The organism is Paenibacillus lentus, assembly GCF_003931855.1.
Lineage (GTDB): Bacteria > Bacillota > Bacilli > Paenibacillales > Paenibacillaceae > Fontibacillus > Fontibacillus lentus.
Window position 1 is genome coordinate 4,556,050 of record NZ_CP034248.1, and the last position, 115,343, is coordinate 4,671,392.

A 115,343-nucleotide genomic window follows, 5' to 3' on the forward strand; every position below is an offset into this window, starting at 1 on the left:
GTATCTTCCTGCAATTTACGATTGGCTTTGCCTTGGCCCTATTCTTCAATATGAAATTTCGATTGGCCGGAATGCTTCGCGGCTTTACACTTGTGTCGTATCTTGTTCCTATCGTCATTACATCTCTCTTGTTCAAATTCATGTTTAATCAAAGCGTCGGAATCATCAACTACGCTCTGATCTCGATCGGTATCGTGGATCAGCCGATTGAATGGCTGACTCACCCTGAGCTCGCCATGTGGAGCGTCATTATCGCCAACGTTTGGGTCGGTGCACCGTTTAACATGATGCTTCTCTCTACCGGACTCTCATCGCTTCCCAGTATATTTATGAGGCGGCATCCATCGATGGCGCGAACAAATTCAAACAATTCGTTCACATGACCCTACCGATGCTTCGCCCTGTCATTATGGTCGTCATCATGATGGGATTCATCTTTACATTTAAAGTGTTCGACCTGATCTTCGTCATGACCGCCGGCGGACCAGTAAATGCGACGGAAGTGCTTTCGACCTTGGCCTATAAGCTATCTTTTGATCAGTTCAATTTCTCACAAGGTGCAGCAGCTTCCAACATTCTATTCATTATACTGTTTATAGTCAGTCTGATTTATTTGCGCATGGTTCGCAGCGATGAGGTGATGTAGAAATGCGAAGATCAAAAGAGATTACCTTAAGTATAGTTGGAATCCTTATTGTAAGCGCGCTCTTGTTCCCTATTTACTGGATGATCATCAGCTCTTTCAAAATTCAAGGGGAAATTTTCCAAATGCCGCCGACACTTATTCCAAATGAATGGTATGTGGAAGGTTATACCTCACAGCTAATCGGCACACTCGGAAGAAGCTTCATCAACAGTTTCATAGTAGCCATTAGTTCGATGGCTATCGTTGTTGTTCTCGCCATCCCCGCTTCATACGGACTTGCAAGATATCCAGTACCCGGAAAGAAGTGGATGATTCTCTTCTTCCTAGTTACACAAATGCTGCCGGTAACTGTAGTTCTTACGCCACTGTTTATCTTATTCAAGAAGATGGCATTGCTAAACAGTCTGGTAGCACCAATTCTAGCTACGGCAACGTTGGGGATTCCTTTCTCCGTACTGATCCTCCGAACGTATTTCCTGAATGCGCCTAAAGAGCTAGAAGACGCGGCGATGATCGACGGTTGTAACAGGTTTACTGCATTTTTAAGAATCATGATTCCTATTTCATATCCGGGAATTATCATATCAGCTACGTTTTCTTTCTTATTTGCCTGGGGCGATTTGATTTACAGCATGACCTTCATTAGTGATTCCAATATGTGGCCTTTAACTGCAGGCGTATACAACTCCATGGGAAAATACGGCATTCAATGGAACAATCTATTGTCCTTTGCCACGATAACCATTCTTCCAGTACTGGCCATGTTCATCGTATTACAGCGTTATATTATCAGCGGACTTACTAACGGAGCGGTTAAATAATATAAATATAGGTGGGGAAATCCATGAAGCATTATCAAACTAGCAGACTCAATGAAGCAATCGATGTTAGCATTCCCTTTCATCAATCCGATACACTGAATTTTATGGGCGATCAGGTCACCGACTTTGATCCGCAAACGCGAAGCGGCCAGATCAAATGGCTTCGCTCTACCCGCAAGCCGAGACTGGCATTCAACCAATATGACTTCTTTATTGAACCTGCCCAATCCTGGGAGTTCCCGGTAGAATATCCGGAGTCTCCTGTAATGCCATTTGATATATCCTTTGTTACACCAAGAACAGCACGCATTCGCATCCAAACACGAAGAAAAGTAGCCAAAGAACAGCCTTCTCTCATGATTTCGGGAGAAATTAGCGAAGATACATCGTGGACATCTGCTACACAAAATGAACATGGCTATGTTTGGGAGAGCCCATTCGGAAAGGTTGAGCTCGGCCTTCATCCTTTCCACCTAACCTTTAAAGACGCGAATGGAAAAATACTGACGCAAACCTGGCATCATAAAGATACCTTCAGCTTGCAGAATATGTACCCTGTCCCATTTTCATTTGCCCGTTCAATTCAAGATATGTCTCATAAAATCGCAGCCACCTTCAGCCTGTCGCCAGGAGAGAAAATTTATGGTACCGGCGAATCCTTCACAGGATTGAATAAGCGCGGCCAGCGCATCGATCTGTGGACCCGCGACTCCCTCAGCGTACAGACCGGCGATATGTACAAACCAATTCCTTTCTTCCTGAGCAGCAGGCAGTACGGTATGTTCATCCACTCGACAGCGCCGATGACACTCGATATCGGCAAAGAGTACGATGCGGCCAATACAATTTACATGGATGATGACAGTATGGATCTCTTCTTCTTCGGTGATCCGAAAGAAGTACTAGGCGAATATACGGCATTGACTGGCAAAAGCCCGGTACCGCCACTATGGTCCTTTGGCCTATGGATGAGCCGAATTACGTACGATTCGGAGGCACAGACCCGTGAAGTTGCTCAGAAGCTGCAGGAGCACCAAATTCCATGCGACGTCATCCATCTAGATACAGGATGGTTTGAAGAGGACTGGCGCTGTGATTATGAATTTTCCCACACCCGGTTCGACGATCCGCGGAAAATGATCGAGGACTTGCGCAAACAGGGGCTTCGCGTCAGCCTGTGGCAAATCCCTTATTTCACACCGACAAACCGCTACTTCCAGGAGCTGATCGATAAAGGGCTTGTCGTAACCGATCCTGATGGGAACCTGCCAACAGAGGATGCGATTCTGGACTTTAGTAATCCAGAGACCGTAGCCTGGTATCAGGAAAAAATCGCCGAGCTGCTCGAAATGGGCGTAAGTGCCATTAAGGCAGACTTTGGTGAAGGAGCACCGATCTTCGGGCGATTCCACTCCGGTCAAAGCGGCCGATTAGAGCATAACTTATACCCGCTCCGCTACAACAAAGCGGTTGCCGATGTAACCGAGCGCGTCAACGGAGAGCATATTATTTGGGCGCGCAGCGCTTGGGCTGGAAGCCAGCGCTATCCGATCCATTGGGGCGGCGATACGGAGAATACCGATTCGGCTATGCTGGCATGTTTAAGAGCCGCCCTCTCGATCGGTCTAAGTGGTTTCACTTATTGGAGCCATGATATTGGTGGATTTGTCAAAGAGAGCCCTGAGGCACTGTACCGCCGTTGGATGCCTTTTGGCATGCTGACATCCCATAGCCGCTGCCACGGCGCCCCTCCGAAGGAGCCTTGGGCATACAGTGACTCGTTTATAGACGATTTCCGCGCTGCTGCCGAAATGAAATACAAGCTAATGCCTTATATATATACCCAAGCCTATTTAAGCTCGCAAGCTGGACATCCGCTGCTGAGAGCGATGTTCCTGGAATTTCCGGATGATCCAACCTGCTGGATGATTGAGGATCAATATTTCTTCGGCTCCGACATTCTCGTCGCGCCACTGTTCGAAGAAACTGATCATCGCATTGTCTACTTGCCGCAAGGACAATGGGTGGATTATCAGACCGGAGCCGTTTACGAAGGTCAGCAATGGTTAACGATTCAGGCCGGTCAAATTCCTATCATTATGCTCGTTCGCGCAGGTGCTTCGATCCCGCATGTAGAGGCTGCGCTGACGACGGATCACATCGACTGGGAGAAAGTAAGCATAACCAACTACACTAACGAAGGAATTACACAAGGCCAGGGGAAATTTTACCATCCGCTGCGTCAGGATTGGGTAGAAGTAAACTAATCTCTATGATAGCTTAAACAAGAAAAAGAAGTAGGATAATTTAATATCCTACTTCTTTATTTCGTCATTGGTGGATCTGAGTCATTTTTTATTTTACAAGTTAATCAACGTCAACCCTGAAATAATGCAAAGCTTACTAAGGTGAATTAACAAATGGGAAGTTTATTACGTTATTAAAGTAATGTAATAAAGAATTACAGCTATGACATTGTAAATGAGTAAAGTGCGAACTGAAAACAAAAACGTCCTATGACGTCAACCGGTAGTTGCTCGGACTGAGCATCTTGACATGAGCAATGGCCGCAGGCATAACTTCTTCATATGTCAAACGATCTTGAATGTAGAATGAGATAAACCCATGTACGCCTAAAAACATACTTAGCGGAAACGCCGAGTTATCTTCCATAGGATGTCTTTCCTGTCTCAGAAATTTCCTAACGATCGATTCAAATATTTCGAAGCATTTTGCCTGCTCACTACGACAATAGGCCAGTATTTCCTCGTCCCGGAGCATGAACATGATTTCATATTGATGCGGATGCTCAAGGCCGAATTTAATAAATTCCAGCATCAATTGTTCAATTTTGGTCAGCCCGTCCATCGGTGGAGATTTGGCGACTTGGGTGCACAGTTGGTTCAGATGATTGAAGTCCTGCACTACGATGGCATAAAATAGCTCCGCCTTCTCCTTAAAATGATAATAAAGAGAGCCGTGACTATATCCCAGATGCTGCCCAATGCTTCGCATCGATATCCCTCGGTAACCCTTGGTGATAAACAAATGTCTGGCAGCATCCATTATTCTTTCCCTCGACAACTCCTGCTCTACTGCTCTTCTTGCCATAGGCATTATTCCCCTTCAATAAAGTAAACCTGATTACCTTCCTTCAATACGACTTGTCCTTGAGTTAAATCGATTAACCAATCCTTAAAGGCTTCGGCTTCACTGTCCAGCGGCAAGCACAACAATGTAACAGTATCCGCAAAAGCAGTCTCTCCCGTGCGGATTTCCCGATTTCTAAGCTCGTTCTCCACCTTGCCCAGCCAGGTATAATCAAGCTCGGCATAGATTTCACGATGAAGTACGCGGGTAATGACTTCCCCTGCCTCGGTTGCTGCCACTGCGCCATCCGTATAAGCCCGGATTAGCCCGCCTGCTCCAAGCATAATCCCGCCGAAATATCGGGTTACAACAATCGCTACATTTTTGAGTCCCTGCTGCTTAATCACTTCCAGAATCGGTTTTCCGGCCGTGCCGCTTGGCTCGCCATCGTCCGATTGCTTCTGGATTTCGTCCCGTTCTCCAATCATGTAGGCTGAACAGTTGTGAGTCGCATTCCAGTGCTTCTTCTTGATCTCCTCAATAAAAGCAATGGCTTCTGACTCGCTTTCTACCGGCTTAATGTAGCCGATAAATCGTGATTTCTTAATAACAATTTCTTTCTCTCCGGCTTTGCGAACCGTCTTGTAACGCTCTAGCATAGTATATCATCCTTATAGAATGTGCCAAGAAGCAGCCCAACCGGAGTAATCCGGTGAACTGCTTCCATGGCACTGATATCTTCTGGCTTGAAACAATATTGTCTCTTGTCCTTTTATAACTTACTGCAAGTCTTATTCGGACAATCTTGCTTCCAGTTCTGCTTTTTCTTTCTCAAAGCCCGGCTTGCCAAGCAATGCAAACATATTCTTCTTGTAGGCTTCAACACCTGGCTGATCAAACGGGTTCACTCCAAGCAGATAGCCGCTGATGCCACAAGCTTTTTCAAAGAAATATACAAGATAGCCGAAAGAATACGGCGTCAGATCCGGTACATTAACGATCAGATTCGGCACTTGTCCATCCGTATGAGCAAGCAGCGTGCCTTGAAACGCCTTCTTGTTCACAAAATCCAATGTCTTGCCTGCAAGGAAGTTCAAGCCGTCCAGGTCGGCAGGATCAGACTCGATCGTAATATGACTAGGCACTTCCGTCACTTGGATGACCGTTTCGAAAATGTTCCGGTTCCCTTCCTGGATGAATTGTCCCATCGAGTGAAGATCTGTACTGAAGTCGACCGAAGCCGGGTAAATCCCTTTATAGTCTTTACCTTCGCTCTCGCCAAACAGCTGTTTCCACCATTCGGATACATAGTGCAGGGATGGCTCGTAATTGACGAGAATTTCAGTTACTTTGCCTTTGCGGTACAAAACATTACGTACTGCAGCGTACTGATAGCTGGCATTCTCCGCCAGGTTAGGATTGCTAAATTCCTTAGCAGCCTCAGCCGCCCCTTGCATCATTTCCTCGATGTTAATACCAGCTGTAGCGATTGGCAGAAGACCAACAGCTGTTAGCACGGAATAGCGTCCGCCTACATCGTCTGGAATAACAAAGGTCTCATAGCCTTCTTCCGTCGCCAGTTTCTTAAGGGCGCCCTTCTCGCGGTCCGTAGTAGCGTAAATACGTTTTCGCGCCTCTTCCTTACCGTATTTCTTCTCAAGTGCCGCGCGGAAGATGCGGAATGCGATCGCAGGCTCAGTCGTTGTTCCGGATTTGGAAATCACATTGACCGAGAAGTCCTTACCTTCAATCAAATCAAGCAAATGGTTGACATAAGTGGAGCTAATATTGTTACCGGCAAAATAGATTTCCGGAGTTTTGCGTTTGTCTTTCGGAAGCAAATTGTAAAAAGAATGTGACAATGATTCAATCGCTGCACGAGCACCAAGGTATGATCCGCCAATTCCAATGACAATCAATACGTCGGAATCGCTTTGAATTTGGGCCGCAGCCTTCTGAATTCGGCTGAATTCTTCTTTATCATACTCTGTCGGCAGATTGATCCAGCCCAGATAATCTGAACCTGCACCCGTACCGTTATGTAACTGATCATGAGCTAACCGTACCGATTCCGTCAAATAATCAATCTCGTGCTGCCCTACAAATTCAAGAGCTTTGCTGTAATCAAAAGTGACTTTCTTTGACATGGTAAATCATTCCTCCGTCTACACAATATTGTTCTATCTCACTGCCCTATCCACAATTAACTTACACCTAGGATACTGTAAATTTCGGGTGAAGACAAGGCACAATATGCAGTATTCCTATAGTCGTGATAAAATAATTAAATGCTGTTCAATTCCTTATAGAAGGTGATTGTTGTGAAAAAAATCGGATTTATCGGCCTCGGCACAATGGGTGCGCCCATGGCCGCGAACTTACTTAAACAAGGTTATCAGGTAACCGTATTCAACCGTTCGGCACAAAAAGCTGAACCGCTTGTCCAGCAAGGAGCGGTGCTGGCGCACACCCCCAAGGATGCCGCGCTTACGGCCGATACCGTCATTACGATGGTCAGCGACGATGCTTCGATTGCTGCGGTTTATGAAGGCGATAACGGCATTCTGCAGGGCCTTCGTCCCGGCAGTACAGTCATCGATTGCAGCACAATTTCTCCGGCGCTTGTCCACAAATTGGCGGATGACATCACTCGACTCGGCGGCCAGTTCCTCGATGCGCCTGTTACCGGCAGTTCCCCGGCCGCTCACGCAGGAACGCTTGTATTCATGATCGGCGGGTCGGCCGAAGCGCTGGCCGAGCAGCGTGATATCTTCGAAACGATGGGCCAGAAAATACTCCACATGGGCCCCAATGGCAGCGGAGCCGTTGCCAAGCTGGCGCATAACACCATCGTCGGCATTAACAACCTGGCTCTCGCCGAGGGCTTCGCCATCGCCGCCAAATCCGGGCTGCCTGCCGATCTCTTCCTTGAGCTCGTCCAGAACGGCTCCGCAGGCAGTAAGCAAGCCGAGCTTAAAGGACGAAAAATTATTGAACATGATTTTACCAACCAGTTCTCCCTCTCGCTGATGCTCAAGGATTTGAAGCTGGCCTCTTCGCTGACGGACGGCGCCAGCATTCCGGCCCCCATGCTGAATATGGCCAAAAGCCTGTTCCAGGCCGGTCAGACCGAAGGCTACGGCGACGAGGACCTCTCCTCCGTGGTCAAGCTTTACGAGGCGTGGATCGGCCAAACCATTGGCGGCAGCAAGCTGGAGCCGAAGTAAGACGGCCCCTGTGAACGTGCGAGCTTCGATCAGCTAGCCTATTCTGACACACCAGTTATAAATGACCACCATCATGTAACGCGCCAGTTACCGCGCTCGGGAGCTTCGTGTGGTGCGAAAGCCTCAAGGAGAAATAGCCGGCTGGCAAAACTATCCCCTGATTCCTTATGAGCTGGCTGCAGCCGTTGAGCTGCGCAGCTAGCCGACCAGATCAAGAAAGGCAGGCCCATGCATTATGCGCGGTGCCTGCCTTTTTCATGCCATCCTACTACAAAAACCTATTTCAACTGCTCTTTAACATGCTTCACCACGTTCTCGACCGTAAAGCCGTACTCTGCGATAACTTTGTCGCCAGGTGCGGATGCGCCAAACGTGCTGATGCCGATAATGGAGCCCTTCTCGCCAACGTAACGCTCCCATCCGAATGGATGTGCCATTTCAATGGCTACACGTGCTTTCACGTCTGGGAGAATGACAGAATCTTTGTAAGCTTGATCCTGTTTGTCGAACAGATCCCAACTGGACAAGCTGACAACGCGAACATGAATGCCTTCCTCAGCAAGCGCCGCTTGCGCTCTTACTGCCAATTGCACTTCGGAACCAGATGCAATAAGCTGAGCAACCGGCTTGCCGTCCTTCGCATCAGATACAACGTAGCCGCCGCGCTTCACACCTTCGCGGGCTTTCTCAGCCGTGCCTTCGAGCACAGGCAGGTTTTGGCGTGTCAGCACCAATGCTACCGGGTTGCCTTTGTTTTCAACAGCGTAAGCCCATGCCGCAGACGTCTCATTGCCATCAGCCGGACGAATCACCGTCAGGTTAGGAATAATACGCAGGGAAGCCAGCTGCTCGATCGGCTCATGCGTAGGTCCATCCTCACCGACAGCGATACTGTCGTGGGTCAGCACGTAAATAACCGGAAGACCCATCAATGCAGATAGACGCACTGCTGGACGCAAATAGTCAGTAAATACGAAGAATGTACCGCCAAACACTTTCAGACCACTGTGCAGTGCAATGCCGTTCATAGCGGCTGCCATAGCAAACTCACGAACCCCGAAATACAGGTTGCGGCCATCGCGGGACTCCGGCGTGTAAACCGTCAGTCCTTTCAAGTGAGTCATTGTCGAGCTCTCTAGATCGGCAGATCCGCCAAGCAATTGAGGGACACCGCTAGTTAAGCCATTAAGCGCATTTCCGGAAGCAACGCGGGTAGATAACGGCTTGTCTTCCGCGCTGTATTTAGGAAGATTAGCATCCCAGCCCTCTGGAAGATCGCCAGCAATGGCAAGCTCGAATTGAGCTGCCAGCTCAGGGAATTCGGCTTTATATTTTGCAAATTGCTCATCCCAAGCTTTGTTTGCCGCAATACCGCGCTCTTTCACTTTGGCAAAGTGCTCGCGTACTTCTTCAGGCACGTAGAAATCTTCTTCATATACCCATTTATAGTATTCTTTCGTCAGTTTCGCTTCATCGGCACCAAGCGGGGAGCCATGAGTTCCTCCGGAACCGCCTTTACCTTGTTTGTTCGGGCTTCCGTATCCGATTACCGTTTTCACTTCAATCAGGGTAGGACGCTCGGTATCCGCCTTGGCTTCAGCAATTGCTTTCTCAATCGCAGCCAAATCATTTCCATCTTCAACAAGCAGCGTCTGCCAGCCATAGGCGTCAAAACGCTGTCTAACGTTCTCGGAGAAGCTGAGATTCAATTCCCCATCCAGTGTAATATCATTGGAGTCATACAAGAAGATCAGCTTGCCAAGCTTCAGATGACCTGCAAGGGAAGCTGCTTCACTAGCAACGCCTTCCATCAGGTCTCCGTCACCGCAAATACCGTACGTATAGTGGTCGACGATTTTGTAATCGCCTTTGTTGTAAGTCGCAGCCAGTTGGGTTTCGGCCATAGCCATACCTACTGCCATAGCAATACCCTGACCCAGCGGCCCCGTAGTTGCGTCTACCCCTGCCGTATGTCCGAACTCAGGGTGACCCGGCGTCTTACTGCCCCATTGACGGAATTGTTTGAGGTCGTCAAGCGAAAGATCATAACCGCTCAGGTGCAGCAAGCTGTAGAGCAGCATGGAACCGTGTCCGGCAGACAAGACGAAGCGGTCGCGGTTGATCCAATTTGGTGCGTCAGGGTTATGTGTCATCGTCTTGGCGAACAACTGGTACCCCATTGGCGCCGCACCCATCGGCATACCTGGATGCCCCGACTTCGCTTTCTCGATCGCATCTATGGCTAGAGTACGGATCGTAGTAATCGACAGATTTTCGATGACCTTGTTGTCTGAAAGTGGCATTCTAGCTTCCTCCTTAGTTATGAAGAAATACATTTTAGTTTCAAAACAATCACTTTGAAAAAATCATTTTGACTTTATATATTGTAACACGGTTTCAAGCACCTTTCCATATCCCTTTTTGTCATACCGTGCCCTGAATGATGACTTTTTTATGCATTCTGTGAAAAACCCAAAAATTCGACGATTGAAATACCTTACTGCACTTGCCTGTTGTACATGAAAGAACTTCAAGCCAAATACATCGGATTGCCCCGTCATCCCCAGGTCGCAGGACGCGCGCCTAGCAGGAGCACAGCGGCATATGGATATCAGAAGTATTTTGGCCCAATGCTGAGACGGGCATGAGAAGCTCACAGCTGGCAGCGATGCGTCGTCGCCAGCTGCCGCAAGCTGCACCGCACGGACAACGCTCTTGTCCGTGCTAGCGCTTGCCCCGCCGCTTGGCCTCCAGCAGGCGGCCAAGCGTGCCCTCGCCCGGCGCATCGCCAGCGCCGGGTCCGGCGCCTCCGGCTTCCTCCTGCGGAGGAGAAGCCGGAGGCGCCGCCTTGGCCCGCGGCGGCTCTGGCCGCGCGGGCTCGCCGCCCGTCCCGCCCACAGGCGGACGGGCCAAATCCGGCGCAGGCGTCCCCGGAGCGGGGCTATCCCCGCTCCCTGCATCTGCGCCGTAGAAGCTGGCCGTGCGCGCTTTGCGTGCGGCCAGCCGGGCCAGCCGGGCGTCCGCTTCCGCAGGAGCGGCGCCAGCTGAAGTCGCCGCACGCGCAGCGCGGCGCCAAGGCATGGCGGCGGCAGCCAGCTGCTCCGCCATGCGACCCCAGGGCAGCGCCAGACGACGCACAGCGATGTCGGCGAGCCAGAGCAGCAGCGCGGCAATGAGCAGCGCACGCTCCCAGCTGCGCAGCGACTTATGCGGCTGCACCGGGAAATCGAAAAGCGCTCCCGGCTCCTCCCAGTTCAGCTCGCGCCCGCCCGTCAAAGCGGCAAGCTTCGCCAGCTTCTCTCCGGGGTCCTCCGTCACGATCCGATACTCCGGAGAATAAGGGATTACAAAACCAGTGCCGGTCCCCCCGCCATCCCTCATTTCATCCCCGTGCTTGCCCTGCAAATGAAGGAGAAAGGAGCCTGGATCACGTACAGAAGTCACACCGGTATATACTCCGGGAGATGTCTGAACTAGCGATACAGTAACCTCGCTTAAATCTTCGCCTGTAACAATGGCCTCAAGCTCCTCCGGAGGAGCTGTCCCTTCCGCAGCGGCAACTTCAAAATAAACCTCATTTCCCTGTACCGTCGTGTTCACTTCAAATGGCGAAGCTGCAAACTGCGGGAAAGTCCATTTCACCATATCCGCGAACAGGTTCGGATACCCCGGCCAGTTCACCCAATCCCGCGACCATTTCCCCGTCAAATCGCTCGTCCAGGCTACGGTTCGCCCCGACCCATACTGCCAACGGGCCAGCAAGGGATCAGGCTCGGGACTAGCCAGCACCGTCTGGGCGGTCGATTTGGCCGTTGTCGCTACATAGCCGTATATCGTCGGCAAACCGCCCGACAACGATTCACGCCAGTCTCCCGGCTGGACAAGCGCAGGAACAAAGGGCTTATCTACAATATATGTTCTCGCGATCATCGCCGCTTCCCGGCTGAATATCGTCGGCAAAGTCGTCGCATCTTTGACAAAATAATAACGCCCCTTAGCGCCCTTCGCTAGCGATTCCAGCAGCTGCGTGTCCGCGCCGTCGCCGACCGCCACGGTGGACATTGTCATATGATTGTCCTTCATCGTATTCAATAATTCATCGTACCCAGAATTCACAGCCGACTGCCCATCCGTTAATAGGATGATATGTTTACGCTGAGCCTCAATCTCCAGCAATTTGTCCGTCGCATCCGCCACGGCCGGATATATATTTGTCCCGCCCGCGCTTGGAATGCTATTGATCTTGGCGATGACATCCTCCTTTTGGTCCCCGAGCTTCGTCGGCTCCACGACCCACCATGGCCTATCGTCAAAGGCCACGACTCCAACCGTATCCTTGGAACGCAGCATTTCGACCGTTCGTGCTGCTGATTCCTTGGCCAATCTGATATTATCCCCTTCCATACTACCGGATCGGTCAATAACAAGAATAAGTCCAAGAGACGGAATCTCCCGCTTGCCCTGCAACTCCATCGATACCGGAAGCAGCTTCTCGATCGGCGTTTTGAAATAACCGCCCATGCCAAAGCTATCTTCTCCGCCGACCATCATAAATCCGACACCATAGGAACGAACCGCCTGCTCGATGAGCTCCATCTGCTTGCCTCCGACTTGCTCCCCGGACACATTGTTGAAGATGATGCTGTCAAAGCCAGCGTACTTTGCCATTTCCGTTGGAAGCATACCAGGTTCGATGACCGAATACTGAATCAAGCCTGATTTCAGCGCATTTTCCAAGTTCGAGGAAGTGCCCTGCTTTCCCTCTACGATCAACACCTTTGGACTGCCAGTAACGCGAGTAAAAGCATAGTTGGCATTGTTCGCTGCCTGCTCGTCCCCATCCATGAAAATTTCCGCCCGGTAGCGATGAAGTCCCGGTTCTCTGGCCAGCCCTTGCAAAGCGAAGCGATTCTCTCCTCGATCCAGCGTCACTGTCTTGCGGCCAATCTCCTGATTATCCTCATACAGCCGCAGCTCGCCACTGCCGGAAAAGGTACTGCGAATCGACACCTCGAACGTAAAAGACTCCGCCCTATACAGCTTTTCCGGAATGCGCAAAGATTCAACGGCAGCATCCCTCCGCTCTTTTACCGGGGCCTGGAGCACATCAACAGCGATCCCTCGGTTCTTTAAAGCTCTCGCTGCGGAGAGGACATCGCCTACATTTTCCTCTCCGTCCGAAATAACGATGATCCGCTGGTTACCTTTACCACCAAACAGGCTGCCCGCAAGCTGAAGCCCTTGCTCTAAATGAGTAAAAGCCGCATTTACTTCAGCTCGGGCGCCACTGGCCTCAAGCTGTAAAGGGTCGAGGTTTTTCTCAATGACAGCATCAAGGCCTGCCGAGACCATGCCCATGCTGTCCTGCTCCGCTTTGCCGCTGGACGCTTTCGCAGCCCATGCTAAGGCAGAATCGGTATCCTCCATGCTGGCCGAACGGTCGAGCAGAAACACGACTTCCTTATTTTTAACCAGTGTAAAGGTCTGAAAACCGGCAAGCGCCAAAATTAACAAAGTGACAATCGTGACCCGGAGGGCTACAGCCCATTTCTTTCGGCCTCCGCTGAGGCGGAAGTCCGAACGATAGGCGTAAAATGCACCAGCGAATACAAAGATGAGCAGCAGCAAAACCCATGGATGATTAAATTGAACGCCCACGCTGGTACACCCCCCATTCTGTGATAATCACGATCAGAGCCAGCAGCACCGCCAAAGAAGTAAGGGAACGCTTGGACTTCGACTCCTCACTTATACTAATTTCGCTCGAACCCCCGTTTGCTGGGGTGCCGTCGCTCCCCATGCTATTGCCGTTTCCATCACCGCCAAAAACAAGCGGCTTCGCTTGCCCCAGGGCGGATTCAGATGGATGAGCAATCACCTCCAAATTGTAACCAGGGAGTGGACTTCCGTCTGCTCCCTTCGGTTCAAATCGCCAAAGACCGGGAATCTCCGGTACAGTTTGCTCAGCGGGCAAGCTCTGATCTTTAGTGATCGCCGGAATCGGTGCTGCTCCCGCCTTCATCGCATAGCCATCCACCGCGATCCAAGCTCCCTCCACCGCCTCTGCGGTTACGGGAATTTCCAGTGGAGAACCCGCAATCACACGGCCCAATCCTGTCGTCCGACCCGCCTGCAGCCATTGCACCGCGTTGTTAACCATAACCGGGAACTCCGGACGGAGCGGCAAATCGCCATCGCTTAAGGAAAAGAGAAAAACGAGCCGATTGACCCCGCCCTCGGTCCCGGCAAAAGCCGCTGTTTTCGCGCCAATTGCTATGAGCGGTTTACCCCATACCGGTATTTCTCGCGCCAGAAGGGTTCCCGTTGGCGGATCATTCAGCGATATATAGCGCGTCACCGGGTGCTGGAATATTGTCGTTCTGCCGTTTGGAGGTTGAATGGTCTCGCCATCGCCGCCTAATGTCCAGGACGGTGTCTCCTTCACAAGCCGGGGCCATTCCCCCTTTTCTATATAAGCCGGGGGCTTGCCATCGATTATGATCAGATCGGGCTTGTCTTTGGGGATTGCCGGAGCTTGAGCCGCTTCTTCATTCGATGCGCTTGCCGTACTTGTTGAGGGCTCCATCCGGGTAACTCTCGCTCCCGACAGCTGGAGTGCCTTCTCCAGAAACAGGTTACCTTGGGATATAAGCAGCACACTAGGGGCGCCACCCCTCTTCCGGAAAGCAAAAGCCTCGTTGTCAGGCATGTAGTCATCGCTCAGCCCCAGCTTTAATTTATAAAAATCCGCGGCAGGCAGCTCCTCGAAGGTGACGGTTACAGCCTCGCCATTCTTCACCTTCACGGACTCCACTGCCAACCGTTTTCCGTCCCCGAACAGTTCCAAATCCGTTTCGACCGGGCTTACGCCGTGATTCCGAATTACAGCTACCCCCGTGCCGATCTCTCCGTCGCTTTTTACACCGAATTGATCCACGGCAGCATTATTAGCCGCGCCTGTTCGCAAAGAGACAACCTCCACTGGGACCTCAAGCGGAATATCGTTCGTCATCTCACTCCACTGCTCATCCGTAAAAATGATCAGTCTCGCGTCAGGATCACCCTTCGTTAATGCCACGGCAAGAGACATCGTCTCCCGATATGCTGCCTTGCCGTATTCTACCGTCAGCTGATCCACCTGAGCACGGATCGCCAGCTGATTCTTTTCACGAGTCAACAGTATTTCCGGCTCCATCCCTAGCTTTAGCAGGGTCACCTCGCTGTTTGCTCCCATCGATTCGATGTATTTGCCAACCTGCTGCTTCAACTCGTCGATCACCGCTCGGGTTGAATGAGTATCCTTCTCGGTTTCGCCGTTCCATGCCGCCCCCATGCTCGCCGACACATCAACAATGATTACGGTGTGCCCCTCTAAACCGCCTTTGACCCAAACAAATGGCATCATCAATGCAAATACAAGGAGTGCAGCTACGAGCAACTGCAGCCACAACAGCAGTCGATTCTGCAGCTTCTGCCAGGGACGGTTCGCCTCGATATTTCGCAGCACACGATTCCACAGCAAATGGCTGGGGATCAGCGTATCCACGTATTTCCGCTTAAACAGATACATCAGCACGATCAGGGGGATCGCCAAGGCGAACCACAGTCCGGTCCAAGAGGAAAATCCCATCATGTCACCCCTTTCTCTGTTGCTCTAACACGGTCTTTTATTTGCAACCAAACCAAAAGCCGCTTAAGAGCCAAGAACTCCTGCTCCACGCAGCGTCTCAAATATTCCCGTTTCCAATGAAGTATCGGTATTGATCTGTATATAGTAAATAGCCCGTTCACTGCAAAAGCGGGCAATTTCCGCTTGATATGCCTGCAGGGCTTGTCTATACACATCTAACATTTTTCCGGTCATTGCGATTTCTTTGCCCGTACCCAGCTCGCTATCCACCAGACGTAAGTCTCCACTCAGACTCGGGGATGTTTCCTCAGGCGACAATACTTGCACCAATACAATTTCCTGTCCGGCAGCCAGCAAAAAAGACAATGTCTCCGTCAATTCTGCCACTCCCCCATCCAGCCAAAAATCAGAAAATATCCATGTCATTCCCGGCTGCTTCGGAAGTGCCTTGGGCTGCCGCAACGCCCGGGCCAAATTGCCAAGACCGCCCGGCTGCGCCGCCTGCAAGAACGAGAACAGTCTGGCCGCAGAAGCCTTCCCCCGAACAGGCGGAAGTTGACTCTCCACCTCTGAGCTGAACACCGTCCCCTGCACACGGTCATATGACGCCAGAGCCATATATCCTATGGATGCAGCAAGGCACTTCGCATATTCCAGCTTGTTCATGCCTGACTGCTCATCATTTTTACCGGAGGCTTTGTTATCTCCAAAGTCCATCGAGGCGGAATTATCCACATATAGACTCACCTGCAGCTCCTGCTCATCCCAATACTGACGAACAAAGGGCCTACCCGTCCGGGAATACACCCCCCAGTCGAAGCGGCGGATGTCATCACCCGGCGAGTACTCCCGGTAATCAGCAAATTCCAGCGATGAGCCGAAGCGGCTAGAGCGTCTCTTCCCCTGCATCGTTCCACGCACCCGCCGCTTGGAAGCGATCGACAGCCGCTCCAGACGGGGAAGTAGCGACGGCGGAAGGAGTGGCTCAGTCATCGTCTTTCCCCCTCAAGCACAGACAGAATATCTTCAATCAGCATATCCGGAGATACTCCCAGCGCTTGACCTTCAAAATTCAGAAATAGGCGATGGCGCAGCGCAGGAACGGCTACCGCCGCAATATCCCCAGTGGACACATGCAGCCTTCCCTTCGATATCGCCCTTACCTTAGCTACCGATACGATCGATTGAATTCCCCGCGGTCCCGATCCAAACCGCAAATATTTGCGTACGGACTCTGGAGCTGAAGCTTCTTCGGGATGAGTCATCATTAACAGCCGCACCCCATAATCAAGTACATCATCAGCAAGCAGAACCTCTTTTGCAGCCTGCCTGATTTCCAGCAGTTCACCGGCTGAAGCCTGCTTTTCCGGAGTCGGCTGATTACCAGAGGTCGTCCGGCGGACGATCTCCTTGAGTTCGTCAGGAGACGGATAGCTAACATGAATTTTCAAAAGAAAACGATCCAGCTGCGCCTCCGGCAAAGGATATGTCCCCTCATTCTCCAGCGGATTTTGCGTGGCTAGAACAAAAAACGGCTGTGGGAGTCTATGCGTTTCACCGCCAACAGTCACGGTCTGCTCCTGCATCGCCTCAAGCATGGCGCTCTGCGTCTTCGGCGTAGCGCGGTTAATTTCGTCCGCCAGCACAATGCTGCTGAATACCGGACCGGGCTGAAAGACCGTATCCGTACCACCCTGCGGCCCGAAACGAATGACGTTGGTTCCAGTTATATCGCTTGGCATCAGGTCCGGTGTAAACTGAATTCGCGAGAATGACAGGTCTAGAGTGTCGGCAATCGTACGGACGAGCATCGTCTTCCCTAGCCCCGGAATACCTTCAAGCAAGGCATGCCCTCCAGCAAATACGCACCAGAGCAGCTGCTCTACAATCTCCTCCTGACCCACGATAACTCTTCCAATCTGCTCTCGCACGCTTGATATCGTATTTCTCCACGACTCTACCTGCGCAGTTGCTTCCAACTTCATATGTCCCCCTTCTCCTTCGTCCTCAATATCCCGGATCTATTTCAGTAAAATAGCTCTCTACCAGGCTTTGCATGCTTTGCGGGAGCTCACTTCGCTCCAGGGAGCGCTTGGCTTCGGCAGCATAATCGCTATACACCTCGTCATAGGGTCGGCTTACTCCATCAAATACAGGCGACCTGCCGCCCTTTTGCACATCTCCGCCGCCGCCATGAATTTCGCCGCCATCCCGCTCTATATTTTCACTGCCCTGCAGGTCGCGCGGCGTGGTCACAAGCTCCCGTCCACCGCTCCCAAGTCCTGCACCTTGGCCGATGCCGTTTCCTTGTCCGACGCCAGTGCCTTGACCGCCGCTTCCTATGCCAATGCCGTTCCCGCTGCCCGATCCGGAGCCTGTGCCTTGGCCGGTCCCTTGCCCAGAACCTTTACCTTGACCCTGGCCGCCTCCCTCATCACCAGAATCACCACTCCCCGGTTCTCCCCCGGGGGGGAAATAGCCGGCGGCTAATTGATCAGCGACTCCGCCCATGCTCCAAGCATCGGATACCGCAAGGCCAGAGGCAGCCATTTGCTCCGCAAGTTCCATTCCCTGCTTAGCTAGTGCGGCAGCTAACGCCGCAGCAGCCTCGGCCTGATCCATATCGGAATTCAAACCGGCAGCACTCTCTTGAATCGCTTGTCTCAGCAGCTCCAAAGCCTGCTCCAATTCTTCCGAACTTCCTTGTTCAAGCGCCTCAGCAACTTTTTTCAAAGCTTCCGCCAGACGCTGCGCTTTCTCATCGTTCACAGGCGCGCCCTCAGCGGTTCGCTGTAAATCCTGTGCAAGCCGCTGGCGTTCTTCCTTAGACATCGAGGAAGCCTGCTGGCGGAATTCGTCCATTTTTTCATGCAGTGTCTCTTGATTCTGTTGTTTTAACGCCTCGGCTAAGCCTTGTGATAACGGATTAACCTTCCATTGATCCAGCCATTTCTCCATTTCCTGCTGCTTGAGTTCCATTTTATCGGCCATTTCCTTCAAGCTTTTCATGGTATTCTCTACGCTCTCCAACGCTTCCTCTGGCGCTTTGCTCAACTCCAGCGAGCGCCTCAGCTCAGCTATTTCCCGGTTCAGGGCATCTCGCGCAATCGGTTCCAGTTGGCGCGTCTCAAGCTCTTTGACTCTTTCGTTTGTCTCCTGCTTCTGGGCGTCTACCCATTCCCTTCGCTCCTTGCGCTTCGCTAGTTCCTCATGCATCGGATTCGGCAGTACAATCAGTAGGACTATCGCCATCAGCAAGCCTGCACAGGCAAACCAAAATTTACGGCTAATCGCAAAGGGGAGCCGCTGCTTGATCTCCCGCAAATAGGCTGAACCATACTCGGCCGCCTGGGCGCGCTGCCATTTCACCGCAACCGTATCCGCTTCTCCAAACGACAGCGCCGTTGCCATATCATCTCGCCGTTCCCCTCCGGACACCTGGCGGTCCATCCTGCGGGCTGCGTCCATCAGAGATACTCGCCTTGCGAACAATCCCCATAAACAGCCAGATAGCACACACAATAGGATTACACCGGCCCCTTGCCACAGCAACCCCTCGATCGGCCGCAGGCGGCCGACAGTCAGCCACAGCACAGCTGCTCCTAAACCGATAATCAAGCCATGCCGGAATCCATCCCACGCTCTTAGCCATTGCATACGCCGGCGTACCGAGCTGACCTGCTGATATATTTCCTTCACGTCTGCCGGCCTCCCCTCATAAAACCAGATACTAAGCTATTTTTATCAATAATTATTGCTTCGTCTGCTCATTTTCCTGCGCTTCCCAGTCTGTCTTAAGACCCTTCCTGCCCCGTCCTCGTTTAACTGGACGAATATAGCGGATCGCAAGCCAAAGCACCAGTACAATGACTACACTATATACAAGCAAAAATTGCTGCCACAGCTGAATCGGCGCACTCCCCTGCTGGCCCCGCGATTGCGCAAGAAAGACGCTATCCGAGAACGAAGGTTCAAAAATACTGATTAGCGCTCCCGCAGGATTAAATCCAAGGATAAACCCGATCCAGGAGTAATCCGATGGCACGGTGGTTCCCGAAACGTAATAATTAGCTTGAACAACGCCCAGTGCAATGATATATACAATTCCCGTTACGAGAAAAATCACAAGCCCTACACCATAGGTCATTATAACGGCAACCATCGTTCTCTTGAACAATGTGGAGAATAATACACCTAGAGAACCGAGCAGCAGCATAATGTACAAATAAAACAGAAAGACAAACACAAGCTGCTTCGGTGCTACACCTCCATAAAGAAAAGCAATGCTGTACACTGGCAGTGTGGCGAAAATAACCAACGTCATAAAGCTTAGCGAAGATACCAGTTTGCTCAAAATAATCGTCGAAGAGCTTTGCTGGGTCGTTAAAAGCATGTTTAAGGTCTGCTTCTCCCGCTCCCCGCTAATGACTCCTGCCGTCAGCGCAGGCGTCATGAACGCAATGAGAACAAGCTGGGCAATGCTGAGCGCGTAAAACATGACTCGGCTAGTACTCGGATCAATGCGGCCCGATAATCCTGCCCCGCTGCTCATCATGACATAAATAATCCCCATCGCCAGCAGGCCCATCACCAACACATAAACAAACACGGTGATGGCAGAACGGGATGATCTCATCCGGAGACGAAACTCTTTGTCCATTACGGGATTGATTAATTTTCTACGCCAGTTCATCTGCTGCGCCTCCCTTCGTAATCTCCAGGAATACATCCTCAAGATTGGTCTGTGCTTCATGGAAGGACACGACCCCGTATCCCGTGCCGATAATTTTGTTCAGCAGTTGGACTTGCTCGACATCCCCGCCGCTAAAATGCACATGCACCCCTGTAGAATCGCTCAGCACCTGAGTGACGTGGAGCTCATCCCGCATCATCTCGGCCAGTTCATCCCCGCGTTCCATAACGCGAATATGCAGTACCCGCTTGACGCGCAGTCGATTTTGGATATCGGCCACTTTCCCTTGAGCTACCATCTCTCCATGTTCAATCACACCGATCTCATCCACCATTTCTGCAAGCTCCGGCAAAATATGCGACGAGATGATAATCGTTTTGCCCATGAGCTTTAACTCTTTCAAAATCTCCCTCATTTCGATCCGAGCGCGGGGATCGAGACCCGAAGCCGGCTCATCAAGAATGAGCACATCGGGATCATGTACTAGGCATCGGGCCAGGCACAGCCTCTGCTTCATGCCGCGGGACAGGCTGTCTACGTACGTATCCTGCTTGTCGCTTAAATTAACCAATTCAAGCAGCTGCGGGATCAGCTTCTCCCGTTCAGGGCGAGGTATGCCATAGCTGGCTCCATAGAAATGCAGGTACTCCGTCGTTTTAAATTGATCATAAACTCCGAAGAAGTCCGGCATGTATCCAATTCTCTTTCGCACCTCATGCGGCTGCTCGGTAACTTCAAAACCTCCTACCGTCGCCGTTCCCGAAGTGGGCAGCAGCAGAGTTGCCAAAATCGACATCGTCGTTGACTTTCCAGCTCCATTCGGCCCAACAAATCCGAATACGGTTCCCTTTGATATGGAAATATTCACCGACTTCAGTGCTTCAAAGCTTCCATAGTTTTTTGTCAAGTTGCGTATTTCAATCATCGGCTGCTACTCCCCTTTACAGCGATTTCCGGCAGGTCGAAGCCGCTCCAATCCTGCGTAGTGATCACGACGCGCAGCGTCGTCCCTCCGACTAAATATTGATGAATCGGCTGAGCAAGCTCGGCAAGCCCCTGATTCCATTGCAAAGGTTCCAGTTCTCCTTTTGATGCATTCCATACCGCTAGTGTCAAATTGTACCCGCGATTGTTCTGACGCATCTTAAGCTCAGAATATTCCACCTCGCTAGGTAAAATATATTCAAGCTCCATTTCACCTGCAGACATATGCACACTGCCGCTGGACTCATATCCCCAATCGGAAGATGTTGTTTTAGCAATCGTAGGTTGAATATATCCGTAAGGTATGCTCCATTGACCATCCTTCTGAAGCTCTGGATCAATCCGTTGGACTAACATATTCAGCGAATCATCAGCCACGTTTTTGCCGTTAACCCCATACTCGAGCAATTGGTCTTTGCTCCAACCGATAAAAGCATAATGGCTTGTCTTTTTATTTTGGTTGAAATAACTGTTAACTAGGCCTCTAGCTCGTTCCAGCTTCATATTCTCTCCGCGATTGCTATTGTACGGAAATATTCGGTCACCATAATCATTATGCCTCACGGGGATCGGATTCGACTGGATCGTAGCCGTTTCCCCTTTTGCGAGATCTCCAAGCAAATACAATTTATCGTTCAATACTATCGAAGTGTTCGTTAAATCCATAGATGTTGCATTCGTAACCTTTCCTTGAGGCATCCCTTGATCATCGAAGGATATATCCAGCTCTACTTGACCGAACTGACGATCCTCCAACTGCTCCACGGAAAACTTGGCTAGGGAACGGTACGTCATGCCATTTAAACCCACTTCCGTACCGCTATCTCCTTTCCGAATCAATTGTCGATTTGAAGCAATCGACTGTCCGCCGGAAATAAGTCCGTCTTCACGCTGAACGGTAACATGCGTTCCAGCCGGGAAGCTTACTTGATAATTCCCACTACGTGGGATAAATAGCGCTGTTGAGGTGGAGCGATCGGCATAGCCCTTCCCATCCAATTCAACAATACTGAGCGTGTTGGTGCGCAGCGTACTTTTACCTGTCGTACCGGCTAAGTAAATCCCGCCGCTGGCAATTACGGCAATGACCGGAATCAGCAGCCAGGCCCATTCACGTCTATCCAGCTTTTTCAGTACGAAATACAGTCCCGGAGCAACGACCACGGCGTAGCCCAGCAGCAGCCAGAGCAGCAAAGAATACGGCGGCAATGACAGGCTCGGAAAATAATCGAGCAAATGGTCGATCCGCTGAGCCATATTTCCCGTCCAACCCATATTAGCTTGTGAAGCAGGCGCTATGGACGCATGCTGCTGAAGCACCTTATTCCATAGCTCCGCATGACCCGACCAGGATTGCAATGGCTCCATGGATACATCATAAGCCGCATAGATTACCGCGCCTTTGCTGACGTCCCAGGAGGCAAAGAAAGGCTGTTCTCCGTGTATTATCGTTCGTGCGCCATCCTTCAAGGTAACGGCAGAAATAGGGAATGCGGCACTCAATGGAAGTGACTTGCCAGTCGCCTTCTCCAACTCCTTCAGCGAGACGACATCGGCGAGGCCGTTATAGTCGACCGGCGACAAATCCTCCAGCCCCTGAATCGTTTTCGCATAGCCAGCGCCCCCAGCAAGTACGAGTGTCCCGCCTTGGTTCACCCATGCTTTGATCGCTTCTATCCGTGTAGTCCCGAGGTTTCCGGTCGTATAATTATTTATAACGAGTGTATCCAGTCCCTCCAGCAGGACGGCGTCTTCCGGTAATTGTTCCGGTTTTAGGGGAATAATCTTCACATCTTTTCCCTTACTGTTCAGCATGCTGAGAAAATTCATGCTATCCGGATCAGATGCCAGAACACCGATTAAGGTTCCACTGCTTGCATTGGAACTCAAATAGGGAGTTTTGGTTGTAAAGGGAATGAATTTCCCGGTTTCTACCGAATCTTCATAGAACCGGATCGAGTTGTTGTCCTTATGAAAAGAATGTCCCAAGATGCCAAAGGTAATTTCCTTCGGCGTACCCGCAGGCAAATCCACCCTTTGCACATAGGAAGCCTGGCTTGAGTTATATGGATACTCCATTTGGACAGAGATATCTCCCGATATGTCGGTATCGCTGGTCAGCGTAATTTTTAGCGGTGTCCATTCTCCCATTTTGTAATGGCCATCGAAGCCAATTTCCGTCTTGATGGAAATCGATGGTTCTTCCGCATAGACGGGCTTGGGGCTTGCGAGCCCTGGGAGCAGCGCGAATATGGCAATAACCAGCCACAGCACGATTAGGGATGCCCTTTTATTGTCATGTAGTAACAAATGATTCTCTCCTCTCATCCTCGAATGATTCTATGAATATAGGACGTTTCAAGTGTTCAAAATGTTTACGTTCCGCGAAAAAACGTAAAACTAAAGCCGTCCAGTATGACATGCATGCCAACTGTAACGGCTTCTAGTTGTTCAAGGTGAATTAATAATTCCGCTTCATTAATTAGCTGAACACAACGGTCTTGTTCTGATGGACGAGGATACGATCCTCGATATGCCATTTTACGGCGCGGGCCAATACGACTCTCTCGATCGTGCGACCGATCCGCTTCAGTTCCCCAACATCATCACGGTGGCTAACGCGCTGAACGTCCTGCTCTATAATCGGCCCGCCGTCCAGCTCCTCAGTTACGTAATGGGCGGTAGCGCCGATGATTTTCACTCCGCGATCATAAGCCTGCGCATATGGCTTGCCTCCAACGAAGGCCGGCAGGAAGGAGTGATGAATATTGATAATACGGTTCCGGTAAGGATCGATTAAAGCCGGGGACAGAATTTGCATGTATCGGGCAAGCACGATCAAATCTACTTTTCCATTAACCAGTTCCAGTTGCTTCTGCTCGGCTTCTCTTTTCGTGTCCGGGGTAACCGGAATATGATAGAAAGGGATGCCGAACGACTCGACGTATTCTTTATTGTCGGGGTGGTTACTGATGACCATCGAAATTTCCGCATCAAGATCGCCTGCTTGCCATTGCCAGAGCAATTCTACCAAGCAATGGTCTTCCTTCGATACGAAAATAGCCAGCTTCTTCTTCTGGTTCAGCGGATAAATGTCCCACTTCATATCGAATTTGGCAGCAATAACCGCAAAATCCTGTTTTAGCTCTGTTAAGTTATCATGCAGCTGTTTCAGGTCAAATTCGACCCGCATAAAAAACATGCCGCCCTCAGGATCCATTGTATACTGATCCGATTGGACGATATTTGCACCATGCTGATGCAGGAAATCAGATACGGCGGCAACAATGCCAGGCCCGTCCGGACAGGAAATCAACATCCGCGCCCGGTGATTTTCGTATGGTTTGACAGGTCTTGCTCCTGTTTTAACATGGATATCCATCTTTCTCTCAAGTCCTCCCAGTAACTTTGATAAACAACTATATATAGTAGCGGGTTATTCCTTTGCCGCCAGCCAGCCGATCAATCTAAAATTGATTTGCTCCTCCGTGTAATCCGGGAACAGATTGGCTTCCAAGACGAGGTCATATAATCGCTCCAGCGGCTCACGCGGATCGGCCTTCCTAGCTTTGGCGTCGTTCTTGAGCAATGTCCACGTGTCCAACACGAACGCCCGCTGCTCTATATCACGTTTAGCAAAAAAGCTGTTCAGCATTTCCACTTCCGTCAGGAAGGATTCCCCGAATCTTTCCGTAACGTCGCCGCGAAGCAAAGCGATTTCGACTTCGTACATCGGCCGCTGGGTTTTCGCTTCTTTGCCAATCCAAGGCGTCTCCAGTATAAACGGGCGCCCTTGCAGCAATTCATGGTGGACGACGCGATTCAGTGCTTCAAATCCGATCCAACCGCTGCCGATTGGCGTATGGCGGTCTTTCTTCGCCCCGATTGGATTCTTACTGTCATTCACGTGCACGACAGCGATCCGCTCCAGACCGATCAACTGGTCGAATTGATGCAATACACCATCCAGATTATTAACGATATCGTAACCAGCATCATGGATATGGCAGGTGTCCAAGCAGATCGTCAAACGTTCATTATGCTGTACTTTATCAATGATGGCAGCAATTTCCTCAAAGCTGCGCCCCATTTCCGTACCTTTGCCAGCCATCGTTTCCAGCGCGATGTTAACTTCCGTTTCATCCGTACCGTTCAATACCTCGTTCAAGCCCTCGGCGATCCGGTTAATGCCATATTCGGCATCCTTGTCCGTAAATGCACCAGGATGAAGCACGATATTCCGTACGCCCAGCGCATGGGTGCGGCGAATTTCCTCCTGCAGGAAGTCTACCGCAAGTTGATACGTATTTGACTTATAAGAACCTAAATTAATGATGTATGGCGCATGGACGACAATTTCGTCTATCCCGGCAACAGCCATCGCCGCCTTGCCATCTTCAATATTCATCGATTCAATCGGTTTGCGACGCGTGTTTTGCGGTGCGCCAGTATATATCATAAACGAGCTGGAGCCGTAAGATGCGGCCTCCTCCGTTGCGGTTAGTAGCCCCTTGTCCGAGAACGAGACATGCGAACCTATTTTTAACATTTCCTTTATCCCCCTTATGGACAACGTCTTTGAACAAAACCTATTTTATCTTGAATATCGATATAAATCTAGTTAAGTTGACAGACGAAGAACTTTTTTGATAAATATTAGCACTCGCGTTGCATGCTACTGGTCTTATTTCATTAGGTCACCTGCCATATGGAGTACTGAGATTCATATGACACGACATTTTCATTATTTTATTGCAAATGCAACATAAGTAGGTTAAATTGTTAATACGCTATTTTTATTGCATTTGCAACAATAACATGGATCAAGGAGTTCATTATGAAGGATATTCTTCGTGAAATTGGAATGATAGCTAGGGCATTAGATTCTATAAGCAATATAGAATTTAAAGAATATGACCTTACAAAAGGGCAGTATTTGTACCTGATTCGAATATGTGAGACCCCAGGAATCATTCAAGAAAAGTTAGCTGAGATGATCAAAGTAGACCGAACAACAGCAGCTCGTGCTGTAAAAAAACTCGAAATGAATGGATTTATTGAGAAGAAAGCAGATAAACATAACAAAAAAATAAGAAAACTCTTTCCAACAGAGAAAGGAAAAAAGGTGTATCCCTTTATCAAAAGAGAAAATGAATACTCCAATATCGTTGCATTAGAGGGTTTGTCCGAAGGAGAAATAGAAACCATTTCTAACCTTCTTCAACGAGTAAGAAAAAATGTAGAAAAAGACTGGGAATTTGTGAAAAAGGGAAACAAAAGAAATTATTGAATATATCAAGGAGCGCATATTTAAATGACTGCAAATATAAAAAAATGTACTTTAGAGGATTTACGCAAACTTCAAGAGATAAGCTATGAAACATTTAAGGAAACATTTAAGCATCAGAATTCACCCGAAAATTTGAATGTCTATTTAGAAAAGGCATTTAATTTGAAACAATTAGAAAAAGAATTATCTAATATTTCTTCGCAGTTCTTTTTTATTTACTATAACGATGAAATTGCTGGGTATTTAAAGATCAATACCAATGATGCGCAGTCTGAAGCTATGGGGGATGAAGCTCTTGAAATCGAAAGGATTTATATAAGAAACAAATTTCAAAAGCATGGACTAGGTAAATATCTGCTAAATAAAGCGCTGGAAGTTGCCAAAGTTCATAAAAAAACGATAATCTGGCTAGGCGTATGGGAAAAAAATGAGAATGCCATTGCTTTTTATAAGAAAATGGGCTTTGTGCAAAGTGGCGCCCACTCTTTTTATATGGGGGATGAAGAACAATTGGACTATATAATGACAAAAACACTAATGTAACATTTTCAATGCTGGATTAATGGATGACTATGTATAAAACAACAAATAAGGTATAATTCATAAAGATTGAAGGAATCAATGACTAACTATTCGAGGTGAATGAATCGATGCCACACTGGAGCATAACTTGGTTTGTACTGGCCAACCCAGGGCCGAACCGCTGGTTTATGAACTCAATTGCTTTTTGGGGTTTCGTCATGCTTGGCGTCATGTGCATCGGTGGTTTTTTTATGTTTCGCAAATTTTTGAAAGTGCTTCCGAAAGCGGATGGCATGTCCAAGCTTGATTGGCAGAATCACTGGGTCGAGAAGAGCAGGCATTTGTGGACGGACGAAGCAAAGACCTTCCTGGATCAGCTTGTACAGCCAGTACCCGCTCCTTTCCGGGATATCGCCAAGCATTCGATCGCGGCGGAAATCGGCAAGATCGCCCTAGAAGAGGATGCTAGCGAGGTTACGAAGGATCACTGCATCAAAGGTTATATTGTAGCTACACCAAGAAGAGATTATAAATTCCTCATGAACTTTTTAGAAAAAAGTAATATCGACTATCATCCCTACCAGCATCTCATTAACAAATAGCACATTCATTCATCCGGTTGCAACGTTCTAAACAACGCCAGCCGGATGTTTTTCTTATCAAACCTGATAAAGAGCCTTTCGGATTAAGCTTATTTAGAGGTTACGTTACTCAACTTTCGCAGAGCGAAAATCGGCTTACTTGCTTGATGTGATTAGATAAACCCTGATTAGAATATGGATGTTGCAATAATAGAAAAACACCGCTTCATTTGGTAAAGTGAGAGTGTCGAATCAATCACTACCATACAGAAGAGGTGTCCTCTACATGATAGAGCAAAGCATATTACAAAATCAACTTCCAAATGAAATTAAACCCGCTTTTAAAGAGCTGAAAGTATTGCAACATTTAAGAACAGCTGGATTTAAAAAGAGATTTGGTTATACCTGTTCGTTTTTATTCCAGCTTGTCTTTGTCCTTTTGTTTCACCACAAAAACTGGTTCCGCCTGTTGGAAAGCGAGAAAGGTGATACGTTTCCTGGGAAGGATGCGATCTATCGATTCCTGAATCACAGCGGCTATGCATGGCGCAAATTTCTGTCATTGCTTAGTTCCTCCACTATCGATAAAATTCGCCCACTGACAGGTGAAGATCGCATGTCTGCATTTGTTGTTGACGACTCCATGTTTGAGCGCAATCGTAGCAAGAAGGTTGAACTGCTTTCTCGATTTAAAGATCATGCAACGGGTTCCTTTTATAAAGGATTTCGGATGCTTACGCTAGGCTGGTCGGATGGTCATACGTTTATTCCCGTTGACTTCTCCTTGCTAGCTTCGATGAAATCGCAAATAAATGGGATCATGCAAGGGATCGACAAGAGAACGTCTGGCTACAAGCGTCGGGTCGAAGCTTTGCTTCCTGCTCCTGAAATTATTCCATCGATGATTGATCGTGCGCTTTCCGCTGGTGTGCAGGCTTCATACGTGCTAATGGATAGTTGGTTCACACATGCTCCATTAATCCAAGCCATCGTTGATCGAGGCCTAGATGTGATCGGCATGGTCAAAGCGGATAAGAAGCGTTATCTTGTTGACGAACGCCGATTATCTTTGCAAGAACTTTATTATGAAGCCATCCCTGTTCAAGGAAAAAACAAGGGAATCTTACGCTCTATCCGTACCGAGTTGTCTCCAGGGATTCCAGTCATGATGGTTTTCGTGCGTCACCGCTCAAAAAAGAAAGAATGGCTTGCCATTCTATGCACCGACCTAACGATTTCGGAAGAAAAAATGATTCAGATATACGGCATTCGCTGGGATATCGAAGTCTTCTTTAAGTGTGCCAAATCCTTACTGCGCCTACAAAAAGAGTTTCAAGGACGCTCATATGATCTCCTTATCAGCCATACCACGATTGTTTTTTCACGGTATATTTTGCTAGCGTGGCAACACCGACAAAGTACCGACAACCGTACGCTTGGTGGCTTGTTTTATTTGCTATGTGATGAAGTAGGTCAGCTAGATTGGGCTGTAGCCTTAAAACAACTGATTGAATTAATCGAAGATATCTCCAAGAAAGCCAGTAAGAAGATCACAACACTCATTCAAACACAACTACAGCAATGGATCGCTGGCTTGCCCAGTTACATCAAGGCTTATTTGCCGATTTCAAGCTGCGAAAGTTGAGTTACGTTATTAATGGGGAAACAATAAATAAACAGGTTGCTGATATTTATCAGATTATGTATATAAAAATATCTTACGGTGACGAAGATGATAGGACTAAAGATTTTTTGTTTATGAAAGCAACTCCTTCTACGGAAATAATCGAATACTTTAATTCAATATAAAAAATTTTAATTTGCCTTCTTGCTAAGAACGCTCCTTGGTGAAATGTCTGCCTTGCTGCTAGAGGGACAAAGGGTGATGCCGAAAGCCGCTTTGGAACACGGCTTCCGTTTTCAGCTTCCTGAAGTAGAGTCTGCAGCAGCAGATTTAAACAAGAAGTCTTAATGATTTCTACCTAGATGAAAAGTGATCTCCGCAATGCTGAACGAATCCCCGGGCTCCATCGAGTAATCTTTATAAGGTGCGATCAGCTCGCCGTTTAACTTCGTGCCGTTTCGGGAGCCTAGATCCTTGATGCTGAAGCTAGCCTCCCGAATCATGAGTTCGACATGAGCACGAGACACCCCAGCCCCCTTCTCCACGTATTGAGCCAAATCCTCAGAACGACCGATAATAAAGCTTCCCTTCGGAAGTGGTATGCGTTCCGCCCCGATGCCTAAAGGTAATTGTTTTTCTAAATAATATGCCGCATTTCGAGCTTGCAATTGCTCCGACTCCGAAAAATCTTTCAGCAATACTGTAGCCGAAGCTGATGCCACCGGCTCTTTGCGCACTGCAGATTCTGCCGATGATGCTGGATAAGGCTCTTTAATCGTCACTGGTAATTCCTCAAACATAAGATCGCGGTCGCTCTCCGCTTGCTTCTCTAACAAGGATTGAGATTGTGAATCCGCTTTAATAAGAGACTCATTCCACCGCCACTTCTCCTCATAACGGTGCAGATTGCTACCAAAGCGGGAGCCGGGATTATTCCTATTGTCCTTATGATCATTATGATCTCTGTCGCTCCTGCCTTTCTTAGGCTCAAGATAAGCTTCAGACTCCTCCTGATGGCTATCCCCATTCCATTTCTGGCCGTTCTTATTCCTGAAAAGTCCAGCCAGGTCAATGATTCTCCTATTGATAAGCAGGACAAATATTATTATGGCTACCGATACCCCTGCGCTAATATATAGTCCGGCATCCGTTGGCTTATCCATATATCCAAACTTCCAAACTACCATCCCCAACAACACAGCACTTAGCCACAAATAAGTAGGCTTAATTTCCACTCGGCTAACCTCAGGCTGCTCGTTTTCGCCATCGGCTTCTTCCTCCCCGATAGCCCCCCTAAAATGAGTATCACTTCTATCTATAGCATCGGACGAGAAGTTCATTTTGCTCCGACTCGGGAGATTTTCTGCTAGTAAGAGATAAGGATCATTTAGCGAACTTCTCGACTGCTCATGAGAAAAAGGCGCTCTCCCTCCCCCGCCTTCACTCGGACCAAGAATTGTTCCGTGCCCCACTGGAGGAGCAGGAGGAGCTTCATCAAGCAGCAGGGAAATCAGCAAACTTTTTAGCCCAGTAACCGAGAATAACTCTCCTCCGCATAAACTGATAATTTGCTGTATTCCGCTTCCTTCCATATCCGTTACCCTTGTCATTAAACGATTGACTAGAGTTAGCAGAGCCTGAGCGATAGACTGCTTCCTCGAAATATCAAGTAAAGGTAGGTAAACTAAATAAACCATACCACTGGATAATGATTCTTCGATAAAAATATGATTTTCATCCAACAAATAATTCCCGATAGTTAACATGTACTCCTTGCTATGATCAAGCACCTTCATAATTTGCAACAGGAGGCTGTAAAACTCTGTCATTGTCATTTGGTCGCTCTTTAAGCATTGAGCCAACATTCTTTTCCCTGTAATTTCATAATACAGCGTAACTTCAAAATCAATTTCCCTAACCTCTAGCGGCAGCAAATTAGGGATCGTCACGGAGGTCAGCATATTCCTCTGCACCCGGTTCAAATGCTCGGTATGCAATCCTTCCTCCGTATTTATCACCATATATGTTCCGTCGTTCCTGACAAAATCGGTCACAAGGGCGGCCATTGTTGCCCACCTCCTCGCTTTTAGGAATAGTAAACTGCCATGATGGCACCGGGCAGCACAGCTAGCATAAATGGAAAGGTTAGCGGTTTATCCTTCGCCGTAAGAGCTTGTATCGGACTTATACTGCGCAGCACAATTAATCCAAGAACACTACGTAGTACGCCGCCAAGGCGTACCATCATTTCTCTTCTGCAAATAAGAATGAGAATGCCGATGCATCCGGCAGCTAATATCGAATACAACAGTATTGACAAGGTCAGCGGCACTCCTACCCAAGCCCCGATTGCAGCGAATAATTTCACGTCTCCGCCTCCCACAGCTCGTGCTACATACATAATTGCCATTATTCCAAAACCAACGACGGCACCCTTTACTGCAAATAGAAAGCCTGTTCCACCATTTGTAATTACATGATATGCAGTGCCTAACAATGTCCCGGTTATCGTAATTATATTTGGAATTTTCATCGTAAGGATATCGGTTACAAACGCGACGGCAAGCAATATAAAACAGCCCCAAATTTCTAAATGCATGACCAAATCTCCTTAGTTCTTCTTATTCGGACTCGCGACAACAAACTCTGCCGTCGTTCGCAGGCCATCCCCCGTCTCAACAACAAACGTCCAAGTACCTGGCGTCGTATTCCCCCCTACAAGCCATTGCCACTCTACAACCCCATGCTCATCGGCGGAGGCTTCACCCAAATATTTAGCTTGGCTTACCCCGCTTTTATAGTAAACCGTCAGTTTGGCAACCGTTCCTGGTTCGACTTTCGCGCTAACCCGTGCTTTATGCCCGGCAAATGCTGGCTCTGGCTTCGACAGAATGATCGGTGCCTGTCCCTCATCCTGCTCCTCTTTTCCGTACCCCCTCAACTCCCCGGTGTCTCCAATCCAAAGGCGTTCCTGGGCCCTCGCCTGCAGTACAACTTTCCGGTTGGAAAACGGTATTTTTATCGGCAATTCGTAACTTAGCTCGATGCCGAAATAAGGAATTCTCCCCGTTTTTAAGTCAGGTACGGTAATTCGGCTAACATGAACTCGTTCTTCACGAAGCAGCGTATTCTGCACAAACGGCTGCAAAAGCGGCTTCACCACAGGATCAAGAATCGTTTCCAGTACACTATTTTTAATATCATTCAACGGCTCATCTCCCTTGGCGGCAGCATCCAATATCCATCTGGATAAAGGCTCGGGAAGTGAATCAGCATACTGACCAGCCCATTCCGATAAAGATAGCTTGGGCATGCTCCAATCAAATACACTCTCCTGTTTGCTAGCATCACTTCCGCTGGCCGCATCCTGCTCCGAGTATTTATCGACAGCCAGGGCAACAGGATAGATGTGCGCAGACACTTGCTTAACCACGTTTGAGGCAACGATTTGCATCTGTAGGGAATAGACGGTCATCTGAACCATGTAGATAAAAAAGAACATGACTATAATAAAAACAGGCATGACAAGCGATGCTTCCAGCACCATACTGCCTTGAGAGGCTTTATCAGAAGTTTCAGTACGAATAATGCGCTTGCTTGACAACATAATATTTGCTTCCTTCCACCCGTCCCTTTAGAGCCCCAGCACTTCCGATTGCTTTGGACACACCAGGCAAAAACCATAATGGCAAAGCTGCGGTAACTTCTCCTTTAATATAAGTAGCTCGTTCATCCGGGTTGATTCCCGTCTTAAAACGGATGACCGCTATCATCCGCGATAGCCGCTGTTCGCTGCCTCCGTGCAGCAATAGAAATAATCGAAGATGATCCCTGTACGTTAGGTTGATTTTTAAAAAACTGCTCAGCGGTATGCTACCCTTCTGACATAAAAGCACCATATCCTTGATCGCCTCTACTACTCCGTGCAGTAGAGCGGAAGCCAAGATCGCTAATGGATTGATCTTGTTAGCATGCTTGATCAGTCCTTCCATCGTGCGAATTGCCAAGCGCATCGTAAATATCTCTCCATAAACCGCAGCGACATTTCCTGCAGGATTATGAAATCCGTACAATATGTACTCTACCTCCTGCCGTTCCGGAGCAAATTGCTCGACTATCGCCTCCAGCTTGTCCGGCCTACCTTCCATAAGTCCTTTCAAGGTACTGACATCAAAAAATTCAAAATAACTGGTAACGTACTCGGTCTGGTAAGCATTGTCCGTTAGGCTTGACAGTATCTCTGACAAAGAAGCATATAAAGCATCCATGCCCCCCATCGCCTGTTCGCCTGTCTCATAAGGATCAGTGCCGCGCTTCCTCGAATTTTCTTCCGATTCAGCCGTCTGATCCTGATTCAATTTACGATTGCCGTCAAAATAACCTTTCAGCAGGTCAAACTGCTTCTGATGCTCGCCCATCTTATTCTTCAAATCCTCGATTTGCTTGAGCAAATTAGATACTTCCTTCAGCTCAGCGGCGGCTTGCTTTTCCGTCTGCTTGCGTTCAGCATCGCTAGTACGGTGGGCCTCCAAAGTAGCCTTGAATCGCTCCAGAATGTTGCCGCTACCGGAATCAACATAGGTTCGCAAATAACGATCGATATTACGACTGGCCTGAATCGTCTCCGATTTAAAGGCACTTATATTTCCAAATGAAACCGCACCAATAGCAGAAGACTTCGAAAGTAATGAAATTACCGTTTGGCGAGCGTTATTAAAACTCGACTCCTGTGCCTCAATGCCTGCCTCCAAGTCTGCAATAAAAGATTCCTGCAATAATAAGGATTGACTCTTATTCCGAATTCCAGCGAGCTCCATTTCCCCCGTAACAGTATCCTCTCCTCCCGTGCTAGGCGCCGCGGATACTGAGTTATATCCGTGCTGTGCCGATCGTTTCTCGGACTCACGGATTACTTGGCGCATTTGCTCGTTAATTTCTCGAACTTCACTTAATAGGAGTCTGGCTGCCGTCAGCTGCTGAGCATGCTGCCTTTCAGCATTCCGATTCGCATCTGAAAGAGCGTCGAAGGCAGCCCGCGTATCGTATCGGAAATCAGCCAACAAGTCGGTATAAATTTGGTCGGATGCTTCTCTTTGCTGATCCTCCTCCCATTTTTCTAAATAATCCTGGTATTGGGACGCTGCATCGGAAATCAAGTAAATACGATCACCGAGCGGTTTGTTTGGAATAGAGGCATAGTTCAAGCGGGCTAATCGGTCAGAATAACCCTTTGCCGAGAATGCAGCTTGTTTCTGCGCTGCAAGCAATTGATCCAGCTTCTCTTCCCGCCTGTCATACAGTTTCTGAAGCTTGGCTAGCAAATCAACCGTATTAGAGGCTTCCTTCATGACCTGCGATAGCGGTTTGAACTTATTGATCACCTCAATTGCGAGGTCGATCGGAGCTTTGTATTTCATCTCCTCCCGGATTTGCTGCGCAAACACAGAGTAATCCCCCAATGGCCGCAGCATTTCTATGGAAGAGGCATCCAGTCTGGCTCCCATAATCGGTAAATCATCGCTCCGGATAACAAGATCGAAATTGTCCTGAAGTACCTTGGACATAATATAATTCCCGTCTGTCTCGCCAAATGCAAACAAGCCATAATCCTCTAACAATTGTTTATCGTAAGCGGATAGCACTGAACGGACTGCCGCATGAGCAAGCGCCTCTGCCCTCGCCTGCAGTGCAGACATCCTGGCAAAATCAATGAAAATAGCTACAAAGGCGAAGACAGCCGCAAAAATAACGATCAAAAATACCGTCACTGCCCCATGTTCGGAACGGCGCTTGTCAAACATAAGAACCTCCTTCTGAAAGATAAATCCTTATTTCGCATATAATCTCAACGCTTGGCTTGCCTCCCTCTGACTGACATGCTCCTTTCCGGTTCCTTGGAATCTCGCCCCGTAATAACGCACCAGTTCCACAGTTCGAATCCATTCCGTCGGCTCCACAACATAAGCGTCGGAATGTCCCGATTGCGTGACGTCCCCGATCACTGCTTCGAGTGGGGAAAGAGGAACATAACGATTCAAAGATACGGAAATTTTGCGAAACAGCAGCCTATTATCGTATTTCATCTGCCCGTTCATTTCGCCCGGAATTTCCCTCCCGGTATTTTTAAGTTTCCTCAAAGGGAGATCCCCTTCCGCTTCTCCTCCGTGCGGCAGCTCCAACACAGCCGAGAAATCCCCCTCAAACGAACCGAAAAGAACATGAAGCATTCCGTCATCATATAAGCGCCAATAGAGGGAATCATACTGTTCTTCCTCATAAGCCCCTGTCTGGGGATTACGAAAGCTATTGTCCCAGGTGTACGCACTTCGCTCAGCCGCAACTGCAGCCGCATGTCCAAGTACAGCATTCTGATATAAATACATGCAAAAAAACAAAAGCAGCAGTATTGCGAAAAATATGACCGGAAATACGAGTGAGGCTTCTATCGTAAAATTTCCATCTTTATTCTGGAGCAGCTTCACTACTCTCCGCCATCCATGAAAGAGTTGGTCTTTTTATCAGCCTTCGAAAGTAAATTCTCAATAATTGCCTTTAATTCTTTACGAAATATAACCGCAATAATTACAATAACCGCAATAATCAGAATCATTTCGAGCATTCCCAGGCCGTCCTCGTTCCGCCAAAACTCTCCTACTCTTGCACGCACTACCTTCAACATCATTGAATTCCTCCTTGGTATAGCAAACTTTATAAATCCATCATCATGAATGCGGGAGTCCCCACTAGTATTACGATAATCAAAAATAGCATAACCATCGGAAACACCAGCTTGGATGAAGCTTGCTCCCCTAGTGTCTTGCTAACCGCTTTCCGTTTCTCCCATAACGTATGAGATAGATCACGCAGAGCTAGCACAAAATCACTGCCGCCTCGGCGATAATTGAGCAAAACAGCTGTCGTAAAAGCAGATACCTCCTGCATGGCACAGCGTCTGCTAAAGCCTTCTAATGCCTGTGCAAAGGAATAACCACCCTCACATTCTCTTTGCAGTTGAAACAGCTCGCGATACAAAGGATGCGCCTCCTGATCCCGCTTTCGTTCCAGGCACTGTTTGATCGCCTGCTGAACGGTTGAACCAGCGCCGACCAGCAGGATGATCTTATTCAGCAGCTCCGGCAGTTCAAGTATAATTTGCTGCTCTCGCCGCTTTACCTTGCTGTGTAAATCTTGGATCAGCGCAACCGGAAGCAGAACGGAGAGTACTGCTCCAGTGAGAAATCCGCTGCCTTCTCCCTTCATGAGTAAAGCGATGAAGCAACCTCCAGTTAGTAATAGATAACTGTAGGAGAGCATTTCCGCCAAAAACAGCATTGTATATTCCGCACCTTGCCGCTGACCGTTAATCCGGCTTATCGAACGCTGAATTTTGAAGAAAAACACGGGAAGCTTTTGCGACACTTTCGCCTGCTCTAGAATATAAAGCATAGGAGGAGCGATTCTTTGCAGCCGGATACCATCCAGCTCCATCTTAGCCACCCCAGGGTACTGATGCGACGATCTGCGGTACAGCAGCCCCCATAGTATGAGCAGTATGATCATAGCTCCTCCCCAAAGCAAAGCCATTTCCCTCCCTCCCTAAACCCGGATATCCATAATTTTCATCATGATCCAAGAGCATGCGACAAATAGAATGAGGGCAATAGCTGAAATGATCAGACCGACTCCTTGATAAAGCGGCTGCATATAGTCTGGAGAAGTCAAGTCCATAAACAATAAAAACAAGACAGGAGAAGCCAGCATCGCTTTTGCCTCAAAACGTTTCTGGGCGATCATAACCCTGATTTCCTGGCTGATTTCCAGCTTCTCACTAATAATGGAAGAGGTTCTCCTTACCACTTCTACCAAATCCCCTCCGGAACGTTTGCAAGTTGTGAATACATCCGCAAAATTGCTAATATCCTCCATGCCGGCTCGTCTGCTAAAATCCTGCAAGGCGTCCTCAACAGGCTCCCCATATTCCATGCGTGTACATATAATTCCAAGCTCGATCATGAGATCATTCTTCCCGTCTGGATATAACAACCGCAAATCTTGAATCGCTTCGCGAAATCCATTCTCTACAGAACGCCCCGCTGCCAAGGAGGACGATAGTGAATACAGCGATTGCTTAAAATTCAAACTCAGCGCTTCCCTTCTTCTACGCAATAGATATCTGCCCCACCTCTTCGGAACAAAAGCTGTCCCACAGCTTAGAATAAGCGCCAGAAGCCATGAGTGAAAAAATATATATCCGACAGCAAAAAACAGCAAGCCTCCCACAACCAAGCAGAACGCCGTTTGCTTTCCAGAGAGCACGTAATTCTGATAATTCGGCAGCTGATCTGTATCCTTTTTCAAAGAATTGGTTCTGCGGCTCCGCCGAAGCAAAAAATGATTCATCCCTTATCACCCTTCATTCCATTCCTGCTCTATTCGTCCCCTCTGATTCCGGTGCAATTCCAGCCAAACGCAGCTTATCGAGACGCATCAAGTTGCCCCGTCTTGCCAATTGTCCTCTAATTTTCCCTTCACGCTCTTCCTCTTCCTGAAAAACATATAACGGATTCAGCACCACCTCCCCCTCGCTTAAACCGCATACTTCTGAAATTTCCACCACCCTTCGGGAGCGATCTCGCAGCCGGGATAGATGGACAAAAATATCAATGGCAGACCCGATTTGCTGGCGTACCACTTGAATAGGCAACTCCGCTCCACTCAGCACCATGGTTTCCAAGCGGCTGATCATATCCCTGGTGCTGTTGGCATGGCCAGTTGATAAACTACCCTCATGTCCTGTATTCATCGCCTGCAGCATATCCAAAGCTTCGCTTCCCCTCACCTCACCAACAACGATCCTATTCGGCCTCATCCGCAATGAAGCGCGAATTAAATCCCGGACGGATATCCCGCCCTTCCCCTCCGTATTAGCGTTACGTGTCTCCAAAGAGACTAGGTTCGGTACCTTAACGATTTGCAGCTCTGCCGAATCCTCTATCGTGATCACTCGTTCCTCCGGCGGAATGTATTGCGATAGTGCATTCAAAAATGTCGTCTTGCCCGACCCCGTCCCACCGCTAATAAAAATGTTATATTTACCTCTAACCAAGCTCTGTAGAAAAGCTGCTGCATCCTCACTCAATGAACCCCATTCTACAAGCCGATCCATCGTTACAGGTTGATCGGGAAACTTTCTGATGGTCATTGTCGGTCCCTTTAGCGCTATAGGCGGAAGCACGATGTTCACCCGCGACCCGTTCGAAAGTCTCGCATCCACGATCGGCGATGAATCATTAACGACCCGGTTCACGGTAGATACGATGTTCTGGATAATATCCTCCAACTTTTCCTGAGATTCGAAACGCAAATCCACCCGCCTGACCTGACCATCCTGCTCAATAAAAATCTCCTCATGGCTATTGATCATAATTTCAGAGACCGATCGATCATCCACAAGCGGCTGAAGTACGTCCAGGCCTCGAAAAGAATCATACAGTCTGCGAATCCATTTCCGCTTCTCGGAAGCTGTGAGTTCATAGAACTCTTTCTCTCCCAGAACTCGGCGTTCAATATATTCCATTAACTGTTCATCCGTTAGCGTTGCAGTCATATCCAGGCCGGAACGAATACTCGACCGCAGCTCCGTAAAAAACTCCTCAGTCACTGCACTGTTCCCCCAGTCTCAATCGGGGGCCTTCCGCTGCATACGCTGTGGCATAACCTAAGCATATCCTTCTGAAATGCTGGCGAATGCAGCAGAGAACCCTGCCTTGCTCCTTCGCCCCATGAAGGAATATTAGGAAGCGTAACTTCGGCCAGCATTTCCGGTCTAGGCATGGCATGTGCCAATTCACCAGTGCATTTATTAACCGCGAACAGCGTTTTCCCCATTATCTTCCGGAATAGAGACGGATCTGACCGCTCCAAATGAGATAACCACAATCCGTTCTTCCGCATCACGTTCCATTCGTCGGCCAACAGCCAAACTAGTTTGTCGCAGTGCTCCAACACGGCTTCTGTCCGCGCGTTAGGATAAGAATCAACGTCAACGATGATGGTGTCATATAGACCACTATCTGCAATAAAATCCATCAACCTCACCGTATCTTTGTGTTCCATTTCCAGCATTTCATTCATATTGTCGAGAAGAGCAAAAGTATCTCCCTCCAATAAGGGATGTCTATGCGCATATGCCAAAAGCGGTTGTTTCAATGGTTCGTCACGCTCCCCTGCCGCTTTCAGATCGTATAGAAGCCTGGCTAGCCCTTGTACCTGATTCTGCCCTTCCCGCAAGGATTGCCCCTCGAATAAAATACCGCTATTGATCGTCTCCAAATTAAGATAAAACGCTTTGCGCCTCTCCTCTGCGAGCTGTTTCATCAAATGAATCGCTACCGTAGTCTTCCCACAGCCGCCCATAGCAGAATATACTCCGATGACAATCGCTCTGCCCTCTGCCGAGAGCTGAAGCCCTGCCCCTCCCCGAGTGTAATCAAGTACGGCAGACAGAAGCAGAGGCAGCGGCTGATATTTAGATATACTCTTTCCGGGAATATTGTCCTCCCCCCCTTCATAGAGACGAATCCAAGGCACATGAGAGGCTCCTTCGTCACCAAGCCAAGCCTCCAGAAATGTATTCTCCGCCAAAACAAGATCCACAAACAGCCGACTCGACTCCATGTATGATAAAAAAGCATCCTTGCGACTAAACGCCGTTACGGAAAAGCGGCGATCAAACTCGCTATGGCGGATATAGTGCAACAAAGGTTCTATATACTGTTCATCCTTAACAGCCAATACGAGCCGAACTGGAATCACCCTTATCACCAACTTCCTAGGAACGCAAAAAAAGCACCGCCCAATAACCGTTTTACGGTTGTTGGACGGTGCTTCCGTCACGAGTTCCTTAAATTTACAGTTATAGTATCATAATTCACAAACTCTAGCAAGATATTTTTATAAAATAGATTTATCCATCTTGTAAAAAACGCGCCTTATTCTCCAGATTAGGAACAAGGCATGAGTCATCCTTGCCAAACCATCGATAACGATTGGCGGCTACGACACGATATACGGCATCCCGAATGAATCGCGGAACAATGATGAACCCGTAGGCAAGCGGCCAGGGAAACTTCAGCCCCTTCGCAATGCGAAGCGCAGCGGATGACCGGGTATAGTATGCGCCGTTTTGGTACAGTACGATTGTATCCACTCTTTCGGATGATATTTCCGGATTCTGGCTGTCCTGCAATATTCGCCGTCCTGCTTCCGACTGAAGGGAGGCGAATCGAAAGCGGTGCCCTGGGTCGCGATTGATAATAAATTTGACAGCGCCCTGACATAGATGGCATACGCCATCAAACAAAACTACACTTTGCGTTTGCTCCATTTTTCGTGTCATAGATCGCTCACCTCGCTTTAGTTAAGATTATAACATCATCACGGGGAGCAACAAAAAAAAACAAGCGGGCCGGCCAAGGATGCTCCTTGACCAACCCGCTTGTTCTTCAATCTTATGAACGTTCCATAGTTTACTATGAGCCCGTCTCTACCGTTGATTGACTACCAGCTTACTGAGCCAGCGCTTTTTCGATCCACTGACCATGATCAATCTGCTGTCTGATCTCTCCGCTAAATCTATCCATACATTTGCAGATAAAGTCTTTACGACAAACCGGACAAGGAGTTCTTTGCAATCGGCTGATGTGCGTAAGCCGCCATTCCGGGTCTCGGTGAAAAAATACTCGGCACGCCGTACCATCAACCATCGTAACGATAAATTCGTACAGTCCTTCCTTTTCGTTGCTGCTGGCTTTGGTCACGTTATCAACACTCGGTCTGTAAGACATGGTCATCACCCGTATTATCAAATTTAAGTCCTAATTTTGTACTTAGACATATTAAATAATTTTTTGCAGTGTGTCAACTTGGAATGTTATGACAATAGCTTCATTTCCGACACTAAAAAAGACTTCTCCCGATTAGTATTACCCATGAGAAGTCTTTTAAAATCATTGTGCTTCAAAAAGTAAAAATTTACTTTAATATGACGTTATGAATTGATTTCTTTGAAGGTTGCATCATACAGACGGAACATAGTTTTATATCCCGACTCATCAATTTTAATGCCTACGTCAAGGCGGCCGGTAATTTGCAGCGGCTCCGGTTTGTATCGCAGCTTTACATCATCGGGCACAAACACGATCATGATTTTATTCCAGTAACTCTCATCTCCGTTATCGAATGGGCACTCCGCACCTGGCTCGGGTATGAGCAGAAACCAATTTTTTTCGAAGGATAATACTTCTCCCATAAATCCCTTAATCGTCACTGTCGATCCACTGAGATCCCAGAAGCGCTCAGAGGGCGTAGTCTGATCTTCTCCATCAAAAAACTCCGACCACCCGACCCTCTCTGGACCCGAAGTTGTTTTTTCCTCCACGGCTTGCAATTTGTCCTCTTTTTCTTTTTCTTTTTCCTTCTCCAACTTTTTTACTTTCGCTGCTGTAGAATCAGTGCTTTCAGTGTCCTGCTCCGTACTCTTCTTAACGTTTTCCGTAGATGCTTGAGCTGACGGGACATGTGTAGGATCTGCCTCTGATTTGTTCGTAGATGGTTCTGTTTTATCGCCTGTAACCTTATCCTGAGGTCTCTCGGGGATACCGTCAGTCGGATTGTCCACGGATGGTTCATTAGTCGCCTCTTCTTCCTCCTCTTCTACAGATGAGACCGATTCAGATTTCAATTCCGGTGAGGGCTGCTTTTCAACTCTAGCGTGACGCTGGGTATTCACTACCGCTGCAAAAGAACCTGCTTGCTCACCAGCAACTTTCTGACCGCATCCTTGCAGCAGACCTGCTGTAACCAAGAGTGGCAGAATGAGTATTATTTTTTTCAATCCAGCACCCCCTACGCTTTGAATAATGATAATGAATCCATCCGATACAATCGAAGAGCCGGCCCAATTGAGGCCACTGCCCCAATTAGCAGTGTGCCCACTGCAATCATGATATGATCGCTGCTCCACTCAAAGGGAGCAATTTGGATTCCAGCATAACTAAACAACGCATCTCTCAAAAAGTAACTGACTACATGTCCTGCGATGATTCCCAATATAAGCCCTGCCGCCGTTACAAAAAGCCCTTCACCGACTAAGGTCATTAGCACAAAGCGCTTCGACTTTCCAAGCAGACGCAGCAGCCCTACGTCTTTCGTTCTTTCATTAACAGCTGCGATCAGCGACAATAAAATGGATATCGCAGCCAAGATTATGCATAACAGCGTTACAAACTCGATGATTTCAGACCCTCGATCCACGAGGTTCACCACATCTGCAACAGCTTTGCTCGTATAAGCAGCCTGGACTTGATTCATGCTCTCTAGCTTTGACTTCAATCCTTGCGCTCCCAGCAATGTTGCTGGTTTAATCAAGATTGCAGTAATCTCCCGCTCTTCTGACGTTTCGCCATGAACAGCCCAAGCATAATCGAGAGTAGTAAAGACAGCCCGATCATCCGGAGAATTCAGGACGGGCAAGATCCCTTTGATGGTATAAGTGAAGCTGTCATGTTCATCATGATGCTCACCCTCCCCGCCGTCATCTATGCCTCCATGATAATCTCCTTCAACCAGGCCATGCGCTCCTGTGAAGGTGTCTCCTACATGAAGTCCTAGCATCCGAGCCACATATGCTCCAACAACTACCTCGCCAGTGTCGGCATACAAGATGCCATCCTGCAGCATTTGATTTCCATAGCGAGTCAAAAAATATTCTGGATCAATTCCCACAATCGGATATCCGTTGTAATTATCCCCAGTCGTTAAGGCGAAGGCTTTCTCAACGCCACTATCCTCAAGAACCAGATCCATAATTTTTTCAGGTATATTTCCGACAGGTGCACCTACATGGTAAAAAGTATTTAGCACGAGTTGGGTCTCGCTCCCCTCTGCACCGATAACAACGTCAAAAGGGCCATACCCCTTCCGCGCCCCTTGCTCGACACTGGCTCTCGAGAGAGAGAGCAGCAGAACAAACGCTACAGTGGCCGTTACGGAAAGAATGGTTAGAAGGGACAGAAATTTTCGATGCCATATATTTCGAATGATGAAATGAAAGAAATTCATATCGCTCTCTCCTCTCTGACGTTAGCCGAACGCTTTACTCCATTGATCCTATTTATTTCGCTAATATGGACGCATTTGGGAAATCGATCCGCCATATTTAAATCATGCGTGACGACGATTAACGTGTGCTGCTCGCCGCGGCAAAGCTCAAGCAAAAGACCGGTTACTTCATCCGCCGTTTCCCAATCGAGACTGCCTGTCGGCTCATCTGCCAATATGAGTGCCGGTTCGTTAATCAGCGCTCGGATCATGGCAACCCGCTGCTGCTGTCCCCTGGACAACTGTGAAGGCAAATGACGGCTGCGGTCAGCAAGATGGACCCGCTCAAACCAACTGTCAACCCGTTCTCTGCGTTCAGCTGCTCCCATTTTGCCGGACATCACAATTTCTACATTTTGTCTCGCCGTCAATGAAGGAATCAAATGAAAATCCTGCAATATATAGCCGATGTGGCCTGCACGGAAATTATCCCTTACTGATTCGGTCATACGATGAAGCAACTGTCCGTCGATTTGCACCTCTCCACTGTCCGCCCGTAGAACCCCGCTAATAATATGAAGCAATGTGCTTTTTCCCGACCCGCTTGGCCCGATGATTGCTAGCTTCTCACCACGATCAACCTTCCACTGCGGTATGTCCAAAATAGGAATATGATTTCCTCCCACCTGAAACCCTTTCTTCACCCCAGCAATATTCAGCATATCACTCGCCTCCCATCTCAAAATACAGGGAAACAGGAGAGCTGATCGTCCCCTGTTTCCCGACTTTATCTCATAAGCAATCCCAAAAACGAGCTCATTGTTATTTCAACATAATCCGTTCAGACAATGCGTCCCATTTCAAGGTTTGTCCTGTAATTTGGCTAAATGCTGTTAACGGAAGATAAAGCACATCATTGTCAACATCTATGGTAATAGAGGAAGAATTCCCGCTTAATTTAGCCTTCTTTGCATTCAGATCTACTGTAATTGTCCCGCTCATGCCGCTGATTGTAGCCGTTCCGTTTGCTGCCTGGTACTTACCGCCTAGCGCCTCAGCCAAAGGCTTAGCCGGAAATAGCACTTCTTTATTGCGGTTAATTTTGAATTTTGGATACAGATACTTCGATTGGAGATCAGCCGTAGCCTTTTTCAGATCAACACCGAGCACCTCCGCACTTGCCGTCGCGATCCTCGTATTGTCGATTTGTCCTTTCACTTTATCCGCGATTGGGCCGTAAGCCCACACTCCAACATCCACTGCGGAATGTCCGTGACCAGACCAGCCGACGAGCAGACGCTTAGAGATTACGGCATTATAACCGCCTTCACGTTTGTAAGAAGAGCCATCACCGTCTAGAATATACTGTGCCTCTTCATTCGTAAGATCAGTGATCCAGGTATTGTCCGACACGATTTTCTTTACATCCGCAATCGTCTTGGCTTCATTCAAAGCCGATACCAGGCTCTCGGAGGAGTTTTTCTGCTTGTTCCACAAATCAACGTTCAACTCGTAAATGTTGTCCCGTGATAGGGAAAGGCCGCCGGTCTCATGATCAGCTGTGACGACGACTGACGTATTTCCATCCTTCTTGGCAAAGTCGATCGCTACTTTAAAGGCTTCATCAAAATCTAGCGCTTCTTGCACCATCGTGGGGAAATCATTCGCGTGTCCAGCATGATCTATGCGTCCACCCTCAATCATGATGGCAAATCCATTCTCGTTTGTGGATAAGATTTCCAAAGCTTTCGAAGTCATTTCAGCGAGACTCGGAGTTTCATCCGAACGATCTGGCACATAAGCGATATGAGAGCCTCCAAACAGTCCCAGCACTTTGGCGTCTTTGGCCGAGAGGCTCTTCAGACTTTGACCTGTTTTTACAACTTTGTATCCCTTGGCTTCGAATTCCGGCAGCAGATTTTTATCGTTACGCTTGCCCTTTTCCTCTTTCGTAACAAAGAAGGATTCCCCTCCGCCAAGCAATACGTCAATCCCGCTGTCTAAGTACTGGAAAGCAATTGCGTTCTCATTATCACGGCTTCGCACATGTGAAGCGTATACCGCCGGAGTAGCATGGGTAATGCGGGCTGTCGTTACCAGTCCTGTCGACTTGCCGCTTAGCTCGGCTGCTTCAAGCACCGAGGCGAACGGCCTGGATACATCCTCGTTGGAAACGCTTATTGCCGCATTGTATGTTTTATTGCCCGTTGCAAATGCGGTGCCCGCGGAAGCTGAGTCCGTCACGATTCCGGAGACGATATGACCTCCGTCTTCGCCGCGGTCTGCATAAGTCGTCGCTTGTCCAACATAGTACGGATCCAGGTTCAGACTGTTAATATTATTTTTGTGTTGCTGAAAATAACGCGCAGCCGAAACTTGCGCGGGCCCCATACCGTCCCCGATCAGAACGATCAGATTTTTTGATTGCCCGTTCGAGCTTTCAGCTCTAGATGCATTCTCCTTCGCCACAGCCAATGTTCCAGCAGACACAACTGCAAGCACGATCCCCCCGATAGCCAAACCCTTCAACAATTTATTCACTAGATCCCCTCCCAAAAATGATCAAAACTATTACAAGTGTAGTTCCCATTATTTAGGAGAGTGTTATTTAATTGTTGTCCCTGTGTTAAATCTACAAATAGCGCATAAAAAAACCTCCTGCCGAAGCAAGAAGGTTGGAAAAAGTAGCATACGATGGATAGTATAGATATCGACCAAATTATACCAATTGGGAATTCGCGTTTATTTGGGCACACCACAAAAATAAAAGGGCGTGACTTGGAGGGCGTCTGACTTAGATGGATTTCATGTGTCTATTTTCCTTGCAAAAGCACTTTAGCAAAAATAACTGTATTTCGTGTATTTAAAACATTACTTTTTGTCTTACTAGCCTGTTTGTCTTGTTTTAACTACAAGAAATCCAGCTAATCTGCGCAACCAGCCGATACTGGATCATTTAAATACAACGAATACAGTTAAAGCGTGCATCTAACGTACGTTGCTTTTTTAATTACAACAAACCCTAATTCAGATATACGATGGGGCTGTCCAGAAAGTCAGTGAAAACTGACTACTGGCAGCCCCGTTTGTGTTGAATCCCAAAAACATGCAGCCAACACTTCCTCTAGGGGATATTGAAGAAAAGGCTACTTCTAAACGGAGCTTTGTTCCTACTTTCAAAACCTACGATAACCAGCAGATCCACATGATCTTTGATCTTCAAGATTTTATCCCCGTTGACCACGTCTCGCGTGTCATAGATGAAATGATCGAAGCGATTCCTGATGAGCAAGGAACAAAGCAAACGATACAAAAAGGACATCAAGCATGTACCACAGCGAAAGGCAATCGCCAGGTTCACTGGAATACGATCTGGGAAGAATTAAAAGCAAAGGCCAAAGCAGCCCTTGAATGTGAAGAGAAATCCGCGATCTATACCCGGCGTAAAGTCGAGGTAGAGAGCGTATTTGGCAACATCAAGGGCAATCGATCGTTCCGCAGATTTTCATTGCGGGGCTTGGACAAGGTTTATGTGGAATTTGGGATTGTAGCTTTAGCCCATAACCTCCTGAAAGTAGCAGGATTCGTCTCGCTACTTTCCTCAAAAGTAGTGTCACAAAAAAAGTTGGAGCGGAAACATTAAGTTTTCCCTCCAACTTTTTTGTTTAGGGACTTATGAGACAGCCCCTTCTCATCACTTCTGTATGCGGTCGAGAGGACTCGAACCTCCACGGGTATACACCCACTACCCCCTCAAGATAGCGTGTCTGCCATTCCACCACGACCGCGCATTTTGTTAGAAACGAACATTTTTCATTATATCTCTGTCATCGCCAAAAGTAAAGTGTTATTATTTAACTCCCCTTTTTTTCAAATTTCTGCGATATGCGGTAAACTCCAGATATTCCTGAATAAAAGCTTTCTCCTCGTCAGTTAATTGACTGAGTAAATGAACCCAATCGATTTCATCAACAGAATAATTCTCTCTGCGTTCAAGAATCGTTTGCTGTTGCCGCTCCCGTCCAGTCATCAGCCAATCCAGGCTTACGTCAAAGTAAGAGGCGATATCGATGAGTTTATTCGTACCGGGTGAAGATTTTCCACGTTTCCAGTCACCTAAATTACCGGTACTGATTCCAAGCTTTTGACAAAACTCCTTCTTGGTCATCGATTTGCTTATGATGAGCGATTCGATTCTTTCGTAGATGGACAAGTCTCCTACCTTCCTTCACTGAATAAATTACGTAAATAAGTCATTTTAGTTGTTAAATTACGTAATTGCGAGTATAATTTCATTATACCACTTCCATGTTCTGGTCGTTCCCTTCAGACTCATTATATCACAGACTTCTTCTTCTCCCCCACTTCTGCTGAATTACTCCATAACAACTGCAACCTAATGAGCATCTACGTATTGCTTACTTATTTTAGTAGATAGGAGTGTTCACAATGACCCATGATTCAACTTTATGGATTTTGGCTGCCCAATCCTTAAACCAAGCCCTTGCTATTACTGATGCCCAGGGTACCATACAGCATGTCAATCCAACTTGGACATCAAAGGCTATACAACTAGGTTTATCTCCCCTATGGGATCGTCCCGGAATTAATCTTATCGAATTTCTAAACCATCCAGATAGCCGTGAGATTTGTCCCCATGCTCCTATGTTCCTTGCTCAGTTAAGTAATATACTCCATGGGGATTGTGCTTTCTATAGTAAAGAATTCCATCTCCATTTATCTCTCTCCCAAGAACCGATATGGTTTCAATTAGAGGTCATCCCCCTTATCGAGCAGCATAGTTCCCTAATCAGCGGCGTTGTTCTTAGTTGCATAGATATGACACGCTACAAACGGTTTGAGCTGCAGCTTGTAGAAATCATCTCACAAATACGAACACTGCGTGGCTTGCTCCCGATCTGTGCGGTATGTAAGCGGATCAAGGATGAAGGTAATCATTGGGATGAAATTGAGAACTTTCTAATTAAGAATACCCATGCCGAATTTACCCATGATATATGTCCAGATTGTATCCGTGTACTGTATCCTAAATACTCTTCCTTCCTTGATCAATCTGATACTGAGTAGCAGTGACTTCGTGCATCCATTCTTTATGATCGAATAGGTTTGATTCTTTTTCTGCCCAACATTTGCCCTGCCGTCGCTCCAATAATTCCGCCAACAATTAGACCAATTCCGCCCAAATTTAATAATCCTGCCAGCGTGGCTAATGCCGCCCCCGTACAAGCTGCTAATAGATGCGGAAGAGTGCGTTCACCGCCGAATAATAGTGCCAAAAACAGCGCAGGAAGCGCAAAACTAAGCACAGTGGCTGCTTCGGAAGGTACAATTCCACCGATTCCGGCACCAACTATCGTTCCGCTAATCCAAGATCCGTACGCCGCCAATGCAAACGTTAAATAATATGAAGGTGTAAGCCTTTCGCCAGCTGCCGCACGATTAGAGGTGACAACAAAACTCTCGTCCGTTAACCCAAGTGCTGCCAACCACTTTAAAGGTTCACGCCAGTGCGCAAGATACGGCCCCATTGTAGCACCATAAAGGACGTGCCGCATGTTTACAAGAAGGATCGTGGCAATAATTGTAACTGGAGCTGTAGCCGTTTCAATCATGCTGATCAGCATAAATTGTGCTCCTCCTGAGTAAATCCATACAGAGCTAAACACGGATACGTACCAGGGGACGCCGCTAGCTGCCGCTAAAACTCCAAAAGTAATAGATAAGGGAAAATAGGCCAACACTATAGGCAAAACCTCTTTTAGTGCTAAAGCAATTTTATCTTGTCGACTCATGCTCGTATCTCCTGTCACATCAAGTAATATACTATTGTGTAAAATCCAATACCTGATACCACGGTTAACAACAATCGACGTGTCCACCATGCAACTAATATCGTTGGTATCGCTGCTAGCAGCATCGTATTGTCCCTGATTGGAACCCATTGTCCATCATTCAGTAACAGCAAGGGGCCAAGCAAAGCTCCAAGTACCGCTGGTGAAACATAAGAAAGCCACTCCTTAGTCCTTTCCGACCATTGCATGCGGCTTCCCAGCACGAGAGAAACTGCACGAAACATATAAGTTCCTGCTCCAATTAGGAGAATAATCCAAAGTTGAGATTCCATTAACTCATTCCTGTTCTTCTGTTTATAATTTGAGCGGCATATCGAATTTCATGTTTTCCGCCCGATTAACTCAAATTAATAGTATCATATTATCCCTAGGTTGACCTGAAATCAATTTCATATTTTATACTCTTAACAAGCAACCGCAGAACAAGCTATAGGGAGGATATATAATGAAGTTAATTGCCATCGATCTGGACGGAACTTTACTCACTGCTGAGAGTAAACCAAGCATAGAGGGCCTGCAAGCCATCCGCGATATTTTATCCGTCAACGATCACGAAGTAACAATTTGCACAGGCAGAGCTCGTTTTGACGTGTTAGGCATTATCGGAGAAGATATTCCTATACCAATTATTTCAGCGAATGGTGCTGCTGTGCATGATGAACGTGGACAGCTTTTGCAAGAGAGCCCCATTCCGCATACGATTGCTGCCGAAGCTATAAATTACTTGATAGCCCAGGACGTATATTTTGAAATCTTTTGTCCTGAAGAAATTTATACGCCTTTTGAGGGGATAAGCAAGGTTCAAGCAGAGATGGATATTCTCATCAGCGCAAATCCGGGTATAGACATTGACACGTTGCAAAGGGGCATACAAACGCAGATGCAGCAATTCGGCATTAAGCAGATTAATGATCCTCGTGAAGTTCTGCGCGCCGAGACTCCGATTTATAAATTGCTAATTTTTACGTATGACGGTGAAAAATTAAACCGTATCACTGAGCATTTTCAAAATCAACAATCCGTTCAAACTACCGCTGCTGCTAATCATACGTTAGAGATCATCTCCACAAAAACAGATAAAGGCAGCGCGCTTCAATTTCTTGCTTCCTATTATAATATCGACATGGCTGATACGATTGCCATCGGAGATAACTATAATGATATTTCCATGTTTCAAGCAGCCGGTACAAGTGTCGCCATGGGCAATGCTGTCGATGAAATCAAACAGCTAAGCTCCCTTACCACTCGAAGCAATAACGAGCATGGAGTCGCCTATGCTTTAAACACACTGCTTAGTCTGTAGCTCCTTAAACTGCTATCTTTCTTTACCTCTGTTCGAGAAACACCCTCGCCATAGACGAGGGTGTTCTGATTTTCCAATAGTTAAAGCCCAAAAGCTATGAGGATACCATGGGCTGGCTGTCCTATGTAATCTTAAATGTGATTAGATGTAAAACTTCAAAAAAAACCCTGCTCCCGCAAGGTTCTTCTTTGTGTTATGAATGCGGTCGAGAGGACTCGAACCTCCACGGGTATACACCCACTACCCCCTCAAGATAGCGTGTCTGCCATTCCACCACGACCGCATATTAAGTTATTCAGCTTATTAAGAAAGTGGTGACCCGTAGGGGATACTCTCTCTCCGGTCGAGACTGCGATGTGTTCCTATCGAAGCTCATGCTTCGACGAACCCCCAAGGGATTCTCATCCCCACTTGAAGCTTATTAAAGAAAGTGGTGACCCGTAGGGGATTCGAACCCCTGTTACCTCCGTGAAAGGGAGGTGTCTTAACCCCTTGACCAACGGGCCACATATTATATGTTGTCTACCTTTTTAGAGTGACAACAAAAATGAGTATATCAAAATCTAGGAGCATTGACAACCCCTTTTTGCGGAAGAAACAAAAAAAGTCTATCTGGGCTTTTATTATTGCTCCGACGAACCCTCTATTTGAGGGTTCTCATTCCTCTAACAACAAAGAGCCCCAGGATTGCCGGAGGCTCTTCATCACGATGTAGTTCAACGGAGAGAGAGGGATACTCTCACTTCGTTCGAGACTGCGAAGTAACGCTAACGTAGTCGATGCTCCGACGAACCCTCCACCTGAGAGTTCTCATCCCTCTAACTTAAAGAACCCTCCGATATTCAGAGGGTTCTGATTGATGTAGTTCAGAACGGAGAGAGAGGGATACTCTCACTTCGTTCGAGACTGCGAAGTAACGCTAACGTAGTCGATGCTCCGACGAACCCTCCACCTGAGAGTTCTCATCCCTCTAACTTAGAGAACCCTCCGATATTCAGAGGGTTCTGATTGATGTAGTTCAGAACGGAGAGAGAGGGATTCGAACCCTCGCACCGCTTACGCAGTCTAACCCCTTAGCAGAGGGTCCCCTTATAGCCACTTGGGTATCTCTCCAAAGAATATGGCTCCCCGAACAGGACTCGAACCTGTGACAACTCGATTAACAGTCGAGTGCTCTACCGACTGAGCTATCGGGGAACATTAAATCACTGTAGATTTAAGCTATAATTTATCATGATTTTCACTCAAAGTCAACATTAGGAGACAACGGGGAATGGCCTGGCGTTTAAGCCAGACCGCTGTGTGGAACCTTAGGAATCCTTTCGGTGCCGTGCCAGTTCGATGAGCATGACGATGAGTACCAGCAGTTGAATAAGCAGCTCTGCGCTCATAATGCCTCGCCTCCTCCGCATAGTGCTCCTTCGAAATCGGCTGCTCCTCTCCCCATGGACTCCTTACGCTCCCACTCCATATATATGATAGACATGGCAGATTTTTGACAATAAAAAAGAACCTTCTTCTCCATAGAAAGAGATCAGGTTCTTCTGTCTGTGTTTATTATTCTGACTCATAAGTTCTTGCTTGGTCTTGGTTCTTCTTGTTCTTAGATCAGCTGCCGCAAATGGGCTGCGACTCAGCGCCGGGTTACGTTTACCTTCACGGATTAATTTATCCCGCATTCGTTTGGCTTTTGATTTAGCCATTTATTGTCACATCCTTATGATTCAATTTGTCATAAAGTATATCATATTACATGACATAACGAGTTACGGATTCTGTTGGTCCTCATAACTAAACAATTGAAGGGTTCCCGCACACTTTCCGCAGCGATACCGCTTGAGGTCGACACGGCGTTTACGTAGGTATTCCATTCCACAGCTTGTACACTTCAGCATGTAACGGAACGGTAATGGCCTTCTGCCTTGCCTACCCGGCAGCGATTGGCAATATCTGCTCCCTCCAACCTGCTTTAGTAAGGCTTTGAAATCAGGATCGCGATGTCTGTAGCCTTTGCCCGCAATATGCAAATGATAGTGGCATAGTTCATGCTTAATGATTTTCTCCACTTCTTCTTTGCCGAAGGCTGTCAACTGGGCTGGGTTAATCTCGATATGATGTGAATTCATAAAATATCGTCCGCCCGTCGATTTTAATCTCCGGTTGAATCTGGCTTTATGTCGAAATGGCAGCCCAAAGCTGTGAAGCGAAATCTCCTCGACCCAAGACTGTAGTTGTTCATCGTTCATGAGAATAGCCTCCTTTTCATACCTAATTGCAATCCCTACAGGCATCAAGCGCTCTTTGTACTTGAATTCTAACTTCCTATTAAGCTACACTGTCAAGTAGCAATATTAAAAAGGAGATTGTTAAAAATGGCCTCAATGAGATATGTCATTCTACAGCAAGACTGTAATTTACGTTTTGTGGAAATGCCCTCTGACTATGCCTATCAGCTTAGCGCCCTTAATTTGCGCCTGAACAAAGAAATCGAAAAACTGACTGCCGCCGAGGTTCCCTCATTGCCACGAGCAATTGCCGAATGCAACGAACTCGATCTGCTTCAAGAATCGCTGCAAATTACAAGCGGTTTGGATTATATTAATGAGCTCGAGGCTGCCTTCTCCGCTATTCGCGAAGAAAATTATCCTTTGATCTCTTTGCTAACGGAAATCCGTGCTTTACAGGCACAATTAGAGCAATGGTACGAGGAAGAAGGGCAATAAGTTATTGGACCTGCACGCCTCATGGCTCCTCCCCATATGCTAACGTACATAGGGATTATCGGGGAGGAGATTTTATTGCCCAATTGGCTCAGCAACCAAATGATGCGTGCATTCCATAAAAAAGACCGGCGTCAAATTCGGCTGCTTAACGATTGCTGGTTTTTTTACTACAATCGCCGTAATACGAATAATGAAACTAGCAAGGTTCAGTAGATGGGGCAGCCCGCACAGGCCTTTCTATACTAAAATCCCCTTTAAGGTCAGTGTCTGCCCACCCACAATAAAGCGTGAGCTTCGTACACGTTCACTTAAAGGGGTTCTTTTCGCTACATTAGCTCCGAAAACCAAGTCATTCATAAGCTTCCGCATAGTCGGAGGCTTTGTTATTTATTCATGTCGTTTAACTTCCCCGCTAATTGCCTCAGTGCTGCTCCGCGATGACTTATCGCCTGCTTCTCCGATACCGTCAGCTCAGCAAGCGTCTTCTCGTACTCCGGAAGGTAAAAAAGAGGATCATATCCAAAGCCTCCTCCGCCAGCCGGTTCAGAGGTTATCCAGCCTTCCACCGTTCCGGAGGCCTCTGTAAACTCTCCCGTCTTCGGGTCATAAAGTGCGAGGTGACAAACAAAGCGAGCCGTACTCAGCAGGGGCTGCTCCGTATCTTCCCCAAGCTGCAAACGCTCTAATTCGCCTAGCAGCTTCTCATTATTGTCCTCGTCAGAAGCTCCTTCACCGGCATAGCGAGCTGAATGGACGCCTGGCGCCCCCTCCAGCTTGTCTACGCAAAGTCCTGAGTCGTCAGCAAGCACTGCTTGGCCCAGGAAGTCCCCTACCACCTTTGCCTTCTTACGGGCGTTCTCCGCAAATGTCTCGCCATCCTCCACTACTTCAGGAACATTTGGGTAATCAAACATACTCTTAACGGGCTTACCTAAAAAATCGAGTGCATGAGCAAATTCTCTCACTTTGCCCTGATTTCGCGTAGCTACGATAAGAACAGAATCCTTTTTATTCATCACACGCCTGCTTCTGACTGCTTGCTGCCAATTTTTGACGCAATCGGCCCGAGGGCCTCGCGCTGAATTTCAATCATTTCATGGATGCCTTGCTCCGCAAGCTCCAGCATCTTATTCAGCTCTTCTCTGGAGAACGGATTCTCTTCCCCAGTTCCCTGTACCTCAACAAATTGTCCTTGCCCAGTCATTACTACATTCATATCTACCTTGGCCTTGGAATCTTCCTCGTAGTTAAGATCAAGCAGAGTCTCCTCACCAACAATACCAACGCTAATCGAAGCAAGATAATCAGTAATTGGAAAAACAGGCAGAGAATGCTTCTGAACGATCTTATTCACCGCTAGGGCCAAGGCAACAAATGCTCCCGTAATCGATGTAGTACGCGTTCCTCCATCCGCCTGCAGCACGTCGCAGTCAATGGTAATGGATCGCTCGCCCAGAGCATGCAAATCAACAACAGAGCGCAGCGCCCTGCCGATCAAACGTTGGATTTCCATCGTACGTCCGCTTTGCTTGCCGCGAGCTGATTCGCGCTGATTGCGGGAGTGCGTTGCCCGGGGAAGCATGGAATATTCTGCGGTAACCCAACCCTTGCCCTGTCCTTTCATGAACATCGGCACCTTCTCTTCCACCGTAGCCGTACATATCACCTTCGTATCTCCAACCTCGATGTATACGGAACCCTCTGCATATTTGTTAATATTCGCTGTTAATGTCAATGGCCGCCGCTCATTTGCTTTACGCCCGTTTATTCTCATCGTAACCCGCCTCCTACGTTTCATGCTGTCCTTGCACTTTCCCTATTCTACCAAAGTGTAAGCATAAAATCACCATTCCATTCGTCTCTGACGTTATCTCATATTCCAACTGTTCACAAAATGTAATTCGGAACAAACTCCTTGGTCCGATATAACAGAACTGGGCCTGCCGCGGCAAGCCCAAATTAAAGTGTATTATTCAAAATTACAGTGGAATTTGGTTGATGTTTTCCGGCCTGGACACTGGTTCGCTATATTTCTGATTATCAAGTCCAACAACATTCTTTTGACCATTCAGCCAGATTCGCACCTGATCCTCCGGAGTATTCTCCGTCACAGTAAGTACTAAGGATTGAAGCATCTGAGCAGGCACTCTCTCTCCTGGATCAAACATATCGTCGCTGATCGATACAGTGACAATGCCGTCCTGCGATATATCGATACTGTCGACAGTAGTGTTATCGGTAACAACGCGCTCTAGTCCTTCCCCACGGGCCGGACCTTTTATTAATTCATGCAATGCTGACTGAATCCGGTCAGAAGCGCTGGGGACAAAACGAGTGACCGGCACAAAATATTGCACGCCCTCCGGCGTCGCCGCTGAAAAATACATAGTAACTGGGCTGCTTTGTGACAGGCTAGTGCCGTTATTCATCTCTAAATTAATGCCTAAGACTCTCGTCAATGGACGATCTAACGGCGTTCCATCCACGGGCATTTCATTCAGCTTTTCGCCGTCGACCCAGAGTTGAATCTGCCGGATGTCCGGATTTTCCGTCAACGTCCAGGTGAGAGCCTCCATAACTTTACGTTCTTCCGGGGCCCCGTAATTCCTAAAAGGCTCTGTAAATTCGACAATGGCTAATTGCTGGTCTTTCTGCAGTGTAATTGCCTTGACCTCGGTTCCTTCGGGCAGTACCCCTGTAAATCCTGCTGGAACGAGCTTAGCATAGGGGCCGTCCTTCACCAAGCTTTCCAGGACACGAGTTAATTGCGTGCTGCTGTCATCTTCCGGCAGCGGAATAGCAACCGGAGCTAACAAGCCGTGATCATTCTGCAAATAGACGGTCGACATCTTGCCTTCCGTACCTGAGCTTGACTGATCCTGCACCTCAAGATTCCTAAGCATCTGATATTCAATATCTTCCGGTGGAGGGTCAATTTGAGCTGATGATTTTGCCGCAAAGGGGTTACAGGCTGTCAGCAATAACGGGAGAGCGAGCAATCCCGCAACAGCAGTGTTGCGTATTGAGCGGTTCCATTTCATGACCTGGGTTCCTCCCTAACATTTTTCTAAGGTTTGTATTACTATATATACGAGCCCCTTCATGAAAAATAACTAAATTTTCCTAGAAGTGGACACACTGCATCTTAAGCGAAGTCAAAAGAATACAAGTAGATAACATCAAAATCGAGGGGTAGAGGTGAATTGGGGATGGAACAACCAAAAGCAAAAGTGCCTTACAGCTTAAACAGTAAAAAGGTTGCTGACACAACCATGGAATGGCTGCAAAAACGTGGAGTGAAACTCAGCGAAATAGCCGAGCTCGTCATGCTGCTGCAGCAAAAATATTATCCAGGCTTGACCATGGAGGAATGCATTCATAATGTGGAGCAGGTTCTCAGTAAAAGAGAAGTGCAAAATGCTGTACTTACGGGAATTCAACTGGACATTCTGGCAGAGCAAGGACTTCTGATTCCAGAGCTGCAGGACATGATTGCCAATGATGAAGGCTTATACGGTGTGGATGAGATTTTGGCGTTCTCGATTGTTAACGTTTATGGAAGCATCGGCTTTACTAACTATGGCTACGTCGACAAACTTAAGCCGGGTGTATTGGAACGTTTAAACGATAAAAGCCTAGGCCCTGTCAACACGTTCCTCGACGATATTATCGGAGCCATAGCTGCTTCAGCAAGCAGCCGCATTGCCCACCGCAAACAGGCCGAACGCGAAAAAGAACGCGGCGAAGAAACGATGGATACCGACAGGTAACTTCATTGCTTGCAAAGCAAAGAACAAGCTACAGCAGAAGCTGCAGCTTGTTCTTTGTGTTTAAACCGTATTTCTACTATTGCGCACTGCAAGATTGCTGTCGTGCACTAAAACGAATCTCCTTACCGCCTGCACTATCTTGTTTAGCCACACGGCCTTGACGCACAAGCTCAGTCAAATGGGCCAGCGTCTCCGACATCGCAAACCGCATCTGGTGGATGCCAAGCTTTGTCCCAAATACGCTGCTGCATACCTGGAAACCTGTCAAAGGCTCATTCCGCAGCAGCTGCTCCATCCGCAGAAGGCGCTGCTCATGGTGCTGAATCAGAAGACTTATTCGCTCGTGAAAATAGTCAAAAGGGCTCCGATGTCCAGGGAAAGCCATCCTCACATCATACTTATGAAGCCGCTCCAGCCCGCTAATAAAGGCTTTCAACGGATGCGTCTCACTGCCTGGAAGTAAACTAATATTAGGAGATATTTGCGGCAGAACGGCATCCCCGCAAATCATTATTTTCTTATCCCGATCATAAAAAGACATATGACCAGGAGCATGTCCACCACTCATAATAGGCTCCCAACGCCTCCCCCCCATTGTAAGGAATTGATCTTCCGTTACAAAGGTAGCCTTAGGAAAAGGCGTCACTTGAGCGATGAACCCGTGCAAATGCTGCGGCAGCCGCATCAACCATTCGTCCGGCATACCATGCTGTCGAAACAGAACAGAAAGTTCTTCATTGATCGTACTTTCTATTCCCCACATCCGCTCCGCTTCTTCATAAGCCCTTGCTGACATATAGACCTGGGCTTGGGTCAATGACTGCAAATACCCAGCAAGCCCGAAATGATCAGGATGATGGTGAGTCAAAACAATCGAGGAAATTTCACTTGGATGTATTTCAAGCTCTCTCCAGACGGCTTCCCATTCCTTTTCAGTCACTTCCGTTCGCGGCCCTGGATCTATAATGGTAACTCCCTCGGGGCCGCGAAGCAGGTAACTGTTCACTTGGCGCAGCGGGGGAGCCATCGTTATCGGAATCTGAATCAATCCCGCTTGCGCCCACTCCTGAAACCTTTCGGAAATCATATGGATTTCCCGACCATAATCATTCGCGGAGAAGCCTCAGCATCATAGGGTATATCGCCATAGCCTCCATAGACATGCTCCAATTGCAGGCCGCTTTCCGTCAGCATTGCTGTAAAATCTTCGCGATTATACAGCTTTATCCGTTCTAAATAATACCTTGGCTCATCGGAAGCACCCGGCTCTATATTTCGAATCGTAATATGCTTCTTCACATACCCATTCTGAATGCTGCGTTCCTCTGTAATATGCTGACCTTCATCTACACGTTCGGATCGAGAAACCAGATGCTTTACAGTATAAGAAGGATTTAGGAAATCAATAATGAATCGTCCGCCCGGCTTCAGAACTCGGCGAATTTCCTTCAACACCTTAATATGCTCTGTATCCTCCTCAAAATAGCCGAAGGAGGAGAATAAATTAACGACAGCATCAAAGCTGCCCTCCAGCGGTAAATTGCGCATATCGCCCTTGAGCCACGTTACGCGTCCTTCCGGATCTTGATGACGTGCCTCCCGCAGCAGGACGTCCGATAAATCTATGCCGGTAACCTTATATCCGGCTTCTACTAATGCCATGGAATGCCGCCCCATGCCACAGCAAAGATCCAACACTTTTGCTCCAGCAGGCAACTCTAACCAGGAAATCATCGTATGTACTTCGCGTTTCGCTCCCTGTACGTCGCGATGTTTATAGACCAGTAAATAATCTTCACCAAAGCTACGTTCATACCACTCCGTCATCAGAATTGCTCCTCCCTATCTATGCAAAAAACTGCTCTAATACTAAGGTATACATAAACCCAATAACTTGCAAACGAAAATAACGTGATATGTTTAGTTCAAGCGCAACCAATCATTAACATAGCAGCAGCCAGCGGCTCTTAATAGAGGCGCTGGCTACCCTTAATTCACTGCATAATTGCAAATATCATTTAACTCGCTGAATTACCATTATCAGCTTCACCATTGACTGTGTTCCCCGTATTCGATAATTTATTCGTGATCTTGGCGTCGCTCTCCACCTCATTGATCCATTCCTCGAATAATTCCGATACTTGCTGTGCTACCAAGTTCTTGCGAATTTCATCTTTGCTCTCCTCGAATGTCGCCTCTTTAGCTTCCTTACGATCGGTTAGCTTGATGACTCTATATCCATCATCCGTTTTCACAGCACCGCTAATTTCATCCTTCTGCAGCTTAAAGGCCGCTTCTTCGATAGCTGGCTCTACCTGTCCCCGTCCAAAGAATCCGGTATCTCCGCCAAGCTCCCTCGTGAATGTATCTAGCGATTTGTCCTGAGCCAGCTCCGCAAAATCCTTACCGTCCTTCAGCTGCTGAATGACTTCATTTGCTTCTTCCTCGGTCTCTACCAAAATAACCGAAGTGCGAACCTGTTCCGGAGTGTTGAAGGATTCTTTGTACGTTTCGAAGATTTCCTTCACTTCTTCATCCGTTACGTTGGTTTTGTCCTTAAGCAGCTTGGACACCATAACATTCAGCTCAGCATCCTGTTTCAAATCGTCCAATGTCATGCCGTACTGTTGAAGCATTTGCTCCAATATTTCAAGACTGCCGAAGGATTTCACATAATTATCGATTTCGGATTGAATATCTTCTTCCGATACCACAATATTCTTCTTCTTGGCCTCCTGCTTGATCAGCATCTTCCTGATCATCGCTTCCAACGCCTGCTTGGCTTGTTCGCCTCCACCTGCCTTCACCAACTCGTTATAGAGTTCATCCTGGGTAATTTTAGCTCCATTAACTGTTGCCACGACATCCTTCTTGCCTCCAACCAGTGGCAGCACCAATACAATGACTAGCACAGCTGCTAGAACTAAAGAAATGATCGGCCATATATTGGATGAACCGGAGCTCGGAGGAGGAGTGGAGTCAAACTGAGGGAATGCTTGTCCTCCGGCTGAGATGTTCTTTTCTGCTCGGACTTCGGTGGCGGCTTTCTCATGAGCCTCTGCCTCAGTACCGGATGCAGCCTCTGTATCTGCTTCTGTATCTGTTTCTGTATCTGTTTCTGTATCTGCTTCTGCATCAACTTTATCTGCTAAGTCAGTGTTTACACTTGCTTCGTCTGTTAAGGTCGCTTCCGCATCTATCACCGTTTCCGCAGCCGAACCTGCCTTTTCCGCTGCCGCAGTCTCTTGGGAAGAGCTCTCTTGCGCTGAGCCAGCTTCGTTCTTCTTCCCTTGTGATTCTAGTTCCTTCTTATCCTTATCTTCCATTCACTCAAAAACTCCCTTCATTTCACCTAAAGACGGAGCTTTTAAAATTAAGCTCTCTTTAAAGAGAGTAACAGAATTAACAGAATCAAACATTAAATAAAAATAAATTTAAACGGACTTTTATTAAAATCTGCTTAATTCACATCGCAAGCTATACTCATGGTTAGAATAATCCAATGAGTCCCTTACATTCGTGTAAATTGCCAAAACGTAGTAAACTATAGGGGTCACAATAATGTTCGAGAGGATCTGATCAACGATGAGCTATGAGTCCTATTTTCAAAAATATAGGGAACAACATTTAGAGGAATTAAAGCAATTACTGACGATACCTAGCATTTCCGCCCTATCTGAGCATAAGCCTGATATCGCAAAAGCTGCGGAGTGGATTTCCAACTCGTTATCGAGCGCAGGGCTGGAGAATGTGGAAATCATTCCGACTAAGGGACACCCGATTATTTATGCAGACCATCTTCATGCTCCAGGGAAACCAACCGTGCTCGTCTATGGGCATTATGATGTTCAACCAGTAGATCCGCTGCATTTATGGGATACACCCCCGTTTGAACCGACTGTCCGAGACGGCAAGTTATATGCGCGCGGAGCAACAGATGATAAAGGCCAGCTTTTTCTTCATATTAAAGCCGTGGAGGCTATATTAAAGGAAGAGAAAGAACTTCCGGTCAACATTAAGTTTTGCATTGAAGGCGAGGAGGAAATCGCCAGCTCTAACCTTCCGCCTTATTTGGATGAGCATAAGGATAAGTTAGCCGCCGATGTCGTACTCATCTCCGATACGGCTCTCCTGGAGCCGGGCAAGCCGGCCATCTGTATCGGCCTTCGCGGACTATGCTCCTTAGAAGTCACGGTACACACCGCCAATACGGATCTTCACTCGGGAACCTTCGGGGGCGGCGTACCGAATGCACTGCATGCCATCGTTTCCTTGTTGGCTTCGCTCCATGATGACAAAGGAAGAATAGCCGTAGAGGGCTTCTATGAAGGCGTGCCTGAACTAACTCCCACCATGCGTGAGGAGTTTGCCAAGCAGCAGTTTAATGAGGATAAGCTAAAAGCCGATCTGGGCCTGGATACACTTTATGGTGAAGAAGGCTATAGCTTCGTGGAGCGAACTGGTGCGCGTCCCACGCTGGAGCTCAACGGGGTTTATGGCGGTTTTCAGGGTGAAGGCTCCAAGACCGTCATTCCGAAAGAGGCTCATGCCAAAATTACCTGCCGCCTAGTCGGCAATCAGGATCCGCAGGATATTTTGGACAAAATCGAAGCGCACTTAAAGCAACATGTCCAGCCTGGCGCGAAATTAAACATCGTCCAAGTGGAGAAGGCACGTGCGTTCACCATCGATCCGGCGAATCCAATGCTGCAAAAAGCGGCAGATGCTTATGAACGCGTATACGGCACCCGCGCCCTGTTCACGAACGACGGCGGCTCCATCCCGATTGTCGAAACATTATCCCGGGTCCTAGATGCCCCGGTCGTCATGATGGGCTTCGGACTCCCTGACGAGAACCTCCATGCTCCGAACGAGCACTTTAATTTGGAGAACTTCGATAAAGGGCTGCTAACGATCGTGGATTACTTGAAATTGCTCTAGGCTGTTGAAGGGCGTACGACAAGCGCGCATGAAGCTACAACTCTAGCATGGCTAGCCGATGATCTCGTTGACGTTAACTGGTTCAACAAAAAACCTTCTAATTCCTCTCCGTATATGGATAGAGGATTTAGAAGGTTTACGGTTTCTTGACGTGCTTTGGCAAACCGTCAGATTTTTAGTTCCCCAAGCTTGATTAGCTCGACAACCGCTTGCGCACGACCTTTTACGTTCAATTTCTGCATGACATTAGAAATATGATTCCGTACGGTCTTTTCGCTGATGAATAGTTGCCCCGCAATGTCGCGCGTCGTTTTATCCTGCACGAGGAGTTCAAAAACTTCCCGCTCACGATGAGTCAACAGAAATTTGCTGTTACGATCGCTGCTTTTCAAAATGCGTCACCCCTCCTTGCTCGGGTTTTGTGGTATAACAAGGTTAAGGGATACAGTCAACACATATTATGAAAAAAAACGGGTAAGGGTGCGATACAAAGCAAAAATGGGCTGCTGTGCAGCCCATTCCTCATTTAAATGACATCGCGGCATATACGGCCTTTTTCCAGCCGTTATACAGGAGTTCTCGATCAGGCTCAGCCATCGTCGGCATAAATCTGCGCTCTACAGTCCAGATCCGGCGAATTTCATCCAGATCCCCCCAATATCCAACGGCCAATCCTGCCAGGTAAGCCGCTCCCAGTGCGGTCGTCTCTCGAACAGCAGGTCGTTCCACAGGAACATTAAGAATATCGCTCTGAAATGCCATCAGGAACGTATTCGACACTGCTCCGCCGTCTACCCGCATCGTATTCACCTCGTAGCCGCAATCCTTCTCCATCGCCACAAGAATATCCTTTGTCTGATACGCCAAGGATTCGAGTGTAGCTCTGATAAAATGCTCTTTGCTCGTCCCCCGCGTCAGGCCGAATATGGCGCCGCGAACCTCACTGTCCCAGTACGGACTGCCAAGGCCGACAAAGGCCGGAACGACGTACACCCCTGCCGTAGAATCGACACGTTCGGCGTATCTCTCGCTATCCTTCGCCTCCCGGAACATTCTTAAACCATCTCTTAACCATTGTATGGCCGAACCCGACACAAAGATACTTCCTTCAAGGGCATATTCAATTTTGCCGTGAAGCCCCCATGCAATAGATGTAATTAGCCCATGCTCTGACGAAACCGGCTTTGCTCCCGTATTCATCAGCATGAAACAGCCTGTGCCATATGTTGTTTTCACCATACCCTGCTCAAAGCAGTTCTGTCCAAAAAGAGCGGCCTGCTGATCTCCCGCGGCTCCGGCAATGGGTACCTCATGGCCGAAGAAATGATAGGATGCGGTATACCCGTAAACTTCCGAGGATGCGCGAACTTCGGGAAGTATGGCTTTCGGCACATCAAGCAAATCCAGCAGTTCATCATCCCAACAGAGCTGATGAATGTTGTACATCAGGGTTCGCGATGCATTCGAGTAATCCGTGACGTGCACCTTCCCTCCGGTCAGCTTCCAAATCAGCCATGAATCGATCGTGCCGAAGAGCAGTTCTCCCTTCTCTGCACGATCCCTGGCTCCCTCTACGTGATCTAGAATCCACTTTACTTTCGTGCCCGAAAAATAGGGGTCGATTAATAGCCCCGTCTTCTGCTGAAATATAGAGTCATACCCAGCGGCCTTCAGCTCTTCACATATGTCCGCCGTCTGGCGGGACTGCCATACGACGGCATTGTAAATATGATTTCCACTCTCTTTTTCCCAAATCAAGGCCGTTTCTCTTTGATTCGTAATACCGATCCCGGCTACTTGCCCCGGCTTAACCCCTGATTCTGACAAACAAGAAGCGATTACCGCGAGAACAGAACCCCAAATCTCATTAGGATTGTGCTCGACCCATCCGGGTCTTGGAAAATATTGCGGAAATTCACGCTGTGCCGAGTGTACAATTTCACCTTGCTTGTTAAAGAGAATAGCGCGCGTGCTCGTAGTCCCTTGATCTAGTGCAAGTATATATTCATTCATAAGCATCCTCCGCTCTTTGTTCGCTTGTTCAATTTATATATTTTTCATAAGTATAGAATTGAAATATCCAAAAACACATAGTCATAATTGTAATATTAACCCCATTCTACCCCGATGGCGGATAACGTGACAAATAAAAAAGGCACCACTAGGCACCCTTCCTTGAACAGAGTATTCACGTTGTCCCCCTACGCTACGACGGTTCATCTTCTTCGGGTTGTCCCGTTCATTTTTCTTTCATCCGCCCAGCCTCATCAAACTTGTTAATCACGCGCTCCAGTATTGTCCTCTCATTCTCATCCAAGCAACCAAAATAGTACGCAAGCACTTCCCTTGACTTCTTTCGTGCTTCCTCATACGCATCCTTGCCCTGCTCTGTGATAGACAACAGCACTGCGCGCCGATCTTGATCGTCATGCCTGCGTTCTACATAGCCGCTTTGAACAAGACGATCGAGCATAACCGTAATTGCGCTCGGTTTCACGACGAGCGATTCCGCCAAATAAGTAACATTGCAGCTTTGTTCTTTGGCTATAAGCGACAGCATATGAAACTGCGGACCGGTTAGTGCCTGCTCGCGATGCTGCATTATTTCGTGACGCAGCTTTTTGGCAACCATCGAATATTTCAATTGGAGCCGGTCTATATATTGATCGAGATTCGGATCCACATTATTCCTCCTCATCGGACAGTCATTCAAACTAAGCTGACTCAGCTTAAGCATTATTAGCTAGTGTATTATGCGCTTCTTAAAAAAACAAGGAAGACCGTTTCAAAAGTGTCACAGGAGTATAATAAAACACCTTGCATTATAAAGTGGAATATTTTATTATGTACTAAAATAGTTTTCATGTTTTATGATCTATACACAAAAATTATTTTCTTATCTATTGTGCATTCTTCAGAGGAAAGAAGGTGAAATTAACATTCTTACTCCTATTCTGCACGCGTTGTCTGCTCAAATGGACGCCTTGTCACCCCAAGAAAGACGCTTGGCAGAACATATTTTAAATGCACCTGCATCCGTTATTCACATGGGTATTACTGATCTCGCTGAGGAGTGCGGAATCAGCCCTTCGACAGTGACAAGATTTTGCAAGTCGTTTCATTTCAAAGGATTTCCGGATTTTAAAATGAAGCTGGCTTTTGAGTTGGCTCATAAACCTTCAGAAAGTCATTATCAGGATATTATTGAAGGTAACGATCTTCATAGAATCGTGCAGGCTATGGAGGCCAATCACTTGGCTTCGATTACCGATACAACCCGTCTATTGGATATTTCTCAACTTCAAAAAGCTGTGGAGACACTTTGTCGCGCAAAGCGGATCGATCTGTACGGCGTGGCTACTTCCTCCGTCATTGCGCAGGATTTCTACCAGAAGCTCATACGCATCGGCAAGAACTGCACGGCCTTTGCCGATTCCCACATGCAGATCACTTCTGCTTCCAGCTTAAGCGAAGGTGATGCAGCATTGGCTATTTCATACTCTGGAGAAACGCCGGAAACCATCGATGCGCTGCGCTGTGCCAAAGACAGCGGTGCCGTTACGTTATCCTTAACCCAATACGGCAGCAGCAGCCTTGCATCCTTAGCGGACATATCCCTATTCTCTTCTTCTTTAGAGGAAGGTATGCGCCGGGGCGATATGGCCTCGAGAATTGCCCAGCTCCATGTGATCGATATTCTATTTACGGGAATGGTAAGTCTAGAGTTTACCGAATATACGCCGAAACTGAAAAATTCTTATCAGAATGTCCAAATCTATCGTAAGACTACAGGAGGCTAATAAATATGTTCAATATTATTAAAGTAAACAATGAACAGCAATTCAATGAGACCGGAGCAGGAATTATTGCAAGTCTGCTGCAAACGAACCCGCGAGCTACGCTAGGACTAGCTACCGGGGGAACGCCCGTTGGAGTATATAAACACCTAATCGAGCTCTATAAGCAAGGCCTCGTGAGCTTCAAGGATGCCCGCAGCTACAATCTGGACGAATATATCGGCCTGCCGGAAGATCATTCGGAAAGCTATCGCAGATTCATGAACGAGAAGCTGTTCAATCATGTAGACATAGATCCAAGCAATACGCATGTGCCATCAGGCGTATCCGGCGATGGGCATAAAGCAGCAGCAGAATATAATTTGTTGTTGGAAAAGGCTGGCCAAATCGATTTACAGCTTCTCGGCCTTGGCCATAACGGACATATTGGCTTTAACGAGCCGGCCGAGCATTTGACGGCAGCAACGCATGTAGTCGAGCTGGATGAAGTAACTCGTAAAGCCAATGCGCGTTATTTTAACTCCATCGATGAAGTACCAACACATGCAATTACAATGGGCATCGGCTCTATTCTAAAAGCGAAGCAAATTTTGCTGATGGCTAAAGGAGCAGACAAGGCTGAAATTGTTGCCAAAGCTCTTAAAGGGCCCATCACAACTCAATGCCCTGCTTCCTTGTTGCAGCTTCATCCAAATGTCGTCGTTATTGTGGATCAAGAGGCTGGGGGGCTGTTATAAAAATGAGCGCCTCGAACCGGAGTTTCCAAATTGCTCACGCCGAGGTCGTTACGCCTAAAGGCATTATTCATGATGGCGCGGTGGTTGTAGAGGAAGGCCTTATTGCATACGTAGGCTCGACATCAGGTTTGCCTTCAGATTCTCCGGCTTCAGCCTCAACGATTGACGCTGGCGGAAGCTATATCCTGCCTGGTTTTATTGATGTTCATGTGCATGGCGGCATGCTTGAAGATTTCTCGATTCCAAGCAAAGAGGCATTTGATGCAATTACAAAGCTGCATTGCAGTCAAGGGACTACATCCATGCTCGCTACAACAATGACAATGCCATATGACGTTATCGATGAAATACTGCGTGAAGTTAACGAGTATATGTCGAACGATATGCCTTATGCTCAATTGGCAGGAGTGCATTTGGAGGGACCTTTTATAAGCCCAAAATGGCCTGGTGCACAAAATCCTACGCATATCGTGCCTCCAAACCGCTCCTGGGTCGAAGCATGGAACAATAGATATCCCGGCCTGATCAAACAGGTTACCTTTGCCCCTGAAAGAGATGGAGCTCTAGAACTGATCCGTTACCTTCGGAAAGAAGGCATCGTCGCTGCTGCTGGGCATACCGATGCTTCCTACGAGGAAATGATGGCCGCGGTTCAAGTCGGACTTCACCATGCCGTCCATACGTTCAATGCGATGACGCCTCTTCACCATCGTAAACCGGGAACCGCCGGCGCAGTACTAAGCACCCCGGCGATCAGTGCTGAAATTATCGCAGACGGTATTCACGTCCACCACGCCGCAATAAAGCTGTTAGCACAAGTAAAAGATGACAACAATCTCATCTTAATTACGGATGCCATGTCAGCAGCAGGGCTGGGAGACGGTGAGTATATGCTCGGAGACCTTCCTGTCATTGTGAAGGATAGTGTCTGCACCCTTAAGGATAGTGATAATACGCTTGCCGGCAGTACCTTAACAATGATTCGTGGCTTTCGCCATCTCGTGCAGGAAATCGGCCTTTCTGTAGAAAGAGCTTCTGAGGCGGCCAGTCTGAACCCAGCCAAACTCATTCGGATGGATCATTTGACTGGTTCCGTGGAGACCGGCAAACAGGCAGATTTATTGCTGGTAGACCAGAATTTGAATCTACAGAGCACTTGGGTCAAAGGACGGAAATACGAATCATAATCCACAATTTAAAAAGCAGCAGCTAAGGATGATATGATACCATCCTCAAAGCTGCTGCTTTTTTGGTACACTATTCTTATCGAGTTACTCCTCCTGAGAATCCTGCGCCACTACCTGTTCCTGTGCCTGTAGTACCAGACATGCCTGTGCCCGTCCCAGTTGATCCGACACCGCCGCCTGTATTTCTATATCCGTTTGGCCCTGTCATTGTACCCGCACGTCCTGGAAAAATGCGATTAACAAGCTGTTCAAAGTCATTAACATACCCCTGCAATGTAGCCCCGCCCCGCGACTGTGTTGCATAATTGCTGACATTGGTTACGAAGTCCTGATGCCCGGATACATACACATTACGAATATGCGGTGCCGTCTTCTTCACAGCTTGAGAAATTTTATCCTTTACACTTTGAGGAACATTGTCTACTACATTGGCGCCAGTGCCTGTACCTAACCCTACAACGTTACCGTTGCCTGTGCCATTTATGTTGGATGTGTTGCGGCGCGTACTCTTCATACCGATCGTACCATCCGTTCCACCATTCATACCCGCTCCCCCTTGATTGCCCCGGGTTCCGGTATCGAACAGACTTCCAATTACTCCCGATCTGCCGCCAAATCCATTATCCGCTGTGCCTCGGTTGCTATAATTCGCCCCATTGGTGCCCCTGGGGTTAGTGGTATTAAAGCCTGTTGTCCCATAACCCGTTGTACCGTAACCCGTTCCATAACCTGTTCCATAACCCGTTCCATTTCCTGCTATTCCTCTACGATAGCCATCCATACCGTTTGGCATCAAGCTCGTCGCACCATAGTTTGTAATCATTCCGTTGCTTTGTCCAGCTGACCGTCCCCGTTGATTATTATGAAGCGTTACAGCTACATAAGCGTCGCGATCCGTTACGACAACATGTGCGGATTGAATCTCGCGAAGCTGGGATACTTTGTTGCTTAGAGCCGGACTGTACTTCAAAGAATTAATGCGTTCACTCTGTCCGTTGCCAAGGCTTCGCGTAAAATTTCGATTGCCATCGCGCAGCGAATTCACATCATAATTCCCTTGATTGTTGTTCCGGACGCCTTGGGATCGCATATTGTTGTTATCAGTTCTTGTCCCACAGCCCGTAATTCCCACCATACTGGCAAGCAATGTTGCAGACAATGATAAGCTAACTACTTTGGCAATTCGCATGTAGTCATCTCCCGTTATTAAAGTGATGTTATGATGAACATCTGTTAGAATGCACGGGGGAGAGTTTTTGCATACAGGTAAACATAACCGGACACCAAGCGTACAATAGCATATACAATGATTTGAGGTGATTCTTGAATGAAAATATTGTTTACCTTTTACGTTCCCAGCGGCGGTGTGGAAACGCTGAATCGCCTTCGCTGCGAAGCACTTAAAGAAATCGGCATCGAAGGGCATCTCCTTTATCTGGAAGGCGGCTCCGGGCTTCAGAACATTTCAGGCATTCCTGTATATATTTCCCCTACCGATGATGAATTGCACAACCTTCTTAAGTTACATATGTACGATGCCATCATAGCAACCTCAGACTACCTCATGACGCAAAGATTACGCCAAGTCGGTTATACAGGCCCCATTGTATACGAACTCCAGGGGCTTGGAACGCGGGAACAGGCCGAACAGGCTCTAAAGGAAGCGGAGCCCATCTTACGGGAATGCTGCCAAGCTGCGCTAATGCCTCCGACTTCGCATCTTGTCGAGCTGGTTACTGAGCTATGCCCCTCCATTCCTCGTTATATCTTTCCTAATCCACTGGATACCGTAACCTTCTCACCTCGTGCCGTGGAAGCTTCAGCTCGGCCAATCATCGCCTGGATCGGGCGACTCGATAAGAATAAAAACTGGGAATTATTCCTTCACATCGCTCACTCCTTAGTACTGGCTAAGCCGGAGCTCCTTTTTTGGATCTTTCTAGACGACAAACTCAGCTCGGAAGCAGGAAATAACTCCTTCTGGGAGATCGTTCGCTTGCGGGGGCTCAACGAGCACTTACAGGTCTTTTCCAATGCTCCGCACTCAAGCATGCCGAATTACTTATCGAGTGTCGGTGAATCGGGAGGTTTTCTGCTGTCAACCTCCTATCTCGAAGGCTTCGGCTATGCTGTTGCCGAAGCCATTTCATGCCGCTGTCCCGTACTCAGCAGCGACTCAGATGGAGTCCGTTTTTTTATCCGCCATAATGAAACAGGCAAATTCTTCGACATGGGAGATGTTTCGGGAGCCGTCAAAGAGGCACTTGAGCTAATGAATGATCACAGGCTGCGAGAGAAGATTCGCAGTAACGGCCATGAATTTATATCGGGATTGATGACGCCACGGCAATATGCGGAGAGTTTTCGCCAAATGCTTTTGACTCTTTAAAAAGCCCAACATAACTATTGCAGATCAAGTGCAAAAAGGCTGTCCCTTCGTTACCAGGTAAATAACGATAAGGACAGCCTTTCTTTTCACAGTGGATCATCATTACTCAAAGGTAAACCAAGCGCACGCTGGAGTTTGAGACGATTCTCAAGCAGGCCTTGTTCCTGCGGAAGATACTCCAGGGCTTTTTCGTTATGATGATATGCGTTGTTAAGATCTCCTCGTTGTGCGTAACATATACACAATCGGCTATGTGGAATCCATGTGCGAAGAGTGCGGTTCTCCATAACAGCGGGGGAAGAAGCATTATGCAGGGCCTGCAAATACCAGTAAATCGCAGCGGCCCATTGCCCCCTTCCTTCAAAACATCCTCCTATGGCGCAACAGATTTCGCTTTGAGGCAGATCATATTGGAATGATCGTAGCAATGCCTCCAGCTTTTTATCCACTAAACCAAGCTGGCCGTAACAATCCGCGAGTTTGATGCAGGCCAGTATATAATCGTCCATATGTTGGCTAGGTTGCTTTAAAAAATAATTCAATTGTACAATCGCTTCCTCATACCGCTTCAAATCTGCCAGCTCGCTCCCATAATGCAGGAGAAGGCGGCCTTCAAGGCCACCACCTGAAGCAATACAGCTTTCAAGGATCTTTAGATTACGTTCCGTATGCACACCCTGTCTGCAATGTGTTACGGCCACATCCGAATATGCTATGCTTGCCCTGGATACATCTATATCCTCATGGACGATTCCTTTCCATTTAAATTTCTTATCCCTGCGAACAAGCCGGTACCTCCGGGTCAATATAAGGGGCACTCCTGCATCATCAAGCGCTAGATGATAATCCATCATGACAACTTCTTGATTCGGATTCAAGGTTCGCTTTAATTGCTTCAATTTACCTCGGTCCGGAGGCAGTAACAAGTCATCGGCATCCAGCCACATAATGAATTGTTTCGTGGCACGGTCAAAGGAATAATTTCTGGCAGCTGCAAAATCATCAATCCACGGAAAATCATAAATTTTCGCAGTATAGTGACCGGCGATTTCTTTCGTCCGATCCGTAGATCCGGTATCGACGATAATAATTTCATCGACGATATCACATACTGAATCAAGGCACTTCTGCAGCTGTTTCTCTTCGTTCTTTACGATCATGCATAGACTGATGGAGATCAGGAGATAAATCCTCCTTCCCGGAGCAGATCAACGATCTCCTGGTTAGAGATCAGACTGTCGTTGGAATGATATTCATCGAAATGAATGCGCTGGAGATGGCTGTATTGCTTATATAGATGGACAGGAGGATTGGATGGAAGGATGACGAAGTACTGTTCATTGTATTTGTACGTATAAGGTGATTCATATCGGGAGACAAGCACCTCGTGCAGCTTCTCCCCTGGCCTCATTCCGATTTCCTTCAAGGGCACGGTATGACCCAAGTAATGATCAGCCAACGCATCGGCAATGTCGGTAATGCGGCAGGCTTTCATTTTCATAACGAACATCTCGCCGCCGATCGCTGTTCTCGCCGCCTTAAGCAGCAATTCGATCGCTTCCTCCAACGTAAGGAAAAAGCGGGTCATTTGACTGTGGGTTATTGTCAGTTCGCCCCCGGATTTTAATTGTTGGATAAATAAGGGTACGACGCTGCCATTCGTTCCTAATACATTCCCTCCTCGTATGCAAGTGAACCGGGTATGCTCACTTAAATAATTCGCATGAATCATCAGCTTTTCCCCGATCGCTTTCGTCATGCCGTACGTGTTGATTGGATCTACAGCTTTATCGGTAGATACGTCAATAACCTTAAGCACCTTTTGGGCGATGCTGGCGCGAATTATATTCTCAGTGCCAAGAACATTCGTCTTTAATGCCTCTGTTGGCTGATGCTCGCACACAGGAACATGCTTCAGGGCAGCTAAATGAAATACATAGTCCGCTCCCTTGCACCCGGATTCAACCGCATCGTAATCGCGAACGTCTCCGATCACAAATTTCAGCCTGTAGTCATATCCGAACTCCCGCTGCATCAGTACCTGGGCGTATTCGTTACGGGAGAAGATGCGTATTTCTCTGGGATTGTCCCGGAGCAGTGTCCGAGTCAATGTCCTCCCCCATGATCCGGTACCCCCGGTTACAAGAATAATTTTATCCTTAAACATTACAGCACCTTCCTCTCGGTCCGTTCATCGAAATTACCACCTTACTATTTAGGCGGATTATCCATATAATCGCGAAGAACGGCATTAATTTCATCGAGCTGCATGCGATTCTCACCCGGAACAACCTTTGGTGACGTATTAGTCGAATGCACGACATTGACCCAGTTGCGTCCAGGCAGCTTCTCATGGGGGAATTTAATGACATGACCATGATCCCTAATGGTGTACCGATCACCTTTCAGGAAGTTATTAACTTGGTAGATTAATACGTAAAATTGAGGAGAAGCATAGAATTTAGGAGCCATGACGTGGCGATCCCGATCCCAGTAATACCCGTTCTGATTAAGCAAAGCCCAGCTTTCAGGCTGATGCTGATAATCATGCAATTGTTGAAAATAATCCTTATGCAGCAAATCATCCGAATCCGTTCTAGCAATATAGAGCTCATCTGCCCCTTGAATGTATTCGGATATCGCCTGCTCGTACTGTTCCACCGGGACAAAACGGATATGATCCGGCAGCGTAATGCCCAAATCCGTTAATACTTCATAAATAACATCATGCGAGCGTGGATCGTATTTAAGCAAGGTCAAGAAATTTTGATTACCCTGGTGCTTCAGGCTGCTTAGCGTTAAATCCCGAAACAGCTTGATCCGATGCTCCACCCATGGCCGGGTTAACCGATCCCGGCACATGCCCATATTGTTAAATCTAATATCAATAACCAATCGCCTAGTCAATTGGATGATCCCTCCTGTTTAATAATTCAAGAAACGTTAAAGTTGCTGCACCGGCCTGCTATGCTGACCCCAGCCCACCTCCGCCAAGGACAACGACCTTTGCCTTTCCGGCCATACCAGCAGTGGCATTTCTTGTGTCGAAGACAAGGCGTGAATGCTTCAAAATACGCTCAAGCGGTAAATCACGATGGTCGGTGGCGATCACAACGCAGTCCGCCCGGCGGATTTCAGAACTACTGGCCTTTGTTGCCTTAAGCACTGTTCCTTGGACGTCAAGCTCAGCAATGTAAGGATCGTAATAGATTACCTCCGCTCCCTCCTTGACCAGTAAACGAATCAAATCAATGGAACTCGATCCCCTGATGTCGGCAACATTTTTCTTGAAGGTAATGCCCATTATAAAAATTCGGAGACCCTTCATGCTTTTCTGCTCGAGCGCTTCCTTTAGCCTTGAGAGGACGTATGCAGGCATGCTGCGGTTGATACGTGACGACAGCTCGATGAACGAACTGGTTACACCAATTTGTTGAGTTTTCCATTGCAGGTAGTGGGGGTCTACAGGTATGCAGTGCCCCCCGATCCCCGGACCGGGGTAGAAGGCCGTATATCCGAATGGCTTAGAAGATGCCGCCTCGACGACCTCCCACACATTGATATTCAATTTGTCGCAGAGGACAGCAAATTCATTGATGAAAGAGATATTAACAAAACGGAAAGTATTCTCCAGCAGCTTTGTCATTTCGGCGGTATCTGTAGAGGATACCCTGATCACCTTATCAAAAACATTCTTATATAAACGCTCCGTCCGAAGCGCGCATTCCCCGGTCACGCCGCTTACCACTTTGGGGATAGATGTCAAAGAAAATTGTTCATTGCCCGGATCAACCCTCTCGGGAGAGAAGCCTATAAAAATATCCTTGCCCGTTATTAGGCCGCTTTCCTCCAGCAAAGGCATCAATACTTCTTTGGTAGTGCCCGGGTAGGTCGAGCTCTCCAACGTCACTAGCTGGCCAGCTCTTAAATAAACTCTTAAATGTTCAGCTGCATCAATAAGGTACGATAGATCCGGCACGTGCTCCTTTGTCAAAGGCGTAGGGACACAAATGATTACCGACTCAGCCAATGTAACCGCGCTAAACTCGGAAAATAAAGTGAATCTTCCCTGTTCAATGGCCAACTGGATGATTCGATCCGGCACATCGGCTATATAACTCTTTCCTTTCTGCAGGCTCTCTAGTTTTTGTTGGTCCAAATCGATTCCTATGACGCTATACCCCTTATTCAGAAAAGCTGCAGCCAGCGGCAAGCCTACGTAACCAAGACCAATAATTGCAATATTTCTATCCACTTTCAGCCCTCCTTCTCCTATACTGCTAGAATAGTATATGAGAGGATGATCTTCTCAGCTTGGATGCATGCTTAGCTTAACTCCCTATTTTTCATCCATTTCTTACAATATTCCGAATGATTTTTAGCAATTTTTTCGCACGAACAGCAGTGGTATGATTCTCATGGATAAATTCGTGGCCTTGTCTAGTAATTCGCTCGCGCAAGGCTTCGGCGTGGGGTTGTAAATAATACTCCACCTTCTCTTCATAATCCCGTTCAGAGATGGCAACAAAATGCACTCCTGGCTTGAAGCCCAAATCTCTCAAATCCTCATTGGGTGGAGCCATTAGAAGCGTATAGCTGGCCGGAACCTCAAAATACTTGCGAAGTGAGTATTTATAAATAGAGTCACAGGTTAGGAAGATCTTCGCCCGGTTCGCCTCCATCGCAAATCTTTGCGCCACGAGTGCAGGTTTGTCTGCATCGAAGTTGGCATATCCCGGGTGTTTATGGAAGACAAACCAAGGCTCTTTTAAATATCTAGTCTTCATTAAGTGTCGCAAGGGATATATTCTACGGTTGATGGCTCCCATGAGTAAAACATCAATATCCTTGGTTTGATGATAGTTCCTAAATACGCTAGGCTCTGCGAAATGAGGAAGCCAGTATAAATTACCCTCATATTCGGGATATCTGTTCCGAAAAGCACTGCGATATATCGTAAAAATGTTAGGTGGCTTTCTCATCAGGAACGCCCTTCGCCGATCGACGTGTCCATGAAGATCATGCATGATCATCCCCCACGGAATTTGCAGGTCAAATACGCCTTCCACCGGAGGACAGTGCGTGGAATGAAACATATCATTCAACAAAACGAAATCAGGAGTAAACGGTAATCCGCGAAGAATATCGGGCATTTCCCCGCCCTCATGGCATAACGCTAAATCCGCATGCTTGGCAAGCTCCAGTTGCAAATAATGAAAATTTCGCTCCAGATACTGACTAAAGTCTTTCGTAATAAACAATATTTTAAGCCGCTGCATCGCTCCCATCCTTTCTCAAGGCGGCCGTTCCGATCCCAGTTCTCGATTTTAAAAAGCTTGAAAGCTTGCCGGAGTGCTCCTGACAAGCTTTCAGACAAATCTTAATCAGGTGATGAAGCGGTACCTACAAATGTTTCAGGACCATTGCGAATTGACGTTGACACGCCCGAAATAAATGAGGAATATATCGTCTGCAGTGAGGCTGGCGCATTCAGATCAGCGGCGACAAAGCTCTTATTATCCGTGTTGCTATCTTCGCTCACAGCACCTTCCAGCGTATAAATTACGTTAGCGGGTGCATAGGTTGCACCACGAACGATTTCAATCCGGAAAGTATCGCCAATATCCCCTAATATCCCGACAGTTCCATGTAGAATAACGATTGGGTTAGCCACGTTCTGCGTCTGCAGCCCGATGATTCCAAACAACTCGGGCGTAGAGGACAGCGGGGTACCTGGAAAACCCGGCTGGTTTGAGTTTATGGACACTCTGGCATCTAGAAAAACTCCCAAGATGAATTCACCTCCTAAAATTCCAAGCTACATTACCCTATGCTAAGACGTCCCTTTGTGAATAGACAGGTCCCTTAGGGTAGATGCTCATATTGAAAAACCATGGTCATACAATCGATGAATGCAACTTAACGTCGATGATGAAGCAGCCGATGCAGCCCACGCTTGTAGCGCTGCTGCACAGCAGCGATTTCCTGGCCAATCGCTCCCTGGTGCCGGATCGTTCCCATACCGGGATGACGTCGATAAGCCGTAAGAGTCTGATTCAAATAATGGAACGGAATGCCAGCTATTAGAATTCGATGCCATAAATCATAGTCATGGGTATAGGGAAGCCGTTCATCGAACAAGCCTATGCGCGCAAGCAAGCTTCGTTTGATCATTACCGTACATCCGTTCACCGGATTGCCCCGTTGAAAAGTTAACAGCATTTCCCGGCGAGTCATAGGCGAGGTTCCTGCACTATATTGAACCGTCGCTCCGTTCTCGTCGATATAATTGAAGTTCGTATGGGAAATGAGCGCTTTATTCCGCAGCATAAACTCAAGCTGAGCACTGACTTTATCTGGATAGAACATGTCGTCCGAGCTCAGCCAGGCGATATACTCCCCGGAAGCATGGCGTATTCCATGATTTAGAGCCGTTGCCGTCCCTCCATTCTGCTTGCCCAAATAGTAAATACGATGCTGATAGGATGACAGCAGCTCCACATATGACGTAGATCCGTCATCCACCACGATAATTTCTACGTTCGGATAAGTCTGATTCAAAGCGCTTGATACAGCTTGCTCTATATAAGGACAATTATAAAAAGGGATAACAATACTTACTTTCGCACTCATATTGGGTTCGTGTCCTCCCTTCGGAAATACTGTAAAATATCGCCAACCGAGGTTTCCCATGCAATCGATGGACTCCAGCCTAATTTCATCAAGGCTTCTGGCTGAACGATCGAAGCTGCTGACAGTTCGTCAGCATGCTTGCCTCTGGTTCCCTCATCAAACGGGCACTCTACCCTTGCCAGGCTTATAAAGGATTTGCATACCTCGCCAAGACTTCTTTCAACCCCCGAGCATACCGGATATACCTCACCCGGAACGCCTTGATGCAGCAGCAGTTCATAAGCATCGACAGCGTCCCTGACATCAAGGAAGTCTCTTGTCGCTTGCGCTGACGACAGACGAAACGACTGCTTTGCCTCTCCTCGTTCGAGCGCGGCAATATGCCTGGCAAGAAGAGAGCAAATGCCGGTTGACGGACCCGGTCCAACCAGGTTGCTGGGTTCGGCCAATATGATTCTCTGTTGAAACAATTTTCCCCACGCCAGCGCTACAATCTCCTGAATCGATTTGCTCAGGCCATAAGGATGAGTAGGTTCGACGGGAAGACTTAGATCGAACTTTAACCGGGAACCCGCAATTAATATCATTACTTCCTTGTATCTGCGGAGAGCACTTAGCAAATGCACGGTAGCCATAATGTTGCTTTCCGCATAGAGCACAGGGTTCGCCCAAGATTCTGAAACCGAGTTTTTACCAGCTAGATGAAGGACATATCGAGGAGTAACGCGTTGGACAACTTCTTGTACCTGACCCGGCTTATTCATATCGCAGACATAATAGTCCACCCCACTTATGGGAGGCATTGCTTCAAGAGAAGCACGGGTGCGGACAACGGCGGCCACTCGATAGCCTTTCTCGGCCAATTTCCGGCAGGCATGCCGCCCTGTAAATCCTCCGGCTCCAGTTATTAGAATGACTGAGCTACTCATCGTCCTTCATCCACTCGGCCATTTCTTCGATCATATCTCGGAATGTGGGCAGCGCAAATTGTACGTCCTTTCGAGTAGATACCAGAGTACGATCGATAGACGGTTCGTCTGTCGGCACAATTGTGACGTCCTGCTTATTCCATATTTCCTGAAACAGCTTCAGCATATCGTATTTCGTGACGATTTCAGGATGAGCCAGATGCACGAGTCCCGAAAGAGAGGATTCGAGCACAGAATCAATCGCCTTTGCTAATTGAATGGTTGTTACTCCGTTCCAGGGAACGCGCCGGTAGCCGTTCACCTTCCCTTGTTGACTTAAAAACCACTGCAGCAGCCCGATCCCCTTACCTCTTATTTCCGGCCCGATAATTGATGTGCGGATCGTAAGATGCCCTTCATCGCGCACCTCACCGAGCGCCTTCGTAATCGCATAAGTAGATGTGCCGTCTGTCGCATCATTTTCTTTATATCCTCCTTTAGTGCCGAGGAAAACGCAGTCCGTACTAATATGAATCAGGCGAGCAGATAGATCCCCCGCCGCCCTACGCAGACGATGAGGAAGAAATCCGTTGATATGATAGGCCGAAATTTTATCTTGATCAGCAAAATGATTCAGAACCCCAACCGCATTGATAATGACATCCGGCCTTACAAGCTGGAGAGCTCGATCTACTGCCGATATATCATCAACGTCAAGAATGAGCGACCCGGGATCGCTCACGTCCCGGGTCGTATAGAACACGTGATGCTTCCCTTGTCGCTGGAAATAACGAACTAATACATGACCCGCCATGCCATTACCGCCTACGATCAATATTTTCATGATATAAACCCTCCGCGAATCAACAGATTCCGAATCTCGTCTTTATTCATCAGATTATGCTCCGAGCTGAAGCTGTCGAAGGGCACAAAAGGATAATGTCTATAACGCTCTTTTAATTCCGGAAAATCCAAGGTAGGCAGAATAACCAAATATTCACGGTCATAGACGATGGTAGTCATGCTTTCATATTCGCTCATGAGGATTTCATGGATTTTCTCGCCAGGACGAATTCCTGACTCGATGATCTCCACATTTTCTTTGCCAGATGCTTCAATCAGTACTTCAGCCAGATCAGCGATGCGACAGGTCGGCATGGACATAACGAAAATTTCTCCGCCGATGCTCTCAATGGAAGCCTTGAAGAGCAGGCTTATAGCATCAGGCAAAGTAAAGAAGAACCGCGTCATTTTCATGTCCGTAATGCGAACATGATTTTTATTCATAATTTGATTTTTGAATAAATGAATGACACTGCCATTCGTGCCCAGCACGTTGCCGCCCCGAACGCAAACGAATTTCGTCTCTTCCTGCAGCAGGTTGGCATAGACAATCAGCTTCTCCCCGATCGCCTTGGTCATACCGTAGAAATTCGACGGATTGGCAGCCTTATCCGTTGAAATATACATTACTTTCTTCACTTTGTTTTCGATAGCTGCTTCGATCACATTCTGCGTCCCGATCACGTTAGTCTTCAACGCTTCATAGGGCTGATCCTCGCAGACGGGTACGTGCTTCAATGCAGCCAGATGATACACGATATCCACGTGCTGGCATGCATCCGTCAGAGCTTCTTTATCACGAATATCCCCGATGCGAAAGGTGAGCCTGTCATCCTCGAAAGCGCGGCTCATGGCTACCTGCGTAGATTCGTTTCGCGAATATACGATAACCTCCTTCGGCCCCTGCGTAAGAAGCTGCTTAACCAGCTCGTACCCCCATGAACCGGTTCCCCCGGTAACGAGTATGACTTGATTAGTGAACATTCGCCTTCCCTCCAAGTACGAATTTGACAACCTTATGCGAAACTCGCTCCTCTAAATAACCTTCGGGACAAGTCCAGTTTCGCTCCAGCTCGGTCATTAACTGCACCGCGGCTGCGATTCTGCTTGAATCGAGCCCGGATACGACATTGCTGCCGCAATCCACAGTTTCAGGCCGCTCTGTCGTACGGCGAATAGTTACTGTAGGAACCTGCATAATACAGCATTCCTCCTGCACAGTACCGCTATCTGTCAGGGCGCAGCGGGCATGCCGCTCCAGATTGACGAAATCAAAAAATCCAAAAGGTTCGTGAAACTCGACCAGAGGATTCATTTGAATCTTCAAATCCTTGCCGATGCGGGATTTCGTACGAGGATGAATACTGCAAATCAGACGCTGGCCATAAGCCTCAGCGACCTTGTTCAAGCCCTCCATAATTTCCTGCAAATGAACAGGGTGATCCACATTCTCCGCACGATGTGTCGTAACAATGAAATATTCCCCCGGCTTCAGCTTCAGTCGGCCAAGGATATCGCTGCCGGCAATGGAGGGCTCGTAATGCTTCATAACCTCATAAATCGGATTGCCCGTTAAAATGATTCGCCGGCTCGGAACACCCTCAGCAATGAGATGCTGCTTGCTTTGCGGAGTATATGGCATATTAATCGTAGATATCGCATCGATCAGCTTGCGATTCTTCTCTTCGGGCACCTCTAGATCAAAGCAACGGTTCCCGGCTTCCATGTGGATTACCGGAATTCCCATCCGCTCCGCCAATATGGCACATAGAGCACTATTCGTGTCGCCAAGCAGCAGAACCCGATCCGGCTTTTCCGATTGCAGAATGTTCTCCATCTGAGAAAACATGGCGGCTAATTGATTTCCGAGTGAAGTATTCCGGTTCTGGAGAACATAATCCGGCTGCCTGAGACCAAGCTCCTGAAAGAAAATATCACTGAGGCTGGAATTGAAATTCTGTCCTGTATGCACCAGCACATGCTTATCGGCATAACGATCCAGCAGGGGAATAATCAAGCTCAGCCGAATGATTTCCGGACGTGTGCCGAGTATCGTCATAATTCTCACTATCTCATCTCCCTGTTGAAATTCTCATTTTATTTCTTTTTCTTTCGCGCGCTTTTTTGACTGACCCGCCTTACTCTGCGAAGTTTACGGCTTCCTCGATTATTCCGTTTATTTCTTCCTGCCTCGCGTTGCCGCATTGCTCGACTTGGCCTACGAGCCGAAGCAGAGGACACTCGCCGAGTCTTTCGAGCACGACGACGCTTTTTTGCTTTTACTTTAGATGCTGCAGAGCGGGGCACCCTCTTTAAAGCTGGAGTACTACCTACCGGCAAGCTGTTGATCTGGCCAAGTATAACTTGCAGATTGGCTTCGTATGCCTTCGGTCCAAAACATGCCTCGATTTGAATTCGATTGTTGTTGCCAATGGACTCTATCTCCCCTGGTTGTTCGAGGATCGCTGAGGTTTTCGCGCTGAGTTCATAATAATTTCCTGTGCTGGCGAGATACGACTGATTGCCCGTTAAACTTAATATTTCTTCCAGTCCACCAGATGCATAAGCGACGACGGGCTTACCGAGGATCATCGCTTCCATTGCCGTAAGTCCAAAGCCTTCATCCTTCAGGCTGGGAATAATTACGACATCCATTGCACTGAAAGCCGATTCGACGTTAGCAACATAATCAATAAATATGAATCTCTCAGCATAAGCGGATTCGCTGACCCTTCGTCTAAGTTTGCCGTAGAAAGAATCATTGTTTTTTGCGCCGATGACTACAAACCGGCTCTCCTCATGCTTTTCTGCTATTTCCAGGGCTGCTTCAATAAAATGATCAGATCCCTTCTCGGCGGTCAAATAAGATGATATATAGCCGATCAACTTCTCCGTAGATGCCACCTTCCACGCGAGCCTTTGCTGCTCCCGCAGCTGCGGCCACAAGTCAGGATTGAATTCCTTCCAGACCCACGAGGGATAGAGAAGGCTAAGCTTCTCCGCAATGCTCTCTCGTATAGGAGCAGCCGCAGATTCAGAGATGCAAATGATCCAGTCGCTGTACTGATCGATAATCTTAACGGAATCCCCAGCATACTCATTATTGGAAATGACCTCGGTTATATGCCAAATTACAGGTATGGAAAGAGCCTTTGCCGCCATGGCCGGGATAACATGGACACTAGTATTTACTAGTACATAATCCGGGCTTTCATGGGACAGAAGTCGAGACGTTTCAACAAATGAAACATCCCTCGATAGCCCCTCCGCTTGCTCTGCAAGTCCCTCATGTGGTTGACACATCCCGTACAGGAGCGGAATATGATGCACGATCGTTCTAATGCCGCTTTGAGCTGCCAAGCCTGACAACGCGCCTTCCTTAGGAACGACAATGACACATTGATAATATGCCGATAATTTCAAAGCGAGAAAAAGCAGCAGCTTCTCTGCCCCTGTAATGTTTTTTTTGTTACAAATGTGCGAGAACAATAACAGCTTCTTTGTGCTAGGCATAACGATCTCTCCTCATAAGAAGCATAGGAGATCCTCACCTCCTCGTCCTGTAATGAATGGCAGACTAGCCAAAAATCCGGCTAAACATTTCATGGATGCGATGGGAATAGGTGTGCTCGCGATAAGTTCTCTCCAAAGCGCGAAGAGCGATTTCACGACGCTCAGTCTCATGCGTCAGATAATAATTCACTTTCTCATACAGCTCGCTTGGACTGCTGAAGGTTTCTATCTCCTGACCAGGGACATAAAAATTGCTCAAATCATCCCGAATATCAGCAAGCTGCAGTGTGGCGCAAGCGGATATTTCGAAGGTACGTGGATTGGGCGATGCAGCTGTAAGACCGACCGTATTATTGTTCACTGACTCATCATGCGGAGAACGATGCAAATTCAGTACAATCTTCGAACCACTGTACACTTCTGCTGTCTCGCCAGGCCCCATCCATTTCCCAATCTCTATTCGATCGGGATAAGATGCATATTCAGGCAGTCGATCCCACCAAATTCCATTAATGTTCAATCCTTTATCCATAAGCCCTCCGAGAATCGGCTGCAGGAATTGAATTCGATTCCAGTAAGCGGAGCCTATGAAGCTGATTCCCCGTCGAACGGCTGAGCGTGTTAGCGTCGGACGGTAATGCTCAACAAATGCTGCAAAAGGCAAATAATAAACATTTGCACAGCCTGCAGAGCGATAGAAATCCAAACAATTGCGCTCCAGGGTAAATACATAATCGTAATGTGGAGCGATTCTAGCGGTCATATCAGTGTAGTAGGGATCATCCGTTAACCAAATCGCGGTTCGAATTCCATTCGCTCTTATGGCATCGATTTGCTCAACGGGCAATTCCATTCCATCCAGTGCAAGCACCAAATCTGGCTTCGTGCTTATCGCGAGCTCCGATACCGCTTGGTTCGGGACAACTACGCTCACCTCCGTTGCCAGCGTATGAAGTGTAGCTATGATTGCTTCATCAATTGGAGAATAAGGATAGCCTTTACCTGAGGACACATAGAGCACGTTCAAGGATCTTTTTGGAAAAATAAGGCGCGCTGCCTCCACAATCGCTTTCGCCCTTCCGCGCAAGTATCCCTCGTCAAAGCCATCCTTTAACCCCGCTTCCTTTCCTCTCCGGCTCGAATCATGTACTTCACCCTCTCTTAGAGGCATTGACTGTAACTGCGAATGAACGAACATATTCTCACTCCTTCTTCTAACGTCGTAATCGCTTATTCAAACCGCTTTTAAGTTTGTCACTTCAGCGAGCAAGCGGCCAATGCGTTCATGGAACGTATGCCTTTGCCTTGTCGTCCATAATGACCGCCAAGCGATTTGAAGACGTTCTTGATCATGGGTCAGGTAATAATCAATTTTGTCACGAAGCTCAGCGGTATCAACAAATGTTTCAATGTCATAACCCGGTTTATAATGGAGCGTTAAGTCGTTGCGGATATCCGTAATTTGCAAGGTTCCGCATCCACTGATTTCGTAGGTTCGCGGATTGATCGAACTCCCCGGAATATTCAAACCATTTCGGTTGTCCGACCCGGCGGCCGTAGGACGATGCATATTAACGATGATTTTCGCACCGTTATAATAAGACACCGTTTCTTCCGGCATAATCCAATCGGTTCGGATGAAACGGGAAAGCTGTCCATAGTTCGCTAAACGATCCCAATGCTGGCCTGCGATAATTACTTTCTTATCCTGCAGATACGATGCCAGTTGATCGAACAGCTCGACCCGATTCCAAAAAGCATTGCCAATAAAACAAATATCGTAGCGGTATTCCGGTGACGAACGCATCGGGCGGAACATTTGGGGATTTGCAGCCAGCGGAAGGTAGTGAACATGCTGGCAGCCAACTTGTCGATAAAGCTCAACGCATTCCATTTCATGTGTAAATACAACATCATAACTTTGAGCCAATCTTACCGTATCGTCCGTAAAATAAGGATCATCGACAAACCATACTGCTGTATGAATTCCCATAGCACGAATGGATCGAACCTGTTCTTCATGATCGGGAGGAAAGACATGAAGTCCATTCATCACCAGCACCAAATCGGGTCGTGTTGAAGCAGCCATATCCAACGCCGATTCAGGAGCGGCAACAATGCATTCTGCTGTCAAGTCGTTCAAGGCTTCTGTAACCCCGCGATCGATCGCCTCGAAGCCTTGAGGAATATAAAGTACACGATAATGGCTTTTGCTAGGTGTGTTCGGCTTCGCAATTCGCTCCAGGATCGCCTGGCATCCGCCGAACCGATAGCCTTCAAGATATCCATCCTTGAAACCTTCGCCAGCATCTGACTTGTTCAAACTATTCAAGGCATTCATCCTATCTGTAATGAAATTTCCTAGGTCTGTATAAATATATGCGTTGAGGGCATGTGCATCATGGACGACTACCCGGAACCCCATAAATTGGCGAATGCCTTGCACTTCAGTCATTTGAATGCGTAACCTATTACATTAAATACTCCTTAAAAAACAAGCGGGCTCCCCCGGTTACCCGGCAGAAGCCCGCTTGCTTGCATTCAAACTCTATTCTTGTAGGCCAACTTATGGCCATCCTCGAAGCCCTTCGAGAAACCCGAATTGAACCCCGCCTGGTAGGCCTCATCATAGGCTTGCTGATATAATGCAGGATCATGCATATTTGACGCCTGCATAGATACGGCCTGTTCCGGTACCGATGGTAAGACTGGAATAGCCTGCTTAGACAAGCGTGCCTTTCTTCGCCGTAATCTCCTTTTCCTAGCTTGATAGCTTTTTTTTCTGCCGAAGACCCTACGCTTGCGTTTAACGAACGGCTGGCGCTTACCACCTGTTCTTGTTCTGAGTCTTTTGCGTTTGACTAGCTTTCGGCGTTGCCGCCGAGGTTTGGTCGTTAACATTCATAATCCTCCCATTCTCCTCGGGCTGCCTTGTTTGCAGGGTAGCAACTCGTCATAATCCAGGGCTTTGAAGGAGTTCCATAATGTACTTGATGCAGAGTAATACCGCATACCGTTTCGGCTATGGCCTGTTGATATCTACTTAAGGCCTGAATATTCTGTGCCAAATGCCGAGCCGTTCCGGCCGAATGATCCGAAACATCTGCCAGACTATTCAAAATCCGTGCCATTGCCGTTTGGCTCTTGGCGATGGAGTCTATCAATCGCAGCTTGGATGCCTCGACAGATCCATTAACCGACATCATTTCTCCGAACCCTCCAAATCAAAGGAGCCGCTGAACAATCCCCCGAACTCATCATCACCACCAGGAGCGGACTCGTCACCATCAGATACAAATACAGCTTTCAAATTGCTGCAAAATCCGTTCTGAAGCTTCGTTAATCCGTCTATGACCTCAATGAGCTGCTCATGGATATTCAGCGGTTCGGACAGCATTTTCTCATGGCTATCAAAGCTGCCCCCATGGACATGATTCAGCATCCAGTTGCGCACCTTTTCGGCTTCTACCGCTTTTGCCTCCAGGATCATTGAGACGTTCCATTGCACCTTTGCAGCGGCATCCAACATATTCAAAAAAGATTTCTCTATACTCATCGTATCATCCTCACTCGTAACTACTTATTCTTCGTCCTGATCTTTTAATTCCTTAATCACGAGCTCCAAATTTTCGGCCATGGCCTCCTCCAAATCAGCAATCGAATTTAAATAGGCGACAACACTCTTGTTAATACGCCCTGCGCTTTCGACTAACCCGTCCGTGCCATCAAAGGCCGGTTCAGCATCAGGAATAGCATGAATAATCTGCGCGATGCGAACCACAACGTGTCGCTCAGCATCGATGATTCTCGCGATCTGCCCATGGGAATGGGACATATGAATGAGCATATCCGTGATTTTCTGATCCACCCGGATTCCTCCTACTTCTCTCGATTATGCCGGGAACGACTATGTAGTTCATAACCGGTCCCGGGTTCACCTGATCCAGCATATGCTAAGGCCAAGTTCATCGTTACTCCGAACAGTTAATATTATAAATCTTCCGATCTCAAATAAGGGGGCGGCAATATTGGGGGACCTTCCCCGTATCTCTCCAATAACTCGGGATCCGCTGGATCAACTTGGACAGGCAGTCCCCAAATCTCGCAAGTATAGGCGGAGACAATCTCGCGTAATCGTTCCCGGTCAAGTTGATACCGCTTGCCGTCTCCGGTTTGAATGACTACGCCTTCCCGCAAGCCAGCTCTGATGTCAGCTAGTTTATGCGGAGCCGGACCTACTCCAGTAGGGATTTTCATTAAATCAATCACCGACAGCCTGACCGGGCGGCCGGGCAAAAATCTCTCATCAATTGAATCCGATATCGGATACTTCACCCCATGCTCCAACCAAAAACGCTTGCCGAAACATCCTTCAACCCAGACATGCGTCGGGTAAAAGTCTACTGAGCTTAGGGAGGGGACCTCTTCCTTAATTTCCTTTATACGCTTAAGATGTTCCCGGGAATTCCCCCATTTTTGTTTAAAAAAATGCTCATTCTTGGCGTTAACTGCGGCAAAGCCTTCCGCACCAAGCTTCTTCATTGTCACGCTCCCGATATGATGGACGAAGGTATCCCCCGCAATCATCAAACGCTTGCCTTGCAGCTGTAGGCGAAGCATCCAGTCATCATCCTCGAAATTACCGATCTGGTATCCCTCATCGAAATAACCAACATCTTCGAAGGTCTCCCGCCGTAACAATAGGCAAAAGCCGACAAGCCGGTCAGTATAATGCCATCTGGATCTATCGATCTTATTGTAATTTGCAGCGAATATCTCCATTTCCTTCAGATCATTATAAACAGCTTCAATTTGCTGATCCCCACTGATATAATTTGTGACCGGACCGACTGCCGCAGCATCCTTATTGTTATTTAGAACCGTTAACAACTGGGTCAGCCAGCGCTCCGTAACGAGAACATCGTTATTTAACAGTACGATGGTGTTTCCCTTGGCCATCATTAATCCCGTATTGACAGCACTGGCAAATCCCAGATTCTCAAGATGGACACCAACGCGAATCGAACCCTTCTTCGACCAGAGCGCTTCACAGGTTCCATCTATGGAGCCATCATCCACCACAATGATTTCATAAGGCTGCTCAGTGTGCGACTCAATGCTGGTAATGCATTGCAGCACTAAATCTTTTTGATTATATGTCGGAATTATGATGCTAGTGCCTTCAAAGGGGGCAGCAAAAGCACGCAGCCCTTCTATTAAACCCTGGGTATATCCTGCTTGAAGCCCACTCTTGTATTTCTTATCAGATTTCATCTTTGAGCGCCTCAGTGCCTCTTCCCGCTCTCTCTGTACGGCGCGATGCCACGACTCATACCTGACACTTCTCATTTATTCACCTCCAAGCCGGGCAGCAGAGAAGTTTCGCCAGGCTCGAACTGATTAGCCAAATGCCCCAAATCAAACGACACTTTGCCGAGTTCTTCAGCGATAGTCGCGCAAATCACAACAGCGGCCACACCTGCCGCAACGAGGGCAAGTTCAAATTCGAAGGACGTGGCTTCTTTCATTACACGCCTAACATCATGCACTCCGTTAACAGGAGTGATGATGCCATTGACTTTAAAACCATGATTACTCAGCACATTAGCCAAACCACCCGCTTTATTACCGATCAGCAGCAGCTTCCTCCCCCGGAGCATGGGATAGAGAAGGCCTTGCTCGTGCAGCGCATAATTGACCGTCGAGGTAGTCATTTTCAGCTCACGGCAGGATATCCCCAGTTGCTTCAGCACTGGAAATAATAATCCTTGGAACGAGGGATGCCGCGACTCGGGAATGCCAATAATGCTTGCCTTATGCAAGGAATCCGCCAAAGCACTCCGCGCCGCTTCGTCCGGTAAAATGACACCCGCGTAAGGCAAAAAACTTCCCCAGGCTCGCGCCTGCTCTGTGGATATAATCATGTCATGCGCCAATGTGAGCAGTTCTCCGTCACCAAGACGAACGACAGAGAATGGCTGCCGCTGGTCTAAAGCCCGACCAATTTCCGCGTAAACTTCCGTGGGAGTCATAAGAGGGACTAGCAAGGAAGCTGCTTGCTGAATACCGCGGGCGATCACGTCTTCAATGGTCAAATCGGGCAGCACGGTGTATGGGGGGAGCTGCCGGCAAAGCCGGCCCTCCCCGCCCTCGTAATAACCCTGGCGATACCCCTCCTCATACTTAGCATTAACGGCTGCGACGGCGCCATTTTCCGTGGACAGTTGATCCTGCAATTGATCCCCAGTCCCTGCAGTCTCGGTGTTTTGTACATGCTCCGGCAAACGCTGATCGGGTTGCGCAGACGGAGGAGCTTGGTGAAAGCGCCTTTTGACTGTATTTGACTGCTGACGTGACAGCTTTCTATAACGGGCTTGGCTTAAGCCAAGCATCCTTTTTTTTGAATTCCGTTTTCGTCTTGCAGGGCGCTGGCCGCGTCGGTTCCCCATGTATGCTAGCTCCCCCCTTCTCGTTCAATATGCCTGCACTATCTTTAAGGAAGCACTCCTCTCATCCGCGTCCCAGCCTCCAGCAGGGATTCAAATGTCCCGGCATCCCCCCACCATAATTGAAGGATATCGTATTCCAGCTTCCCAGCCCTGGCATATAAATTATTCACATCGGTAATTTCCAGCTCTCCCCTTGCAGACCGGTCAATCTTACCGATACGCTCAAATACCATATCGTCATACATATATATTCCCGTCACCGAGTAATTCGATTGCGGCTTTTCCGGCTTTTCTTCAATATACGAAATCAAATCAGGCTGAGATGGATCAAACACCGCAACCCCATATCTTCTCGGATCGTCAACCGGCTTCAGCAGCACTCTAGCGCTTCCATACGCTTGCTTCATGAAGCTTTGGACGTAAGGCGTCAAATCGTCTAAGAACAAATTGTCTCCCAGCAGAACCACGAATTTCTCCCCTGGAGCAATAAAGCTCTGAGCCAAATTTAGGGCTTCGGCAATGCCGCCCGCGGTCTCCTGTACACGAAAGACCAGATTCACTCCAAAGTTCTCCCCGCTGCCTAAGTAATTCGTATAAAGTTCTGCGGACTGCTTGCTGATGATGAGGAGAATGTCCGTAATTCCCGCTTGCCGGAACCGTTCAATGCCGTAACTGATCATCGGATAGCTTCCGACCGGGAGAAGATGCTTGTTAACGATTCGAGTCAATGGATGAAGACGAGTCCCAGTCCCTCCCGCCAAAATAACACCTTTCATATGCTCCCCTCCTCCAAAGCTGTTTTTTACATATAAATCCACGGGTCAATTCCCCACTTGTCGATGAACTTCCGGCGATTGCGCTCCAGCAGAGAGTTCCAGCCATCCGGGTGCTTAGCCGCAAAGCTGGCGCTCCCCTCATGATATACCAGTGTATCCCCGCTAATGAGCAGCCGGAATCCTTTCTCGCGTGCCCGATAACAGTAATCATCGTCCTCATAATGTCCCGGAGAAAAGCGTTCGTCGAACCGTCCTACGAAATCCCACAGCTGTCTTCGAAATAAAAAACATAGACCAACAAGACGTTTGACCTCCTGCCACTTCGTTGGGTCGGACTGGTTGTGTCTCTCTGCCATACGCATGAATTCCTCCAGTGTAGTCCATGCCACATCTACCTTCTGGCGTCCACTGGCGTAGTTGGTTACAGGGCCAACTATGCCGACATCACCGGCACTGTACAAGGCTCGCAGCATGTTCGACAGCCAGCGAGGTGTGACGATAACATCGTTATTCAGGAGCAGCAACTGCTCTCCGGTAGCAATTGTCAGTCCACGGTTGCATGCTGCGGGAAACCCTTCGTTAGTCGGCAATGCAATAAATGTAATCCCTGCTTGAATGCAGTACTCCTGTGTTCCGTCCGTAGAGCCGTTATCAACGACGATAATTTCATATGGCACTTCAGTATTGCAGCGAATCGACTCGATACAAGAGGTCAATAAGTGAAGACCATTATGACTCGGGATAATGATGCTGGTGAGCCTGGTATCATTCATCGGCTATTCCTCTTTCTTGCCAGCTTGGACCGCGGCATTCTCGTCATGTTCAGTCTGACTCCTTGCTGCTCCATCACCGCTTGGAAAGCCTCGATGTGATCGCCTAAAATAAGTCTCGCCATCTCATTGCCCTCCCCGATATTCCCGCTACGCATCCGATTCCTCTTCACAACATCCACCGAATTTGGGGCCCGGATGGCCATTCCCTGCACGATGGCCAACGCTTGGGCCTTGGGAGGCACAAGCAACGAACGCACTCCTAACGAGACAATTGCTCTCCGGGATAAAGCATGAGGAACGGCAGTCAGCGAATTGGCTTGTAAATCAGGCCTGCCAAGTACGTAATTCAGAAACATTTTGCTGCGGGTTACAACATCCTGTTTAGAAAATGGCGGAAGATAAGGGGTAATATCGTTCAGCACAACGTCCGCTCCCTTATCGATCTCCAATAAGAAGGGCGCCAGATCTTTCGCTTCAAATAGAATATCGCCATCTACGAATAGTACCGCATCCCCGGTTGTCAGCGATGCTCCTATGCTACGCGCAACATCGTGCCCAAGGCGTTCAGGGTAGCAAACTACAATAATTTTGTCACCCCTGTTAATGGCGTGATAGCTGCGATCCTTGCACCCGTTCAGGATGACTATAATTTCCTTGATCGGCAGGCGGCTTAATTCCGAGATGACGGCCGCTACTGTCTTCTCCTCATTGGAAGCTGATACGACCGCAGATACTGTTCCCCGCAGCGGTAACGGGATACCGAGCAAAGGCTGCTTTGCGATCATATTATATCCCCGGCGGTAAGCACGGGAGACGCCCAGTATGCTCCGACAAGTCAACGCTTCATGTACCGTTGCCTTGAACCAATTCAGCAACGTGGATTGCATATGATCATACGAAAGGGAGCATTCTGTCTGACCGGCCGCAGCTGAATATCCCGCCTTATAAGCGCGGCGCTCGTACTCTCCCAGTCCGACCTTGCCTTGCGCTCTGCCCTTACCTGATTTCAGAAAGGGCAACTTGCGATTCATACGGCTGCGTGTTTGAGCTTTCATGGCAGGCCGCTGCAATCTGATCGGCTTCTCCAGCTTACTTTTCGACACGCCCCTCACCTCACCTTGTCACGTTGACGGCCGAGATCGCTATATCCTCCGCGCGAACCGCGTGCAAGAATGAGCCGGTAAACAGCCTCCAAATGATCCCCAACAATCAGACTGGTCAGCGGGTCATCTTGCCTGCCTCTGTATTTGACCGGATTCATTCTTCCTACCTGAACGGAATGAACGGCCCGTACCTTAAAGCCGCGAAGCAAGGCTTCGACCATAGCTAACGGCGGAATTTCAAGCGCTTCATAACCGATGGCGTCAATTACCCGTCGGCTCATGGCGTGAGGTACAGCCGTCAGGGAGGCTCCTTGCAAATCAGAACGACCCAGCAATGCATTCAACGAATGTTTTGCCACAACGACTGGATGGATCTTCCGTCCTCCCGTAGGACCCGAATAATCATTAAGGGCCACGTCCACTCCATCTAATACGGCCTTAACAAAAGGGCGGAGCTCGGCAACCGGAATAATCATATCGGCATCAATAAATAGTAGTATTTGCCCTTTTGCCGCTTCGGCGCCGACCCGGCGACCTACGTCGTGTCCAAGCGGCTCGTCGGCCGTAATGACGTGTGCTCCCCATTTCCGGGCAATAGCGGGTGTACCATCGGTCGATCCGTTAGCCACGACGATCGTTTCGCAACAGGAATCAATCCTTGCAGCTTGGCGTAGTACACCAGGTAAGGTAGCTCTTTCGTTCATCGCCGGAATGATGACGGACACGAGCGGGTTCGGATGATTGAACACGCGCCCAATCGGCCGCTTATCTTTCTTGGTTTGCCGTTTAGCACCGCCTGTAAGTCTGCGCTTTCTCAGCATAATTTCACCTCCAAGCTTCGATACTCGAAGCAAGGTAGAACGAATAGGGCTCTTTGTACGTTTCCCTACAGTGTATGTGGCTCAGCAAACGTTGTAACGGCAAACGTACAGACCTTTTACCGCCAGATCTCTGCTAGAATCACCATTCTAAAAGACAAGCTGCGTGATATATAAATAGCAAAAAGACTATTCTCGATTTAACGGAGTAATCCGCACGAAAATAGCCTTTCAACTCCTATTACCCTCCAGTTTTCTCACCTTTCATTAAATGAACCCATCGAGCAGCGGTATACTGCCAACGGAATCTTCGAAGAGCCAATTCCCGCCCTGCCAGCCCCAGCTTTTTGCTTTGTTCTTCGCTGCTGAGCAAGCCCGTGATTCCCTGTGCCAAATTTTTTGTTAGCGAAGCTGGCGGCAGCAGCAACCCGGATTCTCCATCGATAACCACTTCCGGGATTCTCCCTACCCGACTGGCCATGACCGGAACTGCGGAGGTCATTGCCTCATCATTTACCAATCCAATGGCTTCGTCTTCCTCCGAGGGGACGACCACAAGATCAGCTAATTTATACCAGTTAACAATGCTTGGATAAAGAGAATAAGGAAAAAATAGCACTCTATCCTTAAATGGCTCCGCCATTTTCTTCAGGCGCCGGACGTACCTGCTCTCCCGATTAATCCCATAATACGCGCTGCCTACGATAACCAACATGGCATCCTTCTCCTGACTCAATATCGACGGAAAGGCATTTAGCAAATGATGGACGCCCTTAGAAGGAAGCAGCCGCCCGATATACATGATGATTTTGCGCCGACTCCATCCCAAGTCCGCAAGTCTGACCTGCCGCAAGTATTCCCCTGGCGAAGTCCAGCGAGGCGTGAAGTCTTCAAGACTTGCGCCAAAAGGATTCACGGATATCAATGCCTGGATCGATGGAAAACGCTGCTGAAGCTGCTTTTTTAAATACTCGTTATTCACAATGATCATATCGACGCTATCCAGTATGTAGCGCATACGCATTTCTGGCTGATAAGAGGCGGAAAAGAACAGGGTCGAATGAAATGTTAGGAATACCCGAGCCATCGGCAGCCTATTCTTCAATTGATAGGCGAGCAGCGGGCGGTTATGAACATCCACAATATCGGGATGCCATTTCTTAAAATGTCTCAGCAAAGAGGAGAGATATTGCCTGCCGCCAGGCATGCGAAAGCACGGAATCTGTTCAAACTGTCCCAAATTAGGAATCTGGCCATCCGATAAGCCGAATATTCGTATGTCCAGCTCACTCTACGCAAAAGGAGCCATCTCCTCAATCACCCGCTCAACGGAACTGCTATGTCCAAAAGGAATAACGAAGGTACCCGGAGTAATGACTGCCACTTTTTGTCTGCTCATACACCCTGATTCCTCTCTCCAAAATTAAACCCTTAACCTAAAATATGCACCATTTGTCGCCGAGGTGTAACGCACGGTAAAAATCAAGCCGCTCATGGTCATCACGATTAAAACAGGCTGTTGATGCAGCACAGTCGTCCACGCCTTTAAGGTACTGTCACATAAATTGAATCAGAAGTCGCATACAAAAAGGAGGAAAATCCATGGGGCAAGACCATATCGGTATTCTGCTTAACTCCAGCATGTACCGGGGAATTCCCCAGCGAAAAACCGGCCAGGAATCGATAGCCAACTATGAAGAAGCGGCACGGGCTAACGGATTCATTCCTTGCTTTCTAAGATTGGGAGATATAGATGCCGGAAAACACAGCAGCATTGCATATATACGGAACGGTAGCGACTACGTCAGAATGACGATTCCCACGCCTAAGGTCATCCACAATCGTGCCTTGTACAGGGACGCATCCGCCCACCGTAAAATTCGCAGCCTTGCATCCCAGGGCATAAGCATATTCAACCTAAACAACCGTTATGGAAAGAACGTCATCCATCGCCTGTTGCAAGAGGAGCCACGTCTAAATCAGTACCTTCCGGCAACTGCAGAACTTAGCGCTGCCTCACTAAGCAGTATGATGTCAAAATACCACGACCTCATTCTTAAACCTGTGCGCGGGTCAGTTGGGGATGGAATCATGAGAATGCAGCGGGATAGCCTTGGCTGGAAAATCACTTATCCCTCTAAATCCAGAAGGAGCTGGACCACCGAGAGATTTGGCAGAGATGGCATGCCAGCCCGGCTTCAGCGACAATTCAACCAGATCACTTATCTCATTCAGGAGCGCATCCCCCTCGCCGAATATGAAACAAGACCATTGGATTTGCGAGTGACCGTTCAGCGCGGTGCATTCGGCGAATGGGCTATTACCGGGATGTTCGTCAAAATTGCTCCGCAAAACAGCTTCTTATCCAACATCGCCAAAGGCGGTTACCCCTATCCCATTCACGTGTTGACTAAATGCATCCCCGCCCGGCTCATACCAGATGTCCTCTCCCACGTAGAAATGCTGTCCCTCTCCATTGCCCGTCATTTATCAACACGACTCCCCCTGCTCGCCGATCTCGGAATTGATATCGGGTTGACACAGGAAGGACAGCCTTACTTCATCGAGTGCAACGGGAGGGATCAGCGGCACGGCTTTCGAAAAGCTGGACTGACAGAAATATGGAAAGAGACGTACCGGCGTCCAATAAATTTCGCAAGATATTTATACGACCGCATCAACCTGAATAAATTACGGAGCGAAGCATAACTTGGTGACAAAAAAATAGAAGTCCGATTCGTCTAGCGAACCTGGACTTCTATTCGTTGTCTGCATTCAATATCTTACATCGGTAATGCCAAATAACGGGTACAGATGTGACAAAGAATAAGCTGCCGCTAAAGCTATAGCCAACAGTATTAACAGCCCTAAATCATATAGCGTAAACACAGACGAATAATAATACGTTCTCCGGCGACTGTTGTGAAAAGCCTTGGACTCCATAGCTATCGCTACACGATGCGCCCGGCGGATGCTCTGGGATAGTAACGGCACAGCATATAGTTTCGTCTGCTCGACCCAGCCCCGCATGCCCTGAGCATGCCGCACCCCACGTATTTGAAGCGCGTTCCTCCTGATTTGGAACTCTTCCCAAACCATCGGCAGGAGCCGTACAGAAGCCATAAAACTATAGGCATATTTCGGGGCCAGCTTCACCTTCTGCATCAGGGCATAGAACAAAGCGACCGAAGAAGTCGTTAGCACATACAGCAGTCCCTCGGCAGCGAATGTAATCGACTTAAAGCCGATATGAATCCCTCTATAGAAGCTCTCCTCCGAAATGCGGATAATTCCCCACTTCCACCATAGCGTATCCCCTTTACCGAATAAGACCATAGTGATGGAGGAAGAGACAAAAACGAATAATAAGGGGAGGATCAGAATCAGGATTTTCCATGGCGGATGCCCGCTCATCAGAAATAGCACAAGGTAGATGACAATCGCCTGGTAAACGATAAAATCCAAGCTATGTGTAAACAAGGTCAGCAGGAACAACCCCAATATAATACCCAGTTTTGCAGCAGGATTGGCCCGGTGCAGCCAAGTTTCTCGCGTGGGCGTTAGAAATTTCCTCATCGTTTTCCCTCTTCCTGCGTTTGTTTTCCTTCTTGCTGTGTTTGTTGTCCCTCTCCCTGCGTCTGTTTTCCCTCTCCCCGCGTTTCCTGTACTAGACTATCCCTCAGTTGCTTCATTTCTTCTCCACGCTCCGTAAGCTGCTGGGAGATCATCTTTCCCTCCCGTACCTCCCAACGCTGAGTGGCGATAATATCTGCAATTTTCTCCTCATGCGTAACCATGACGATCGCCGTCCCTAGACGACGAAGCTCCTCGCAAACTTGCAAAATAGCAAAGGTATTTACGGCATCCTGCCCGAAAGTTGGCTCGTCCAGCAAAAGTATCGGCTTATCCAGCACGGCAGCGCCAGCTACACTTAGTCTACGCTTTTGCCCAAGGGAAAGCTGATAGGGATGCCGATGGTCCAAGCCCTTCAGGCCGAAGGTACGTAATGATTTGTTCACCTGTTCTAAGACAACTTCCTCAGACAGTCCCTCCTGTCGCAAGGAAAAGGCAATTTCCTCTCCTACCTGCTCAGCTACGAACTGAAATTCTGGGTTTTGAAACACAAAACTGATTTGACTCGCAGCCTGTTTCACCTGCTTTTGCCGCTTCTTCCATCGCACCCTCCATTTCCGCACGTGCTCATCACGATCCAATGGCTGTCCCTGCAGCAAATAGCTTCCCTCCGAGCTAAGCAAGCCCATCAAGCTTAATAGCAAAGAGCTTTTTCCCGCGCCATTCGGCCCGGTAATAGCAATGAAATCTCCTGGTGCAATGGATGCATGCTCTACATCAATTACCGATTTCCCATGTCTCAGCCCTCGGAATTGAGACAACTCCAGCAGTGCTTCTGCCTGTACGGTCAACGGCGGTTTGGGCAGAACCGGCTCAAGGAGCGCTTCTCCTTCCGGTGAAGTGAAGAAGTGCTCCCAGACGCCAGGATACCAAATTCCGAATTCCTTCAACTCGGATTGGTACATGCTGAACACCTCTTGAGGCGCTCCTTCGCCAAGCATTTGTCCTTCCGGGCCAAAGAGAATGACTCGGTCTACAAAGTCAGCGATTTCCTCAATCCGGTGCTCTACAATAATAAGCGTTCGATCTGGCGAAATTTTCTTCACCGTATCCCATATCTGCTCACGGCCTTCCGGATCAAGCAGCGCAGAGGGCTCATCAAGGAACAGCACCTGCGGATTTGAGAGCAAGACAGAGGCCAGGGCCAGCCTCTGCTTCATCCCCTGGGATAAGGAATCTATCTGCACATGCAGCTCCGGCAGTTGAAGTCCGACCGCTCGAAGCACCTCATCCATTCTCCCTCGCATTTCGCTCCGGGGAACCGCCAAATTTTCCAGTACAAAGGCCAACTCCTCATCCACATAGGGCATGCAAAATTGAGTATCTGGATCCTGGAATACAAATCCCCAAGACGCAGGCGGATACTGATCCTTACAGCGCATGGGCACCTCAACGAGTGAAGGGATAATGCCCGATAGCACCTGTAACAACGTTGATTTTCCGCTCCCGCTCGGCCCCAGCAGTAACACCTTCTCGCCCTGTCGAACATGGATAGTAAGATCTTTAAAGACAAAACGATCTTCGCCTGGAAACTTAAGCCTAAGCTCGGTTACGCCCGCAGCTATGTCCGCAGCCTGGTTATGCCGATCGCTTACTGCGGCCCCTGATGTCAGTCTAGGCACCATTGCTTAATCGTCCAGTGCAGCGTAGTCTTTATCTTCGACAGGCCGTAGAAGATTCGTTACCCCTGTTGCTTCTACCGCTTTAACGATGGCATACGCCAAGTATCCGCAAATGAGAGCCGAACTGACAGCGCGCATGCCGTATTTGGCGAATAACAACCAGGTTTGATAGTCCTGGATGTAGCCGTAATAAATATCGGGAATCAGGGAACCTACCGCTGCGCCTATCCCGGCCAAAGCCGCCACGGATGCCGAATAGTTCTTGTAACGGAATGCTGCGAAAACAAGTTCAGCTCCGAGACCTTGAAGCACGCTGTACATGACAAGTTGTATCCCCCACTCGCTGCCGAACAATATCGATACATGCGCTGCGGCAATTTCGGCGATTAACGCTACACCAGGCTTACGAATCAGCAAAAACACAAGCGTAGAAGCCATAAACCACATTCCATAGACAAGCTCATCCGCCTGCGGAAAAAACGAAAACAAATTATAAACCGCACTCCAGAAGTAATAAACGACTCCCAGAACAATCGACACTAGGATTGTTACGAGCAAATCGCTCAGCTTCAATCCCCGGCCACCTCTTTTTTGGACTGCTCCCTGTACCACATACATCTCTCCTTCTTCTTAACTTCCTCATAGAATAGTATGGCTAAAAAACAAAAAAACCGACTGGATATGCTCAGGCGGCTGTTTATAGTTCATAGGCACGAAAAAACCTTGAACGACGAATTATCTACGCTGGCATTATCCAGATCAGATTAACGGTCAGCAGCGGATTAGCTGCAATCTCAGCCTGATTCTCTCAAGCTCCCGTATCCCTATTCGATTGACTTAACCATACAACAATAGCTGCCATACTAGCAAGTATAAATTAATTATTACAGCTTCGTTGTTGATTTAGTTTATATTATATGTCAATATAATCGAAAATGGAAAACGATAGCATACTTGTTCAGCAAAGTACTAGGGGGAACCAATTTGACCGCAAAATGGATGAAATGGATGACAGAGCTTACATCCCGAAAATGGATTTCCCGGCTCATGGGTCGGTTTTCTCATTCAGGAGTAAGCCGGCTCCTAATACCTACCTTCGCTAAGTCTTACGGGATTCCGCTGGATGAGGCCGAGAAGGACATTAAAGAATACAGGACGCTGAACGAATTTTTCACCCGCAAGCTAAAACCAAATATGCGTCCGATCCATCCCCTTCCGGAAGGATTAATCAGTCCTGTCGATGCATTAATTACGGCAATGGGAGACATTCAATCGGGAACGATCCTTAATGTGAAAGGCCAGGATTACTCATTGCAAGAGCTGCTCAATTACTCTCCTCGCACTGAAACATATAATCATGGTTATTTCTTCGTACTATATCTTAGCCCGACCGACTATCACCGCATTCACGCCCCCGTAACGGGACGCAAGCTGGAGAGCGAGCATATCCGGGGTAAAGTCTACCCCGTGAATGACTTTGGAATGAGACATATGCGAACGGTACTCAGCCGAAACGAGCGGCTCATCACTTATATTTCGCATAGCCTCGGTGAAGTTGCGGTTGTTAAAGTGGGCGCTATGAATGTAAGCAGCATTAAATATACAGATGCTGAAGCTACACAATGGAATCGTGGGGATGACTTAGCTTATTTCGAATTTGGCTCGACCGTCGTCCTGCTCATCGAAAACGGCACCTTTGAGCCGCTTCCTGAGCTTGATGTCGGCAGTAAAGTTAAAATGGGCGAGCCACTGGGAAGATTTTGCCCTGCAAAAAAAACTAAACGTGGCATCCAGCCTCCACTTGAATAACGATAAAGATATAGCAGGCCGTTCCTAACTCCGGGATGGCCTGCTCACTTTTATGACCTAAATTTAGGCTGTACTTTAATTTAGGCTACCTTTAATTCAGGCTACGCTTTATCCAGGCTAGCGATCTGTAAATTGCTCAGTCACAGATAGTTGACTAAATTTGGACTAGGCTTTTATTTTGGACTATACTTTAATTTAGGCTACGCTTTAATTTGGACTACGCTATTATTCAGGCTACGCTTTCATATTTTTAGACAACCTGCGTTGATCGCTTTCAAAATATCTAAATGTATTTCATCAGACTGTTGAAGTAATTGATTTTCTATGCAAGAAAACATACTTTCCACGGAAATCCAGAATCGAAAGGATTAAAATATAAGGTGAGTTCCCGTTTGTACGAGAAAAAAGCTTGGCTAGGTGCCTTGCTATTTTCTTAATGTTCTGCACTATGGCAGTCATCAGTGCTTGTTCCTGCACTTTTTCCCGGCCACGCAAACGGGAAATGCGAAGCCCATGGAGCACTTTGGCATCCGCGAAGCTTCGCTCAACTGTTTTACAACGGAGCTTATACAAGATCTGTCCTGAAGAGCTACGGTAATTCGCTTCTACTCGCTCTTTAAACCCTTCCCAAACATGCCGCTGAATTTTACGTTTACGATTTTTGCTTGATGTACAGCTATCCAATAATGGGCATTGGCCACATAAGTCAGGGTTGGACATATATTCTTTGTATCCATTGCGATTGGTTGTGTGGTAAGTCAGCTTAGATCCATTGGGACATATATAAGCGTCTTGTTGCGGGTCATAGGAAAACTCTTCTTTGGGTATAGTCCCCTCTGCTGTAGGGGCATTACGAGTAGCGATGACACTGAAAATACCCATCTCGCTTGTTTTTTTGCATATGTAGGGCGTCATATATCCTGAATCCAAAGCAACAGCTTCTAACGTATTGTGAAAGTCAAATGTATCGATCTGTCTTTGAAGTCTTTCTATATAAACGGTTGAGTCATTCACATTTCCAGGGGTAACATGGACATCCGTAATGAGATTGAATTTGTGATCGACTGTACGATGATCCAAATAATAAAACCCTTCGGGTTTACCTTTACGCTTCATAAAGCCACTTTCTGGATCGGTGTTACTCACTCGCAGTTTTTTTTCAATCGTTTCGTTTTCACGGGCGGCAGCGGCTTTTTTCCATGACGCTCTCGTTCTTGATTAACAGCTGTCTCCAATTCTTTTAAATATTCAAGGGGCGTTTCCGTCACAACTTGCATCGATGAACGATTTTTATTCGCGTTAGCTTGGATGTGCGTTGAATCAGTAATGAGAACACGTCCCCCTACCATGTTATGACGGATGGCCAAACGGACTACTTCGTCAAAAATGTCTTGAAAAATGGTAGATCCTTTGAATCGCACATTACGGTTGTAACTAATCGTCGAGTGATCCGGCACAGGATCCGTTAAGCCTAGACCGAGGAACCAGCGGTAGGCTACGTCCGTTTTAATTTCTTGCTCTAATTGCCTTTCGGAGTGAATGCCATACAAATAACCAATCAGCATCATTTTGAAAAGGCGAATCGGGTGAATTGGAGGCCTCCCTAATGTGCCGTGATAGTAGGGGCGAGTCATCTCCGTAATAAATGAAAAATCTACGTTTTCATCAATGATTCGTAGTAAATGATCTTTTGGTACAAGCATATCTATACTAACCAATTCAATTTGATTTCTATCTTGTTGAATGTTAGGCAATTCGCACACCACACTTTCAATATATTACCTATATTATACCAAATTAACGCGGTAATGTGATCTAGATAGGGGCTTTTTCAACAGTCTGATGAAATACAGCTAGTATTCAAATTCAAAATTAAAATTAAACTGGACTAGTTGGATAGAGCCCCTTGCTCTTCTAATGGAAACTCTTCTTCTAGCCAACCTTTCTTCTACTGCATACTCTAATGCGCACTTTTTAATGCACGCCTCTAATCCACACTACTCCCTACGATCATGCCGATTTCGGATTGGAGTGTGACCTCTCCTCCGCCTCCATTAATTTTACTAGTTCCTTCCGAAGCGCCGACAATTCCCCCTACCTCACTCTTCGTGACAAACCTACATTGTATAGCATCGTCCAAGTTCAATTCGATATTGCCAACCTCGGTCTTAACGTTGAGCAAGCTTTCCTTGTTCATATTCGCAATATGTACGGAAACGTTGCCTGTCGTCGTTTGTTCGATGATTTCTCTGTCATATGCACATTTTTCATCTGAATTGATCCACATCTCCGCTGATATTAGAGCTCCCTTTAATTTCGTATAGCTCTACGATACCGACTTCATTATGAAAATCGTAGGTGTCCATGAGTAGGTGTCCATGAGTAGGTGTCCATGAGTAGGTGTCCATGAGTAGGTGTCCATCGACGCCGGCACTGTAATAACATCATCGATCATGAAATGAGAAATTCCGTAATTCTTCCCGGCCCAAGTCCATAAGCTTGTGTCATTCTCTCCCTTTGCATGCATTGCTAATCAATTGATTCTCATTTTCGCCCACAGATACCTCTGCTTGATCCAAAATGTGCTGACTTTTCTCCAGATTGACCGACTTACTAAACCAAACCGTTGTGTTGATTCGTATTTCATCCCCGTCATAGGCAGTGATTTTAATATTTCCTCCCGAATGATCGAGGCTAAGCTTCGTCAGCTTGCTCACTTGCATCACTTGCATCACTTGCAAATGGGTGAAATTTCCCGGGGCATCCCTGCCTCCTTACTTCTTTCTCCAGTCTTCAGCCGTCTGAATTAGCGATTGCTCTAGCGAATCAGCCGTTCCGTTTAGCCAATTACCTCATCGGACTTATCCCTAAAACCAGCACAACCAGCCAGTACAATCAAAGATACCGCCGCAGCAGTCACGGTTATGAAGTTCATCCGCCTTCCGTATCCACTTCTGCTTCCACTTCTGCTTCCACTTTTGCGCCCATTTCTACGTCCACTTCTGCTCCCACTCCTGCTGTAGCTTGAATTTATAATCCCATTTTTATTCATGCTCTGCCTCCTGTGTATTCGTTCCGCATGAAATTAAAGTATGTGCCATCCCATCATTTATGTAAGTACCAACGAAAGTTTCCTTCTATTGCTTTCTTTCTATATATTTTCCTACTATTGTTTTCCTTCTATTGCGTTCCTTCTAAAGTTTCTTTCTAATGTTCTCCTTCGTTCTCCTTCGTTCTCCTTCTATTCTAGTTAATTATTTATGCAGCTCCACAGGCTGGAGACTAGAAAGATCTTGGACTGAGCCTAGGTGGATTATACCTCTTATGATAAAAAATAAGGGCCTGACATCCTAATCGATGCCAGCCCCTTCGTAATACGTGATCCGCCTGATCACTTAGATAACAATTGATAAACAATTTGTGCTGCTTCAGCACGAGTCAAAGGAGCTTTAGGAGCATACTCCCCCTGTCCTCTTCCATGAATCAATCCTAGAGAAGAAGCCGACTCTACATCCTTTGCGGCCCAATCCGCGATTTGAGCTGCATCTGCATAGCTGTGCGAAGCCTCCTGTGCAGTCAACGATTTACCTAGAAAGGCGTAAGCCTTCATCACCATAACCGCCATCTCTTGCCTAGTTACCGGAGCGTTCGGATCAAATGTTTGATCATTCCGTCCCTGAACGAGTCCTGCATGATAGGCTCCCGACAAGGCGTTATAATACCACGCATCCCTAGATACATCCGTGAACGAATCCATAACTACCGGGTTAAGCTTTAATGCACGAGCCAGCATCACGGCAAACTCGGCACGGCTGACATCGGCAGCAGGCTCATAGGAACCGCTTGACATTCCTACAACGATCTGTCTGAATGCAAGCTCAGATACCGCATCATGTGCCCAATACGTATCTGGAACATCCGTGTACCGCTTCGTAAACTCGAGCACGGCATATTGGCCAAAATGACCAACTAGCGCACTGATTTCTCCATTGGCCCATTGCCCTCCAGCATACTCCAGCTTACCTCCATCGGAAATATAGAAGATGCCGGTCTGCTTCAAATTGTTAACTGCATCCAACTTAATCCTGACCGTAATCGGAGACGGGAAGCTCGACAATTCTATATCCGACCCATCGGAAGTTATCAGGCTTAATTTAAAATCATAAGCTTTCCCCAATATTTGGATTGTTGTAAATTCATCTTGATCAGCTCCCCGTTGCAGAGCCGCCTTCACGCTTTCTTGATCCACTGCTTCAAACTGCAGAGCAATCTCATAGCCTGACGATGCTCCCGCGCTCTTAATAAGCTGCTGTAGAACATTCGCAGGAATAACCAATGATATACTGCCGTTCGTCAACTCCAATTGACGCTGACCTAGGAAGGCTAGAGACTCTTCCGTCAAAATGACTTGGCTCACATTTGGCGCTACCCTAGCCAATCCATTTCCTGCTTCATTAATCTTGATTTGCTCAGGCGAAATAGTAGTTTGGCCTGCATGAGTTTCGGGTTTGTTGATCGGTTCTGCTTTATCTGACCCCGGGCTTAAAGTGGAGGCCCTTCCCCCACCAGCACCTGGTGACACTGGCGTGGTCGGGTGCGTTGGTGGAGTAGTCGGTTCCTCTTCGGTCAGAATCAGCACCACATCGTCGAAATATCCCCATGTATTCGCCGGTGCTTCAACGTCAAATCCAATCGTTAGCTGTCCATCCTTTACTTCAATGCCTTCAACAACATACTGCGCCCAATTATTCCAGCCTGTATTAACTATTTCCGAGCTAAAGATAATCCCAGCGCTATTTTCAGCAAACAGCTTCATTTCTGTCTCCCCACCGCCTCCGGAGGCCCAAGCCTTAAGCTCATAGGTTCCATTCGGCAGCTCAGCTATGGATTGCGTCAATTGATAGGAGTACGGCGCATCATGCCAATAATTAAAGGCGTGACTTCCAGAATGGGCATTGCCGGCATTGTTCTCAACCTTGCCAGCCGAACTCGTTCCTGTCAGCTTCCAATGGCTTAGATCACCGCTCTCAAACCCGGCGTTCTTGACCATGTTCGCCTGTGCTAATACCGTAATTTCAATTTGAACTTTTTGCTCCAAACCTGGTATCTTACCCTGAACCATAAAGGTTCCCGGCGTTTGCAACTGCTCTGCCGCAATGCTGTCCCAAGTTACGGCCGCCTGTGAGATCGATCCTTCATTATACAGCACCTTTACCGTGGCTGGCAGTACAGGGGCCACCCCCTTGGCAACCGTAATTTTATCAGCAGGGTAAACTAAGATCGGAAGTTTTTCCGCAATACTTCCTGGCATAAATTGAAATACATCTAGTGATTCCAGAGCATGGCCATCATAATCGAACATTGCCTGGTTCTCCCACGCATTGCCCTCTCCCGATTTCCAGCCTACTCCGGGAAGCCAAGCCGGTTCCCAGTAAAACACCCCAAGACCTTTCTGATTCCTAACGTTGGCTACCGTATTGAATACCGTCTCAATAACGAGCTTTTGATTATCCACGCTAGCAGGGAACCCTGCGATATCCGTCTCGCTCTCGTTAACGATATTGCCATGATCATCCCCGTTTTCATAAGTGTAGGCATAAGCAGTCTCTACCACAACAACCTGCTTGCCATACCTCGTCACTAGATCGTCCAAATTGCTTTTCAAATCCTGAAAAGTTCCGTGCCAATATGGATAATAGGATAGACCAATGATATCGTAATCCACACCGCGTGCCTGGATTTGATCAAAGAAACTGCGAAATTTGTCATTGCTTCCTCCCTCAGCAAGGTGGAGCATGATTTTCGTCTCATGATTAGACGGTGTCTTGTCACGCACAGCCTGAATCCCCTGCTTCAACAGATCGGCCAGGTTGTCAAAATTGCGGATCGCCCCGTCTGGAAGCAGCATTCCGCTATTAATCTCATTACCAACCTGCACCATATCCGGATAAGCATTTACAGCACCAAGCTCTGTCAATACTTCCGAAGTATAATCATAGACTGCCTGCTGTAATTCCGTGAAGCTAAGTCCTTGCCAAGCAACCGGCTTTACCTGCTGACCCGGATCAGCCCAAAAATCGGAATAATGGAAATCCACAAGCAGCTTCATCCCCGCAGCCTTCACCCGCTGCGCCATTTCTACCGTATGCGCCTTGTCATTATAACCATCGGCCTGCACAGGATCATTCCAAACTCGCAAACGAACATAATTTACACCGTGATTTTTTAGTATCTCCAGCAGACCCTTCTCAACTCCGCCTTCGTAATACTTGACCCCTATGTCCTCCAATGCCTGCAGCGTAGAAATATCCACACCTTTAATAAATTCACTTGGATCAAATGAATCTTCTTCCGTAATCCTCACGAGCTCGACATCGTCAAAATAACCCCAGTAACCTGCCGGTGCCGCTATATTAAATCCGAAGGTAATTTCTCCCCCGACCACCTCAATATCACGAACAATGAACTCGTCCCAGTTCCCCCAGCCTGTATTGACAATCTCCGTGCTTAGAATAAAAGGATTGCCACTGCTGTCTACCGTCTCCGCAAACAACTGTAAATCAGCATTGTCCGCATTGCCCGCATCGCCAGAGGCCCATGCCCTCAGTTCATAGTTGCCGTCCACAAGACCACTGATCTTCTGTGTTAAGCGAAGCTCGTACCCACGATCCCCGAACCAATAATTAAAATAATGATCTCCGCTATGAGCGTTATCTGCATTCTTCTGTACATTGACTGCATAAGTCGCCCCGGTCACGGTCCAGCCCGATTCATCGCCATTCTCGAATCCCGGATTCTCTATCGGAACCTCGATGGCCATCCTAATCGGTTCCACTGCTTCTGCGATTCTCACACCCTGATTGAACATAACACCTGGAAACGCCAACAAAAAAATCAACAAAAAAATGAATGGCCTTTGAATCCTCCGCAACACCTTCAATGTTCTCATCGCCCTTCCTCCCTGTGTGCAGTGCACTAAAATAAAACGATCTCATGTGATTGATACCCTGATCGTCTGCACCTCTATTGTAGTTGGAAGAACTTAGAACGAGGATTCAGCATGCCAACAAAATATAATACTATTTCTACGATCAGTCGCCCTATCACCACTACTTTCCTTCGCCTAAGCTGCTAAGACAGCGAATCATACTAAAAAGCAGCCGACTCGGTTGAGCAGCTGCTTTGATTGATATTATATTAAGTTGTCAGTAATTAGAACCAATTATCACCTTCATGACCGGATACTCTGTTGCGACGTATACGATTCCGAAATATATTGCAGCCAGCAGTTGCGCACTGACGGCTGCGAATCCGCCGTCTTTGTCCCATTGCATGTCACCTCCTCCAAGACGTAAATCAAAATTCAATTACCCTTTTCGGAGGCTTTTGAAACATCTTTTTTCAAAAAAAATTCGGCTATCGAATCTCTGAGGGACTCTTGCCGGTATATTGCTTAAATTGGCGGCTGAAAAAGAAAATATCTTTATATCCAAGTGCGTCAGCCACCTCGGTCACGTTCATTCCAGCGTGCAAAAGCAAATGCTGGGCCCGATCGATTCTGGATTTAATAATATATGCTTGCACCGGCATACCGATTAATTCCTTGAATTTGATAGAAAAATAACGCGGCGATAGCCCTGCCCGAGCTGCTAAGCTATCCACTTTATGCGGTAAACCGGGCTGCTGAACAACGTAATTGGCTATCTCGAGAATAATTTCCGCAAGCTGATTGCTGACTTTTTTCTCCACGGGCACATAACGTTCCTCCCGTAGCAGATGAATGAGCAGTTGCTTCAATATGAGCCGAGCTTCTTCTTCAAAGGCGTAAGCTTTAATCAGGAACAAACGAACATAACGCGATAACATATACTCGAAATCAAGCGTATCTTCCAGTTTGCGGTAAGAGCCCGGGACTTCACTTACAGGTTCATCCACATCAAAGTGGATATAAGTCAATACGAGCGGACGCTGCGGATTATGCGTAGCACTTGGATGGTCACCGCGGCGAAACAAAAAACAGCTGCCTTTGGAAACGGGGATAGACTTATCGTGCAAGTTAACCGTGCCTTCCCCACTCCATACATAGAATAAATCGTAATTGGCCAATGGCTTATCCCGTTTATGCCATTTCCAGCCCGGCTCACAAACGATTTTCGCAAAGGCCGGTTTTAATATGAACGAGGACGGTGAAACATGGAGCATGCCCTTTCCCCTCCCGAATCAAAATCATTCCGAATATATTATATCGCCTACCGGCGTCCGCTTAAAACCACTTTCCATACATCCGCCATTCTCTGGATTCCTTCCCTGATCCGTTTGTGATCCAAACGGGCAAAGCAAAAGCAAGCCGCTGGTGCTCCCGCTGATAAATGATAAATTGATGCATCCCGGAAATGCACGCCGTCCGTAAACACAGCAGAGCGAAAAAGCTCATAATCCTCCGCAGTACCGCACCAGCGAGCATACACATGCAAGCCGGCATCAGATGGCTGGAGGTCAAACAACGCTCCGGCATATTCGTGCATTGAGGTACAAAGCCATTCATGCCTTTCCCCATAGTAACGACGCATTCTCCGCAAATGTCGGGCATATTCCCCACGCCGCATGAAGCGAGCCAGCGCTCGCTGCTCCAGCCTGGCTGGAGAGACGGGCTCGTACAATGCCTTGGCACGAGCCATCGGCTCCACAAGACTTGGCGGCAGCACTGCATAGCCGATGCGAAGCGCGGCGAACATCGTCTTGGAGAAGGAGCCGACATACACGACGCGTTCCTCGCGGTCGAGCGCCTTCAGCGGCTCCAGCGGCCGGCCGGCGAAGCGAAACTCGCTGTCATAATCATCTTCGATGATGACAGCGTTCCGCCGCGCCGCCCAGGCGAGCAGTTCCCGGCGCCGCGCCGGGGACAGCACTGCGCCGGTCGGGTACTGCCGACCCGGCGTCACAAACAGCAGCCGCGCGTCCCAATCGCGCGGCACGATGCCATCGCCGTCAACCTCAGCGGCGATGGTTCTGGCTCCGCAGGCGGCGACGGCTCGGGAGATCCCCGTGTAACACGGGTTCTCCAGCACTGCCGGCTGGCCTGGCCCCAGCAGAAGCTGGGCCAGCAGCACGAGCGCCTGCATCGAGCCATTGAACAGGCAGATTTGCTCCGCATCTGCCGCAATACCGCGGCTGTGCCGCAGATGAGCAGCAATCGCCTCGCGTAACTCGATATCGCCAGCCGCGTCCTCGAGCGCTAGGGAAGACGAGTCAAGCTCCTCCCTGACAGCCGCTGCGATCGCACTCTTCCATTCGGCTAAAGGAAATAACTCCAAGGATGGCCCAGTATCGCAAAATGAGATCAGATTGTCCGAAGAACACCATCTCTGCTCCAGCCGTGGAAGTTCGGTTACAATGCCTCCCCACGCGGACAATTCAATGGTTGAACCTTCGTGTAATTGTTGGGTTGAACGAGGAATCACATCGGATACATAAGTACCGCTTCCCATCTCCGCATAAACATAACCATCTCCATGAAGCATATCGTAAGCCTGAGATACACTGCCGCGAGATAAGCCGTATAGTGCGGCAAGTTCACGCGTAGAAGGAAGGCGAGTTCCGACCGTTAGAATCCCGTCGTGGATTGCCTCGCGCAGCGCGTAATAGAGCACCAAATATTTATAACGGTGTATTTTGCTATGCCTTTCTATCGGAAGGATAAAATCCAAGCTTAATCACCCTATCTTTATCATTTATCAAAAGTGGATCAGTCAATTTAATGTAAAGTGGTTCTTTTTTTATGTCAATCCAGTACGTACACTAATTTCAAGCTCAATATCAAAAGATAGGAGAAATTAGGTTATGAGGAGAAAAGAATTTGCGATGAACGAAAATGAACAGGAAGTAGAAAGCTTTCTGCAGGAGATGACCTTCGGCTTTCTCGGCACTGTGGGCAGCGATGGCATGTGCCGGGTTACTCCCTTGAATTTTGTGTACGGAAATGGCTATTTCTATGTGCACGGCAGTCTGGCCGGAGAAAAAATGAAGCATCTAAAATCCAATTCGAATGTCAGCTTCACGGTCGCCAAGGAATATGCAATCATTCCGTCCTATTTCACCCACCCGCAGCTCGCCTGTCCCGCTTCCGCTTACTTCAAGAGTGTAATGGTTAGCGGGCATGTTGAAATCGTAAACGATTTGCAGGAGAAGGCTGATGCTTTCAGCATGTTTATGCAGAAGCTGCAGCCGGAAGGCGGCTATGCTCCTATCGATCCGGCGAACACACTCTATGCCGGACAACTGAAGGCCGTCGCTCTGATTCGTATCGTCCCCGCCAAGATCAGCGCCAAGTTCAAGTTTGGACAAAATCTAAAGGCCGATACATTTGAAAACGTCGTTGAAGCCCTTCGAAAGAGAGGCGAAAACCTGGATGACGAAACAGTAGAGCAGATGCAAAAATACTGTCCTTTCCATGCTGGGGAGTAAATACGAAATCATCGACTCCCTATAGCCAAAGTGATATAATGTTAGGCAGTAAAAACGGAAGCTATCCATTATATCAAACTGATCGGAAGGATGATACGCAATGAACCCACTTGCGGAGCAGTTGAACGAAAATCTTAAATCCGGTAATGCCCATTTATTTGAAATGCTGTCCACGCTAGGCAAGGAGATTTACTTTCCGAAGGAAGGAATCCTTAGTCAATCTGCGGAAGCCTCCAGCCATGCGAAGAAGTTCAATGCCACCATCGGTATTGCCACGGAAAATGGCGGCCCGATGCACCTTGCCGTTATTCAAGATACCTTGTCTGCCTATAAGCCGCAGGATCTGTATCCCTATGCTCCCCCTGCGGGCAAACCCGAGTTGAGAACGATATGGCGCGAAAAGATGATCCGCGAGAATCCTTCCCTGAACGGTAAAAGCTTCGGTAATCCCATAGTCACTAATGCACTTACTCACGGGCTAAGCATTGTGGCTGACCTATTCGTAGATGAAGGGGATGCTGTAATTTATCCAGATAAAAATTGGGAAAATTATGAACTGACTTTCGGCATCCGTCGCCACGGTTCTATCGTTAACTACCCACTATTTACTGAAGATATGAAATTCAACAGTGAAGGTCTCCGCGAGACGCTCCTTGCTCAGAAAGACAAAGGCAAAGCCGTTGTTATTCTTAATTTCCCAAATAACCCAACCGGGTACACTCCGGGAGCTAAGGAAGGAGAACAAATCGTCGCTGCGATCCAAGAGGCTGCGGAAGCAGGCATTAACGTTGTTGTCGTCACGGATGACGCATACTTTGGCCTGTTCTTCGAGGATTCCTTGTCCGAATCCCTCTACGGCAAACTAGCCGGCCTTCATCCGCGTATTTTGCCAATAAAGGTAGACGGTGCGACGAAGGAAGAATATGTATGGGGCTTTCGAGTAGGCTTCATTACATTTGCGGCAGAAAACAAGGAAGTACTCGCTGCTCTAGAGCAAAAGACACTGGGCATCATTCGTGCCACCATCTCGAGCGGCGCTCATCCATCACAGACATTTGTTCTTCAAGCGCTGAAATCCCCAGATTTCGAAACGCAGAAAGAAGAGAAGTTCCAGGTCATGAAAGGCCGAGCAAACAAAGTAAAATCCCTGCTTGACAGTGGAAAATATGGTGACGTATGGGCATACTACCCATTTAACTCAGGGTACTTTATGTGTCTTAAGCTTAGAGAGGTGCAGGCCGAGGAGCTTCGTCAGCATTTGCTCCATGAATACGGCATTGGAACGATTGCCCTTGGCGAACATGATCTGCGCATTGCCTTCTCTTGTATTGCTGAGGACAACCTGGAAGAGCTGTTCGATATCATTTACAAGGCGGTAATGGATTTACAATCCAAATAATATCCGGCAGGTATCGGCACAGTCGCCCAAGCATAATCACGCCCCTGATCATACACTACGTAGTGACTTACACAATGTTAGTTGGAAAGGGGTATGTACATGAGCGGTTTTGAGGAAGGAAGAGGCGGCTGTGGCGGCGGTTACGGCGGATATGGCGGCGGATTGTTCACTAGCACTGGTGTAATCCTTGTACTCTTTATTTTGTTAGTCATTGTGAGCCGTGCTTTCATCTAATCCAACGTCAAATGAATTAGATTCGAATCTAAAAACTAAACGCCCTGCAGCCGCAGGGCGTTTGTCGTTATAATCGTCTCCATTATTCATCTTCCTCAAGATTACTCCATTTTCGCGTCCAATTGGAGCGAAGAATCAGCACAAGCAACATGCCAGCGGCTAATCCGCCTATGCCAAGCATTGGATTGGCATCTGGGCTAATTAAAGAGGCCGCGAGGAGAGGCAGCCATAATATTGCAGCTAAAACGAACAACAGCCGAGAAATAAGCCGCAGCACCTCCTTAAGCCTTATGCCCTGCATAATCGGGTAATAGGAGGCTGCCGGAGAATCCCGATGGACATACCGCAGAGCGGTAAGCTGGGTAGCGATTATGAAAATAAAAAATACATAAATGGCCACCCCTAACCAAGAATTCCCCGTCCAATATATGAGCAGCATGCCCAGCAATGCTAAACGAGCAATGATGCCCAGCAGTTCGCTCCTGACGAAGGTCTTGATAAGTAAATAGCGGTACGAGGTGCTCTGTTTCCAGGGAATCCGATTACCGATCATCGACAGCCAGCGGCGGCGAATGACCTTCTGCCCTTCGGCGGGAATCTCTACGAACCAGCCGAGAATCATCATTGCTCGGGCAGCGCCGGATTTTTCGTACGATATTAAATTCTCCCAGGCTAAAGCATGTTTCATCGGAAAACGCAAAGCAAGCACATAATTCACGCTTAGCAGAAGCATGAACAGTAGACTTTTCCACCAAGCCGGCTGCCAGATCCAAGCCGCAAGCATGAGCAGGATGAAGCACCAGCGCAGCAATCGATAGCCTGCCTTGGCCCGAGAGGTCGTAATTCTAAGCTCCTGCCAGGCACCGTAAGTGCTCAGCACCTTCAGAAGCAGAAGAACAATAAGCATCCCCCAGAACGGAATCACAGGTTCACCGCTTCTAACATACATCGGCCATACAGTAAGCGTGACTAGATATAGTCCGAGCAGTTTATATACAACCCCGCTGAAATATACCGGAAATAAATACTCCTTCATCCTCGATTCCTGCGGAAGCAGAAATATTACATCCGCCGGCTGCACATAGGTTCGAAAGCCGGAATACACAGTTAAAGGCCCTAGCAGCAGAAACATAATCCAGCGAATGGGCAGACCCGGTGGCAGAGCCTGCAGGAATGAGGTATACCATGCCGAGAATACGATTATCAGAATAAGGAGCACGACCGCGACTCCACTCTGAAATACATAAGGCAAATAGGGGATAATTTGACCCCAGAATGATGATTTACGCTGGCTACGCAGCGCCCTCAAATCCATCGTTTACTCCTTGTCCTTGACCAAGGCATAGAACATATTCTCAAGCGATGCGCCAGGCATCCGAGCCTGTTCAGCAATATCAGTCAATGTACCTTGAGCGATGACTCTGCCTTTGTGAAGTACAATAAATCGGTCGCAATAATTTTCAATCGTCGATAAAATATGAGAGCTAAGCAGGATCGAGGAACCACTCTCTTTCATCTCGAGCATGAAATCCAGCAAGGAACGAATTCCGAGCGGATCAAGGCCGAGAAATGGCTCATCAATAATGTACAGCGGAGGCCGGGCCACAAAAGCGCACATGATCATCACCTTCTGCTTCATGCCCTTGGAGAGATGCATTGACAGGCTATCCGCCTTCTCCTCCATATGGAATAGCTTGAGCAGCCGTTCCGAGCGCTGGGCATAATCCTCCTGCCCTACATTGTAGGCTCTAGCGGCGAATTCCAAATGCTCTCTTACGGTCAGCTCTTCATACAATAACGGCGATTCCGGAACAAAAGCCAAAGAAGACTGATAAGTCTCCGGCTCCTCATCCCGCGTCTTTCCTTGAATCACGACACCTCCTCGATGAGGTGTCATCAGCCCCAATATATGCTTCATCGTCGTGCTCTTGCCCGCGCCGTTCAGCCCAATTAGGCCGACCATTTCTCCCGGCTGTACATCAAATTGAATATCGTGAAGCACAGGACGACCGAGGCTATAGCCCCCGCTTAGTTCTTCCACTTGCAATACGGGCATTTCACTCACAAGCGTTCCCCCCTAACGTAGATTCTTCAACCTAAAACTCCCGGTTGCCGATCCTTTACCCCTTATTTTGCTTGTCTTTCAGCCATCTTGGAGCACCTTTATTCTTACGATCCTGATCGTTTTTTTTGGATGTTCGATTATCCCCCTTAACCGATCCTGGGCCAAGTCGCTTTGTCACACTTCTAGACCCAGAGGCTGCAGTTGAAATACCCGCTTTATTCTCAGCCCCTTTTCTAGGGAGGCCTTGTCCTGAGGTGACTTGATGTGAGGAGCTTTTGCTTGCAGTTGCCGATCTTCCTTCAGAAGCCCGGCCGGCTCCTTTTACGGCCTTTCTCCTTCCGCTGGAAACAGAGTCCGGCTTAATCACATTACCGGCATACATTTCCCGTAAAGAAATTTGGATTCTAAGCTCCCTTGAGAATTTTCGAATTATAAATTGCTCTTTAGCTGAAATAATGGATACAGCCAGCCCTTTACGCCCCATTCTTGCCGTTCGGCCTACACGGTGCACGTAATGCTCAGTGTCCGGCGGAGGGTCTAGATTAACCACAAGATCAAGATCTTCGATATCCAGGCCGCGGGCGGCAATATCGCTCGCGACCAACACGCGGATTTTCCCTTCGCGGAAGCGGCGTAGTGTCGCGGCCCTAACCGTTTTATCAGCATCGCCATACAGTGCTCCCGCATGAAGCCCCAAATAATTCATCTTCGCCTCAACCTCGGAAATATGATCGGTATGGTTAATGAACACAATCGTTCTGGCTGGATCATAATGCCGGATAACTCTTCGAAGCATATCGATTTTGTCGCGTTCTTCCGTTATAAAATAAATATGCTCCAAGCTTTTTGCCGTGCGCTGTTCCGGCTCGATCCCGATCTCTACTGGATCCTTCATCTCTTTAGCGGCTAAACTTCTGATTTCCTCGTTGATCGTTGCCGACAGGAACATCAACTGACGTTCCCGAAGCGTTCCCCGCAAAATATGCTCCACATCGGCCGTTCCTCCGAGCTGGAACATTTGATCTACTTCATCGACTACAACGGTGCGTACCGTGTGCAGCTTGATCTTACGCAGGGCCTGAATTTCGCGAATTCTCCCCGGCGTACCGACAACAAGCTGCGGGTGCTGCCTCAGCCGCTCCAGCTGCCGTTTGATCGCCGCTCCACCGATTAGGGCTTGGACACCCACGCCCAGCGGCTCACCGTATTTTTCCGCTTCGCGATAGATTTGCATCGCCAGCTCTTGAGTCGGAGCTAAAATAACACCCTGCAGCGCTTTTTCCTCGGGATTCATTTGTTGCAATACCGGCAGCAAATAAGCCAGTGTCTTTCCCGTTCCTGTCTGAGATTGGGCCAATACATCACGTCCGCTTAATGCTGCGGGAATGCTCTCCGCCTGGACCGGCGAAGGCTCTGAAATCCCAAAATCCGCCAACCTGGACAAGAGCGGCTCCTCAATACCTAACCCGGCAAAACTTATCGTATTCATATATCTTCATCCTCACCGTAAAAGTCATATCTTTCATTATATGCGATAACAGTAAATCCCACCAAATTCGCCATGTTTTTTAACCTCTCCGTGGGGTTTACTCCAAAAAACCGGCTGACTCCTTCAGCCGGTTTTATTCTACTTCTTATTTAACATCCGGTAGCTCAACCTATCAGCGAGACGGGGAAACAGTTGATAGAACTTTGCACCTGCACCGGCAACCCAAGGCAAATTTACTTCCACAGGACTTTTCTCCACAGCAGACACAATAGCCCTTGCAACCCGTTCAGGCTTCATCATAAACCATTTCACATTATTAACATAATGTCCGCTTGGATCAGCCAAGTTAAAAAACGGTGTATCGATTGGGCCCGGATTAATCGTCGTCACTTTGATCCCGTACTCCCGAACCTCTTGGCGAAGCGCACTGCTGAAGCCCAGGACCGCATGCTTGCTTGCTGTATAAGCCGTAGACTTTGAAGTCCCCAGCTTGCCCGCAATCGAAGCCACATTAACGATACGCCCAGCATGGACTTGTTTCATGTAAGGTAGCACGGCCTTAGTGCATCTTACGATACCCATATAATTCACATTCATCATAGCAGAAAATTCATCCAGTGACATTTCATCGCAATATGTAAACTTTCCGTATCCAGCATTATTCAACAAACAATCTACTCGGCCATACTGCGAGTAAATTTCCTTAAATCCATCTTCGACAGATTGATCATTCCCAACATCCATAGATAGTAGCCTGTATGAGCCCTTTAGCCCGGCTCCAACCTTCTCCAGCTTATCCATCGACCGGGCGGCAAGAATAACGTTTGCGCCACGTTCCGACAGCATTTGAGCTGCAATGGCTCCAATCCCGCTAGAAGCCCCAG

Annotated in this window: 109 protein-coding genes, 5 tRNA genes, 2 pseudogenes and 1 riboswitch (2 of these 117 only partly in view); of the genes and pseudogenes, 26 read left to right on the top strand and 90 right to left on the bottom strand. The window is 47.8% G+C overall.

Annotated features, from left to right (window positions below):
- The 4 genes in view from EIM92_RS20675 to EIM92_RS20685 are tightly spaced (at most 23 nt apart) and all read left to right on the top strand, a layout consistent with a single transcriptional unit that may run on beyond the window.
- On the top strand, positions 1–383 hold the 3' portion of the coding sequence (locus EIM92_RS20675; RefSeq protein ID WP_246021088.1) for a carbohydrate ABC transporter permease. The gene continues 244 nt to the left of window position 1, outside the view; the window shows 383 of its 627 coding nt (coding positions 245–627); its start codon lies beyond the left edge, outside the window; it ends in the stop codon at positions 381–383.
- Positions 380–646 (top strand): carbohydrate ABC transporter permease, encoded by a 267-nt coding sequence (locus EIM92_RS24360; protein ID WP_246021090.1) that lies wholly within the window; start codon positions 380–382, stop codon positions 644–646. The genes EIM92_RS20675 and EIM92_RS24360 overlap by 4 nt, the downstream gene beginning before the upstream one ends.
- Positions 647–648: 2 nt before the next feature.
- On the top strand, positions 649–1,467 hold the full coding sequence (locus EIM92_RS20680) for a carbohydrate ABC transporter permease (RefSeq protein ID WP_125084450.1): 819 nt from the start codon (positions 649–651) through the stop codon (positions 1,465–1,467).
- 23 nt (positions 1,468–1,490) lie between these two features.
- A complete protein-coding gene (locus EIM92_RS20685; RefSeq protein ID WP_125084451.1) occupies positions 1,491–3,734 on the top strand; it encodes a glycoside hydrolase family 31 protein in 2,244 nt (747 codons plus the stop codon).
- Positions 3,735–3,981: 247 nt separating this feature from the next.
- On the opposite strand, the gene EIM92_RS20690 is transcribed toward EIM92_RS20685, so the two are convergent.
- The 3 genes from EIM92_RS20690 to EIM92_RS20700 all read right to left on the bottom strand — a co-directional run bounded on the left by EIM92_RS20690 (position 3,982) and on the right by EIM92_RS20700 (position 6,704).
- On the bottom strand, positions 3,982–4,578 hold the full coding sequence (locus tag EIM92_RS20690) for a TetR/AcrR family transcriptional regulator (protein ID WP_125084452.1): 597 nt from the start codon (positions 4,576–4,578) through the stop codon (positions 3,982–3,984).
- A 5-nt stretch (positions 4,579–4,583) separates the two neighbouring features.
- Positions 4,584–5,216 carry a YigZ family protein gene (locus EIM92_RS20695; protein ID WP_125084453.1) on the bottom strand — a complete coding sequence of 211 codons (633 nt, stop codon included), beginning with the start codon at positions 5,214–5,216 and terminating at the stop codon, positions 4,584–4,586.
- Positions 5,217–5,348: 132 nt separating this feature from the next.
- On the bottom strand, positions 5,349–6,704 hold the full coding sequence (locus EIM92_RS20700; RefSeq protein ID WP_125084454.1) for a glucose-6-phosphate isomerase: 1,356 nt from the start codon (positions 6,702–6,704) through the stop codon (positions 5,349–5,351).
- A gap of 174 nt (positions 6,705–6,878) precedes the next feature.
- On the opposite strand from EIM92_RS20700, the gene EIM92_RS20705 reads away from it, so the two are divergent.
- Positions 6,879–7,784, top strand: coding sequence for an NAD(P)-dependent oxidoreductase (locus tag EIM92_RS20705; protein ID WP_125084455.1), 906 nt, complete (start codon positions 6,879–6,881; stop codon positions 7,782–7,784).
- Between the two features lie 278 nt (positions 7,785–8,062).
- Here EIM92_RS20705 and tkt read toward each other — a convergent pair whose 3' ends face one another.
- From tkt to EIM92_RS20760, 11 genes are all read right to left on the bottom strand, one after another.
- Positions 8,063–10,087 (bottom strand): transketolase, encoded by a 2,025-nt coding sequence (tkt, locus tag EIM92_RS20710; RefSeq protein ID WP_125084456.1) that lies wholly within the window; start codon positions 10,085–10,087, stop codon positions 8,063–8,065.
- Between the two features lie 421 nt (positions 10,088–10,508).
- Positions 10,509–13,442, bottom strand: coding sequence for a VWA domain-containing protein (locus EIM92_RS20715; RefSeq protein WP_125084457.1), 2,934 nt, complete (start codon positions 13,440–13,442; stop codon positions 10,509–10,511).
- The gene (locus EIM92_RS20720; protein WP_125084458.1) at positions 13,426–15,417 is read right to left on the bottom strand and encodes a vWA domain-containing protein; all 1,992 of its coding nucleotides are present in this window, start codon (positions 15,415–15,417) and stop codon (positions 13,426–13,428) included. Before EIM92_RS20720 ends, EIM92_RS20715 begins: the two co-directional genes overlap by 17 nt.
- A 60-nt stretch (positions 15,418–15,477) precedes the next feature.
- Positions 15,478–16,407: a DUF58 domain-containing protein gene (locus tag EIM92_RS20725; protein WP_125084459.1), complete on the bottom strand. Its 930-nt coding sequence runs from the start codon at positions 16,405–16,407 to the stop codon at positions 15,478–15,480.
- Positions 16,404–17,399: an AAA family ATPase gene (locus EIM92_RS20730; protein ID WP_125084460.1), complete on the bottom strand. Its 996-nt coding sequence runs from the start codon at positions 17,397–17,399 to the stop codon at positions 16,404–16,406. The genes EIM92_RS20725 and EIM92_RS20730 overlap by 4 nt, the downstream gene beginning before the upstream one ends.
- Positions 17,400–17,421: 22 nt before the next feature.
- Positions 17,422–19,113, bottom strand: a complete 1,692-nt coding sequence (locus tag EIM92_RS20735) for a DUF8809 domain-containing protein (RefSeq protein ID WP_125084461.1) — start codon at positions 19,111–19,113, stop codon at positions 17,422–17,424.
- 52 nt (positions 19,114–19,165) lie between these two features.
- Positions 19,166–20,107 (bottom strand): ABC transporter permease, encoded by a 942-nt coding sequence (locus EIM92_RS20740; protein ID WP_125084462.1) that lies wholly within the window; start codon positions 20,105–20,107, stop codon positions 19,166–19,168.
- Positions 20,094–21,032 carry an ABC transporter ATP-binding protein gene (locus tag EIM92_RS20745; RefSeq protein ID WP_125084463.1) on the bottom strand — a complete coding sequence of 313 codons (939 nt, stop codon included), beginning with the start codon at positions 21,030–21,032 and terminating at the stop codon, positions 20,094–20,096. The genes EIM92_RS20740 and EIM92_RS20745 overlap by 14 nt, the downstream gene beginning before the upstream one ends.
- Positions 21,029–23,401, bottom strand: a complete 2,373-nt coding sequence (locus EIM92_RS20750) for a DUF8725 domain-containing protein (protein ID WP_125084464.1) — start codon at positions 23,399–23,401, stop codon at positions 21,029–21,031. Before EIM92_RS20750 ends, EIM92_RS20745 begins: the two co-directional genes overlap by 4 nt.
- 172 nt (positions 23,402–23,573) lie before the next feature.
- On the bottom strand, positions 23,574–24,473 hold the full coding sequence (purU, locus tag EIM92_RS20755) for a formyltetrahydrofolate deformylase (RefSeq protein WP_125084465.1): 900 nt from the start codon (positions 24,471–24,473) through the stop codon (positions 23,574–23,576).
- Positions 24,474–24,527: 54 nt separating this feature from the next.
- A complete protein-coding gene (locus tag EIM92_RS20760; protein WP_125084466.1) occupies positions 24,528–25,640 on the bottom strand; it encodes a deoxyribonuclease IV in 1,113 nt (370 codons plus the stop codon).
- Between the two features lie 288 nt (positions 25,641–25,928).
- Here EIM92_RS20760 and EIM92_RS20765 point away from each other — a divergent pair, with 288 nt between their 5' ends.
- From EIM92_RS20765 to EIM92_RS24530, 5 genes are all read left to right on the top strand, one after another.
- A complete protein-coding gene (locus EIM92_RS20765; protein ID WP_125084467.1) occupies positions 25,929–26,381 on the top strand; it encodes a MarR family winged helix-turn-helix transcriptional regulator in 453 nt (150 codons plus the stop codon).
- A 24-nt stretch (positions 26,382–26,405) separates the two neighbouring features.
- Positions 26,406–26,924: a spermidine/spermine N(1)-acetyltransferase gene (paiA, locus tag EIM92_RS20770; RefSeq protein WP_125084468.1), complete on the top strand. Its 519-nt coding sequence runs from the start codon at positions 26,406–26,408 to the stop codon at positions 26,922–26,924.
- A gap of 107 nt (positions 26,925–27,031) precedes the next feature.
- Positions 27,032–27,505, top strand: a complete 474-nt coding sequence (locus EIM92_RS20775) for a DUF2621 domain-containing protein (RefSeq protein WP_211344396.1) — start codon at positions 27,032–27,034, stop codon at positions 27,503–27,505.
- A 265-nt stretch (positions 27,506–27,770) separates the two neighbouring features.
- A complete protein-coding gene (locus tag EIM92_RS20780; protein ID WP_125081064.1) occupies positions 27,771–29,129 on the top strand; it encodes an IS4 family transposase in 1,359 nt (452 codons plus the stop codon).
- 183 nt (positions 29,130–29,312) lie between these two features.
- Positions 29,313–29,456: a DUF1731 domain-containing protein gene (locus EIM92_RS24530; RefSeq protein WP_281279639.1), complete on the top strand. Its 144-nt coding sequence runs from the start codon at positions 29,313–29,315 to the stop codon at positions 29,454–29,456.
- On the opposite strand, the gene EIM92_RS20790 is transcribed toward EIM92_RS24530, so the two are convergent.
- From EIM92_RS20790 to EIM92_RS20865, 16 genes are all read right to left on the bottom strand, one after another.
- Entirely contained in the window at positions 29,453–31,174 is a 1,722-nt protein-coding gene (locus EIM92_RS20790) for a DUF6382 and FHA domain-containing protein (protein WP_125084469.1), read from the bottom strand. The two genes, EIM92_RS24530 and EIM92_RS20790, sit on opposite strands and share 4 nt — an antisense overlap.
- Positions 31,175–31,194: 20 nt before the next feature.
- Positions 31,195–31,707: an A24 family peptidase gene (locus EIM92_RS20795; RefSeq protein ID WP_125084470.1), complete on the bottom strand. Its 513-nt coding sequence runs from the start codon at positions 31,705–31,707 to the stop codon at positions 31,195–31,197.
- Positions 31,708–31,719: 12 nt separating this feature from the next.
- On the bottom strand, positions 31,720–32,715 hold the full coding sequence (locus EIM92_RS20800; RefSeq protein ID WP_125084471.1) for a pilus assembly protein: 996 nt from the start codon (positions 32,713–32,715) through the stop codon (positions 31,720–31,722).
- Positions 32,684–34,909: a DUF5702 domain-containing protein gene (locus EIM92_RS20805; protein ID WP_125084472.1), complete on the bottom strand. Its 2,226-nt coding sequence runs from the start codon at positions 34,907–34,909 to the stop codon at positions 32,684–32,686. The genes EIM92_RS20800 and EIM92_RS20805 overlap by 32 nt, the downstream gene beginning before the upstream one ends.
- A gap of 27 nt (positions 34,910–34,936) precedes the next feature.
- Positions 34,937–35,590 carry a TadE/TadG family type IV pilus assembly protein gene (locus EIM92_RS20810; protein ID WP_125084473.1) on the bottom strand — a complete coding sequence of 218 codons (654 nt, stop codon included), beginning with the start codon at positions 35,588–35,590 and terminating at the stop codon, positions 34,937–34,939.
- A complete protein-coding gene (locus EIM92_RS20815) occupies positions 35,590–35,787 on the bottom strand; it encodes a Flp1 family type IVb pilin (RefSeq protein ID WP_125085301.1) in 198 nt (65 codons plus the stop codon). Before EIM92_RS20815 ends, EIM92_RS20810 begins: the two co-directional genes overlap by 1 nt.
- Before the next feature lie 29 nt (positions 35,788–35,816).
- Positions 35,817–36,692 (bottom strand): type II secretion system F family protein, encoded by an 876-nt coding sequence (locus EIM92_RS20820; protein ID WP_125084474.1) that lies wholly within the window; start codon positions 36,690–36,692, stop codon positions 35,817–35,819.
- A 12-nt stretch (positions 36,693–36,704) separates the two neighbouring features.
- On the bottom strand, positions 36,705–37,508 hold the full coding sequence (locus EIM92_RS20825; RefSeq protein WP_125084475.1) for a type II secretion system F family protein: 804 nt from the start codon (positions 37,506–37,508) through the stop codon (positions 36,705–36,707).
- Positions 37,509–37,521: 13 nt separating this feature from the next.
- Positions 37,522–38,769, bottom strand: coding sequence for a TadA family conjugal transfer-associated ATPase (locus EIM92_RS20830; protein ID WP_125084476.1), 1,248 nt, complete (start codon positions 38,767–38,769; stop codon positions 37,522–37,524).
- Positions 38,766–39,923 (bottom strand): P-loop NTPase family protein, encoded by a 1,158-nt coding sequence (locus tag EIM92_RS20835; RefSeq protein ID WP_246021092.1) that lies wholly within the window; start codon positions 39,921–39,923, stop codon positions 38,766–38,768. The genes EIM92_RS20830 and EIM92_RS20835 overlap by 4 nt, the downstream gene beginning before the upstream one ends.
- Positions 39,924–40,074: 151 nt before the next feature.
- Positions 40,075–40,506, bottom strand: a complete 432-nt coding sequence (locus tag EIM92_RS20840) for a thiol-disulfide oxidoreductase DCC family protein (RefSeq protein ID WP_125084477.1) — start codon at positions 40,504–40,506, stop codon at positions 40,075–40,077.
- A gap of 169 nt (positions 40,507–40,675) precedes the next feature.
- Positions 40,676–40,954: a hypothetical protein gene (locus EIM92_RS20845; protein ID WP_125084478.1), complete on the bottom strand. Its 279-nt coding sequence runs from the start codon at positions 40,952–40,954 to the stop codon at positions 40,676–40,678.
- 203 nt (positions 40,955–41,157) lie between these two features.
- Positions 41,158–42,003 (bottom strand): LptM family lipoprotein, encoded by an 846-nt coding sequence (locus EIM92_RS24365; RefSeq protein ID WP_246021093.1) that lies wholly within the window; start codon positions 42,001–42,003, stop codon positions 41,158–41,160.
- 11 nt (positions 42,004–42,014) lie between these two features.
- Positions 42,015–43,229, bottom strand: coding sequence for an ABC transporter permease (locus tag EIM92_RS20855; RefSeq protein WP_125084479.1), 1,215 nt, complete (start codon positions 43,227–43,229; stop codon positions 42,015–42,017).
- Positions 43,226–43,930, bottom strand: coding sequence for an ABC transporter ATP-binding protein (locus EIM92_RS20860; protein WP_125084480.1), 705 nt, complete (start codon positions 43,928–43,930; stop codon positions 43,226–43,228). The genes EIM92_RS20855 and EIM92_RS20860 overlap by 4 nt, the downstream gene beginning before the upstream one ends.
- A 100-nt stretch (positions 43,931–44,030) precedes the next feature.
- A complete protein-coding gene (locus tag EIM92_RS20865; RefSeq protein WP_425464216.1) occupies positions 44,031–45,683 on the bottom strand; it encodes an alkaline phosphatase in 1,653 nt (550 codons plus the stop codon).
- A gap of 850 nt (positions 45,684–46,533) precedes the next feature.
- On the opposite strand from EIM92_RS20865, the pseudogene EIM92_RS24370 reads away from it, so the two are divergent.
- Positions 46,534–46,782: pseudogene (locus EIM92_RS24370) on the top strand (transposase); the annotation flags it as partial.
- Between the two features lie 131 nt (positions 46,783–46,913).
- Here the strand turns inward: EIM92_RS24370 and EIM92_RS20875 are convergent.
- Positions 46,914–46,996: transfer RNA gene (locus tag EIM92_RS20875), tRNA-Leu, on the bottom strand.
- 62 nt (positions 46,997–47,058) lie between these two features.
- Positions 47,059–47,421 carry a helix-turn-helix domain-containing protein gene (locus EIM92_RS20880; RefSeq protein ID WP_125084483.1) on the bottom strand — a complete coding sequence of 121 codons (363 nt, stop codon included), beginning with the start codon at positions 47,419–47,421 and terminating at the stop codon, positions 47,059–47,061.
- Positions 47,422–47,657: 236 nt separating this feature from the next.
- Here EIM92_RS20880 and EIM92_RS20885 point away from each other — a divergent pair, with 236 nt between their 5' ends.
- Positions 47,658–48,296, top strand: a complete 639-nt coding sequence (locus EIM92_RS20885; RefSeq protein ID WP_125084484.1) for a PAS domain-containing protein — start codon at positions 47,658–47,660, stop codon at positions 48,294–48,296.
- Between the two features lie 23 nt (positions 48,297–48,319).
- On the opposite strand, the gene EIM92_RS20890 is transcribed toward EIM92_RS20885, so the two are convergent.
- Positions 48,320–49,021 carry an AzlC family ABC transporter permease gene (locus tag EIM92_RS20890; protein ID WP_125084485.1) on the bottom strand — a complete coding sequence of 234 codons (702 nt, stop codon included), beginning with the start codon at positions 49,019–49,021 and terminating at the stop codon, positions 48,320–48,322.
- A 14-nt stretch (positions 49,022–49,035) separates the two neighbouring features.
- On the bottom strand, positions 49,036–49,353 hold the full coding sequence (locus EIM92_RS20895; protein WP_125084486.1) for an AzlD domain-containing protein: 318 nt from the start codon (positions 49,351–49,353) through the stop codon (positions 49,036–49,038).
- A 173-nt stretch (positions 49,354–49,526) separates the two neighbouring features.
- Here EIM92_RS20895 and EIM92_RS20900 point away from each other — a divergent pair, with 173 nt between their 5' ends.
- Entirely contained in the window at positions 49,527–50,384 is an 858-nt protein-coding gene (locus tag EIM92_RS20900) for a Cof-type HAD-IIB family hydrolase (protein ID WP_125084487.1), read from the top strand.
- A 200-nt stretch (positions 50,385–50,584) separates the two neighbouring features.
- On the opposite strand, the gene EIM92_RS20905 is transcribed toward EIM92_RS20900, so the two are convergent.
- The 6 genes from EIM92_RS20905 to EIM92_RS20930 form a co-directional block, all read right to left on the bottom strand.
- Positions 50,585–50,667: transfer RNA gene (locus EIM92_RS20905), tRNA-Leu, on the bottom strand.
- 148 nt (positions 50,668–50,815) lie between these two features.
- A tRNA-Glu gene (locus tag EIM92_RS20910) sits at positions 50,816–50,890 on the bottom strand.
- 518 nt (positions 50,891–51,408) lie between these two features.
- Positions 51,409–51,497 (bottom strand) — tRNA-Ser (locus EIM92_RS20915).
- Between the two features lie 8 nt (positions 51,498–51,505).
- Positions 51,506–51,581 (bottom strand) — tRNA-Asn (locus EIM92_RS20920).
- Between the two features lie 257 nt (positions 51,582–51,838).
- Positions 51,839–52,087, bottom strand: coding sequence for a hypothetical protein (locus tag EIM92_RS20925; protein WP_125084488.1), 249 nt, complete (start codon positions 52,085–52,087; stop codon positions 51,839–51,841).
- Positions 52,088–52,150: 63 nt separating this feature from the next.
- Positions 52,151–52,630: a SprT family protein gene (locus EIM92_RS20930; RefSeq protein ID WP_125084489.1), complete on the bottom strand. Its 480-nt coding sequence runs from the start codon at positions 52,628–52,630 to the stop codon at positions 52,151–52,153.
- A gap of 126 nt (positions 52,631–52,756) precedes the next feature.
- Between EIM92_RS20930 and EIM92_RS20935 the strand changes: the two genes are divergently transcribed.
- Positions 52,757–53,107, top strand: coding sequence for a hydrolase/acyltransferase (locus tag EIM92_RS20935; RefSeq protein WP_125084490.1), 351 nt, complete (start codon positions 52,757–52,759; stop codon positions 53,105–53,107).
- Positions 53,108–53,182: 75 nt separating this feature from the next.
- The gene (cmpA, locus tag EIM92_RS20940; RefSeq protein ID WP_125084491.1) at positions 53,183–53,320 is read left to right on the top strand and encodes a cortex morphogenetic protein CmpA; all 138 of its coding nucleotides are present in this window, start codon (positions 53,183–53,185) and stop codon (positions 53,318–53,320) included.
- 170 nt (positions 53,321–53,490) lie between these two features.
- Here the strand turns inward: cmpA and EIM92_RS20945 are convergent, their stop codons facing one another.
- The 3 genes from EIM92_RS20945 to EIM92_RS20955 form a co-directional block, all read right to left on the bottom strand.
- On the bottom strand, positions 53,491–54,123 hold the full coding sequence (locus tag EIM92_RS20945; RefSeq protein ID WP_125084492.1) for an XTP/dITP diphosphatase: 633 nt from the start codon (positions 54,121–54,123) through the stop codon (positions 53,491–53,493).
- Positions 54,123–54,881, bottom strand: coding sequence for a ribonuclease PH (gene rph, locus EIM92_RS20950; RefSeq protein ID WP_125084493.1), 759 nt, complete (start codon positions 54,879–54,881; stop codon positions 54,123–54,125). The genes EIM92_RS20945 and rph overlap by 1 nt, the downstream gene beginning before the upstream one ends.
- Positions 54,882–55,086: 205 nt before the next feature.
- A complete protein-coding gene (locus tag EIM92_RS20955; protein ID WP_125084494.1) occupies positions 55,087–56,148 on the bottom strand; it encodes a GerMN domain-containing protein in 1,062 nt (353 codons plus the stop codon).
- Between the two features lie 168 nt (positions 56,149–56,316).
- Here EIM92_RS20955 and EIM92_RS20960 point away from each other — a divergent pair, with 168 nt between their 5' ends.
- Complete coding sequence (locus EIM92_RS20960) at positions 56,317–56,877, top strand: phosphatidylglycerophosphatase A family protein (RefSeq protein ID WP_125084495.1); 561 nt, start codon at positions 56,317–56,319, stop codon at positions 56,875–56,877.
- A 76-nt stretch (positions 56,878–56,953) separates the two neighbouring features.
- Here the strand turns inward: EIM92_RS20960 and EIM92_RS20965 are convergent, their stop codons facing one another.
- The 3 genes from EIM92_RS20965 to EIM92_RS20975 form a co-directional block, all read right to left on the bottom strand.
- The gene (locus EIM92_RS20965) at positions 56,954–57,964 is read right to left on the bottom strand and encodes an MBL fold metallo-hydrolase (RefSeq protein WP_125084496.1); all 1,011 of its coding nucleotides are present in this window, start codon (positions 57,962–57,964) and stop codon (positions 56,954–56,956) included.
- Positions 57,961–58,704 (bottom strand): class I SAM-dependent methyltransferase, encoded by a 744-nt coding sequence (locus tag EIM92_RS20970; RefSeq protein ID WP_125084497.1) that lies wholly within the window; start codon positions 58,702–58,704, stop codon positions 57,961–57,963. Before EIM92_RS20970 ends, EIM92_RS20965 begins: the two co-directional genes overlap by 4 nt.
- Before the next feature lie 191 nt (positions 58,705–58,895).
- Positions 58,896–60,203: a peptidylprolyl isomerase gene (locus tag EIM92_RS20975; protein ID WP_125084498.1), complete on the bottom strand. Its 1,308-nt coding sequence runs from the start codon at positions 60,201–60,203 to the stop codon at positions 58,896–58,898.
- 259 nt (positions 60,204–60,462) lie between these two features.
- On the opposite strand from EIM92_RS20975, the gene EIM92_RS20980 reads away from it, so the two are divergent.
- Entirely contained in the window at positions 60,463–61,818 is a 1,356-nt protein-coding gene (locus tag EIM92_RS20980) for a dipeptidase (RefSeq protein WP_125084499.1), read from the top strand.
- A 167-nt stretch (positions 61,819–61,985) separates the two neighbouring features.
- On the opposite strand, the gene EIM92_RS20985 is transcribed toward EIM92_RS20980, so the two are convergent.
- The 3 genes from EIM92_RS20985 to EIM92_RS20995 all read right to left on the bottom strand — a co-directional run bounded on the left by EIM92_RS20985 (position 61,986) and on the right by EIM92_RS20995 (position 64,501).
- Complete coding sequence (locus EIM92_RS20985; RefSeq protein WP_009225122.1) at positions 61,986–62,210, bottom strand: helix-turn-helix domain-containing protein; 225 nt, start codon at positions 62,208–62,210, stop codon at positions 61,986–61,988.
- A gap of 130 nt (positions 62,211–62,340) precedes the next feature.
- Positions 62,341–63,831 carry a glycerol kinase GlpK gene (gene glpK, locus EIM92_RS20990; protein WP_125084500.1) on the bottom strand — a complete coding sequence of 497 codons (1,491 nt, stop codon included), beginning with the start codon at positions 63,829–63,831 and terminating at the stop codon, positions 62,341–62,343.
- Between the two features lie 226 nt (positions 63,832–64,057).
- The gene (locus tag EIM92_RS20995) at positions 64,058–64,501 is read right to left on the bottom strand and encodes a MarR family winged helix-turn-helix transcriptional regulator (RefSeq protein WP_125084501.1); all 444 of its coding nucleotides are present in this window, start codon (positions 64,499–64,501) and stop codon (positions 64,058–64,060) included.
- Between the two features lie 250 nt (positions 64,502–64,751).
- Between EIM92_RS20995 and EIM92_RS21000 the strand changes: the two genes are divergently transcribed.
- From EIM92_RS21000 to nagA, 3 genes are read left to right on the top strand one after another with little or no spacing between them, the layout of a single operon-like run.
- Positions 64,752–65,618: a MurR/RpiR family transcriptional regulator gene (locus EIM92_RS21000; protein ID WP_164515244.1), complete on the top strand. Its 867-nt coding sequence runs from the start codon at positions 64,752–64,754 to the stop codon at positions 65,616–65,618.
- Between the two features lie 5 nt (positions 65,619–65,623).
- Complete coding sequence (gene nagB / locus EIM92_RS21005; RefSeq protein WP_125084503.1) at positions 65,624–66,352, top strand: glucosamine-6-phosphate deaminase; 729 nt, start codon at positions 65,624–65,626, stop codon at positions 66,350–66,352.
- Between the two features lie 2 nt (positions 66,353–66,354).
- Positions 66,355–67,539, top strand: a complete 1,185-nt coding sequence (gene nagA, locus EIM92_RS21010; RefSeq protein WP_125084504.1) for an N-acetylglucosamine-6-phosphate deacetylase — start codon at positions 66,355–66,357, stop codon at positions 67,537–67,539.
- A 76-nt stretch (positions 67,540–67,615) separates the two neighbouring features.
- Here nagA and EIM92_RS21015 read toward each other — a convergent pair whose 3' ends face one another.
- Entirely contained in the window at positions 67,616–68,728 is a 1,113-nt protein-coding gene (locus EIM92_RS21015) for a YhcN/YlaJ family sporulation lipoprotein (RefSeq protein ID WP_125084505.1), read from the bottom strand.
- Between the two features lie 138 nt (positions 68,729–68,866).
- On the opposite strand from EIM92_RS21015, the gene EIM92_RS21020 reads away from it, so the two are divergent.
- Positions 68,867–69,928, top strand: a complete 1,062-nt coding sequence (locus EIM92_RS21020; RefSeq protein WP_125084506.1) for a glycosyltransferase family 4 protein — start codon at positions 68,867–68,869, stop codon at positions 69,926–69,928.
- An 86-nt stretch (positions 69,929–70,014) separates the two neighbouring features.
- Here the strand turns inward: EIM92_RS21020 and EIM92_RS21025 are convergent, their stop codons facing one another.
- From EIM92_RS21025 to EIM92_RS21145, 25 genes are all read right to left on the bottom strand, one after another.
- Positions 70,015–71,088: a glycosyltransferase gene (locus EIM92_RS21025; RefSeq protein WP_246021096.1), complete on the bottom strand. Its 1,074-nt coding sequence runs from the start codon at positions 71,086–71,088 to the stop codon at positions 70,015–70,017.
- A 17-nt stretch (positions 71,089–71,105) separates the two neighbouring features.
- Positions 71,106–72,095: a polysaccharide biosynthesis protein gene (locus EIM92_RS21030; protein ID WP_125084508.1), complete on the bottom strand. Its 990-nt coding sequence runs from the start codon at positions 72,093–72,095 to the stop codon at positions 71,106–71,108.
- 44 nt (positions 72,096–72,139) lie between these two features.
- Positions 72,140–72,835, bottom strand: a complete 696-nt coding sequence (locus EIM92_RS21035) for a glycosyltransferase (RefSeq protein ID WP_125084509.1) — start codon at positions 72,833–72,835, stop codon at positions 72,140–72,142.
- Positions 72,836–72,893: 58 nt separating this feature from the next.
- Complete coding sequence (locus EIM92_RS21040; protein WP_125084510.1) at positions 72,894–74,183, bottom strand: nucleotide sugar dehydrogenase; 1,290 nt, start codon at positions 74,181–74,183, stop codon at positions 72,894–72,896.
- Positions 74,184–74,274: 91 nt separating this feature from the next.
- Entirely contained in the window at positions 74,275–75,207 is a 933-nt protein-coding gene (locus tag EIM92_RS21045; RefSeq protein WP_125084511.1) for a glycosyltransferase, read from the bottom strand.
- Positions 75,208–75,308: 101 nt separating this feature from the next.
- Positions 75,309–75,719, bottom strand: a complete 411-nt coding sequence (locus EIM92_RS21050; RefSeq protein ID WP_125084512.1) for a hypothetical protein — start codon at positions 75,717–75,719, stop codon at positions 75,309–75,311.
- Positions 75,720–75,847: 128 nt separating this feature from the next.
- Positions 75,848–76,561, bottom strand: coding sequence for a glycosyltransferase (locus tag EIM92_RS21055; protein ID WP_125084513.1), 714 nt, complete (start codon positions 76,559–76,561; stop codon positions 75,848–75,850).
- Entirely contained in the window at positions 76,558–77,490 is a 933-nt protein-coding gene (locus EIM92_RS21060; RefSeq protein WP_125084514.1) for an NAD-dependent epimerase/dehydratase family protein, read from the bottom strand. The genes EIM92_RS21055 and EIM92_RS21060 overlap by 4 nt, the downstream gene beginning before the upstream one ends.
- The gene (locus EIM92_RS21065) at positions 77,483–78,313 is read right to left on the bottom strand and encodes a dTDP-4-dehydrorhamnose reductase family protein (RefSeq protein ID WP_125084515.1); all 831 of its coding nucleotides are present in this window, start codon (positions 78,311–78,313) and stop codon (positions 77,483–77,485) included. The genes EIM92_RS21060 and EIM92_RS21065 overlap by 8 nt, the downstream gene beginning before the upstream one ends.
- On the bottom strand, positions 78,310–79,296 hold the full coding sequence (locus tag EIM92_RS21070; RefSeq protein ID WP_125084516.1) for an SDR family NAD(P)-dependent oxidoreductase: 987 nt from the start codon (positions 79,294–79,296) through the stop codon (positions 78,310–78,312). The genes EIM92_RS21065 and EIM92_RS21070 overlap by 4 nt, the downstream gene beginning before the upstream one ends.
- Positions 79,286–80,380 (bottom strand): non-hydrolyzing UDP-N-acetylglucosamine 2-epimerase, encoded by a 1,095-nt coding sequence (gene wecB / locus EIM92_RS21075; RefSeq protein ID WP_125084517.1) that lies wholly within the window; start codon positions 80,378–80,380, stop codon positions 79,286–79,288. The genes EIM92_RS21070 and wecB overlap by 11 nt, the downstream gene beginning before the upstream one ends.
- A gap of 29 nt (positions 80,381–80,409) precedes the next feature.
- Positions 80,410–81,825, bottom strand: a complete 1,416-nt coding sequence (locus EIM92_RS21080; protein WP_125084518.1) for a glycosyltransferase family 4 protein — start codon at positions 81,823–81,825, stop codon at positions 80,410–80,412.
- 64 nt (positions 81,826–81,889) lie between these two features.
- Complete coding sequence (locus EIM92_RS21085) at positions 81,890–83,023, bottom strand: CgeB family protein (RefSeq protein WP_125084519.1); 1,134 nt, start codon at positions 83,021–83,023, stop codon at positions 81,890–81,892.
- 36 nt (positions 83,024–83,059) lie between these two features.
- On the bottom strand, positions 83,060–84,166 hold the full coding sequence (locus EIM92_RS21090) for a CgeB family protein (RefSeq protein ID WP_125085303.1): 1,107 nt from the start codon (positions 84,164–84,166) through the stop codon (positions 83,060–83,062).
- Between the two features lie 200 nt (positions 84,167–84,366).
- Positions 84,367–84,726, bottom strand: coding sequence for a hypothetical protein (locus tag EIM92_RS24375; protein ID WP_246021097.1), 360 nt, complete (start codon positions 84,724–84,726; stop codon positions 84,367–84,369).
- A complete protein-coding gene (locus tag EIM92_RS21100; protein WP_125084520.1) occupies positions 84,720–85,031 on the bottom strand; it encodes an alpha-helical endospore appendage domain-containing protein in 312 nt (103 codons plus the stop codon). The genes EIM92_RS24375 and EIM92_RS21100 overlap by 7 nt, the downstream gene beginning before the upstream one ends.
- Positions 85,028–85,381, bottom strand: a complete 354-nt coding sequence (locus EIM92_RS21105) for an alpha-helical endospore appendage domain-containing protein (protein WP_125084521.1) — start codon at positions 85,379–85,381, stop codon at positions 85,028–85,030. The genes EIM92_RS21100 and EIM92_RS21105 overlap by 4 nt, the downstream gene beginning before the upstream one ends.
- Positions 85,382–85,405: 24 nt before the next feature.
- Entirely contained in the window at positions 85,406–85,693 is a 288-nt protein-coding gene (locus EIM92_RS21110) for a nucleoside-diphosphate sugar epimerase (protein ID WP_125084522.1), read from the bottom strand.
- 122 nt (positions 85,694–85,815) lie between these two features.
- A complete protein-coding gene (locus tag EIM92_RS21115) occupies positions 85,816–87,174 on the bottom strand; it encodes a glycosyltransferase family 2 protein (protein WP_246021098.1) in 1,359 nt (452 codons plus the stop codon).
- Positions 87,171–88,274: a GT-D fold domain-containing protein gene (locus EIM92_RS21120; RefSeq protein ID WP_211344397.1), complete on the bottom strand. Its 1,104-nt coding sequence runs from the start codon at positions 88,272–88,274 to the stop codon at positions 87,171–87,173. The genes EIM92_RS21115 and EIM92_RS21120 overlap by 4 nt, the downstream gene beginning before the upstream one ends.
- Before the next feature lie 44 nt (positions 88,275–88,318).
- The gene (locus EIM92_RS21125; RefSeq protein ID WP_125084523.1) at positions 88,319–89,050 is read right to left on the bottom strand and encodes a sugar phosphate nucleotidyltransferase; all 732 of its coding nucleotides are present in this window, start codon (positions 89,048–89,050) and stop codon (positions 88,319–88,321) included.
- A gap of 26 nt (positions 89,051–89,076) precedes the next feature.
- Positions 89,077–89,823, bottom strand: coding sequence for a glycosyltransferase family 2 protein (locus tag EIM92_RS21130; RefSeq protein ID WP_125084524.1), 747 nt, complete (start codon positions 89,821–89,823; stop codon positions 89,077–89,079).
- Positions 89,820–90,926, bottom strand: a complete 1,107-nt coding sequence (locus tag EIM92_RS21135; RefSeq protein ID WP_246021099.1) for a glycosyltransferase — start codon at positions 90,924–90,926, stop codon at positions 89,820–89,822. Before EIM92_RS21135 ends, EIM92_RS21130 begins: the two co-directional genes overlap by 4 nt.
- Before the next feature lie 5 nt (positions 90,927–90,931).
- Positions 90,932–91,747 (bottom strand): glycosyltransferase family 2 protein, encoded by an 816-nt coding sequence (locus tag EIM92_RS21140; protein WP_125084525.1) that lies wholly within the window; start codon positions 91,745–91,747, stop codon positions 90,932–90,934.
- 238 nt (positions 91,748–91,985) lie between these two features.
- Entirely contained in the window at positions 91,986–92,984 is a 999-nt protein-coding gene (locus EIM92_RS21145) for a glycosyltransferase family 4 protein (RefSeq protein WP_125084526.1), read from the bottom strand.
- A 362-nt stretch (positions 92,985–93,346) separates the two neighbouring features.
- Between EIM92_RS21145 and EIM92_RS21150 the strand changes: the two genes are divergently transcribed.
- The gene (locus EIM92_RS21150; protein WP_125084527.1) at positions 93,347–94,453 is read left to right on the top strand and encodes a YheC/YheD family endospore coat-associated protein; all 1,107 of its coding nucleotides are present in this window, start codon (positions 93,347–93,349) and stop codon (positions 94,451–94,453) included.
- A gap of 66 nt (positions 94,454–94,519) precedes the next feature.
- On the opposite strand, the gene EIM92_RS21155 is transcribed toward EIM92_RS21150, so the two are convergent.
- Genes EIM92_RS21155 through EIM92_RS21165 form a run of 3 tightly spaced genes read right to left on the bottom strand, consistent with a single transcriptional unit; the run spans position 94,520 to position 97,611 of the window.
- A complete protein-coding gene (locus EIM92_RS21155; protein ID WP_125084528.1) occupies positions 94,520–95,320 on the bottom strand; it encodes an energy-coupling factor transporter transmembrane component T family protein in 801 nt (266 codons plus the stop codon).
- Positions 95,317–97,002, bottom strand: coding sequence for an ABC transporter ATP-binding protein (locus EIM92_RS21160; protein ID WP_125084529.1), 1,686 nt, complete (start codon positions 97,000–97,002; stop codon positions 95,317–95,319). Before EIM92_RS21160 ends, EIM92_RS21155 begins: the two co-directional genes overlap by 4 nt.
- A gap of 3 nt (positions 97,003–97,005) precedes the next feature.
- Positions 97,006–97,611, bottom strand: a complete 606-nt coding sequence (locus EIM92_RS21165) for an ECF transporter S component (RefSeq protein WP_246021100.1) — start codon at positions 97,609–97,611, stop codon at positions 97,006–97,008.
- A gap of 107 nt (positions 97,612–97,718) precedes the next feature.
- Positions 97,719–97,829, bottom strand: a riboswitch (TPP riboswitch).
- 154 nt (positions 97,830–97,983) lie between these two features.
- Between EIM92_RS21165 and asd the strand changes: the two genes are divergently transcribed.
- Positions 97,984–98,808, top strand: a complete 825-nt coding sequence (gene asd / locus EIM92_RS21170) for an archaetidylserine decarboxylase (protein ID WP_125084531.1) — start codon at positions 97,984–97,986, stop codon at positions 98,806–98,808.
- Positions 98,809–99,216: 408 nt separating this feature from the next.
- On the opposite strand, the pseudogene EIM92_RS21175 reads toward asd, so the two are convergent.
- The 8 genes and pseudogenes from EIM92_RS21175 to pdxR all read right to left on the bottom strand — a co-directional run.
- A pseudogene (locus EIM92_RS21175) lies at positions 99,217–100,511 on the bottom strand (IS1182 family transposase); the annotation flags it as partial.
- Between the two features lie 284 nt (positions 100,512–100,795).
- Entirely contained in the window at positions 100,796–101,095 is a 300-nt protein-coding gene (locus EIM92_RS21180) for a hypothetical protein (protein ID WP_125084532.1), read from the bottom strand.
- A 217-nt stretch (positions 101,096–101,312) separates the two neighbouring features.
- Entirely contained in the window at positions 101,313–101,549 is a 237-nt protein-coding gene (locus tag EIM92_RS21185; protein WP_164515168.1) for a hypothetical protein, read from the bottom strand.
- Positions 101,550–101,647: 98 nt separating this feature from the next.
- Positions 101,648–101,860, bottom strand: a complete 213-nt coding sequence (locus tag EIM92_RS21190; protein WP_125084534.1) for a hypothetical protein — start codon at positions 101,858–101,860, stop codon at positions 101,648–101,650.
- A 339-nt stretch (positions 101,861–102,199) separates the two neighbouring features.
- Positions 102,200–105,757 carry a glycosyl hydrolase 53 family protein gene (locus EIM92_RS21195; protein ID WP_125084535.1) on the bottom strand — a complete coding sequence of 1,186 codons (3,558 nt, stop codon included), beginning with the start codon at positions 105,755–105,757 and terminating at the stop codon, positions 102,200–102,202.
- A 256-nt stretch (positions 105,758–106,013) separates the two neighbouring features.
- Positions 106,014–106,142: a hypothetical protein gene (locus EIM92_RS24535; protein WP_281279640.1), complete on the bottom strand. Its 129-nt coding sequence runs from the start codon at positions 106,140–106,142 to the stop codon at positions 106,014–106,016.
- An 82-nt stretch (positions 106,143–106,224) separates the two neighbouring features.
- Positions 106,225–107,010 (bottom strand): helix-turn-helix domain-containing protein, encoded by a 786-nt coding sequence (locus EIM92_RS21200; RefSeq protein WP_125084536.1) that lies wholly within the window; start codon positions 107,008–107,010, stop codon positions 106,225–106,227.
- A gap of 47 nt (positions 107,011–107,057) precedes the next feature.
- Positions 107,058–108,515 (bottom strand): MocR-like pyridoxine biosynthesis transcription factor PdxR, encoded by a 1,458-nt coding sequence (gene pdxR, locus EIM92_RS21205; protein WP_125084537.1) that lies wholly within the window; start codon positions 108,513–108,515, stop codon positions 107,058–107,060.
- A 133-nt stretch (positions 108,516–108,648) separates the two neighbouring features.
- Between pdxR and EIM92_RS21210 the strand changes: the two genes are divergently transcribed.
- The 3 genes from EIM92_RS21210 (at position 108,649) to EIM92_RS24785 (ending at position 110,905) form a co-directional block, all read left to right on the top strand.
- Positions 108,649–109,272: a pyridoxamine 5'-phosphate oxidase family protein gene (locus tag EIM92_RS21210; RefSeq protein WP_125084538.1), complete on the top strand. Its 624-nt coding sequence runs from the start codon at positions 108,649–108,651 to the stop codon at positions 109,270–109,272.
- Between the two features lie 100 nt (positions 109,273–109,372).
- Positions 109,373–110,671, top strand: a complete 1,299-nt coding sequence (locus EIM92_RS21215; protein WP_125084539.1) for an aminotransferase class I/II-fold pyridoxal phosphate-dependent enzyme — start codon at positions 109,373–109,375, stop codon at positions 110,669–110,671.
- Between the two features lie 99 nt (positions 110,672–110,770).
- Positions 110,771–110,905, top strand: coding sequence for a YjcZ family sporulation protein (locus EIM92_RS24785; RefSeq protein ID WP_211344398.1), 135 nt, complete (start codon positions 110,771–110,773; stop codon positions 110,903–110,905).
- 82 nt (positions 110,906–110,987) lie between these two features.
- Here EIM92_RS24785 and EIM92_RS21220 read toward each other — a convergent pair whose 3' ends face one another.
- From EIM92_RS21220 to EIM92_RS21235, 4 genes are all read right to left on the bottom strand, one after another.
- Entirely contained in the window at positions 110,988–112,220 is a 1,233-nt protein-coding gene (locus tag EIM92_RS21220) for an ABC transporter permease (RefSeq protein ID WP_125084540.1), read from the bottom strand.
- 3 nt (positions 112,221–112,223) lie between these two features.
- Positions 112,224–112,970, bottom strand: a complete 747-nt coding sequence (locus EIM92_RS21225) for an ABC transporter ATP-binding protein (RefSeq protein WP_125084541.1) — start codon at positions 112,968–112,970, stop codon at positions 112,224–112,226.
- 55 nt (positions 112,971–113,025) lie between these two features.
- The gene (locus EIM92_RS21230) at positions 113,026–114,459 is read right to left on the bottom strand and encodes a DEAD/DEAH box helicase (RefSeq protein ID WP_125084542.1); all 1,434 of its coding nucleotides are present in this window, start codon (positions 114,457–114,459) and stop codon (positions 113,026–113,028) included.
- A 138-nt stretch (positions 114,460–114,597) separates the two neighbouring features.
- A protein-coding gene (locus EIM92_RS21235) for an SDR family NAD(P)-dependent oxidoreductase (protein ID WP_125085307.1) crosses the window boundary here: on the bottom strand, positions 114,598–115,343 show its 3' portion. The gene runs 31 nt beyond the window's last position; only the last 746 of its 777 coding nucleotides appear in the window; the start codon falls outside the window, past its right edge — the gene reads right to left on this strand; it ends in the stop codon at positions 114,598–114,600.

Excerpts from the sequence above, each read along its gene's own strand:
- EIM92_RS24360 (WP_246021090.1), top strand. The coding sequence starts at position 380 with ATGACCCTACCGATGCTTCGCCCTGTCATTATGGTCGTCATCATGATG.
- EIM92_RS20680 (WP_125084450.1), top strand. The coding sequence starts at position 649 with ATGCGAAGATCAAAAGAGATTACCTTAAGTATAGTTGGAATCCTTATT.
- EIM92_RS20685 (WP_125084451.1), top strand. The coding sequence starts at position 1,491 with ATGAAGCATTATCAAACTAGCAGACTCAATGAAGCAATCGATGTTAGC.
- EIM92_RS20690 (WP_125084452.1), bottom strand. The coding sequence starts at position 4,578 with ATGGCAAGAAGAGCAGTAGAGCAGGAGTTGTCGAGGGAAAGAATAATG.
- EIM92_RS20695 (WP_125084453.1), bottom strand. The coding sequence starts at position 5,216 with ATGCTAGAGCGTTACAAGACGGTTCGCAAAGCCGGAGAGAAAGAAATT.
- EIM92_RS20700 (WP_125084454.1), bottom strand. The coding sequence starts at position 6,704 with ATGTCAAAGAAAGTCACTTTTGATTACAGCAAAGCTCTTGAATTTGTA.
- tkt (WP_125084456.1), bottom strand. The coding sequence starts at position 10,087 with ATGCCACTTTCAGACAACAAGGTCATCGAAAATCTGTCGATTACTACG.
- EIM92_RS20720 (WP_125084458.1), bottom strand. The coding sequence starts at position 15,417 with ATGATGGGATTTTCCTCTTGGACCGGACTGTGGTTCGCCTTGGCGATC.
- EIM92_RS20725 (WP_125084459.1), bottom strand. The coding sequence starts at position 16,407 with ATGACTGAGCCACTCCTTCCGCCGTCGCTACTTCCCCGTCTGGAGCGG.
- EIM92_RS20730 (WP_125084460.1), bottom strand. The coding sequence starts at position 17,399 with ATGAAGTTGGAAGCAACTGCGCAGGTAGAGTCGTGGAGAAATACGATA.
- EIM92_RS20740 (WP_125084462.1), bottom strand. The coding sequence starts at position 20,107 with ATGAACTGGCGTAGAAAATTAATCAATCCCGTAATGGACAAAGAGTTT.
- EIM92_RS20745 (WP_125084463.1), bottom strand. The coding sequence starts at position 21,032 with ATGATTGAAATACGCAACTTGACAAAAAACTATGGAAGCTTTGAAGCA.
- purU (WP_125084465.1), bottom strand. The coding sequence starts at position 24,473 with ATGGATATCCATGTTAAAACAGGAGCAAGACCTGTCAAACCATACGAA.
- EIM92_RS20760 (WP_125084466.1), bottom strand. The coding sequence starts at position 25,640 with ATGTTAAAAATAGGTTCGCATGTCTCGTTCTCGGACAAGGGGCTACTA.
- EIM92_RS20765 (WP_125084467.1), top strand. The coding sequence starts at position 25,929 with ATGAAGGATATTCTTCGTGAAATTGGAATGATAGCTAGGGCATTAGAT.
- paiA (WP_125084468.1), top strand. The coding sequence starts at position 26,406 with ATGACTGCAAATATAAAAAAATGTACTTTAGAGGATTTACGCAAACTT.
- EIM92_RS20775 (WP_211344396.1), top strand. The coding sequence starts at position 27,032 with ATGCCACACTGGAGCATAACTTGGTTTGTACTGGCCAACCCAGGGCCG.
- EIM92_RS20780 (WP_125081064.1), top strand. The coding sequence starts at position 27,771 with ATGATAGAGCAAAGCATATTACAAAATCAACTTCCAAATGAAATTAAA.
- EIM92_RS20790 (WP_125084469.1), bottom strand. The coding sequence starts at position 31,174 with ATGGCCGCCCTTGTGACCGATTTTGTCAGGAACGACGGAACATATATG.
- EIM92_RS20795 (WP_125084470.1), bottom strand. The coding sequence starts at position 31,707 with ATGCATTTAGAAATTTGGGGCTGTTTTATATTGCTTGCCGTCGCGTTT.
- EIM92_RS20800 (WP_125084471.1), bottom strand. The coding sequence starts at position 32,715 with ATGTTGTCAAGCAAGCGCATTATTCGTACTGAAACTTCTGATAAAGCC.
- EIM92_RS20805 (WP_125084472.1), bottom strand. The coding sequence starts at position 34,909 with ATGTTTGACAAGCGCCGTTCCGAACATGGGGCAGTGACGGTATTTTTG.
- EIM92_RS20815 (WP_125085301.1), bottom strand. The coding sequence starts at position 35,787 with ATGTTGAAGGTAGTGCGTGCAAGAGTAGGAGAGTTTTGGCGGAACGAG.
- EIM92_RS20820 (WP_125084474.1), bottom strand. The coding sequence starts at position 36,692 with ATGGCTTTGCTTTGGGGAGGAGCTATGATCATACTGCTCATACTATGG.
- EIM92_RS20825 (WP_125084475.1), bottom strand. The coding sequence starts at position 37,508 with ATGAATCATTTTTTGCTTCGGCGGAGCCGCAGAACCAATTCTTTGAAA.
- EIM92_RS20840 (WP_125084477.1), bottom strand. The coding sequence starts at position 40,506 with ATGACACGAAAAATGGAGCAAACGCAAAGTGTAGTTTTGTTTGATGGC.
- EIM92_RS20845 (WP_125084478.1), bottom strand. The coding sequence starts at position 40,954 with ATGTCTTACAGACCGAGTGTTGATAACGTGACCAAAGCCAGCAGCAAC.
- EIM92_RS20855 (WP_125084479.1), bottom strand. The coding sequence starts at position 43,229 with ATGAATTTCTTTCATTTCATCATTCGAAATATATGGCATCGAAAATTT.
- EIM92_RS20860 (WP_125084480.1), bottom strand. The coding sequence starts at position 43,930 with ATGCTGAATATTGCTGGGGTGAAGAAAGGGTTTCAGGTGGGAGGAAAT.
- EIM92_RS20885 (WP_125084484.1), top strand. The coding sequence starts at position 47,658 with ATGACCCATGATTCAACTTTATGGATTTTGGCTGCCCAATCCTTAAAC.
- EIM92_RS20890 (WP_125084485.1), bottom strand. The coding sequence starts at position 49,021 with ATGAGTCGACAAGATAAAATTGCTTTAGCACTAAAAGAGGTTTTGCCT.
- EIM92_RS20895 (WP_125084486.1), bottom strand. The coding sequence starts at position 49,353 with ATGGAATCTCAACTTTGGATTATTCTCCTAATTGGAGCAGGAACTTAT.
- EIM92_RS20900 (WP_125084487.1), top strand. The coding sequence starts at position 49,527 with ATGAAGTTAATTGCCATCGATCTGGACGGAACTTTACTCACTGCTGAG.
- EIM92_RS20925 (WP_125084488.1), bottom strand. The coding sequence starts at position 52,087 with ATGGCTAAATCAAAAGCCAAACGAATGCGGGATAAATTAATCCGTGAA.
- EIM92_RS20930 (WP_125084489.1), bottom strand. The coding sequence starts at position 52,630 with ATGAACGATGAACAACTACAGTCTTGGGTCGAGGAGATTTCGCTTCAC.
- EIM92_RS20935 (WP_125084490.1), top strand. The coding sequence starts at position 52,757 with ATGGCCTCAATGAGATATGTCATTCTACAGCAAGACTGTAATTTACGT.
- EIM92_RS20945 (WP_125084492.1), bottom strand. The coding sequence starts at position 54,123 with ATGAATAAAAAGGATTCTGTTCTTATCGTAGCTACGCGAAATCAGGGC.
- rph (WP_125084493.1), bottom strand. The coding sequence starts at position 54,881 with ATGAGAATAAACGGGCGTAAAGCAAATGAGCGGCGGCCATTGACATTA.
- EIM92_RS20955 (WP_125084494.1), bottom strand. The coding sequence starts at position 56,148 with ATGAAATGGAACCGCTCAATACGCAACACTGCTGTTGCGGGATTGCTC.
- EIM92_RS20960 (WP_125084495.1), top strand. The coding sequence starts at position 56,317 with ATGGAACAACCAAAAGCAAAAGTGCCTTACAGCTTAAACAGTAAAAAG.
- EIM92_RS20965 (WP_125084496.1), bottom strand. The coding sequence starts at position 57,964 with ATGATTTCCGAAAGGTTTCAGGAGTGGGCGCAAGCGGGATTGATTCAG.
- EIM92_RS20970 (WP_125084497.1), bottom strand. The coding sequence starts at position 58,704 with ATGACGGAGTGGTATGAACGTAGCTTTGGTGAAGATTATTTACTGGTC.
- EIM92_RS20975 (WP_125084498.1), bottom strand. The coding sequence starts at position 60,203 with ATGGAAGATAAGGATAAGAAGGAACTAGAATCACAAGGGAAGAAGAAC.
- EIM92_RS20980 (WP_125084499.1), top strand. The coding sequence starts at position 60,463 with ATGAGCTATGAGTCCTATTTTCAAAAATATAGGGAACAACATTTAGAG.
- glpK (WP_125084500.1), bottom strand. The coding sequence starts at position 63,831 with ATGAATGAATATATACTTGCACTAGATCAAGGGACTACGAGCACGCGC.
- nagB (WP_125084503.1), top strand. The coding sequence starts at position 65,624 with ATGTTCAATATTATTAAAGTAAACAATGAACAGCAATTCAATGAGACC.
- nagA (WP_125084504.1), top strand. The coding sequence starts at position 66,355 with ATGAGCGCCTCGAACCGGAGTTTCCAAATTGCTCACGCCGAGGTCGTT.
- EIM92_RS21015 (WP_125084505.1), bottom strand. The coding sequence starts at position 68,728 with ATGCGAATTGCCAAAGTAGTTAGCTTATCATTGTCTGCAACATTGCTT.
- EIM92_RS21020 (WP_125084506.1), top strand. The coding sequence starts at position 68,867 with ATGAAAATATTGTTTACCTTTTACGTTCCCAGCGGCGGTGTGGAAACG.
- EIM92_RS21025 (WP_246021096.1), bottom strand. The coding sequence starts at position 71,088 with ATGATCGTAAAGAACGAAGAGAAACAGCTGCAGAAGTGCCTTGATTCA.
- EIM92_RS21030 (WP_125084508.1), bottom strand. The coding sequence starts at position 72,095 with ATGTTTAAGGATAAAATTATTCTTGTAACCGGGGGTACCGGATCATGG.
- EIM92_RS21045 (WP_125084511.1), bottom strand. The coding sequence starts at position 75,207 with ATGCAGCGGCTTAAAATATTGTTTATTACGAAAGACTTTAGTCAGTAT.
- EIM92_RS21055 (WP_125084513.1), bottom strand. The coding sequence starts at position 76,561 with ATGAGTGCGAAAGTAAGTATTGTTATCCCTTTTTATAATTGTCCTTAT.
- EIM92_RS21060 (WP_125084514.1), bottom strand. The coding sequence starts at position 77,490 with ATGAGTAGCTCAGTCATTCTAATAACTGGAGCCGGAGGATTTACAGGG.
- EIM92_RS21065 (WP_125084515.1), bottom strand. The coding sequence starts at position 78,313 with ATGAAAATATTGATCGTAGGCGGTAATGGCATGGCGGGTCATGTATTA.
- EIM92_RS21070 (WP_125084516.1), bottom strand. The coding sequence starts at position 79,296 with ATGTTCACTAATCAAGTCATACTCGTTACCGGGGGAACCGGTTCATGG.
- EIM92_RS21080 (WP_125084518.1), bottom strand. The coding sequence starts at position 81,825 with ATGCCTAGCACAAAGAAGCTGTTATTGTTCTCGCACATTTGTAACAAA.
- EIM92_RS21085 (WP_125084519.1), bottom strand. The coding sequence starts at position 83,023 with ATGTTCGTTCATTCGCAGTTACAGTCAATGCCTCTAAGAGAGGGTGAA.
- EIM92_RS21090 (WP_125085303.1), bottom strand. The coding sequence starts at position 84,166 with ATGAATGCCTTGAATAGTTTGAACAAGTCAGATGCTGGCGAAGGTTTC.
- EIM92_RS24375 (WP_246021097.1), bottom strand. The coding sequence starts at position 84,726 with ATGTTAACGACCAAACCTCGGCGGCAACGCCGAAAGCTAGTCAAACGC.
- EIM92_RS21100 (WP_125084520.1), bottom strand. The coding sequence starts at position 85,031 with ATGATGTCGGTTAATGGATCTGTCGAGGCATCCAAGCTGCGATTGATA.
- EIM92_RS21105 (WP_125084521.1), bottom strand. The coding sequence starts at position 85,381 with ATGAGTATAGAGAAATCTTTTTTGAATATGTTGGATGCCGCTGCAAAG.
- EIM92_RS21115 (WP_246021098.1), bottom strand. The coding sequence starts at position 87,174 with ATGAGAAGTGTCAGGTATGAGTCGTGGCATCGCGCCGTACAGAGAGAG.
- EIM92_RS21120 (WP_211344397.1), bottom strand. The coding sequence starts at position 88,274 with ATGGGGAACCGACGCGGCCAGCGCCCTGCAAGACGAAAACGGAATTCA.
- EIM92_RS21125 (WP_125084523.1), bottom strand. The coding sequence starts at position 89,050 with ATGAAAGGTGTTATTTTGGCGGGAGGGACTGGGACTCGTCTTCATCCA.
- EIM92_RS21130 (WP_125084524.1), bottom strand. The coding sequence starts at position 89,823 with ATGAATGATACCAGGCTCACCAGCATCATTATCCCGAGTCATAATGGT.
- EIM92_RS21140 (WP_125084525.1), bottom strand. The coding sequence starts at position 91,747 with ATGCTGAGAAAGCGCAGACTTACAGGCGGTGCTAAACGGCAAACCAAG.
- EIM92_RS21150 (WP_125084527.1), top strand. The coding sequence starts at position 93,347 with ATGGGGCAAGACCATATCGGTATTCTGCTTAACTCCAGCATGTACCGG.
- EIM92_RS21155 (WP_125084528.1), bottom strand. The coding sequence starts at position 95,320 with ATGAGGAAATTTCTAACGCCCACGCGAGAAACTTGGCTGCACCGGGCC.
- EIM92_RS21160 (WP_125084529.1), bottom strand. The coding sequence starts at position 97,002 with ATGGTGCCTAGACTGACATCAGGGGCCGCAGTAAGCGATCGGCATAAC.
- EIM92_RS21180 (WP_125084532.1), bottom strand. The coding sequence starts at position 101,095 with ATGTGGATCAATTCAGATGAAAAATGTGCATATGACAGAGAAATCATC.
- EIM92_RS21190 (WP_125084534.1), bottom strand. The coding sequence starts at position 101,860 with ATGAATAAAAATGGGATTATAAATTCAAGCTACAGCAGGAGTGGGAGC.
- EIM92_RS21195 (WP_125084535.1), bottom strand. The coding sequence starts at position 105,757 with ATGAGAACATTGAAGGTGTTGCGGAGGATTCAAAGGCCATTCATTTTT.
- EIM92_RS24535 (WP_281279640.1), bottom strand. The coding sequence starts at position 106,142 with ATGCAATGGGACAAAGACGGCGGATTCGCAGCCGTCAGTGCGCAACTG.
- EIM92_RS21200 (WP_125084536.1), bottom strand. The coding sequence starts at position 107,010 with ATGCTCCATGTTTCACCGTCCTCGTTCATATTAAAACCGGCCTTTGCG.
- EIM92_RS21210 (WP_125084538.1), top strand. The coding sequence starts at position 108,649 with ATGAGGAGAAAAGAATTTGCGATGAACGAAAATGAACAGGAAGTAGAA.
- EIM92_RS21215 (WP_125084539.1), top strand. The coding sequence starts at position 109,373 with ATGAACCCACTTGCGGAGCAGTTGAACGAAAATCTTAAATCCGGTAAT.
- EIM92_RS24785 (WP_211344398.1), top strand. The coding sequence starts at position 110,771 with ATGAGCGGTTTTGAGGAAGGAAGAGGCGGCTGTGGCGGCGGTTACGGC.
- EIM92_RS21220 (WP_125084540.1), bottom strand. The coding sequence starts at position 112,220 with ATGGATTTGAGGGCGCTGCGTAGCCAGCGTAAATCATCATTCTGGGGT.
- EIM92_RS21230 (WP_125084542.1), bottom strand. The coding sequence starts at position 114,459 with ATGAATACGATAAGTTTTGCCGGGTTAGGTATTGAGGAGCCGCTCTTG.